Below are 115,343 nucleotides of genomic sequence, written 5' to 3'. Positions count from 1 at the left end.
AAGCTGATCGTGCAGATTATCCCGTTCGAAAACCGCCGCCAGATTCTGGTGACGCACGATGTGACGGAGGCCGAGCGCATCGAGGAAATGCGGCGCGACTTTATCGCCAACGCTTCGCACGAACTGCGCACGCCGCTGACGGTGATCGTGGGCTTCCTCGAAATCGCCGCTTCGGAAGGACTCGATGCGGCCACCCGCAGTGCCCACCTCAAGCTGATGACGGAGCAGGGTCACCGCATGCAGCACCTGATCGAAGACATGCTGACGCTGTCGCGCCTCGAATCAGTGGATTATCCGCTGCGCGCCGAGCGGGTGGATGTGAAGCGGCTGGTGGAGCAGGTGCAGCGCGATGCCGAAGCGCTGTCGGCCGGACGCCATGAGATTAGCATCGTGATCGATGGGCCAGACGTTATGGGCAGCTACGAAGAACTGCATAGCGCCTTCGGCAATCTGGCGTCGAATGCGGTGCGCTACACGCCAGCGGGCGGCAAGATCCATCTGGTCTGGAAGGCCTCGGATGCAGGCGCCAAGTTCATGGTGGAAGATACCGGCATCGGCATCAGCACCGAGCATATCTCGCGTCTGACCGAGCGGTTCTACCGCGTCGACAAGAGCCGCTCGCGCGAGACCCAGGGTACGGGTCTGGGGCTGGCCATCGTCAAGCACGTGCTGCTGCGCCATAGCAGCACGCTGCAGATCAAGTCCGAATCCGGCAAGGGCAGCACCTTCATCGTCTGCATGCCGAAAACGGCGCTGGTATTGCCGCAGATCGAACTGCAACTGCACTAAGCCGCCAGCGCGGGGTAGGTGAAACCGATGAAGTGCACGGTGTTCACCAACAGATGGGTGGCAATGGCCGCTTCGATGCGCCCCGTGGCATGGTAGGCATAGGCGTAGCCCAGACCGGCCAGTGCTGCCAGTGCGGCATAGGTCGCACCGCCGGCCAGATGGGCCGCGCCGAACAGCAGGGCCGAGATCAGCACCGCCAGCAGGCCGCACCAGCGCGCCTGCGGCCAGCACTGGTCCAGCCAGCGCGCCAGCTGGCCCTGTATCAGACCACGGAAGAAGGTCTCTTCCGCTATCACCGTAAAGAACAGATTGACCACCACGAACTGCAGCGTATAGGCCGGCAGTTTGGGCTCGACCCGCACCAAGCCGCTGGCCAGCGCAGCGGCCATGACTGCCACTACGGTCAGCGCAGCGATAGGCGCTGCAGTGCGCAAGGCAGCCCGCAGTTGCGCCATGCTGGTGATGCGCTGGCTGACCAGTGCCAGCAGCACCAGTCCCACGCAGGACTTATCCAGATTGGCGTACTGGGTGAACGGTATGGCGTCCGCTGATACCAGCACGCCCTTGAGCAGCACGGGATTCACGAAGCCCGGCACCTTGTGCATGGCCAGCGCCAGTGCCAGCAGCAGCGTGCACAGGCCGCCGAGCAGACGCGGGGTGCGCCGGGCAGCATGCTGGTAAGCCCATGCGGCCAGCAGCAGTGTTGCCAGTGCCAGCCAGCCGCCGACCTGCAGAGCGCCCAGCAGGGACGCCCAGCCCAGTGCCAGCACGGCCAGCATTAGCCAGCGCGGCAGCTGCAGGCGGGGCGAGAGGGAAATGGCAGGGCCCCAGACGGCGCCTGCGGCGCTCATCAGGATCAGGGCATACGGGGCGGCGGTAATCAGAGCGAGCATAAACGGGAGCAGGGTGTACGGCTCCCGATCATAACATTATGGCATGGGTTTTAGAACGAGTAGATCAGGCCTGTCATCAGCAGAGGGGCAGTGCGGCGTTTGCTCAGCGGACTGTCGGCGGCGTCGCCGGTCAGGGTCCTGAAGCCGGCCACGGTATGTACTGACCACTGTTTGTCGATCACGTGGTTCCAGTTGACGGCCGCGCCCACGCTGGTAAAGCCGGCCTTGGTCAGGAAAGTGTTATAGCCCGAGTACATACTTTGGCGCGGCGTGACGCCGAAATAGGTCTGTACATGTTTATGGTCGCCGTATTCGGCCGATATGCCCAGGCCCAGCTGATCGCTGGCGGTGTTCATCAGTTGCAGGCTGCTGCCCAGCGTGTAGGTGTTGCCGTGGCTGCGCTGGCCCAGGTTCTGGGTCGTGCCCAGGCTGACGCTGATGGCATCGAAGCGGTAGCTGGCATTGAACACGGCTTGTGCGGCACCATCGATGTCGCCCATGCCTTTGAGCGCGTCCGAGCCTTCGAAGATATTGCGTTTATGGTCGGCGCGGGCTCCACCGTAACTGAGGGCGGCACTCAGTTGCAGATTGTCTTTGGCCATCTGGTAGCCGAGGCCCCGTGTGCTGCTGATGAAAAAGCCGTTGCTGAAAGTGCGTTCGAAAATCGGCAGCGGCACCACGCGGCTTTTTTTGCCGCCGGCATATTCGGGCACATAGGCCAGACCCACTCCAAGATGCATACTGTCGGCGCTGCTGCTTGCCGGGTTCTGTTCCGGATCGCTGGCCGCAAGGGGATCGGCGTAGCAGGGGATATTCAGGGCGCTGAGAGCGCACAGGGCGGCAAAGGTGGTGGCGACTGGCTTCATAATTTCCTCGTTGGTGGGAGTGGCGTTGCCCCGCCGGCGCGTTGTGTAATGGCCCGGCGCTGGAGCGAACGCAGTATTGCCGTTTTTATCAGACGCCACCAGCGCTCAGTCTGAAGTATCATGTGCCGCATATTTCGGTATCACGCGGTGATGCCTCCCCACCGGAGCTTTCCATGTCCCTGACGCTGTATTACCACCCGCTGGCTTCGTTCTGTCACAAGGTGCTGATTGCCCTGTATGAAAATGAAACCGCTTTCGAGCGCCGCATCATCAATCTGGGTGAACCGGCCGACCGTGCGGAGCTGGAAGCCATCTGGCCATTGTGCCGCTTTCCCGTGCTGCGCGACCATGCGCGCGGCGTCGACGTGCCGGAAACCAGCATCATCATCGAATATCTGGACCGGCATTATCCGGGCGCGCAGCCCATGCTACCGCCCGATCCCGATGTCGCGCTCGACGTACGCCTGTGGGACCGCTTCTTCGATCACTATGTGCAGGAGCCCATGCAGTCCATCGTGCTGGCCCGCCTGAACGACACCCAGTGCGACCTGACCAGCGACCGCACCAAGCTCAAGACGGCTTACAAGATGATAGAGAAGCGCATGGACGCACGCGTATGGATGTGTGGTGCGAGCTTCTCGCTGGCCGACTGCGCGGCGGCGCCGGCACTGTTCTATGCGGCTACGGTACTGCCTTTCCCCGAGGAGTACGACGCACTCAATACCTATTTTGACCGTCTGATGGCGCGTCCGTCCGTACAGCGCGTGCTGGAGGAGGCTAAACCCTACTTCCGCATGTACCCGTTCTACGACGATATTCCGGAACGTTTTCTGTAAGCGCGCAGTTGCCGGCACTTGCTGGCAGGCGGGCAGCCGCCGCGTGTTGCGGCGGCTGCCTGTGCGGGCTGATGTCTGGCTTATTTGCCAGCGAAGTGGGCTTCGATTTCTTCCAGCGTCTTGCCGCGCGTTTCAGGCAGCAGCAGGGCGGCCGTGAGGAAGTACAGCAGCGCGCAGCCGGCGCCATAGAAGAACAGCGTGGCGTAGCCATATTGTCCTACCGTAGGCAGGAACACGGCGGCGATGGAAGTGGAGACAAACTGGTTGATCAGCAGGGCGATGCTCATGCCGTTCGAGCGTATGCGGTTGGGCATCAGCTCGGACAGCGCCAGCCACACGCACACGCCGGGGCCGACGGCAAAACTGGCCACGAACAGACACATCGCCAGTGCTACCTGCCAGCCATGGCTGGTCGATGGCAGCGGCGACAGGTGGGCCTGTTCGATGTGCAGCGGCGCGCTGGCGCCTGCGGCGGGATCGGCAAACGGATTCAGATGCAGGCGGCGGAAGAAAGCGCCTATCACGCTATCGGCCTGCACCGTGTCGGCGCGATTCAGACGCAGTACCGGCAGGGCAGGATCGTCGCTGCGCAGGCTTTGCACGTTGGTGAAGGGCCCGTAGGAATAGGCCAGCGTGAGCTGCTGCACCGTGCCGGCCGGCGTGAACCCGCCGTCCAGTGTCTGCAGCGTGGCGCTATCGAGCTGGATGGCGAGACTGTCGCCCTGCGCCCGTGCCTGTAGCACGCTGGTGACATCGCGCTGGTTGCCTTCGGCGCTGCGGAACAGCAGTCCGGCCGACAGCAGCGCCACGACGATGCCGCCGGTACCCAGCATCAGCAGGAATTTGCGGCCTTTGCGGTCCACCAGTGCCACGGCAACCACCGTCATGACGGCATTCAGCACTTTCAGTCCCACGTCGGCCATATTGGCGCTGGCACCGGGCAGGCCGGCCTGGTTGAGGATGGTGACCACGTAGGCGAGGATGGAATTGATGCCGGTAGCCTGCGTGAGTGCCAGTACCAGACAGGCGAGCAGGAAAGGCAGCACGTAACGGCGGCTCAGCAGCGCTTCGCTGGCATGCGTGGCGTCAGTGGTTTCCGGTGCCAGCGCCTGTTCGATCTCGCGCAGTTCGGCCTGCGCTTCGGCGGCCGGGCGGGTGCGCAGCAGCGCCTGATGCGCCTGCGCCAGATCGCCCCGGCGGGCCAGCCAGCGCGGCGATTCGGCCAGCAGCAGGCTGCCTAGCGTGAAGATCAGGCCCGGCGTCAGGCAGACCCAGAATATGCTGCGCCACGCATGGTCGCGCGCGGCAAACAGGGCTTCGGCCCGTGCCGCGGGCTGCAGCGCCTGTGCTGCGTTGCTGACCGCTTCCACGTTCTGCGCCTGATACAGACCGATCAGCGCCGCCGCGACCAGACCGATAGTCAGCAGCAGCTGGAACAGCGCCGCACCACGGCCACGCTGGCGCGCGTGCAGGCACTCGGCCAGATACAGCGGCACCACCACACCGATCAGGCCACCGCTGATGCCTTGCAGCAGACGGCCCAGCAGCAGCGCCAGATAGCCATCGGCCAGCGCGATCAGCGGTATGCTCAGGGTGAACAGCGCGCCAGCGAGCACCATAGCCCAGCGCCGTCCGATCAGATCGGCCAGTGCACCGGCGAACAGCGAGGACAGCACGGAACCGAGCAGCACGGCCGCAACGATAAAGCTTAGCTGCTGCGCGCTCAGGTGCCAGGCCACCGAGGCGGTGGCTTCCAGATACGGTAGCGCGCCGGCGATGATGCCGACATCGATGCCGTAGAGCAGACCGCCCATGCCGGCGATGAATAGCAGATAGCGCATGGCGCGGGCGCTGGATTTCAACTCGGTGGGCGTTGCTGCGCTAGGCTCGGTGAGGTGCATCGGTGCTCCGGTTCGGGTTGGAAAAATGGTTGCGGGTGTATCAGGCCGGGGTCAGTTCGATGGCTTCGCCTTCGACATACACGGCCACCGGCTGCAGGTCGGCATCGAGCACCACCAGATCGGCCCATGCGCCCGTCTGCAAGCGGCCCCTTTCGGTCTCGCCCAGATAGTCGGCAGGATAGAGCGACAGGCGGTTCGAGGCGTCGGCCAGATCCAGCCCCAGCGCGACGAAATTGCGCAGCGCCTGATCCATGGTCAGCACGGAACCGGCCAGCGAGCCCGTGGCCAGCCGCACGCAGCCCATGCACTTGTAGACGCGCTGGCTACCGAGGCCGTATTCGCCATCGGGCATGCCGGTGGCGGCGGTGGCATCGGTGACGCCGTACAGGCGCGGAATGGCGCGCAGGGCGGCACGGATGGCGCCTTCGTGCACGTGCTGCAGATCGGGAATGATCTCGGCATACTCGGCATGGGCCAGCGCCGCACCGACGATGCCGGGCTGGCGGTGCTGCAGCGCCGTCATGCCGTTGAACAGGTGGGTGAATCCGGCAGCACCGGCGGCCAGCGCAGCGACGCCGTCGTCGTAGCTGCCGTTGCTGTGGCCGAGCTGGACGCGGATGCCCAGCTCTGTCAGTTGCGGTATCAATTGCAGATGCCGGGCGACTTCGGTGGCTAGCGTCATGGCGCGTATCGGTGCAATGGCGTGATAGCTGCGCACCAGATCGAGGCTGCCTTCCACTACCGCGTCAGCAGGCTGGGCGCCGAGCCGCTGGATGCTGAGGAAAGGGCCTTCCAGATGCACGCCCAGCATGCGCGCTGCGCCGGCGGGACGCGCGGCGATGGCTGGCGCCAGACCATTCAGGGCGCGGCGTATCGAGTTGTCGGTGGCGGTCATGGTGGTGCCCAGCATGGCCGTGGTGCCGTGGCGGGCATGGGCGCGCGCCACGGTGATGCCGGCGTCGCCGCCCTGCATGATATCGACGCCGGCGGCGCCGTGCACGTGCAGGTCGATGAAGCCGGGCAGGATGGTCAGGCCGCCAGTGGAGCTGGCCGCGCTGGCGTCGGCTTCGATAGCGCTGATGCGCTGGCCGAAATGCAGGCTGCCCTGCAGCCAGCCTTGAGGGGTGAGAATTTTACCGCTGACTTTACTGTTGGCTTTACCGTGAATCACGTGCTTAATCCGCAATCAGAAGTTCGATACCGGCTGCCAGCAGACCTTCGCGATATTCGTCGCTGATGCTGGCGTCGGTGATAACAGTATCGACCCGGTCGAGCTGCACGATGCGGTGCAGGCTGACCCGGCCAAATTTGGAGGCATCCGTGAGGACGATGATTTTCTTGGCCCGTTCCACCATTTTGTGATTCAGGCTGGCTTCGGCCTCGTGGTGGGTGGTGACGCCGAACTGCAGATCGAAACCGTCCACGCCGAGGAACAGCTTGTCGAAGCTGTAGGCCTGCAGGCAGGCCTCGGCCTGGCTGCCCTGTACCGACAGCGACTGCTTGCGCAGCAGGCCGCCCGTCAGTATCAGGTCCACGCCGGGTGCCTGTGCCAGTTCCCAGGCGATGTTCAGTCCATTGGTCAGCACCGTTACGTTGTCGGCGTCGTGCAGATGGCGCGCCAGCGAAATGGTGGTGGTGCCCGAATCGATGATGATGTTATCGCCCGGCTGCACCATGCGTGCGGCGCAGGCGCCGATGCGCTCTTTCTGTTCGTGATTGAGGGCATCCTTCTGCGGTATGGTCTGCTCCGGCGGCGGCGTGCGGCTCAGGCGCGCGCCGCCATGGCTGCGCCGTGCCAGTCCCTGAGATTCGAGCGCGCTCAGATCGCTGCGTATGGTGACCGCGGAGACGCCCATCTGCTCCACCAGTTCATTGACCTGTACGTTGCCGTGTTCGGTCAGGGCTTGCAGGATGGCGGCGCGGCGTTGGCTGGTTTGTCGCATGGTGTAATGGCTAGTGCAGAAAAGACGTCGAGCTTAACAGATTGCGCGGTTGTGGTTGCAGGCGCGTGCATACGGCGCAAGCGACAGGCCTATGCTGTGTTCCAGCAGGGCGTCGAAGCTTGCGGCCAGCTGGCCGTCGCGTACCGCCTCGTACTGCTGCGGCAGGAACTGGGCAAGCAGCATCAGCGGGATCTGCAGACCATCCAGATTGTGCTGCAGCTGGTTGACGGCCGCCTGCACGCTGGCCTCGCCCCAGTAGTAGCGGCAGCGGTCGCTCAGGCCGTAGCGGCGCAGCAGACGCTGTTCGCTGGCCGTGCCCGGATAGTGCTTGAGCCATTGCTTGGGCTGGGCCAGCATGGCATCGTCGAGTATCTGCATCAGCTGCGAGCAGCGGGTGGCGGGCAGCAGTTCGGCTTCGATGGCGCACAGTGCCTGCAGCGCACTGCGCAGGGCAAAGGTGGCGGCTGGCCCCACTTTCAGAATCGCGAAATGGTCGTGCACCATGCGATGCAGGGCGCTCTCGCGCTGGTAGTCGGTGGAGTGGGCTTCGAATACCAGTCCGGGCTGGCCGGCGATGAATCCGGATAGCGAGCGGGCTGCATCGGCCTGATAGTGCTGGATCCGGCTATGGTCGAAATCGACCCCGGGCTGTACCACCATGGCGATCACGCGGCGCCATGCGCTGTGCAGTTCGCGCGCGAAGAAAGCCTGCCGGTGTACGTCCAGCGTGCGCGCGGCGGCTTGGGGCGCGGTAACGGCACCGGCCTGCGCCAGATTGGCTTCGCCGCCCGGAATCGGGACTTCCGTGCCGATCACGTACACGGGCGGCGCCAGGCCGGCCTGCGCGGCAGCAGCTTCGGCCACGGCGCACAGGCGCGCCGAGCGGGCTGCGATGATGTCGTCACCGAGAATTTCCGGATCGTCGGCACAGCGCATGCTGCAATCGAGGTGGATTTTATGGAAACCCGCTGCAGCATAGGCAGCGATCAGGGTTTCGGCATGGTTCATGGCCGTGTTGGCGTCCAGCGTCTGCCAGGCGTTCGGGCCCAGATGGTCGCCGCCCAGCACCAGCCGCTCCAGCGGGAACTGCTGCGCGACCGCCAGTTGCTGCACGTAGTCGCGGAACACGGCAGGCGTCATGCCGGTGTAGCCGCCAAACTGGTCCACCTGATTCGAGGTGGCCTCGATCAGCAGGATGGTGTCGTAATGCAGTGCTACCTGCATGGCGGCGCGCAGCACGGCAGGATGGCTGCAGCACACGCTGTAGATGCCGGCTGCTTCTCCACGACGGTGGGCGGCGATGATTTGCTGGACGGGCGAGAGTGGGGCGTTCATTTTCTTCACAGTGTCAATCAGGGATAAAGCTGGCGCGCCAGTAAGGCCGCACCGCGCGCGCCACCGGCATCGCCGAATGCGGGCGGCAGGATGGGCGGGACGATCACGCCGGCAAACAGGTGGCGCTTCACGGCGGCCGGCAATTGCTGGTACAGATGGTTCATCTGCGATAGCCCGCCGCCCAGTACGATGGCGTGCGGGTCCAGCGTAATCACCAGTGTGGCCAGTGCGTGCGCCAGCAGGTCGAGATGCAGTGCCATGGTCTGCTGCGCCAGCTGCGAACCGGCGGCAGCCTGCGCCGCAATGGCGAGCGGCGCGGCGCCGTCGCCGCCCAGATGGCGGTGCAGCAGGCTCATGCCGGGGCCCGATACATAGCGCTCCATGCAGCCGCTGCGGCCGCAGGCGCATGGCAGCAGGGGGAGCTGATATTGCTGCTGCAGCGCGGCCGGTATGGGCCAGTGCCCCCATTCGCCGGCGATGCCATTGGCACCGCGCAGCAGCCGGCCATTGACGCAATAGCCGCCACCGGCGCCGGTGCCGATAATCGCGCCGAACATGCTGGGCAGGGCGTGGGCTGCGCCGCCATCGGCTTCCGACAGGGCAAAGCACTGGCAGTCATTGCCGATCACCAGCGGGCGCTCAAGGGCTTCCTGCAGAGCGCTGGCAACCACCCGGCCGTTCAGCGCCGGAACGTTGGAACTGAGCTGACGACCGCTGACGGTATCGACGATGCCGGGCAGGCCGATGCCGACGGCAGCGCGCATATCCAGCGCCACATCGGCCCGCGCCACCAGCGCCTGCATGGACTGGACGAATTCGGCGAAGTCCGTGCCCGGCGTGGGAATGCGTTCGCGCTGCACTTCGCGCAGGCCGGACGCGTCATCCAGATAGGCCACCAGTTCGATCTTGGTGCCGCCGATATCGATGCCGTGGTAGCCGCGTACTTTAGAACGCGTCATGACGATAGATGGTGACGCCCTGGACCACGCGGTTGACGGTGCCACTGGCGAAGGGATTGTCGGGACGCAGCTGCAGCATGGCCGACTGGTGCAGCGCATACTGCTGCGCCATCAGCAGCCACAGGGGCGCCAGCCATGCATCGGCCCATGCTGGTGCCTCGCTGCCATAGTCGCCGCCGCTGCCGATGGTCAGGCAGGCGGCGGCAATCTGGTCGCGCTGCAGTTCGGCCAGCAGGTCGCCTTCGTAGCGGCGTGCCACCGGATCGGAGCTGCGGAACATCAGTACCAGCGTCTGCTGATTGACCATGGCTTTGGGACCGTGCCGGAAACCCAGCGCGCTATTGGCCACGGCCAGCACTTCGCCAGCCGTCAGTTCGAGGATCTTCAAGGCGGCTTCTTTGGCCAGCGATTCCAGCGGACCGCTGCCCAGATACACCACACGCGCCACTTTCTGTGCTGCCAGCTGTGCCACCGGAGCCGACCAGTCGGCCAGCGCCTGCTCGCCCAGCTGGGCCAGCGTTTCGATCTGCGCGCTCTGGAAGTCGGGATCGAGCACGGACAGTGCGGCCAGCAGCATGCAGGTGAAGCTGCTGGTCATGGCGAAGGCGCGGTCGCAGCTGGCGGCCGGCATCAGCAGGTTGTAGGTGGCCTGGTCGCCAGCGCCCTGTCTGGCCAGATCGCCATCGGCATTGCAGGTGATATTGAGGAAGCGTGCGTGCGGCACCATGTCGCGCACCAGCTGTACTGCGGCCGTGCTTTCCGGGCTGTTGCCGCTGCGGGCAAACGAGATCACCAGCGTAGGGCGCTCGCGGCGCAGGTACAGGGCCGGATGGGTCAGCAGGCTGGTGGTAGAAATAGCCCGCACCTGGCAGGGCCAGGCTGCATTGATTTCATCGGCAATGATTTCGCCCGCGTAGGCCGAGCTGCCGGCGCCGGTCAGAATGATGCGCGCTTCGGGCGTGCTCAGTACATCGCCAAGGAAGTCGCTCAGCGCCGCGCGCTGGCTATCGAGCAGGCGGGCGAGCTCGCGCCACAGGGCAGGTTGCTGGGCGATTTCTTCGGCAGTATCAAGGCCGCCAAGTTCGCGCCAGGCTTCGGGTGTGCGTTGGAATAGCGTAGTCATCGAAAGAATTCTCAGGTTAGGTGTAGGGAAGAATAAAGTTTAATTTTCGTTTTGTCAAAGACGAAAGTAAAACGAAAGACTAATAGTAAAGTTGTTTCCCATCAATGTGGCCGTTTTACTACATAAACGAAAGTTAAAATTCGTTGCTCGAACGTAAACGAAAGATTTTTGCATTTAATTGAAAATTTTTCTTTTCTTTTCATTGACCGGCCTAATTTTTATTTCTAGAGTGAACATATCGCAATGCTGTACTTTTGAATTTCACACGACATGAAACAGATTCCGCATCCTGCTGCTTTCTCTATTGCCCCTGCAACCCGGCCTGTTGTGCAGGCCATTACCGCCGCGCTGGCGACGCTGGCGTTCGGCGCTAGTGCCTGCGCTGCACCTATAGGCAATTTGCGTTCGATACAGCCCGCTGCCGGCGCACAATGGCAACTGCAGACCGATACCGGTGCGCAGATAGAACTGAGTCTACCCCGCGCCGATGTGCTGCACATCTGGGCTGGTCCGAAAAAGGCCGGCCTGACGGGCCCCGGCGATCAGGCAGCAGCCATCGTGGTGGCGCAGCCTGCGGCCAGTGTCGAGCATAGCGTCAGCGAGCAGCCTGACCATATTCTGATCCGCACTGCAGCGCTGACGCTGAAAGTGGAACGCAAGCCGCTGCGTTTCAGCCTGTACCGCACGGGCGAAGCGCAGCCGCTGTGGCGCGAAGTGCAGCCGCTGGAACTGGGCGACAAGCAGAGCGTGCAGATTCTTTCCAGCGACAAGGCCGAGCGTTTCTTTGGCGGCGGCCAGCAGAATGGTCGTTATGAATTCAAAGGCAGGCAATTACCCGTATCCTACTCCGGTGGCTGGGAAGAGGGCGATAGACCGAGTCCGGCACCATTCCTGATGAGTTCGCGCGGCTGGGGCATGCTGCGCAATACCTGGTCGGACGGGAATTACGATCTGCGCCAGAACGAGCAGATTGCGCTGGCCCATGACGAAGCCCGCTTCGATGCCTATTACTTTGTCGGCAAAGACGTCAAGGATGTACTGGCGCGCTATACCGAGTGGACCGGACGGGCGCACATGCTGCCGCGCTGGGCGCTGGAATTTGGCGATGCCGACTGCTACAACGATGGCGACAACGTGAAAAAGCCGGGCACCGTGCCGAAGGGCTGGAGCGATGGCCCGACCGGCAAGACGCCGGACGTGATCGACACGGTGGCGCGCAAGTACCGCGAGAACGATATGCCGGGTGGCTGGATACTGCCGAACGACGGCTATGGCTGCGGCTACACGGCCTTGCCGGAGACCGTGCAGGGGCTGGCCAAATATGGCTTCCGCACCGGCCTGTGGACGGAAAACGGCGTCGAGAAAATGGCCTGGGAAGTGGGTACGGCCGGCACCCGCGTACAGAAGCTCGATGTGGCATGGACCGGCAAGGGCTACCAGTTCTCGCTCGATGCCAATAAATCGGCCTACGACGGTATCCTGAATAATTCCGATGGCCGTCCTTTTATCTGGACCGTGATGGGCTGGGCCGGGACCCAGCGCTACGCGGTGACGTGGACCGGCGACCAGAGCGCCAGCTGGGACTATATCCGCTGGCATGTGCCGACCCTGATCGGCTCCGGCCTGTCCGGTCAGGCCTATGCGACTGGCGACGTGGATGCCATCTTCGGCGGCAGCCCCGAGACCTATACGCGCGACCTGCAATGGAAGAGCTTTACGCCGGTGCTGATGGGGATGTCCGGCTGGGCTGCGGCGGAGCGCAAGCATCCGTGGTGGTTCGCCGAACCGTATGTCAGCATCAACCGGCGCTACCTGAAGCTGAAGATGCGCCTGACGCCCTATATGTACACGCTGATGCACGAGGCCGAGCAGAGCGGCGCGCCGCTGGTGCGTGGCCTGATGTGGGACTATCCGGCAGATCCGGCAGCCAATACGGAAGCCTATAAATACCAGTTCATGCTGGGGCGCGACCTGCTGGTGGCGCCCGTGTACCGCAGCCAGGCTGTCAGCGGTGGCTGGCGCCGCGCCATCCACCTGCCGCAAGGCCGCTGGTTCGATTACTGGGATGGCCGCCAGGCCACGGCAGATCAGGGCGGGCGCGATATCGATCTGGCCGTTACGCTCGATAAGCTGCCCGTATTCGTGCGTGCCGGCGCCATTCTGCCCATGTATCCGGAAATGCTGTACGACGGCGAAAAGCCGAAAGATGTGCTGACGCTGGATCTGTATCCGCAACAGGGCAGCGGCGTGTCCGAGTACACGCTGTATGAGGACGATGGCAACTCGCGCCGCTACCAGCAGGGTGCGTTCAGCCAGCAGACCTTCCGCCTGCGCGGCGCGGCCGATGGCTACAGCCTCGAACTGGCACCCGTGGTAGGCAGCTACGATGGCCAGCTGGCGCAGCGCGCCTATGCGCTGCGTGTGCTGAGCCGCCAGCGTCCTGCAACGGTCAGCAGCGGCGACCGCCTGCTGGCAGCGCAGGCAGACCGCGCTGCATTCGATGCAGCCGGCGAAGGCTGGTATTTCGATGCCGCCGAGCGACTGGGCACGCTGCATGTCAAACTGGCCAGGCAGGATATCCGCCAGCCGCTGCAAGTACGGGTACAGCACGCCGCAGCGCAGGCGCTGGCTGACGATGCCTTCCCCGCCGCGCCAGCCATAGGCCGGGCCATTCCGGCTGACGCCATGATGGTGCTGAACCGGCCGTCGGAGGAAGCCGGCAATCCGCTGGAAAATGCGTTTGACGATAATCCGGCCAGCTGGTTCCGTACCACGCGCAGCCCGGCAGTGCAGGGCGGGCCGCACGAGTGGGTGATAGGTTTTACCGAGCGCCGCCTGATCGACGGTATCGAACTGGCGCCGCGTAACGACCAGCACTGGAAGCATGGCCAGATCCGCGATTACGAAGTCTACCTCGGCGATAACAATGGCGACTGGGGCGCGCCCGTCAAACGGGGCCAGCTGAAACTGGCGCAAGGCCTGCAGAGCATCAGCTTCCCTGCCACGGCAGGCCGTCTGTTGCGCTTCCGTGTACTGAGCACGCATAACCCCGAAGGCGACGGTGCTTCTGCAAGCGACCCTATGGTGACGGCAGCGGCCACGCCGGTAGCGCGTGCCTATAACGCGGTGGTAGCGAGCGAAGTGGCACCGGTTACGCTGTCGACCTTCCATGTGATGGCTTATCAGCCCAAAGAAGGCCCGGAGATCCAGCAGTATCTGTCCGATCTGGCCTTGCCGAAATCGGTGCACCGCGACCAGCTTGCGCAGGGCAAGGAGATGCGCATGAACGGCCTGTGGTTCCGCAAGGGACTGGGCGTAGGCTCAAGCAGCCGCGTCGATCTGCAACTGGCCGGCAACTGGAATCTGCTGCGCGCCGACCTTGGTGTGGACGATAGCTGCCGCAACGCCGGCGGCCTGCAGTTCCAGATCTGGACGGGCGAGCGTCTGCTGTACGACAGCGGTCTGATTAGCGCGCCAGCCGTGGTCAAGCCGGAGATCGATGTGCGCGGACTGACCCAGCTTAGCTTGCGCACGCTCGGTGCGCAGGGCAGCAAGCCTGCTCAGGTTTGTGGCAACTGGGCCAATGCGGTGCTGATCGGTACCGAAGGAAGCACCGTCCGCACCCGCTGATTTCATCCACTTTTTTCACACGTAGGAACCCCTCCACGGACCGGGGAGGGGTAGTTGCAACCTTTTGTTTTGAGTTACACACGACACCACGCAATTCAGGGAGATAAACATGCAGATAAAAAAACTGGTAGCTGCAATGATGGCAGTGGGCCTGGCTTCGGGCGCACTGGCGGCGGATGAGCAGGAAGAGCAGAAGCAGAAGAAGGATGAAAAGATCACGCGGGTCGAGATTACCGGCTCCAGCCTGAAGCGCATTAACGCCGAAACCGCATCGCCGGTGCAGGTGGTGGATGCCAAACAGATCGAAAACATGGGGGGTCGCACGCTGCTGCAGGTGCTCGATAACCTGCCGGCGGCACGCCCGGCGCAGCAGGACTTCCGCTCCATGTTCACCGGATCGGATGGTGCTTCGCAGGCCAATCTGCGCGGCATGGGCGCGCAGGGCACGCTGGTGTTGCTGAATGGCCGCCGCCTGTCGTTCTATGGTGCGCCAGCCGGCTTCCAGACCATGTTCGTCAACATCGATGCAATTCCGGCAGCGGCTATCGAACGCATGGAAATCCTGACTGACGGTGCTTCCGCCGTGTACGGTTCCGATGCGGTGGCAGGCGTCATCAACGTGATTACCAAGAAAAACTATCAGGGTCTGGAACTGCGCGCTAACGGCGACTTCTCGCCTACGGTGAAGTCTTATGGCGAACGTCAGGGCAGTCTGCTGTACGGTCTGGGCGACCTGAATAATGATGGCTATAACATCTATGGCTCGATCAACCTGTATCAGCGCGACCGCATTGCGCTGGAAGACACCTATCTGAAGCGTCCAGCGGGCTTCTATGACAACAACCCCACCTTCGTGCCGGGCTTCCGCGTGGGGGTAGGCAGCGAACCGGGCGTGGTCAACCCCGGCACTTTCTTCGTGTTCGACCCGGCGAACAAGAATGCCCGCACCCAGCGTGCCGTCAAAGGCTGCACCACCTCGATCACGGAAGCTTCCGGCACGCGCTGCGTGTGGAATTCGCTGCCGTATGCACTGGACACGGGCCCGAGTTCGGACCGTGCAACGGGCTATCTGAATGGCCGCATCAAACTGGGCGGCGATCTGGAAGCGTTTGCCGAAACGGCCTACACTCATATCAAACTGCGCGGCGAGAACGGCCCGCGCAGTTTCAATAGCGGCAGCACCAGCAACTGGTTCTCGCGCAATACCGGCACCAATCTGAATACTTTCGTGACGCCGTATCTGGGCCCGAACAACGTCTACCTGAAAGGCAAGCTCGATGCCGACATGGCGGCCAAGATGGGCGGAGCGGCTGGTCTGAACTATCTGCTGACCGATGCGGTGGGCCACTTCGGCCAGACCAATATCGATAACAGCTACCGTGCGCTGGCTGGCCTGCGCGGCAGCTTTGCCAACGGCTGGGACTTCGAGACTGCGCTGAGCGTGGCCGGCAGCCATTCGACCCTGTACCAGACCATCAACATCAACACCAAGGGCTTCCAGGCGGCGTTCGGTCCGTTCACTACCGATCCCGTCACCGGCCGCACTTATATTGCCGACAATCCGGCCTACAAGTTCGGCGAGATCAGCGATGCCAATGCAGCGCTGCTGCGCGCGGCCTATCCGACCTTCGATATCCAGTCGTGGACCAAGCTGATTACCTGGGACGGCAAGGTGGAAGGCACGGTCGCTAAAATCGGCGAACGCGAAGTGCGCGCCGCCTTCGGCGCCAGCCTGATGCGCGAGAGCTTCTACACCCCGGGCAATGCCGATGCGGCCAATGGCCTGATCACCCAGCAGGGCGGCTCGTGGTTCGACGGCCAGCGCAATGTCGCTGCCGTATTCAGCGAAGTGGTAGTGCCGCTGACGGACACGCTGGAAATCAATGCTGCGGCCCGTCTCGATAAATATCCTAATTTTGCGGCGAATGTGGCACCTAAGCTGGGCGTGCAGTGGCGCGCCATGCCGGAAGTGCTGGTAAGGGGCACCTACTCGGAAGGCTTCCGCGCACCGAATCTGGCGGAATCCGGTAGCGGTGGCGTGTTTGCCCAGGTGGGCGGCATCCGTGACACGGTACGCTGCGACCAGACCAATGCCATGGCCAATTTGCTCAAGAAATCCGTGCTGCCGGCTGAAGTGGAACTGGGCAAGACTCTGCTCAATTCCAACTGCTCCACCACGGTGGGTGGTCTGACCCCGCCCAATCCTGATCTGCGTCCGGAAAAAGCCAAGATTTCGACGGCTGGTCTGGTGCTGCAGCCAGCCAAGGATGTCAGCGTTTCGATCGACTACTGGTTTGCCTACCGCCGCAATGAAATCGTGCGTCAGGACTTCAACGAGCTGTTCACCCAGCTGGTCGACAAATACGGCCCGACGCTGGCAGGCACCAGCGCGGCGATCCGCAATCCGATCAGCGATGCTGACCGCGGCAATATGGCTGCCGTGGCCAGCATGTGCAAAAACCCCGCCAACGCGGCAGCTTGCGCCGGTACGCTGCCTACCTACACGGTGGGTAATATCGGTGGCCTGATTAACTCGTACTCGAATCGTGGCCGCACGCTGATCGATGGTATCGATGTGGATGCGCGCACCCGCTTCAGTCTGGGCGTCTACGGCAAGCTGAATACGGGCGTATCGACCACCTTCCGTCGCCGCGAGACCTATAACAGCGACGACGGCAACGGCTTTGGCGGCAATAACGTGGGCTACTACGATTCGCCGCGCATGCGCGCCACCTTCAATGCCGACTGGGCCTTCCGCGACTTCGTCACCAGCCTGTTCGTCAATTACACGGGCCGCACCAAGTGGGCCTATGGACCATGGGATACCGACAATGCGCCCGGTACCTGCAGCGCCGCCGGTGTGCAGATGCCGGCCAATCTGTGCGATGGTGCGCCGTCCTATACCACCGTCAATCTGGGCCTGAACTGGAAGCCGATGAAGAATCTCGATCTGGGGCTGAATATCAAGAACATCTTCAACAAGCAGCCGTACTACGATCCGAATGGCTGGGAAGGCTATAACCACAGCCAGAACCTGTTTGGCCGCCAGTATGCCTTCTCGCTGAATTACAAGTTCTTCTGATCCGTTACAATGGATCGGACCCGATCAAGCTCATTAAGGTTATCAACTGATGAACAAGCAATTGAATCGACGTGATTTCCTGATGGCCGGCGCTGCGCTGGCCGGAAGCCTGCTGCTTCCGTCCAGCTATGCGGCCACGCGCCAGAAGGTCAGGCTAGGCATGATAGGCACCGGCATGCGCGGCCAGGTGCTGCTGCAGGAACTGCTGCGCCGCGATGACGTGGAAATGGTGGCGCTGTGCGATATCGAACCTGTCATGCTGGGCAAGGCGCTCAAGCAGGTGGAAAAAGCCGGTAAGGCGCCACCGCAGACTTTCGGTGAAGATCGCGACCCGCAAGCCTACAAGCGCATGCTCGATGCCGGCAAGCTCGATGGCGTGATCATTGCCACGCCATGGGAGTGGCATGCACCGATGGCGATAGCGGCCATGCAGGCCAAGGTGCCAGTGGGCTGCGAAGTGGTGGCCGGCATTACCTTGCAGGATCACTGGGATGTGCTCAATACCCAGCTCAGGACCGGCACGCCGTATATGCTGCTGGAGAATGTGTGCTACCGGCGCGATGTGATGGCCGTGCTGCAGATGGTACGTGCCGGTGTGTTCGGCGAACTGGTGCACCTGCAGGGTGGCTACCAGCACGATCTGCGCGCGGTGAAGTTCAATAGCGGCGATCCGGCCAGGCCCTATGGCGGCGGCGTGGAGTTCGGCAGCAAGGGCTGGTCGGAGGCGCGCTGGCGTACCGAACATTCGGTGCAGCGCAATGGCGAGCTGTATCCTAGCCACGGTATCGGCCCATGTGCGATGTACACCAACATCAATCGCGGCAACCGCTTCACCCGCATCAATACTTTCGCCACCAAGGCGCGTGGCCTGCACGACTACATCGTCAAGCAGGGCGGGCCGCAGCATCCGAATGCGCGGGTGCAGTTCAAGCTCGGCGATGTGGTGACCACCACGCTGTCCTGCGAAAACGGCGAGACCATCCTCCTGCAGCATGATACGTCGCTGCCACGGCCGTATTCGCTGGGCTTCCGTGTGCAAGGCACAGATGGGCTGTGGATGGATGTGAATCATGCCATCCACATCGAAGGCCAGAGCAAGCCGCACCAGTGGGACGACTTCCAGCAATGGCAGGACCGCTACGAGCATCCGCTGTGGAAGAAGTATGCCAAGACGGCCGAAGGCGCTGGACACGGCGGCATGGATTTCTTCGTCATCCACGCATTCGTGGAAGCGCTCAAGGCCGAGGCGCCCATGCCTATCGACATCTACGATGCCGTGACGTGGAGCGCCATCACGCCGCTGTCGGAGCAGTCGATCGCGCAGAACTTCCAGACGCTGGACTTCCCCGACTTTACGGCGGGGCAGTGGAAGTCGCGCAAACCTATATTTGCCGACAATGACAAGTATTAGCTTGCTGCACTGAAGGAATAGGGCAGGCGGTGTACAATCTGGGCGCTTGAATTCAACCCAACGTTCAGTCCAACCCCGTCCATGTTTGCACGCCGCCTCGCTCTTGTCACTATCGCCACGCTTGCCGCAGCCACACTCGCTGGCTGCAAAACCACGCCTGTTGCAGAAACCCCGGTACTGCAGCCGCCGGTGGCCGAGCCGCTGCCGCCTAAAAAAGTCCGTATCGGTCTGGCGCTGGGTGGTGGCGCGGCGCGCGGTTTTGCCCATATCGGCGTGATCAAGGCGCTGGAAGCGCAGGGCATACACCCTGATGTCGTGGTGGGCACCAGCGCCGGCAGTGTGGTCGGGGCGATGTATGCAGCCGGTAATTCCGGTTTCCAGCTGCAGAAGATGGCGCTGGAAATGGATGAAGCGTCGATCTCCGACTGGGCGCTGCCGCTGTTCCGCAAGAGTACCGGTGTGCTCAAAGGGGAGGCGCTGCAAGCCTACGTCAACAAGGCGGTGAATAACCAGCCCATGGAAAAGCTGAAGATTCCGTTCGGCGCCGTGGCGGCCGATCTGAAGGATGGTCAGCCCATCCTGTTCCAGCGCGGGAATACCGGCATGGCCGTGCGGGCTTCGTCCGCCGTACCCGGCGTGTTCCAGCCGGTGACCATCAATGGCCATACCTATGTCGATGGCGGTCTGGTGGCGCCGGTGCCGGTGCGCTTTGCGCGCGACATGGGCGCCGACTTTGTCATCGCCGTCAATATCTCCACCCAGGCCGATGTACAGGCCACGGTCAGCTCGCTCGATGTGATCATGCAGACCTTCAGCATCATGGGCCAGCGTATCAATCAGTATGAACTCAAGGATGCCGATATCGTCATCGTGCCGGCACTGGGCAAAATGGCCAGCAATGATTTTGCTGGACGCAATCAGGCCATCCTCGCCGGCGAGCAGGCTGCCGCGCAGGTGATGGCGCAGATTAAACAGAAACTGGAAGCGAAGCGCCGCCCGCAATAGGGCAGTACTGCGTTATTACACACACCCGTAAAGAGGAAACAACATGCAAAGCAAACCATACCTGTCGCTCGCCGACGTGAAGAAAATCGCTGCTGCCGCCGAAGCGGAAGCCGTGGCCAATAACTGGCCGGTGGTAATCGCCATCGTCGATGATGGCGGTCACCTGCTGTGGCTGCAGCGTCAGGATGGCGCGGCACCGCTGTCGGCACACATTGCTCCGGCCAAGGCGCGCGTATCGGCACTGGGCCGCCGCGAATCGAAGATCTATGAAGATATGATCAACAACGGCCGCACTTCCTTCCTCAGCGCTCCGGCGCCGCAGACGGACGGCATGCTGGAAGGCGGCGTGCCTATCGTGGTGGACGGCCATGTGATCGGTGCAGTGGGTGTGTCGGGCGTGAAATCGGCCGAAGATGCGCAGATCGCCAAAGCAGGTATCGCTGCGCTGGGCTAATTTGTCCGGTAGCAGCCAGATCAAGCCGCCCGGCCCAGGCCCGGCGGCTTTGCTGTTTCTGGCCCCCGGCGGGGCTGGCCTGCCGGAGTATGTGTGTAGAAAGTGTTAATAATCAGTTGACAATAAAAGCTTCCTTGTTGATACTTTTGTGATCTTTTGATCATTAGGGAATCCGCATGAAGACTATACAGGCACTGGCTTGCGCGGCCATGCTGGCACTGGGCGGCAGCGCCAGTGCGGCCAACCATCTGTACTCTTTCAACGGCACCATGGCCGACGCGCTGGGCGGTGCCGACATGGTGGGGCTGGGCGGCACGCTGGGCGCCAGCAGCTACAGCTTTGGCAAGAACGAAGGTCTGGCGCTGGCCGAGGCGCTGGGCAGCGTGTACACCATCGATATGGTGATGAGCTTCGATAGCCATAGCGGCTGGCAGAAGATCATCGATTTCAAGGACCGTACGTCGGATATGGGTCTGTACACCAGCAATACGCAGTGGTACTTCTACAATATAGGCAGCATGGGGAATGTGCCGGCCGATGGCCAGTCGGCCCGGGTGACGCTGACGCGCGACAGCGGCAGTCTGGTTTCCCTGTATGTGAACGGGGCGCTGGCGGGGTCCTTCACCGATAGCGGCAATATCGCCACGTTCTCGGGCGCCAAGGCTAATTTCTTTGTCGATGACCTGACCAATGCCAAACCGGAGGCGGGTGCCGGCAACGTGGACTACATCGCCACCTTCGACCGTGCACTGACGGCGGCCGAAGTGGCGAACGGCGTGTCGCCGGTGCCGGAACCGGCGACCGGTGCCATGCTGGCGGCCGGACTGGGCATGCTGGCGCTGCTGCGCCGCCGTTCCGGCAAGGCCTGATTCTGCCGCAGCAAGCGCTGCAGATCGCCCGGCACGGGATACCGTGACCGGGCTTTAGTCGTAAAAAACTCCGGTTGCGCATTGCCAAGTAGGGGAGATTTGGTTATAATTCAAAGGTTTAGCCAATCTCACATCTACCGTAGCGACTACCACTCATCCATCTTCAATCTGACTATCCTTTCCAGCCTGAGATGGCTGAGATAGCACGACGGTCGTCTGACGTGGCGCAGCTACGGTAACTTTATCAGGAGTTGCCCTTGCCGCCATTTTTTTCTGGCCCCACCGTTCCAGCCATACTGGCCCTTGCTGACGGAACTATCTTCAAAGGTTTTTCGATCGGCGCTGCCGGCCACACTACCGGTGAAGTAGTCTTTAACACTTCCATGACGGGCTATCAGGAAATCCTGACCGATCCCTCGTATAGCCGCCAGATGGTCACCCTGACCTATCCCCATATCGGCAACTACGGCATCAATCCTGAAGACGTCGAATCCTCCAAAGTACATGCCGCCGGTCTGATCATCCGTGACCTGCCGCTGATTGCTTCGAATTTCCGCTCCACCCAGTCGCTGTCCGATTACCTCAAGGCCGAGAACATCGTCGCCATTGCCGGTATCGATACCCGCAAACTGACCCGTATCCTGCGCGAGAAGGGTGCCCAGTCCGGCGCCATCCTCGTCGGCACGCAAGGTAACGAGCCGTCGGAATCGCAGGCGCTGGATCTGGCCCGTTCCTTCCCCGGCCTGTCCGGCATGGATCTGGCCAAAGTGGTCACTGTGCAGTCCAGCTACGAATTCACCGAAACCGAATGGGCGCTGGGTGTAGGCTATGGCAAACTGGCTGATCCTAAGTTCCACGTGGTGGCCTACGACTTCGGCGTCAAGCGCAACATCCTGCGCATGCTGACCTCGCGCGGCTGCAAAGTCACCGTGGTGCCGGCCCAGACCAGCGCCGCCGACGTGCTGGCACTGAATCCGGACGGCGTGTTCCTGTCGAATGGTCCTGGCGACCCGCAGCCTTGCGATTACGCGATTGCTGCCGCCAAGGTGTTCATGGAGAAGAAGATCCCGCTGTTCGGTATCTGCCTCGGTCACCAGATCATGGGTCTGGCCTCCGGTGCCACCACCCTGAAAATGAAATTCGGCCACCACGGCGCTAATCATCCGGTACAGGATCTGGACAGCAAAAAAGTCATGATCACGTCGCAGAACCACGGTTTCGCTGTTGACCCGAATACCCTGCCAGCCAACTGCCGCGTCACCCACGTGTCGCTGTTCGACGGCTCGCTGCAAGGCTTTGCCCGCACTGATACGCCAGCGTTCTGCTTCCAGGGCCACCCTGAAGCATCGCCCGGCCCGACTGACGTCGCCTATCTGTTTGACCGCTTCATCGGCCTGATGCAAGCATCTGAAAAAAAATAAATGCGGGGAAAAAAGTAAATGCCTAAGCGTTCTGATATTAAAAGCATCCTGATTATTGGTGCTGGCCCGATCATTATCGGTCAGGCCTGCGAATTCGACTATTCCGGCGCACAGGCCTGCAAGGCACTGCGCGAGGAAGGTTACAAAGTCATTCTGGTCAACAGCAACCCTGCGACCATCATGACCGACCCGGAAATGGCCGACGTTACCTACATCGAGCCGATTACCTGGCAAGTGGTCGAGAAGATCATCGCCAAGGAAAAACCGGACGCGATTCTGCCGACCATGGGCGGCCAGACCGCGCTGAACTGCGCACTCGACCTGCACCGCAACGGCGTGCTGGACAAATACAAGGTGGAACTGATCGGTGCTACGCCGGAAGCCATCGACAAGGCCGAAGACCGCGCCAAGTTCAAGGACGCCATGACCAAGATCGGTCTGGGTTCGGCCCGTTCCGGCATCGCCCACTCGATGGACGAAGCCTGGGCTGTGCAGCGCGATGTCGGCTTCCCGACCATCATCCGTCCATCGTTCACCATGGGCGGCAGCGGCGGCGGTATCGCCTACAACGAAGAAGAATTCGAAGCCATCTGCAAACGCGGTCTGGAAGCTTCGCCCACCAACGAGCTGCTGATCGAAGAATCGCTGTTGGGCTGGAAAGAGTACGAGATGGAGGTGGTGCGCGACAAGGCGGACAACTGCATCATCATCTGCTCGATCGAAAATCTGGACCCGATGGGCGTGCATACGGGTGACTCGATCACCGTGGCACCAGCCCAGACGCTGACCGACAAGGAATACCAGATCATGCGTAACGCCTCGCTGGCGGTGCTGCGTGAAATCGGTGTGGATACGGGCGGCTCGAACGTGCAGTTCTCGATCAATCCGAAAGACGGCCGCATGATCGTCATCGAGATGAATCCGCGTGTCTCGCGTTCCTCGGCGCTGGCCTCGAAAGCTACCGGCTTCCCGATCGCCAAAGTGGCGGCCAAGCTGGCGGTAGGCTTCACGCTGGACGAACTGCGCAACGAAATCACCGGCGGTGCTACTCCGGCGTCGTTCGAGCCTTCGATCGACTACGTCGTGACCAAGATCCCGCGCTTCACCTTCGAGAAGTTCCCGACTGCCGATCACCACCTGACCACCCAGATGAAATCCGTGGGCGAAGTGATGGCCATCGGCCGCACCTTCCAGGAATCGTTCCAGAAAGCCCTGCGCGGTCTGGAAGTGGGCGTGGATGGCCTGAACGAAAAAACCAAAGACCGCGAGAAGATCGAAGAGGAACTGGGCGAGCCGGGTCCTGAGCGTATCTGGTACGTGGGCGACGCCTTCGCGCAAGGCTTCACGCTGGAAGAAGTGCACCAGCTGACCAAAATCGACCCGTGGTTCCTGATCCAGATTAAAGAGATCGTCGATCTGGAACTCTGGATGGACACCCAGAAGCTGGAGCAGCTGGACAAGAACACCCTGTACAAGCTGAAACAGAAGGGCTTCTCGGACCGCCGTCTGGCCTTCCTGCTGCAGACCACGCAGGCTGCTGTGCGCGCCCGCCGCCATGAACTCAACATCCGTCCCGTGTACAAGCGGGTCGATACCTGCGCGGCCGAATTCGCCACCAACACGGCGTATATGTACTCGACCTACGATGAAGAGTGCGAATCGAATCCGACCGACAAGAAGAAGATCATGGTGCTGGGCGGTGGCCCTAACCGTATCGGCCAGGGTATCGAATTCGACTACTGCTGCGTACACGCGGCGCTGGCGATGCGCGAAGACGGCTATGAAACCATCATGGTCAACTGCAACCCAGAAACCGTATCGACCGACTACGACACTTCCGACCGTCTGTACTTCGAATCGCTGACGCTGGAAGATGTGCTGGAAATCGTCGAACTGGAAAAACCGCTGGGCGTGATCGTCCAGTACGGCGGCCAGACTCCATTGAAACTGGCGCTGGATCTGGAAAAGAACGGCGTGCCGATTATCGGTACTTCGCCCGACATGATCGACGCTGCGGAAGACCGCGAGCGCTTCCAGCAGCTGCTGCACACGCTGGAGCTGCGCCAGCCGCCTAACCGTACCGCCCGTACCGAAGCGGACGCGCTGGCACTGGCACAGGAAATCGGCTACCCGCTGGTGGTGCGTCCTTCCTATGTGCTGGGCGGCCGCGCGATGGAAATCGTGCACGAGCAGCGCGATCTGGAACGCTACATGCGCGAAGCCGTCAAGGTGTCGCATGATTCGCCCGTGCTGCTGGATCGCTTCCTGAACGACGCCATCGAGTGCGATGTTGACTGCATCAGCGACGGCGAGACCACCTTCATCGGCGGCGTGATGGAACACATCGAACAGGCCGGCGTGCACTCGGGCGACTCGGCCTGCTCGCTGCCGCCTTACTCGCTGGCGCAAGCCACCATCGACGAACTGAAACGCCAGACCGCGCTGATGGCCAAGGGCCTGAACGTGGTCGGTCTGATGAATGTGCAGTTCGCCATCCAGAAGCAGGAAATCGACGGCGTGCTGCAGGACGTGGTGTATGTGCTGGAAGTCAATCCGCGTGCATCGCGTACCGTGCCGTATGTATCCAAAGCGACGGGCCTGCAACTGGCCAAGATCGCCGCGCGCTGCATGGTCGGCCAGACGCTGGCGCAGCAGGGCGTTACGCAGGAAGTGGTGCCTTCGTACTACAGCGTGAAGGAAGCCGTGTTCCCGTTCGTGAAATTCCCTGGCGTGGACACCATCCTCGGCCCTGAAATGAAATCGACCGGTGAAGTGATGGGCGTGGGTAAAACCTTCGGTGAAGCCTTCGTCAAATCGCAGATGGGCGCCGGCATCAAGCTGCCGAAGTCGGGCAAGGTGTTCCTGTCGGTGAAATCGTCGGACAAGCCGCGCGCCGTGAAAGTGGCGCGTGATCTGGTGGAAATCGGCTTCACGCTGGTGGCCACCAAGGGCACGGCTGCGGTGATCGCCGCTGCCGGGATTCCGGTCACCCCCGTCAACAAGGTGGTGGAAGGCCGTCCGCACGTGGTCGACATGATCAAAAACCACGAAATCGTACTGGTGATCAATACGGTGGAAGAAAAGCGCAGCGCCATCACGGACTCGCGCGCCATCCGGACCTCGTCGCTGGCTGCCCGTGTGACCACCTACACCACGATTGCTGGCGCCGAGGCGGCGGTGGAAGGTATCCGCCATCTGGACCAGTTGCAAGTGTACGATTTACAAGGGCTGCATAAAACCTTACACTAAGGTTCTTGAGTCGGCGTGGTGTAACACTGCGCCGACGGCAAGCAGGACTTCCTAACCACAGAGCTCGCGCAGCAGGCAGGCGCGGCCTCTGTGGTTTTCCATTGTTACAACAGAGTAAATACAAGATGACTTCAGTTCCACTTACCAAATTCGGCGCCGAGCTGCTGCGTGAAGAGTTGCACCAGTTGAAGCACGTCGAGCGCCGTGTCGTGATCGACGCCATCGCCGAAGCCCGTTCGCACGGCGATCTGTCGGAAAACGCCGAATACGATGCCGCCAAAGAGCGTCAGGCCTTTGTCGAAGGCCGTATCGCCGAACTGGAAGGCAAGCTGAGCGCGGCTCAGATCATCGACCCGACCACCCTCGACGCCGAAGGCCGCGTGGTGTTCGCTTCGACCGTGGATCTGGAAGATCTGGAATCGGGCGCCAAAGTGACCTACCAGATCGTCGGCATCGATGAAGCCGACCTGAAACTGAGCAAAGTTTCCGTGACTTCGCCTATCGCCCGTGCCCTGATCGGCAAATCGGCTGGCGACGTAGTGGAAGTGCAGGCCCCGTCGGGTCCGCGCGAATACGAAATTCTGGAAGTGCGTTACGTCTGATGTTACTCGCGCGTACACGGCTACTGGTTGCAACGCTGTGGGCGGGCAGTATCTGGACGGTAGGCTATCTGGCCGCGCCCACACTGTTTGCCACGCTGAGTGACCGTGTGCTGGCTGGCAATATTGCCGCCAATTTATTTGCCCATCAGGCCTGGCTGTCGATCGCCTGTGCGCTGGTGATGCTGGCTTTGCTGTGGGTAGGGCGGGGCAGCGAGACGGGCGGTATCTTTGCCGGTTCGGCCGCCAATTCCGCTGCCCGCACCCGCCGCGTGCTCTTGATCATCGTTGCCGTCATGCTGGCTTGCACGCTGATCATGCACTTCGGCCTGCAGCCCATGATGGCCAGCCTGCGCGCTGCGGCCGGTCCCGGTGGCGTAATGGACGGCGCTGCGCACAACGAGTTCGGCATTCTGCACGGCATATCCAGCAGCCTGTATCTGGTACAGAGCTTGCTGGCCGCGTGGCTGGTAGTCAAACAATAAGTTAGCGGGGCGGCGTAGTCGTCCTGCCAATAAAAGCGGGGCCAGAGCATGCTGTATGCTCCGGCCCCGAATTTCTCGCAAAAACGCAGTCTAGACGGGATTAGCCCAGACTCTTTTTGGTCGACTTCTGACGCACTTTGGCGCGTTTGATGTTGCCGCCCTGGGTGACGCGTTCATTGCCTTTCAGCAGAACTTTGGTCACCGATGGACGTTTGGTGCCGCTTGGGCTAGGCTTGACGATGGTGACTTCGCGCAGACCGCGGCCAGTCGTGGCGCTACGCTCGCCCGCTGCTTCCTTCTTAGGGCGGTAGAGTACCAGCAGTTTGCCGATGTGTTGCACTGGAGCAGCATCGAGTTGCTCGCAGATGCTTTCATACATGGCAATCCGGGCTTCGCGGTCGTCGCCGAACACGCGCACCTTGATCAGACCATGGGAGTCCAGGCCCAGCGAGATTTCCTTGAGGACGTTGGCGGTTAATCCCGCCTCGCCGATCAGGACGATAGGCTTGAGACCATGCGCTTCGGCGCGCAGTGCGCTGCGCTCAACGGGTGTAAGTTTTTGCATAATAATATTTTTTAGTAGTTCCCTTAAAGGCAGTATTCTACGCGAATGGCAAAGAACAAAATCAACAAAAACTGGATTCACGACCACATTAACGATCCTTACGTGAAATTAGCGCAAAAAGAGGGCTTCCGCGCCCGTGCTGCGTTCAAGCTCAAGGAGATCGATGAGGACGAGAAGCTGATCAAACCGGGCCAGGTCATCGTCGATCTGGGCTGTACGCCGGGCAGCTGGGGCCAGTACACGCGTCGCAAGCTGGCCGGCAAGGAAGGCGGCGGCATCAATGGCACCCTGATCGGGCTGGATATCCTGCCGATGGAGCCGATTGCCGATTTCCACTTCATCCAGGGCGATTTCCGCGAGCCGGAAGTGCTGCAGCAGCTGGAAAATGTGGTGCAAGGTCAAAAAGTCGATCTGGTACTGTCCGATATGGCGCCCAACCTGTCGGGTATTGCTGCCTCCGATGCGGCGCGGATGGAACACCTGATCGATCTGGCCATCGAATTCTCCCAGGCCCATCTGAAGCCGGGTGGGGCGCTGCTGGTGAAATGCTTTAAAGACATGGGTTTCAACGATATCGTATTGAAATTCCGTCAGGAATTCAAAACCGTGACCCAGAAAAAACCGAAAGCCAGCCGTGATAAGTCGTCGGAAATCTTCCTGCTGGGGCGGGGCCTGAAAAACCCCACCGATGGCATGCTTTCTTCGCAACCTTACGATGATGGTGATTTCCCTCCCGTTCGCCCTTGATATTTGCCTTACGGGCCGCACATAGCCACCGTGAAGATCAGTTTTGACTTGATCGCACCCGTGTTTTGGTCAAATAATGTGTTTTAGGCGAGAAATCTGCGTGCACCCCTGAATGGCCTTCTGGCAGTGGCTGTTTATTGCAGGTAAAATCGGATTTCTAGCACTAGGTTATAGATGCGCCCCGCATCCAAGGAGTTTTCGTGAATAACATGTTTTCCAAATCCGCCATCTGGGTAGTTGTGGTGTTGCTGCTGCTGATGTTGTACAAGCAGTTCGACAGCCATAGCGTGTCCGGTGGTCCTAAAACGATCGCTTATTCCGATTTGCTGGATGAGGTCAAAGCCAAGCGCATCAAGGATGTGGTGATTGAAGGCGCCAACATCACTGCCACCCGCAGCGACGACACCAAGGTGCGCTCGACCGCCACCATGCTGGACCGTGGTCTGGTGGGTGACCTGCGCGATGCCGGCATCCATTTCGATATCAAACCGCCTGAGGAACCCGGCTTCCTGCAGCAGGTGTTTGTGTCCTGGTTCCCGATGCTGCTGCTGATCGGCGTGTGGATCTTCTTCATGCGCCAGATGCAGGGCGGCGGCAAGGGTGGTGCGTTCTCCTTCGGTAAATCGAAGGCGCGCATGATGGACGAAACCAATAACACCGTAACCTTCGCCGATGTGGCCGGTTGCGATGAAGCCAAGGAAGAAGTCAACGAAATCGTCGACTTCCTGAAAGACCCCAGCAAATTCCAGAAACTGGGCGGCCGTATTCCGCGCGGCGTGCTGATGGTCGGTCCTCCGGGCACGGGTAAAACCCTGCTGGCGCGTGCCATTGCCGGCGAAGCCAAGGTACCGTTCTTTTCGATTTCCGGCTCGGACTTCGTGGAAATGTTTGTCGGCGTGGGCGCGAGCCGCGTACGCGACATGTTCGAAAACGCCAAAAAGCATTCGCCCTGCATTATCTTCATCGACGAGATCGATGCGGTCGGTCGTCATCGTGGCGCCGGCATGGGCGGTGGCAATGACGAACGCGAACAGACGCTGAACCAGTTGCTGGTGGAAATGGACGGCTTCGAAGCCTCGTCCGGCGTGATCGTCGTCGCGGCAACCAACCGTGCCGACGTGCTCGATAAAGCGCTGCTGCGTCCGGGCCGTTTCGACCGCCAGGTATCGGTAGGCTTGCCCGACATCCGTGGCCGCGAGCAGATCCTGAACGTGCACATGCGTAAAGTGCCGATCGGCACCGACGTCAAGGCCGACATTCTGGCCCGTGGTACGCCCGGCTTCTCTGGCGCCGATCTGGCCAATCTGGTCAACGAGGCAGCCCTGTTTGCGGCACGCCGCAGCAAGCGTCTGGTCGATATGATCGATTTCGAAGATGCCAAGGACAAGATCTTCATGGGCCCGGAACGCAAGTCCATGATCATCCGCGAGGAAGAGCGCCGTAACACGGCTTACCACGAGTCCGGTCACGCGGTGGTGGCCAAGCTGCTGCCCAAGGCTGATCCTGTGCACAAAGTCACCATCATGCCGCGCGGCTGGGCGCTGGGTCTGACCTGGCAGCTGCCTGAGCACGACAATATCTCGGGCTACAAGGACAAGATGCTGGAAGAAATTTCCATCCTGTTCGGCGGCCGGATTGCGGAAGAAATCTTCGTCGGCCAGATGTCGACCGGTGCTTCCAACGACTTCGCCCGTGCCACCAAGCTGGCCCGTTCCATGGTCACCCGCTTCGGTATGTCCGACAGCATGGGCGTGATGGTGTACGAAGACAGCCAGAACGACGGCTTCTTCGGTGGTGCTTCCAAAACTATCTCGGAAGCTACCCAGCAACTGGTCGACGCGGAAATCCGCCGCATACTGGACACCCAGTATCAGCTGGCGCGCAAGCTGCTGGAAGAAAACCGCGACAAGGTCGAAGTGATGACCAAGGCGCTGCTGGAGTGGGAAACCATCGATGCCGACCAGATCAACGACATCATGGCCGGTCTGGAACCACGTGCACCGAAAGCTGGCGTCACCATCCGCAAGCAGCCGCCTAGCGATGGCGGTTCGGGCGTGGCGCCTAGCGTCACGGCACCAGCCTAAGCCGGCTGTTCTAGCCGCAAGTAACTCGGGGGTGAGGAGCGATCCTCACCCCTTTTTCATTGTTCCGGTAAAAATCCATGCATAGCACTTTACAGTTTGGCCGCTTCAACTACCCCCTGAGCGGCGAACATGCCCGCGCCCGCGTGATGGGCATCCTGAATGTCACACCCGATTCATTTTCCGACGGCGGTCAACATCACTCGCTGGAGTTTGCCATCTCCCATGCCGAGGAAATGATACGGGACGGCGTCGATATCATCGACGTGGGGGGCGAATCGAGCCGCCCGGGCGCCGCTCCGCTGCCACTGGAACAGGAGTTGCAGCGGGTGATGCCGGTGCTGTATGCCCTGCGCGATCAGGGACCAGCCATTTCGGTAGATACCTACAAGCCGCAGGTGATGCGCGAAGCCATTATCGCCGGTGTCGATATGATCAATGATATCAATGGCTTCCGTGCGCCGGGCGCGATCGAGGCGGTGCGCGATAGCGATTGCGCGCTGTGCATCATGCATATGCAGAAAGACCCGCAGCAGATGCAACTGGCCCCGCAATATGGCGATGTGGCGGCCGAAGTAATTGCCTTCCTGCGCGAGCGGATCGAGGCCATGACGGCGGCCGGTATTGATCCGCGCCGCATCTGTGTCGATCCGGGCTTTGGATTTGGCAAGACCTTGGAGCATAATTACGTTTTGCTAAGATCGACGGCGCGTATCATCGCCGAGCTGCAGATGCCGCTGCTGGCGGGGCTGTCGCGCAAGTCCATGGTGGGCGGCCTGACGGGCAAGCCGGTCGAGCAGCGTATGGCTGGCAGCCTAGGCGGCGCGCTGGCGGCAGTGGCGCAGGGCGCTGTCATCGTGCGCGTGCATGATGTGGCGGAAACCGTGGATGCTTTGAAAGTCTGGCAGGCTGGAATTAACCGATAACGATAGAGAGAAACGCAATGTCCCGTAAATATTTTGGTACCGATGGCATCCGTGGTCTGGTAGGCGAAGCTCCGATCACGCCGGATTTCGTGATGCGTCTGGGTTATGCCGCCGGTAAAGTACTGGCCGGTGGCCGCAGCGGCACTTCGCGTCCGACCGTGCTGATCGGTAAAGACACCCGTATTTCCGGCTACATGCTGGAAGCGGCGCTGGAAGCCGGTTTCTCGGCTGCCGGTGTGGACGTGATGCTGGCCGGTCCTATGCCGACTCCGGCGATTGCCTATCTGACCCGCGCGCTGCGCCTGTCGGCGGGTGTGGTGATCTCGGCTTCGCACAATCCATTCCAGGATAACGGCATCAAATTCTTCTCCGAGCACGGCACCAAGCTGCCGGACGCAGTGGAACTGGAGATCGAAGCTGCGCTGGATCAACCGATGTCCTGCGTGTCGTCGGAAAAGCTGGGCCGCGCCAAGCGCCTCGATGACGCCAACGGCCGCTACGTCGAATTCTGCAAGAGCACCTTCCCCAACGAGCTCGATCTGCACGGCATGAAGCTGGTGGTCGATTGCGCCCATGGCGCCGCCTACAATATTGCGCCGCACGTATTCCACGAACTGGGCGCGGAAGTCATTGCGATCGGCAACAAGCCCGATGGTTTCAACATCAATCTGAAACACGGCGCCACGGCGCCAGCCGCCATGGCCGAAGCCGTGCGTGCCCATGGCGCCGATCTCGGTATCGCGCTCGACGGCGATGCCGACCGTCTGATCATGTGCGACGCGAATGGCCGCCTGTATAACGGCGACGAACTGCTGTACCTGATGGTGATGGACCGTCTGGCCACTGGTCCTGTGGCTGGCGCCGTCGGCACCCTGATGACGAATATGGCGGTGGAAGTGGCGCTGAAAGAGAAGGGCATAGGCTTTGCCCGCGCCAAGGTGGGCGACCGCTACGTGCTGGAAGTGATGAAGGAAAATGGTTGGCTGCTGGGCGGCGAAGGCTCGGGCCACCTGCTGTGCCTGGACAAGCACACCACCGGCGACGGCATCATCTCGGCATTGCAAGTGCTGTCGGCGCTCAAGCGTGCGGGCAAGTCGCTGGCCGACTGCACCAAGGATCTGGTGATCTTCCCGCAAGCGCTGGTGAATGTGCGCGTGACGCCGGGCTTTGACTGGACCAAGAATGCTGCCATGGTGGCCGAGAAGGAAGCCGTGGAGCGCGAGCTGGGCAATAGCGGCCGCGTGCTGATCCGCGCATCGGGCACGGAACCGCTGATCCGCGTGATGGTCGAAGCGCGTGAAGAGGACGCCGCGCAAAGCATGGCGCGCCGGATTGCCGACAAAATGGCAGCCTGAGGTAGGGCTGAATCTTTTGATAATGAAAGAAAATGCTTGCTCACATTGACGTTATAGAGAGCAAGCGTTAGAATGATGTCTTCGGAGTGTGGCGCAGCCCGGTAGCGCACCTGGTTTGGGACCAGGGGGTCCAAGGTTCGAATCCTTGTACTCCGACCAAAATACTAAAACGGGTTGTCGTTAAGACAGCCCGTTTTTCATTTCCGACGGCATTGTTCGTCGCGACACAAACTGCCCATAGCTCAGTTGGATAGAGCATCAGCCTTCTAAGCTGAGGGTCGCAGGTTCGATTCCTGCTGGGCAGGCCAAAGTACAAGCTCATAGCGGTAGCACTCACTAATCTTTCGCGATTTAAATTTCGCTGCGCCATTCACGTCCGAATGGTGCCTGTTCACATCATTTGCCCCTTTGGCAAACAGTTCAGCCGAACGGGAACTCTTTTGTTGTGCTGGCTACTCATGAGGCGCTCCAGCTACGAAGGGCGGAGCAGGCCAAGCCGTGGCTCGGTCTCGCTTAATTCCAGTGAGTAAAAAATGAAACCAAACGTCCAATATGAATTTCATCACATGGGCATACCCACCCAGGTGAAGAAGGGCGAAGAAAAATTCTCTGCAACTGCAGGAATCTACACCAGCGATAATCCGGGAAAATTTCGCATCCAGTGGCACAGGTTTACCGACGATACGCCGCTGCATCCGCTATTGAGAGAGCTGCCGCATGTGGCTTTTAAGGTGAGCGATCTCAGCGCGGCCATCGAGGGGGAGGAAGTGTTACTGGGTCCGTATGAGCCTATCGATGACTTTCATGTGGCGGTGATCAATGATGGCGGCGTCCCTGTCGAGCTCATTCAGACGATCCTATCGGACGATGAAATCTGGCAACGTGCCCGCGAGGGGCAGGGCTCGCTTTACCGCAAGCCGGCAGCTTAAGCTATCGCCCGCAACGTGTCCCGGTAGCTGGCGCGTGCATTGCGCTTAAATGGCGATTGGCTGTCTTGTGCCTATTCCTGAATCGTATAGTTTTACTTGCTAAATTGATTGGTGTGCTGCACGGCATTTACGTAACATCAACGCGACCTTTACTGACCATTCGCGAGTCGCGTTCTGATGATTACCGCTTTGTCTGCTGTTCTGCGCCGTTGCTGCGCTCCCTTTGCCATGCTGGTTGCGCTGGTACTTTCAACTGCGGCGCTGGCTGCCCCGAGCACAAGAGCAACCCCAACTGAATCCGGACGCGAACGGCTGTCGCTAGACCGCGGCTGGCTGTTTCATCTGGGCGATATCGTTGCGCCTGAAGTGAAAGGGCATGGCGCCAGCTATGGTTATGGCAAGGCCGGTTTTGCGTGGGGCCCGGCCGGCACCACCTATGATGATGGCGACTGGCGCGCACTTAGCCTGCCGCATGACTGGGCAGTAGAAGGTCCGTTCGATGCGCAGGAAAATCTGGCGCAAGGCTATCGTCCGCGCGGCGTGGGCTGGTACCGGCGCTATCTGCGCATCGAACCGCAGGAACGTGGCCGTCAGTTCGAACTGCAGTTCGATGCCATCGCCACCCATGCGACGGTGTGGGTCAACGGCATCCTCGTGCATCGCAACTGGTCGGGCTATAACGCCAGCAACATCAACATCACGCCTTATCTGCGCTACGGCGACGAGATGAATACCATCGCCGTGCGTGCCGATGCGGTGCCGATGGAGGGCTGGTGGTACGAGGGCGCCGGCATCTATCGCCATGCGTGGCTGGTCAAGCGCGCGCCCCTGCATATTGTGACGGATGGTCTGCACGCGACGCCGCGCCTGGGTCAGCAGGGGCAGTGGAGCATACCTGTTGCGGTCACGCTGAAAAATGGCGGCAAGGCTGCTGCAAGCGCGCTTGTCGAGGTGACGCTGCGCGATCCGTCCGGCGCGCTGGTCGCCAGCCGCCGCAGCAAGGTGCAAGTGCCCGTGCTGGCGCAGGCCGAAGCCCGGTTGCTGCTGGCGATAGGCAAACCTGAACTGTGGTCGCTGGAGCACCCGCAGCTTTATCAGGTCAGCGCAAGGGTGATACAGAATGGGGCGGCGGTGGATGAAGTCAGCCTGAAAACCGGCCTGCGCGAAATGCGCTTCGATGCTGCCCGCGGCGCTTTCCTCAACGGGCAGCACGTCAAGCTGCAGGGCGTCAGCATTCATCAGGATCATGCCGGTGTGGGCGTGGCGGTGCCCGATGCGATCTGGGAGTATCGCCTGCGCCGCCTGAAGGAGCTGGGCGCTAACGCTATTCGCTTTACCCACGGTGCGCCAGCGGCTGAAGTGCTCGATATGGCTGACCGTATGGGTTTCCTTGTCATGGACGAGAACCGCAATTTCAATATCTCGCCCGACTATCTGCAGCAGCTGGAGTGGCTGGTGCGGCGCGATCGTCATCACCCCAGCGTGGTGCTATGGTCGCTGTTTAACGAGGAGCCCATGCAATCCACCGAAGCTGGCTACGAGATGACGCGCACCATGGCTGCCGCCGTCAAGACCCTCGATGCTACGCGGCCTGTAACAGCGGCCATGAACGGCGGCTTCTTTGCGCCGTATAGCGTGGCACATGCGCTCGATGTGGTGGGGGCCAATTATCAGGTGGATGCCTATGACAAGTTCCATCAGCAGTTCCCCAAGGTGCCGTTCACCAGCTCGGAAGATACTTCGGCCTTCATGACGCGCGGCGTCTACACCACCGATCAGCGCACCAATGTGTTTGCCAGCTATGATGATGACTACGCCAGCTGGGGCAATAGCCATCGCGATGCATGGGAAGCGATTGCGCGCAGGCCATTTGTGGCTGGTGGCTTCGTCTGGACCGGTTTCGACTATCGTGGCGAACCGACGCCGAATCAGTGGCCTGCTGTGAACTCGGTGTTCGGCATCATGGACCTGAACGGCTTTGCCAAGAATGCCTACTACATCCATCAGGTGCAGTGGATAAAGGAGCAGCCGCTGGTGCATATCGCGCCGCACTGGAACTGGGCGGGCCGCGAGGGCAGCGATATCCGTGTGATGGTGATGTCGAACGGGGAGAGGGTGGCGCTGCTGCTGAATGGGCAGAAGCTGGGCGAGCAGCAGGTCGACCCGTATCGCATGAACTACTTCATGGTGCCTTATGCCGCGGGCAAACTGGAAGCTATCGCCTACCGAGGCGGCAGACCGGTGGCCCGCACTAGCGTGGAGACGACCGGCCCGGCGGTACGCATCGAGCTGGTACCGGATCGTGAAGCACTGCGCGGCGATGGCCGCGATGCTATGCCCGTCACCGTGCGTGCCGTGGATGCGCAGGGCCGCGCCGTGCCGCTGGCCGATGCCGAAGTGCACTTTGCTGTAACGGGCGCAGGCCTATCGATAGGACACGGCAATGGCGATCCTACCTCGCACGAAGATGAGAAGGGCCCGACCCGGCGCCTGTTCAACGGCCTGGCGCAACTGATCGTGCAGTCGTTCGATAGTAGTTCCGGCGAGCTGCTGGTGGAAGCCTGCGCCGACGGGCTGGCGCCGGCGCGGCTGGTACTTCCTGTGCGTGCCGTAGCGACGCCGCCTACCCAGCCTGCGTCCGAGGCGCCTTTCAATACGGTTAACTACTGGCGCATTTCACCGTCTAGTTCTCGCCGTCCCGATCCGAACCTGTTGCTGGCGGACTTCGACATGAATACCTGGGAATATGGCGATCCGCCTATGCTGCATGACTATCAGGACGCGGCTCATGCGGGCTACAGGATATTCCGCGCCAGCTTCACCCCGCGCAAAAAGCTGGCGGATGGTAGCGGCGTGCTGCATTTTCTGCGACTGGCGGGGCGCGCAGAAATCTGGCTCGATGGTCAGCTGATAGGCCGCAAGGATGACTTTGCGCCGGCACCTCTGCGGGTGGTACTGCCCGCCGGAGCCGGTACGCGCCAGTTGAATGTGCTGATCGAAGGCCGTCAGGGGCAGACCAGCGGCATCGAATCTGCGGTACGGATCGAGCCCGCGCAGCACTAGGTGCGGTGTGCCATGGCGTCGCCGGACATGCCGTGACAAAAGGCGCAATTTCCGATTTAATAAGATGCTATTCTTTTCAAAAATGAAAATAGCGTCTGGCTGCTGAACGCGTTCTTGCGCATGCTGCAGTTGCAGGCCGCATCGGGAGACTCAATGCATAAACCGGCCTTGGTATCGGCGCTGTTGCTGGCGCTAACTTCTGGCGTCGCGCTGGCGCAAACAGCCGTACCTGCAGCTTTAGAAGAGCGCATAGCGCGGGTTGAACAGGGCCTGCTGCTGCCGGTGGTGGTGCAGGGGCAGTCTGCAACGGGCATGTCGCTGCGGGACCGGATGGCATACTGGCGCGTGCCCGGTGTCAGCATCGCGCTGATCAACCATGGCGCAGTTGAATGGGCGCGTGGCTATGGTGTAACCGATGCGGGCGGCACGCAAGCCGTCACGCCGCAGACGCTGTTTCAGGCGGGTTCCGTTAGCAAGCCTGTCACGGCTGCGCTGGTGTTGCGGCTGGCCGCTGCTGCAAGGCTGGACCTCGATGAAGACGTCAATCGCCGCTTGCGCGGCTGGCAGGTGGCGCCGGGCGGACCTGCTGTAAGCGCTCGTGCGCTGCTCAGCCATACGGCGGGTATGCCCGAATACGGCCTGACCGGCTATGCAGCGGGAACGGTCATGCCGACATTGGCGCAGGTGCTGCATGGCCAGGCACCGGCTAGCAATCCTCCTGCAGTGCGCGTGGCGGGGCAAGAGTATGCCTATTCCAGCCTCGGTTATGTGGTGCTGCAACAGTATCTGGAAGATGCTTTGCAGCGTCCCTTTGCCGTGCTGGCGCAAGATGAAGTGCTGCGCCCGCTGGGGATGAAGGCTACGCTGTTTGCGCCATCGCTGGAAGGGCCGCAGGCAGCGCAGGCGGCAGCCGGACATGATCTCGATGGTGCCGTACTGGCCGGACGCTGGCGCCGCCATCCCGAGCTGGCGCCGACCGGTTTGTGGAGTACTGCGCCGGATCTGGCGCGCTTTGCGCTGGCGCTGCAGCGCTCCGCCGCCGGACAGTATCCGCAGTGGCTTTCGGCGCCGGCCAGCAAGGCCATGCTGACGCCGGTGAGCAACGAATATGGACTGGGCTTGGAGCTCGATCATGCCGGAAGCACCGCCGCGTTCCATCACAGCGGCTCCACCATAGGCTACAAGGCGCTGCTGTTTGCCTATACGCAGACAGGGCAGGGTGTGGTGATACTGACCAATGGCGATGGTGCCTGGCCGCTGATCGAGGAGCTGATGCGCAGTATCGCTGCCGAATATGGCTGGGAAGATTACCGGCCCATATCACGTGTGGCGATGTTGCCCCAGCCGGCACTGTTTGATCAGTTCACAGGGCAGTACAAGGTCGGCAACACCACGCTGCAGGTCACGCGTGCAGGCGACCAGCTGATGCTGGCAGGTCCGCCACTGGGACCGGCAGCGCTGGAACTGATAGCTTCCGGTCCTTATGATTTCTTTGTGCGCGAGAAGGACGCCACGCTGCATTTCGACCCCAATCAGGGGCGGCCGGTGCAGACAGTGACGTTTGTCGATGGCCGTCCGCGCCCCGGTCAGCGCCAGCAGTGATGATGACGCATCGCTCCGGCTTTACCCCGGCGGCTGCGGGATGGCCGGGGTGCCTGGTCTGCTTGCTAGGTCGGGCGATGCTGGGCAGCGATCTCTTTCAAGGTGTCTACATAGTCATCTGCGCGTTTCTGATCGGCCATCTGCTTGCTCTTTAGCGCCAGTTCCGCGCGTACTTGCTCGTGTGCGTTTTCGCCACGGCGCTGGGCGCGCTCATTCTGGACTTGCGCAGCGTTGTCCTGCGTGCTGGAACTCTCAGCGTGGACGCGCTTGGCTAGCGGGTTGCCGACCTTGTCTGCCTCCAGTTTCACCATGGCCTGTACGATTTCTGCAAACAGTGCGGTGTTCATCGGAGCGATGACTACCTCGCGCAGGCTCTGCTCCACGGCCTGCCACTTGCTAGCGTCGACGCGTTCGCGTTGCAGGTCCCAGCAACGACGCAACATCTGCAGATTCTCCTGGTTAGGGGCTGCCTCGACCTGATTCAGCAGGTCGGCAAGTGCGAGTCCACCCTGCGCGCAGGGCACGGCTGGAGCATTTTGCTCGAACGTTTCTTGCTGGCTGGCTGGTGCTACATCCGGCGCGAGCACTACTCGCTCTGCTACGGCCGTTGCGGCATCGTCATGCCGGGCCATCGAGTGATCGCTGACATTGACCAGTTGCTTGATGTGTTCCACTGCGGCGCGGACGCGATTTTCAGCGGCTGCGTTTTCTGCGATGAACTGAGCGACCTTCTGCTGCAGCACATTATCCAGAAACGGTAACAGGGGCTTGGCATGATCGGCCGTAGGGACATTGAGGAATTGCTCGAGCAGAGCCAGACGCGGCGACTGGATGTTCATGGCAGCGCCATATTGTCCGGACAGCAGGCTAAAAGGGGCGCGCGGATAGGTCGCAGCGTGTGCCGCCAGGCGGATGGCGAGGTTCTGATCAGGGGATGCGTTATGCGCAAGCCGTGCGAGCACGTTGAATTCAATCTTCATAATTGGTCTAATTCGGTCATTAGGATCACACAAGGAGCCGACCGTTCGGGATGGGGATCCGATTCTGGCATTGGATATGACAAAATTGAGATAGTTCCTCTTACCCTTGCGGGCGGCAGGCAGGTCGCAGGGGCCCATGGAAAGCAGGCCTGCTGCTTTCTTAGTAACCAGAACGAGGAAGTTGTTTGGTGAAATGGCCGACTTGCGCAAGTCTATGGCCGTGCGCGGATCTGCGCGGACGGGAAGTATGGCGGTGTGTATGCGGCAGCTGATCCGGTCAGCGTGGATGACCGGACCCTTGCAATGCAGGTATTAGCGCAGGTTGCCCGTGTGGCCTACGGAGTAGCGGCCCGGTTGCGGCCAGACTACCAGACCGTGCGGCTCCTGTCCCACCTTGATCTGTTTGACGCTGCCGTCGGTGGTGTCGAAGCGGTACACCACATCGTCGAAGCGGCCCGACAGCCACAGCGCTTTGCCGTCGGCGCTGACGTTGCCCATGTCCGGGCTGCCGCCACCGGGAATCTGCCACTGTGCCACCACTTTTTCGCTGGCGAAGTCCACCACCGTTACGCTGCCGCGCACTTTGCGGCGGCCGTGGATGCTGTGGGTGCCACGGTTGGCGACGTAGAACTGCTTGCCGTCGCGGCTAGGGTAGATGCCGTGCGCACCCAGACCGGTCGAAATAAAGCCCACTTCCTTGAAAGCGTCGCCATCGACGATGTGCACGCCATCGGCTTCCATATCGGCGATGTAGAAGCGTTTGCCGTCCGGCGAAATGCGTATGTCCTGCGGCATGCCTTTTTTCGAGCTGCAGATTTCGCTGGCGAGCGGGCCGTCCGAAGGCGGCACATCCTTGAAGCGGGTGCTAGGCATGTTCAGCTTCAGATAGCCCAGTACTTTGCGTTCCACCAGATCGATCTTTGCCACGCTGCCTTCGAATTCGCAGGTGAACAGGGCATAGCGGCCATCGATGGAAAAGTCGGCGTGGTTGATGCCGCCGCATTTAGGTGCTTCGATCGAGTACTGCATGGCCATGGTCTGCGGATCGCGGAAGTCCAGACGGTGCTTGGCCTCGGCCACCACGATGGCCGATTTGCCGTCCGGCGTGAAGTACAGATTGTAAGGGTCGTCAACGGAAATCTCCTTGCCCGGCTTGCCCGTGCGCGGGTCGATAGGCGTCAGGCTGCCGATGTTGGTGCGTTCGGCGTTGTTGGCCACCCACAGGGTGCGCAGGTCCCACGATGGAATCACGTGCTGGGGCGCTTTGCCGACCTTGAATTTATCCACTACCTTGAGCGTCACCGGATCGATGACCGAGACATCGTTGGAGCGCAGATTCGGCACGTAGACCCGTTCCAGATCGCCTTTGACGGCGGCTGCGATATACGACGGGCCATTGGTTTCGCTGTACAGATTGTTGCGGTTCACCACAGGCGGCATGCCCGGCACGGTGGCGATAGGGGCAGCAGCCGGTGCGGCTGGTTTGTCGCCAGCCTTGTCGGCGGCGACGACAGCGCCGGCGGCAGCCAGGGCAACGATGATTGCGGCACGCAGGGTAGTAGGAGTATTCACATTAGTTCCTATGACTGGAGGTGGAGGTGGCGCGCGCTGCGCGCTCGGTTAAATAGGTGTGCAGGCGGCTGACCGAGGCATCGATGATGCGCTGCAGGCCCAGCTGGCCCAGTTCGGCGCTGGCGCGGCGCGGATCGCCCTGCACGCCATCGGCCGGCCCCGGCTTGGGCTGGTGTGCCATGGCGTCGCTACGGACCATGGTTTTGTCGACGGCCAGCATCAGTGCCGTATCGGCCAGGCCGGCATGCAGGCCGATTTCGGCCTCGCTGTAGCCGCGGCTTTTGAGATCGGCCACGTAGCCGGTCTGGCTGGCCTGATAGTAGTCGAGCAGCGCGTAGGCGCGGCAGCTGTCGTCCGCAGCCCAGCTACGGTTGAATTGCTGCGCTACCTTGCTCAGGTTTTTCTGATAGCCGCCGTGGTCGCCGATAAAGATCACGTCGCGGAAGCCGTGCTGGCGCAGGCTGCGTGCGGTGGCATCGAGCAGTGCTTCGAAGGTGGCTTCGGGTATCGAGATGGTGCCGCTAAAGCGCATATGGCCGCTGGGCGGCTTGATTTCGCCTTCGGGCACATAAGCGATGACGGGGGCGACGATGGTGTGGCCCAGCTTGAGGGCGATCTGCTGGGCCAGATACTGGGCGCGCACATTGTGTTTTCCCAGCGCCAGATAGGGGCCGCTCTGCTCGGTGCCGCCGACGGGAACGATCACCGTGGTACTGCCCGCAGCGATGCGCTCGCGCAGTTCGCTGCTGCTCAGCTGTTCGAGCAGCACGCTGTTCTGGCTGGCAGAGCTGCCGGCCGTGGTGCTGGCCCCAGCGTGCGCGCCGCAGTGGACTGCCATGCCGGACAGCGTCAGGCTGAGGCCGAGTATGAGTCGTAAAGTAAGCTTGCCAATGGCGGTTGCCTGCCGGCCGGACAGGGCGGGCAGTCGGGATGGGACGGTGTGACGGGCTTGCTGGATCAAGCGTTGTTTCATGGTGCGGTGGTGGTGGGGGAACGGCCCCGGTTATCGCTACTGTACTCTCACTGCGCCGTGTGCGTCAGACGGTGCCCAGTGTCGCTGTTTTGGGGTGTTTTGTTCATTGATATGGATCAAAAATTCCTGCATTGTTCCAGCAGCATACCTGCATTAGCGCAAAGCGGGGGATAGTGATGCGTGTAGCGTGCGCGCGGCTGGCCCAGCCAGCGCCGCGCTGGCGCTGGCTGGAGGCGGAAGGCAGGACAATAGCGGGGCGGGGCTGCAGGCTGGCAGCCGCCTATTTCCCCAGTACCTGCACTTCGATGCCGGAGAACATGGATGGTGCGTGGTAGATGCGCTGGGTAGCTTTGCGGAAGTCTTCCCGCTTAGCATGAGGAATATCGGTAAAGGTCTGCGGATTGAGGTCTACCAGCGGGAACCACGAACTCTGGATCTGCACCATGATGCGGTGGCCACGACGGAAGGTGTGGTTGACATCGCTCATGCTGAAATTGACCGCCTCTACTTTGCCCGGGGTGAACGGCTGCGGCGTTTCGTAACCGTTGCGGAACTTGCCGCGCAGCGGGTCGCCGCGCACCAGTTGCTGGTAGCCGGCCATGTTCAGCGAGGGTTTCGGCACGTCATTGACGCGGGCACCCGCCTCATCGCCTCGCGGATATTCGGCCGGATAGACGTCGATCAGCTTGACGATCCAGTCGGCATCGGTGCCGGTAGTGGAAACAAACAGGCGCGGCTTGACGGGGCCGGCCAGCGTGACATCTTCTTCCAGTATGTCGCTACGGTAGGTCAGCACATCGGGGCGGGAACTGGCAAAGCGCTGGTCGCTCACCATGTATTCCTTGGGCACGCCTAGCGCCGGATAGGCCGTGTAGGGCACCGGCTTGAGCGGATCGGCCACGTATTCGTCATAGCCGGCACCGGCGGCCGGCTGGGTCCAGCCCAGTTTGCCATCAGCGGCCAGATACAGGGTACGGCTTCTGGCCTGCTGTGGCGGCCATGCAGGATAGGTGCGCCACACATTGCTGCCCGTTTCAAACGCATAGACTTCGGCGGTGCTCTTGTTGGCCTTGCCCTTCAGATGCTGCTCGAAGAAGGGATACAGTATGTTGCTGCGGAAGTAGGCGCCGGTTTTCGCGTCGAACTTCACATAGCCGAGGCTCTGGCCGTCATTGCGGTTCCATGCGCCATGCGACCAAGGCCCCATCACCAGCCCGCTGTAGATGGCAGGATTGTTGCGCTTGATGGCGCTGTAGGTGCTCAGCGGCCCCTGCAGGTCCTCGGCGTCGTACCAGCCGCCCACGGTCAGCACGGCTGCCTTGATGTTCTTCAGGTGCGGCACGATGTCGCGCTGTTTCCAGAAGTCGTCATAGGTGCTGTGTTCTATGGTAGGCAGCAGCAGGGCGCGCTGGTTGGCGCTCAGGGTGGCCGTGATGTTGGCCAGCGTCAGGTGCTTGAGGAAGAAATCGTAGCCATCGGCTTCGCCATAATCGAAATGCTCCCAGGTTTTCGGCAGTGGCGTTGGGTTGGGCGCTTCCACAAAGGCCGAATAGAAATCGAAGTTGGCCGCCAGCATGAAGGCGCCGCCGTGGTAGGAGTCGTCGTTCATGAACAGATTGGTCACCGGCGCCTGCGGCGAAGCGGCTTTGATGGCCGGATGCGAATCGATGATGCTGGCCGAGGTGTAGAAACCGGGGTAGGAGGTGCCCAGTATGCCGACCTTGCCGTTGTTGTTGGCCACGTTCTTGAGCAGCCATTCCACCGTATCGTGCATGTCTTCGCTCTCGTTGCCCTGGCCGGCTGCGCGCTGGCTGGCAGCGTGCGGCGTCATCTCCACCCATTTGCCTTCCGACATGTAGCGGCCGCGCACGTCCTGCTTGACGAAGATATAGCCGCTATCTTCGAACTCCTGCGCCGGACCGATGTGCTCGGGGTAGTAGTCCACGCCATAATGCAACTGGCCATCGGCCTGCACACCGGCGCTGTAGGGCGTGCGCTGGATCAGGAAAGGATAGGGCTTGCTGGCATCCTTGGGCACATATAGGGCGGTGAACAGGCGCACACCGTCACGCATGGGAATGCGGAACTCGTATTTGGTGTAGTGCTCGCGCAGGCTGTAGCGCGGTGCAGGATCGGCGGCAGCGGCCACGCTGCTGCCCGGCAGAGCGAGCTGGGCGCTCAGAGCGAGCACTAGCGCGAGAGGGAGCAGACGGCGGGAAAACAGGGGGCGGGTGCGCAGTATCATGAGGTCCTTGCATAAAGTAAGGCGAACCCGACTAGTGTAATCGCAGTGGATAACTTTAGCTGCGAAATTTTTATGCAGCGAATTTTTTCTCTTTTAAAACAGCGAGTTAATCCAGTCGGGTTGGCTTTGTTAACAGCTTTATCCACAGATTTTGTTAACAACCGGGGACACTACAGCTTGGGCAGGCGCAGCGTATCGACCACCAGCCGGATCAGGCGCAGGCGTGCCGCCGTGTAGGGCGGGAAGAACAGCTTGATCAGCATGAGCGGGGTGGCGCGCAGCACGGCCCGCTCGTGCGACAGGGCGCGGAAGCCATACTCGCCATGGGCATTGCCGATGCCGGAATTATTGACGCCGCCGAAAGGCAGGTTGCCGTGGGCAAAATGGGCCACGCAATGATTGATGCACACGCCGCCCGAGCTGGTCTGGCTGACGATCTGCTCGATCTGTTCGCGGCGCGTGCTCCACACATACAGCGCCAGTGGCTTGGGCGCGGCATTGATGCTGGCGATGACCTGATCGATCTGCTCGTAGCTGATGATGGGGAGCAGCGGGCCGAAAATTTCTTCCGACATGATGGCGGCATCGGCCGGGATGTCTTCCAGCAGAGTCGGGGCCACATAGCATTGCTCCAGATCCGTCAGACCGCCGGTAGCGAGCACGGCGCCGCGCTGCAGGGCATCGTTGAGCAGGCCGGCCACCCGTTCCGTGTGGCGCCGGTTGACGATGCGGGTCAGGTCCGGATTGTTCTGGCGCGCGCTGCCGTCGCTGCCGTAGCGCTGCTCCAGCACGCGCCGGCATTCGGCCACGAAGGCTTTCCTGACGCTGGCGTGAACGTAGACATGGTCGGGGGCGACGCAGGTCTGGCCGTTGTTGAGAAATTTTCCCCACATCAGGGTTTCGGCTGCCAGCGTCAGGTTGGCGCTGGCATCGACGATGGTCGGCGATTTGCCGCCCAGCTCCAGCGTCACGCTGCTCAGATGGCGCGCCGCTGCGGCCATCACCAGTTTGCCCACGGCAGGCGAGCCGGTGAAGAAGATGTGATCGAACGGCAGATCCAGCAATGCCTGCGCCGTCGGCTGGCTGCCTTCGAACAGCGCCACTTCTTCGGGCGGGAAGATGTCGGCGATGATGCCTGCCATCAGGGCCGAGACGGCGGGTGTCATTTCCGACGGTTTGATCATCGCTGTGTTGCCTGCTGCCAGCGCTGAGACTAGCGGGCCGAAGCACAGGCTGAGCGGGTAGTTCCATGGCGCGATGATCAGCACCCGGCCACGCGGCTGGTACTGCACCGAGGCGCGCGTGCCCAGCATGGTGCTGGTGGGCCAGTGGCCGCGCGGTTTCATCCAGCGCTTGAGCGAGCCCAGCGCGTGGCGGATTTCGTCCATCACCGGCAGGAATTCGGAAGCTTCCATTTCCGCCGGCGATTTGCGGTAGTCGGCGGCAAATGCCGTATAGAAGTCCACGCGCCGGGCCAGCATGGCGTCGCGCAGGCGTATCAGGCGGGCTTTGCGCTCGGCCGCCGTGGACTGGCGCCAGCGCAAGGCAGTGGCTTGTTGTGCTGCAAAGGTGAGCTGGATCAAACTTGCGTCGGCTTCCTTCATGCTGGCTGTCTCCCTAGTATTTATGGCAGCCATTATTGCTGTATTTCTATTACCGAGCAAGCGCTTGATTTTTAGTGGGGCAGGGTAGGTAGAAATAATTTCCGCTGCAGGGGCGAGATATTTTTGCATAGCATGGCCGGCACGCGCTGGTCGGGCTGGAAGCCCAGCGCGGCATAGAAGGGGGCAGTGCCCGGCGACGCTTCCAGCAGCAGGCGCTGTATGCCCAGACTGGCGCAATAGCGTTCGATCTGTTCGATCAACCAGTGTCCTACCCCCCGGCCGCGCCAGTCGCGGCTGATGATAAGGTCGGCCACGTAGCAGAACGCTGGCGCGGCCAGTTCTAGCCGTGCAATGCCGATCTGCTTCTGCGCGATGGCGGCGCTGACCCATTGCACCCGCCCCATCGAGTCGGCAGCAGGACGGGGTGGCGTGGTGGGCCAGCCCGCGTCGCGACGGAAGGCGCGCAGACGTTTGGCAGGCAGGTCATCCTGCAAGGCGATGAAATGCAGCTGGGTGGGCGGGCAGGCAGACATACGTGAATTTCGCTAAGTGGAACACTTAGTCTGCGTGGCCTGCCTGTACAATGCAAGGCTACAAATGTATCAGGGTGTTTCGGCCGGTGCGCTGCGGGAGGGCCGGAAACTGTCGAGTATGCTCTGCAGTTTGCCGCGCCGTTTCAGCGACAGGATGGCGCGGTCCAGCGTGGCCAGCGACAGTTTGCTGCGTGGTGGCAGGGCGCAGTAGGTTTCAAAAGTCCAGACCGTGTAGGTGGCAGGATTGAGGGCCGCACGCTCCGGATGGACTTTGCGCTGGTAGTCGTAATACAGGCGATTGGTGATGATGTAGGTGAAGCGTTTGCGCAACAGTTTGGCGACATTCTGGTCATTATTGGCGGCATCGTCGCGGGTGAACTCGCCTTCTAGCGGCTGTTCGATATGGGGGTAGTGGTAGCCCAGTATGGTACCGATGCGCTGGCGGCGGATTTCGTAAATGCTGCGGATGGCGGGCGTATCGCGCCGTGTGGCGACAATTTCATGGTTGGCGAAAATGGCTTCCGACCACTGCCAGTCCTTGCCATCCAGCCATTCTGGACGCATATCGCACACCACATCGGCCGCGCCATTTCGCAGCGGTGCTTCGAGCCGTTTGCGCGGCACCAGCAGATAGCGCGCGCTCATACCCAGTTCCTGTGCCAGCGCATCGCCGAAAGCCTTGATCAGGCCACCGGTCAGCTGGCCTTGCTGGAATTGCGTATGGGGCATGGCGGTGCCGGTGGAAACGGCAAAAACCAGCTCGCCGCTGCTTGCCGGAGTCAGGTAACAGAAGAAGGCGACAAGTAAGAAAAACCGTTTCATGTCAGTATCATACCCGTAGTCGGTGTCCTGCCGGGCACCCGGCATGCATAGGCATTATTTGCTTGAGAGGATGAGTATATGTACGACAGCTATTTTTACGAGCCGGCGCGCGGCCACGGCCTGCCCCATGATCCCTTCAATGCCATCATCGGTCCCCGGCCGATAGGCTGGATTTCCAGTCTGGGCGCGGACGGGGTGCGCAATCTGGCGCCGTATAGCTTTTTCAATGCCTTCAATTACACGCCGCCGCTGATCGGGTTTTCCAGCCTGGGGCGCAAGGATACGCTGCGCAACATCGAACACAGCGGGGAATTCGTCTGGAATCTGGCCACCCGTCCGCTGGCCGAGGCGATGAATCTGAGTTGCGCTGCCGCGCCGCCCGAGGTGGACGAGTTTGCGCTGGCCGGCCTGACGCCAGTGGCATCACGGCTAGTGCAGCCGCCACGGGTGGGGGAAAGTCCGGTGGCGTTCGAATGCCGCTGCAGCCAGATCTTGCGCCTGAAAACGGCGGCAGGACAGGATACTGATGCGTGGCTGGTGCTGGGCGAGGTGGTAGGCGTGCATATTGCAAACGCCATGCTCAAGGACGGGGTGTACGACACGGCGGGATCGCAGACCATACTGCGTGGCGGCGGTCCGGCCGATTACTTCGAAATCCAGCCCGATAGTCTGTTCCGCATGGCGCGGCCAGACTATCCGCTGGTACGCTGACGGCTTAGTAGCGGTAGAACATGCGCTGGATTTCCTTGCTGTCGCTGCTGCGCGTCAGGGCCAGCATCAGCAGGATGCGGGCTTTCTGCGGATTGAGCGTATCGGCCGCGACGAAGTCCAGTTCATCGTCGTTGGCTTCGCCATTGCGCGCCACGATGCCCTGGCCGACGCGGCTGGCGCGCACGATCAGTACGCCTTGCTGGCGGGCTGCTTTCAGGGCCGGTACCACTTTGCCGGCCAGACTGCCATCGCCCACACCGGCGTGGATGACGCCTTTGGCGCCGGCGGCCACCACGGCATTCAGCGCGGCCGGGCCCATGTTGGCGTAGCCGTAGACGATGTCCACTTGCGGCAGGGCGTCCAGTTTGCTGATGTCGAATTCCGTGTCGACCGTGTGCTTGCGTGCCGACACATGGTAGAAGTAAGGCTTGTTGCCCTGGATGTAGCCGAGCATGCCCAGTTCCGGGGTTTTAAAGCTGTCCAGCGTCGAGGTGTTGGTTTTGGTGACATCGCGGGCAGCATGGATCTGGTCGTTCAGCGCCACCAGTACGCCTTTGCCGATGGCGTCCTGGCTGGCCGCGAGCAGTACGGCGTTGTACAGATTGATAGGGCCGTCAGCCGACAGGGCCGTACCGGGACGCATGGCGCCTACCAGTACTACCGGCTTGGTGCTTTTCACCACCAGATCGAGGAAGTAGGCAGTTTCTTCCAGCGTGTCGGTGCCGTGGGTGATGACGATGCCGTCCACATCGGGCTGGGCCAGCAGAGTGTTGACCCGTTTGGCCAGCGTCAGCCAGTGTTCGTTGCTCATGTTTTCGCTGGCGATCTGGAATACCTGCTCGCCTTTGACGTGGGCCACCTTGGCCAGCTCGGGCACGGCCTGGATCAGACGGTCCACGCCCACGGTTGCCGCCGTGTAGCCTACCGTGGTGGTGCTGGTGGCGCCGCTGCCGGCAATGGTGCCGCCGGTAGCGAGGATGGTGACGTTGGCCAGTTTTTCTGCTGCCTCGGCAGCATTAGCCAGCAGCATAGTGCAAGCAAACAGCGCCTGCAGCAGGCGGGCGGATAGCGGTTGGGACATGGGTTCTCCTGAACTGGCTGTAAAGCTGGTGATAGTAACAAATACCCGCCCTGTCAACAATGCAAGCTGCTGGTGCGTTATGTCTGGCGGGATACAGTGTTTTCGGCGATAATTTTCCTGAAACTGTTATAAAAGAGAAAATATTATGATGTTTTTGAACGTCATGCGGGGTCTGGGCCTGTGCGCCCTGCTGCTGGCGCTGGCGGCCTGCGGCAAGAGCGCAGCCCAGCAGCGGCAGGAAGATGTGGCCACGCTCACCAGTCAGGGTGAAAAATACGTGAAGGAAAAGGTACTGGAGCCCGGTGCGGCCCAGTTCCGCAACCAGTTTATCGGCAAGGGCGGCGCTCCTTGCGGCGAGGTCAATGCCAAAGATGCCTTTGGTGGCTACATCGGTTATCAGCGCTATATCGCCGTGGCGCGCGATCTGACCCTGCTGGCACAGGATGTGGCGCCCGAAGAGTTCGAGCAGAACTGGCGCCAGCTGTGCCGCTGATGCAGGGGCTGGCCAGCCGGTTAATCTGACAGCGTCAGCCGGCCTGCAGAGGCTGGGCGCGGCGCCAGCTTGCCTGCACGGGCGTTAGCTGCGCACACTGCGTAAAGGCTTGCTGTGGCGAGTGGCGCGGCGGATGACGGGCGGGTGCTGGCCGCGCGGGTGGCGCAAGGCCTCCGTGGCGCGGTCATAGCCGAACTGCCACTGGTCATCCATAAAGCGCACAAACTCCTCATACGTGGGCGGCATGGCCAGCTCGATACGGTTGCGCCGCCAGTGCAGTTTCTGCTGCAGCTGCTGGCGGGCCAGCGTGTGCGATACATCGGAACTGTCGATGCGGATATCGGCCAGATGGGTGTTGGCATAGCGCAGACGGGCATTGCCGTTGACGCCCAGCACGGCGCGCCAGGCCGGAATGGAAAACACCTGATCGAAAGCTTCCTTGAATTCCATGATCACTTCGCGCCCCAGCCGGCGCGCAATCTCGAGCGGGAACAGGTCCAGCACGCCGCCTATGTATTCGGCGCCGTTATAGGGCTGGCAGCGGAAGTAGTACATGTCGGCGATGGAGATGCGTGCTGCCTGATCCAGCGTGGCGCCCGCTTCCAGCAGCAACTGGTCGGCAATGGCATGCTGGCCCCAGCGCGGCGCGCTGAGCGGCGCTTTCATGTGCGCCAGCAGGGCAGCGCTGCGGGCGTCGCAGAACACGGTTTCGGCAAACAGCTTGCGTGCGCGGCGCGGCTGTCCCACTTCGCTGGCATCGAACAGCAGTTTGCCGCCTATGATGGCCACGGCCACTTCGGCATGGCCGCTGTCGGGCGGGAAGGGCAGCTGGTCAGGAATCTCGAACAGATAGTCGCCGAACAGATCGGGAATCAGCGGTGCGCTGGCGCTCGACAATTTGCGCCGCGCGGCGGCCAGCAGCGTGCCTGCCAGATTGGCCTGCGGCGTGGAACGCAGGCTGCACCAGAACTCGTACATGGCGCGCGACGACAGCCAGGCGCGCTGTTCGGCCGGATCGGGCAGGTGGTGGATGATGGTAGCGGCGATGGCGCCACCGCAGCTGGCCAGCAGTATATCGGGGGCCTGCCCGGCGGCGCGCAGCGCCGCGTACATGCCGATATAGATGCCGAAACGGAAGCCGCCGCCACCCAGCACCATGCAGCGCTGATAGGGTTGAACGGCTGGAAAGGGCTGCGGGTCGGGCTGGGCTGGTGCATTCATGGCTGGCACCTTACCACATCCGCGGCCGCGCTCCCATGGCCGCCGCCTGGGCGGCGGTGATCAGGGCGGTGGATTATATAAATTTCTGTAACATTGTTTAATTTCAATTTTTATTATGATATGCTTAGTTTTTTACTAAGTACCAGCGCTTGCTGCGGTTTAGAAGGGGCGCTCGACGTGCGTCCGGTGTAGTGCAATACAATGGCTTAGCGATGGCAATAGTGCCGTTGCCAGCATGCACTGGACTAACTATGTACTACGGCGAACGATTTAACAGCATTACCCATACAGTAGGAGCGCTGCTGGCGGCCATAGGCGGCACTGTGCTGGTCGTGCTGGCAGCGCGCAGCGGCGATGCGTGGAAGGTGGTCAGCTTCAGCGTTTATGCCGTTACGCTGCTGGCGCTGTATCTGGTTTCGGCGCTGTATCACAGCCTGCGCGGGCGGGCCAAGCAGGTGCTGCGCAAGCTCGATCACTGCGCTATCTATCTGCTGATCGCCGGCAGCTACACGCCGTTCACGCTGGTTAGCCTGCGCGGGCCGTGGGGCTGGTCGCTGTTCGGCGTGGTGTGGACGCTGGCCGTGCTGGGTATCGTGCAGGAAGTGCTGTTTGCGCGCGGTGCGAGGGTGCTGTCGCTGGTGATTTATGTCGCCATGGGCTGGGTGGCCGTGATTGGCGCCAGCCCGCTGGTGCAGACGCTGGGCTGGGCAGGGTTTGCCTGGCTGGCGGCAGGTGGTCTGGTGTACACGGCGGGCATCGTTTTCTTCGTGACGGACCACAAATGGTCTTACGGCCATGGAGTCTGGCATTTGTTTGTGCTTGGCGGCAGTGCATGCCACTTTGGTGCGGTGCTACTGTATGTCGCCTGAGCGAGTCCGGTAACAGTAGCATTTCAAGGGTAGAGTGCACGTGGAAATCAATTCCGATGACCTGAAAACGTTTATCACCGTAATCGACAGCGGCACCCTGAGCGCCGCTTCCGTTCATCTGGGCCAGACCACTTCGGGCGTTAGCCGTGCTCTGTCGCGGCTGGAAGACAAGCTGGCCACCTCGCTACTGACCCGTACCACCCGCCGCATGGAACTGACGGAAGAGGGACATCTCTTTCTCGAGCAGGCGCGCGCCATACTGGGCGCCATGGAAGAGGCGGAACAATCGATCCGTATCCGCCAGCAGAAGCCGGCCGGACGGCTGTGCGTGGCGGCCGATTCGGCCTTCATGCTGCATTGCGTGGTGCCCTATCTGGCCGAATTCCGCCAGCGCTATCCCGACATCCGGCTGGAATTCAATGGCAACGAGCAACTGAGCGAGCTGGTAGAGCAGCGCACCGATATTGTCATCCGCGTCGGTCTGCCGGACGATCCGTCCCAGCACGCGCAGGTACTGGCCAGTTCGCCCCTGCAGGTGCTGGCCAGCCCCGACTATCTGCTCGAACACGGCACGCCGCAAGTGCCGCAAGACCTGGCCGGCCACACCCTGATCGGCGAAGGCCAGCTTGGCAGCGAGCAGCAATGGCCGCTGCGTCACGACGGCGCCAGCAGCCTGCCCATCGTGGCGGCGCTGACCGCTTCCAGCGACGAAATGCGGCGCCAGCTGGCGCTGCGCGGGCAGGGCATCGTCTGTCTGGCAGAATATCTGACGGCAGCCGATGTAGCGGCCGGGCGGCTGGTGCCGCTGCTGGCGGACGCCAATAATGGCCAGACCCGGCAGATCTGCGCGGTGTACTTCCGCAATACCCAGCTGGCCCAGCGCATCCAGTGCTTCCTCGGCTTCCTGCGCGAGAAACTGTAAGCTGCGTCATTCACCGGTTAAATTCCGTCACTGGCCGAATAGCTGTTTCGCCGCCAGTGGCGGCACGGTATCGTTCTAACCATACCGAACCGGGAGACTGCAATGACTATACAAACTGCTTACCGCTGGCGCAAACAGATGGTCTGGGGCATCGTGATGATCGCTGCTGGCGGCGCGCTGCTGCTGGACCAGATCGACCTGATCCAGCTCGACTTCAATCTGGCCCACCTGTGGCGCTACTGGCCATGGCTGCTGGTGATCAGCGGTGTCATCAAGATGATCCCGCCCACGACGGCCAAGCACTTTAGCAACGGCCTGTGGGAGATCTTTTTCGCCGGCTGGTGGTATGTTTCGTTCAACCGCATCTGGGGTGTGGGCTTTGGCGAGACCTGGCCAGCGCTGCTGATTGCATGGGGCCTGTGCCTGCTGCTGCGCCCACTGCTGGACAATATTCAAGCCTCGATCAAGGAGCAAGCATGAAAACCCCGCGCACCCGTAATCCCGCCTCGCAAATGGCGGTGGGACTGTTCGTCATCGTGATCGGGCTGATTTTCCTGCTCGATAATATCGGCCTGCTCGATCTGGATTTCACCCTGCATCTGTGGCCGACAGCGCTGATCTTCTTCGGCATACTGAAAATGCTGCAAACCCGTAGCGCCGGCGGCGCCATCGTCGGCGGTGGGCTGATACTGTTCGGCGGCATCATCTACCTGCACGATCTGGGCATCATACAACTGAGCTGGCGCGCTTTCTGGCCGCTGATGCTGATACTGGCCGGGCTGTCGGTGGTGTTCAAATCGGGCACAGGAAGGTCGCTGTTCGAAGATGGCCGCATCAGCCTTGATAAGGGCAGTGACGATGCGTTGCTGAATATCACCGCCATCATGGGTGGCTTCCAGCGCCGTGTTACCACGCCGGATTTCCGTGGTGGCGAAGTGACGGCCGTATTTGGCGGCTGCGAACTGGATCTGCGCCAGAGTTCTATCACCAGCGTGGCCGTGCTGAATGTGTTTGCCATGTTCGGCGGCATTACCATCAAGGTGCCGGCCGACTGGACGGTGGAGCTGGAAGGCACGCCCATCATGGGCGGCTTCGAAGAAAAGACCATCGCCCCTGCTACGCCGGAGAAGCGGCTGATCGTGCGCGGCTACGCCATCATGGGCGGTCTGGAAGTGCGTAACTGAGCATGCAGGGCTTGAACCTCAGCCGCCGCGGCAGCCAGATCTATCTGCTGGTCTGGCTGTTCCTCGGCATCGCCTTCGGCGCTGTGCTGGTGGCGGCCAAGGTGGCGCCGCTGGCCAATGCGCTGCTGTTCGCCATCCCCATGCATCTGCTGTATGCCTTTGTGGCCGGTTATTCGGCGCACTATCTGTGCCGCGCCTATCCGCTCAATGGCCAGCGCGCTGCCGCCATCGTGACGGTGTTGCTGATGGCGGCCATGGTGTCCGGTCTGCTCTGGCTGGGCGCGGGGCAGTTGTGGAATAGCGCCTGTCTGGCGCTGGGGCTGAGCTGGGCCGGAATCGTGCTGGGGCCGCAGCTGGCGGCGACGGTGGTGGGGCTGGGCGTGCTGCTGTATGGCTTTGCCGCCGCGCTGCATTATCTGGTGATCGAGTTTGTCCGTGCCAAACAGGCCGAGCAGCGCGAGCTGGAATCGCTGCTGATGGCGCAGGAAGCCGAACTGCGCATGCTGCGCACCCAGATCGATCCGCACTTCCTGTTCAATAGTCTGAATTCGATCAGCGCGCTGACCTCGCAGGACGCCAAAGCAGCGCGCCGCATGACGCTGGAGCTGGCCAGCTTCTTCCGCCAGAGTCTGGGCATGGAAGCACACAAGAAGGTCACGCTGGGCGAGGAACTCAAACTGATCCGCCATTTTCTGGCCATCGAGCAGGTGCGCTTTGGCGCACGGCTGCAGATACGCGAGCAGGTGGAGGATGCTGCCAGCGACTGTCTGGTGCCGCCCATGATCATCCAGCCGCTGGTGGAAAACGCCGTCAAGCACGGCATCTGCAATCTGCCCGAAGGCGGCGTGATCGTGCTGACGGCGCGGCGTTCCGGCTCGATGCTGCAGATACGGGTAGAAAATCCACTGGACCCCGATGCGGGCGCGATCCGGCGCGATGGGCATGGCATAGGCCTGAGCAATGTGCGCCAGCGCCTGGCAGGGGCCTACAAACACGAAGCAAGCATCCACTGGGGCCAGCAGGCGCTGTGCTTTGCGGTGGATATTACGATGCCTGCGCAGACAGGCGAGGGAGGGTAAGCAGCCATGCGTATCATTATTGTTGATGACGAAATGCTGGCGCGCGGGGTGGTGCGCGAATATCTGGCCGAGCATGCGGATGTGGAAGTGGTGGCCGAGTGCGCCAACGGTTTCGAAGCCCTCAAGGCGATCACCGAACTGGCGCCGGATCTGGTGTTCCTCGATATCCAGATGCCCAAACTCGATGGCTTCGAAGTGGCCGAACTGTCCGGCAACCGGACACGCTATATCTTTGCCACGGCGTTCGACCAGTATGCCATCAAGGCTTTCGAATTCCATGCGCTCGATTATCTGCTCAAGCCGTTCAGCCAGCAGCGCTTCGATCAGGCGCTGGCGCATGCGCGCGCCAGTCTGGCCGTTAGCGGCGGGGCCGGCGATGTGGCGGTGGCGAATATGGTCAAGGAGGCGGTGGCGCGCCAGCGCCCGCTGGGCCGCGTGCTGATCCGCGATGGCGCTAAAGTGCATGTGATCACCTGCGACAAGATCGAGGTGATCGAGGCGCAGGATGATTATGTGCAGATCCGCTCCGAAGGCCGCAACTATCTGAAGAACCAGCGCATGGCGGAGCTGGAAGAGCAGCTCGATAGCGAGCAGTTCATGCGCATCCATCGTTCGTGGATCGTGAATATCGCCTGCGTTGACCGGATCGAGCAGGCCACGCGCGACAGCTATGTGGCCGTGCTGCGCGACGGCAGCAAGGTGCCGGTGAGCCGTAGTGGTTACCAGAAGATACGCACAGTGCTGCAGTAATCCGTGCGTCTGAAGATGTGGTGGGAGATTTTATCGAGGGCCGCTGTGGGGCTCTGTCAGGAGAAGAAATGAATCAGTGGATCAGGCGTGGTCTGGGAATACTAGCGCTAGGTGGCGGTGCGATAGGCCTGAGCGGCGGGATGATGACGACCATGCAGGCCCCAGCTACGCTGGCCAGCGTGCTGATTATCTTTCCTGCCATGGCTTTCTTTTTATGGGGCATCTGGTGCGGCGTGCAGATGCTGGAAGCTGGTGCACAGGCGGTGCACTGCAACGCCATATTCTGGCTGGTGCAGGTGCCGATTATTCAAGGCTCGTCGTTCGGATATCTGGCGTTTTGCGGTGCGCAGATTCAGGTTTTTTTAAAGACTAATCCGGCCGAACTGGGTTTTTTCGCGTCGATGTTCGGCGCCCAGTTTGGCGTCTATCTGGGGCGGGCACTGGAGCGTTCCGCGTTCGGTATCAATTTGTTTGCCGTGGCTATGGTGTTTCTGCTGCTACGGAGCCTGCCGGTACAGGCTTCGTGCGTTAAATCAGACTGACGGTGCGTCTGTCGGTTGCTGACCATACCGCATCTGGCCAGTGCACAGCCAGTCTTGCAGCAGACGGTTTTATTTTTTTATGCAATTTATCTTAATCTGGGTTTTTCTATGTACTCCAAGCTTGAACGGAAATGGTGGTTTGCTGGTCCTGTGACGGCAGTGGCCGCGCTGCTGGCGAATCTGCTGACCGGTGCTGCCGGCCTTATGCAGCCATTTAACTCGGCCCAGTGGCTGCTGTATCTGCTGGCGTTTGTCGCTATCCAGCGCAGCCTGTCGTTTGCCGCGTGGCTGCTGGTACTCGGCGTTGCGCCCACGGTTGCGGCGCCTGAACGGAGCCGGTAAAACAGTCGGTAGCCGCTTACTCGACGTGCCACCAGGCGGGCAGCAGGGCGCGTAGTTCGGCGCGGCCGAAGCGGTCGTCGATCAGATATACGGTGCCGCGATCGGTCTGGGTGCGGATCACGCGGCCTGCCGCCTGCACGACTTTCTGCATGCCGGGATAGGTGTAGGTGTAGTCGTAGCCAGCGCCGAAGATGCTGTCCATGCGCTGGCGTATCTGCTCGTTGACGGGATTGACTTGCGGCAGACCCAGTGTGGCGACGAAGGCGCCGATCAGGCGCGCGCCGGGCAGGTCTACGCCTTCGCCGAAAGCACCACCCAGTACGGCGAAACCGATACCGCAGCTGTCGGGCGTGAAGCGGGCAAGGAAGTCGCTGCGCGCCGTTTCGTCCATGCGCCGTGTCTGCGACCACTGCGGGATGCCGGGGTAGCTTGCCGCCAGCGTCTGCGCAGCTTTCTCCATGTAGTCGAAGCTGCTGAAGAAGGCCAGATAGTTGCCGCGCTGCGCGGCGTATTGTTGCCCCATCAGTTCAGCGATAGGCTGGAGCGACTGCTGCCGGTGCTGGTAGCGTGTGGAGATGTGGCCTGCCACTTTGACGCTGAGCTGCTCGGCCACGAAGGGGGATTCCACATCCGCCCATGCGGTGCTGTCGGGCATGCCGAGCAGGTCGTGGAAGTAGTTCCATGGGCTGAGCGTGGCCGAAAACAGCGCGCTGCTGTGGCTAAGCGCGAAGCGCGGTGCCAGATACGGCGCCGGTACGATGTTGCGGATGCAGAGGATGCTGTCGCTCTGGCTGCTGTGGCGGCCGGGGCGCTTTTCGATGTCGAACAGTGCGTGTGCGCCAAAACTCTCGGCCAGACGGGTAAATTGCAGGGCGTTGAAATAGAACTCCTGCAGCAGCGGCTCGCTGTCGGCCGGGTGCTCGTTCTGGTAATCGCTGATCGCGCTGGCCGCAGTCTGCAAGGCGCCCAGCCATTTTTCCGGCAGGTCGGCATAGGACTGGTAGTGCTCATCCTGTTCCTTGACCAGCTGGTTCCACTGCCGGTGCACGCGGTCCAGCGGTTTCTTCAGCGCCTCGGGTGCAATCTTGCGCAGCAGGCGCAGACTGCTGTGGCTCATGTCGGCACTGTACATCTTGCGTGCGCGCGAGACCATGTTGTGTGCTTCGTCCACCAGCACGCTGACCTTCCAGTCGTTCATCACTGTCAGGCCATACAGTATGGCGCTCTGGTCGAAATAGTAGTTGTAGTCGCCCACGATGACGTCGCACCAGCGCGCCAGTTCGCTGCCCAGATAGTAGGGGCAGATTTCATGGGCAAGCGCGATCGTCTGCAAGCTCTGGCGGTCGAGCACGACATGCCGCTGTGCCGGCTGGCAGGCCTCAAGTGCGGCTAGCCGCGCCGCGGGCAGCCGGTCATAGAAGCCGCGTGCCAGCGGGCAAGACTCGCCGTGGCAGGCCAGTTCCGGATGCACGCAGGCGCTGTCGCGTGCGACCAGCTCCAGCGTGCGTAGTGGTAGCAGGGGAGCGCTATCGCGTATCACCTGCACGGCGTCGAGCGCCATCTGGCGCCCCGGCGTTTTGGCGGCAAGGAAGAACACCTTGTCGACCTGCTGTTGGGCGGCGGCCTTCAGCATGGGGAACAGGCTGCCGACCGATTTACCTATGCCGGTGGGGGCCTGTGCCAGCAGGCAGACGCCGCGTTTGCTAGCCGTGTACATGGCCGCTGCCAGTTCGCGCTGGCCGGGGCGGAAACCGGCGTAGGGGAAGGCCAGTTGCTGCAACTGCGCATCGCGCGCATTGCGGTGGGCGATTTCCTGTTCGGCCCATTGCAGAAACAGCTCGCACTGCTGCGCGAAGTAGGCTTGCAGCGTGGCCGCGCTGTGCACCTGCTGCAGCATGGTTTCCTTCTGGCTGCCCACATCGAAATACACCAGTGCCAGCGTGATCTCGGCCAGACCGAGCGCAGCGCATTGCAGGTGGCCGTACACCTTGGCCTGTGCCCAGTGCAGCTGGCGCTGGTTATCGGGCATGCGTTCCAGCTCGCCCCGATAGGTTTTGATTTCTTCCAGTCGCCGCGCTGCGGTATCGTAGCCATCGGCGCGGCCGCGCACATGCAGCGGGCCATAATCGCCTGCCAGCGCCAGTTCGCGCTGGTAGCTGGCACCGCGCCTGGCCGTCACGGTGGCGTGTCCCGCTATGCCTTCCTGTGCCGTGGGCGAGGGTGTGAAGCGCAGATCGAGATCGCCCGTCTTGGCGGTGAACTCGCACAGCGCACGAACGGCGATGGTGTACTGGTTCATTGCGCCCATTGCAGGTAGCACACGGCGATGGGCATGGCATGTTCGGCGCAGTATTCGATCCAGCGCAGCTGGTTATCCTGCAGCCGGTCGCCGGGGCCTTTCACCTCTATCATGGTGTAGCGCTGCTGCTCCGGCCAGAACTGGATCAGATCGGGGAAGCCGCTGCGGTTGGCCTTAATGTCGTCGAGGATGCGCTCGAAGGAGCGGCGCAGGTGCAGCGGCGGGATGCAATCGAGTGCCAGTTGCAGCAGGTCTGGCGCTAGCGTTTCCCAGTAGACGAAAGGCGACTGGATGCCTGCCTTGGCGGTGTAATTGGCAAGGATGGTAGCGCGGTAGCTGCCATCTTCCAGCTGGCCCAGCGCGGCGGCGAACTGGCTGCTGCGGCGGCGCTGGAAATCGGCGCTGTGCAGGTCGGCCGGGCCGCGGTGGTAGGGATGAAAAAATGCGCCCGGTATGGGGCTGAAGATGGCGTCCCAGCAGAGCAGGCCGAACAGCGAGTTGATCAGTGCATTCTCGACGTAGAACACCGGCGCCTGTTCTTCCTGCAGATGGTCGCGCACCACCAGTTCGACATAGCTTGCTTCGGCGGGTGGCGGCAGCTGCAGGTCGATGCGCCGGGGCTGGGCCTGCACCACAGGCGCCGGCTTGGGCTGCCCCATGGCGCGCGCCAGCCGTGGCGCCATGCGCAGCAGCTGCTGCCGTTCGGCGGCGCTTTCCGGCGCCTGCAGGGCCTGTTGCAGTAGGGCATAGGCCGGCTCGCTGCGGCCATCTTTTTCCAGCACGCGGATGGCCCGCGCCCGCGCCCCCGGATACTGGCTGCCTGCGTACAGCTGGTAGGCGGCAGACCAGTCCTGCTGCTTTTCCAGGTGCTGGGCAATCTGGAATAGGAATTTGTGGTGGCGGCTGCGCAGCCATTCATTGTCTTCGGCGCAGGGCGGCAGATCGGCGATGACGCTGGTGTAGTCCTCGCCATCGTTAAAGCGTTCGTAGCAGCAGTGCAGGGCAAGAAAATCGTCGATATCGCGGCGGTTGCGGAAGCCCCGGGCGGCCGGTGAGAAATCCACTTTTTCATACTGGTAGATGCCCAGATCGGATAGTACGAACTCGGTCCAGTCCTGATAGAAATTGCCGAAGAAGATAAGGCGCAAACGGTCGCACAGCGGCCGGATCAGGTTGCGGTAGCAATGGTCGCTGCTGCCGGCGCACCAGCTGGAATAAGGGTGAGCGCTGTCGTATTGCTGCTGCAGTGCGGCTAGCTGGTCGGCCTTGCGCAGCTGGCGCAGTGCTGGCGAGAGCTGGAAGACCTGGCTGATTTCAGGCTTCTGCAATAGCTCGAACAGTTCTTCCAGCGTGAGTTGCGGATCGGCAGCGATGAAGCCCAGCCGAGCCAGCGGCAGGGCCGCTTCGTGGGTGTTGCCGATTTCTGCATAAACCAGTTTGCTTGCGCGGAACAGCGTGCCTTTGCGCATTACCATGCGTACCAGCAGGGCGCGCGCGGGCTGGGGCAGGCGCTGATAGTCAGCCAGAAAGGCGCGCTCGTCGGGCGCCAGCAGATCGTCGTAGCGCTCGCCTATCCAGCGCAGCACCAGTTCGAAGTTGTCGAGGTAATACAGGGGATTGTCGAGCACGCGGTTCATGACAGATGGCAAAAGCGATAACTGTTTTTATATACAGTGTAGCGCGTTCGGCCGCAGGCGGCAAACCGGCAGGCAGGTACCGACCGGGCAAGCGTGCAAAATGCTATAAAAGAAACGGGGCACGACCAGGTGCCCCGTAGTTCGGCCCGGGTGGGGACTTATTTGGCGGTTTTGCGGCTGCGCGCAGGCTTGGCAGTTTTCGGGGTGTTCTGCTCGACCATTGCGCTGGCTTTGGCGATCTGCTCTTCAACCGAGGCGACGGCCTGCTTGGTGGCTTTGGTGACCTGTTCGTAGCCGGTAAAGGCGTTGTCGATGGCAGTTTTGACGATCTGCACAGCATTTTCCGAACCGGGGCGGACGTTTTTGGTGACATCGTAGATCAGCGCGCTCAGGGTGCTCTTGGCTTCCGTCATGTGGGCGTCGGCAGCGCGGCTGAATTCTTCGCGGATTTCGGCAATGATGGCGCCCAGCTGTTCGTTGTAGGCAGCTGCACCGGCCACGCCGGGCTGGACTTTGGCAGCGGCCAGCGACATGGCGGCTTGGGGATCGCTGCTCTGGCTGAGTTCTTTGCCGGTGGCCAGCTGTTCCTCCAGTTGCGCTCTGGCGGTGGCCAGATTGAGCGCGACAACCTGCTCTACGCCCTGTACGGCTTTGCTGGTGAGGGTGTTGAAGGTTTCCAGCTGGAATTCAAACAAGGCTTTGGTGGCGTTGGCAAATTGCTCTGGGTTGGTGAACATACAGTCTCCTCGGGTAGTTGGGATGCAGTGTGACGAGTTCTTTGCGGCTTGTTTCTTTGCTACGGATTGTTTGCTACCGAATACGGGCAAATCATTATTTAGCAAGCAGTGGCTTTTCGCAATGGCTATCTTTGAAGGGGCCGGAATCCTGTACCCAGCCGGGGCCCAGCGGCGTCTGCGAGCAGGCTAGCTGGCCGTCGATTTTGCTGCGCCACAGATACCACGGGGCAGGGCCGGCCTGCAGGCTGGCAGCCGTTAGCAGCATGGCCAGCGCGAGCGCTGGCAAAGGTTTGATATGGCGCATGTCTTATCCTAGCTGGCGGCAGCAAACACGGTCGCGGCCGCTGTTTTTGGCAGCGTACAGCATATCGTCGGCCGCGGTAATCATATTCATGTGGGCACTGGTGCTACGGCGCGAAAAATCGATGCTGGCAACGCCAAAACTGGCGGTGGCGCTGATCTGCTGGTCGCCGTAGGCTATGGGCTGGGCACTCAGGGCCAGCCTGAGCCGCTCCGCCAGCAGTTCGCCGCCGGCCAGATCCGTCTCCGGCAGGATCAGCAGAAATTCCTCGCCGCCGTAGCGCACGACGCTATCGACGCCGTCGCGCGTGAGGGCGTGCATCAGGCAGGCGAAGTGTTGCAATACTGCATCACCGCCATGGTGGCCGTAGCGGTCATTGACCAGTTTGAAGTGGTCCAGATCGCACATGATCACCGTCAGGCTCAGCTGATAGCGCTGGGCGCGGGTAATTTCTGTTTCCAGCAGTTGCTGGTGCAGGTAGCGGCGGTTATAACAGCCCGTCAGCGGGTCGCGGATGGACAGGTTCTTGAGGACAGTCTGGGCCGTATATTCGTGCCGCAGCAGTAGCTGGTAGCGCTGCGCGGCGACATAGCCGAACAGGTTGGTCAGCGTCAGCATGGTGGCGATGGTGCCTAGCTCGACGGGGCGCAGCTTGCCCATGCCGGCGGCCAGCAGGATGAAACCTAGCGTGCTGAGCGCAGCCAGCGATGCCGAGTACAGTAGCCGGTTAGGAACATAGATGTAGAACACGATAATGATGATGGCCATCGAGATCGCATGCAGGGCGTACTCCTGTGAACGCAGCGCGGTAATCAGCAGGAAGCCGCAGCCGGCAGCCAGTTCGGCCATGCTGGCGACGAGGCGGGCGGTGGCGATGGAATCGGGCCTGCGCCGCAGCATCAGGATGCCGCCCATGGCGATGAGTGCCACCGCCAGCCGGACACCAGCCAGCAGGGCAGTCTGGCTGGAATAGCCGAGCCAGATAAAATCGGTGATATTGAAGCCCAGATAGACCAGCGAGCAGATCACCAGTGTGACACGCAACTGGCCTTTGGTGGTGGCCAGATGGTGGCGCAGAAAAGCCAGTTCGTCGACGCTGGACTGGAATTCGCAGCGCCATGCCGCCATGGCGGGACGGGGTTTCGAGTCGGGTAAGGACACAGCTTCTGGTTCTCCGGGTGAGTTGCACGAAGGACTAACTCCCTGGACCAATTATACGACTGCAACTTCCTTGCTGATAGGAATAAGTCGGCACCCTCTAATTCGGCGCGACCTGCGGCAGGTAGATGGTGAAGCGCGTGCCTTGCGGGCTGCTCTGCACGTCGATGCGGCCACCCAGCAGGCCGGTAATGATGTTGTGGGTGCGATACAGACCCAGCCCCGAGCTACCCGCGCCTAGCTGGGTGGTGAAGAAGGGATCGTAGATGCGCGACAGGCTGGCCTCCGGAATGCCGACGCCATTGTCTTCGATGGTGAGGACGACTTCGTCGTTGCTGCCGCGTGCAGCGCCAAAGCGGATCAGGCCATGGCTGCGTCCTTTGAAGGCGTGCACGACGCAATTGTCGATCAGGTTTTCCAGCGCCTGCCCCAGCGGACCCGGATATCCATCGAGCACCAGTCCGGACTCGACATTTTCCTGCAGCTCGATGCCATGCTGTTTGAGATTGCATTCGATCACAGGGCGCATGTGGTTGAGTACATCCACCAGCAGGTAGCGTTCGCGCTGGGCATTGTCGCTATCGACGGCAATCCGCTTGAAACTGGCCACCAGCTGGGCGGCGCGGTTGAGGTTGCGCAGCACCACGGCATCGGCATCGCTGGCCTGCTGCAGATAGGTGTCGAGCGTAGAACGGCGTAGGCCATTGACCAGTTCGGCACGCAGCAGCGCCGTGCGCTCGCTCATGCTGCTGGCCATGATCAGGCAGTTGCCGATGGGCGTGTTCAGTTCATGGGCTACGCCGGCCACCAGCGCGCCCAGCGCAGCCAGCTTGTCGCGCCGCACCAGTTCTTCCTGTGTCATGCTGAGGTTTTCCAGCGCCACGGTCAGTTCTTCATTGGCGTGTTCGGCTTCCTCCTTGGCCTGCTGTAACTGCGCTGTGCGTTCCTGCACCAGCACTTCCAGATGTTCGCGGTGGCGCTGCAGTTCCGCCTCGCGCCGCGTGCTGTTGACGGCGATGCGGGCGATCTGGGTGGCAGCAGCAATCAGGCGCTGATCGGCTTCGGTAGGGCTGCGCGGTTCGCGGTAATACATGGCGAAACTGCCTAGCACGGTGGTGGGGCTGGCCATGATGGGCGTGGCCCAGCAGGCGCGCAGGCCGAAGCGGGCCGGAATTTCCTTGTAGGGCGCCCACAGGGGATCGGTCATGATGTCGCTGACGATCACGTTCTGCTTGCGGAAGATGGCCGTGCCGCAGGAACCTACAGCGGGACCGGCGGCCAGTCCGTCAATGCTGGCCATGTAGTCGGCGGGCATGCTGGGTGCCGACATGGCATGCATGGTGACGCCGTCGTCGCCCACCAGCATGATGGTGCACAGCACTGGCGGGGCTTGCGATTCGATCAGCAGCATCAGCCGGTCCAGCGTGGTGTTCAGGGGCACGCCGCTGGCGATCATTTCCAGCAGTTGACTCTTGCCTTCGCGTAGTTCATCTGCCAGGCGGACCGAACTCATATCGGCGATGCGCACATGCAGCAGCGCATGGCCAGCCACCGTCACTGGCACCATGGCGACATCGCAGACCAGCAGCTGGTTCTGGAAGCCCAGCATGGTCAGCCTGCAGTGCTGCTGGCCGCTGCGCAGATGCTGTTCCGTGCTCATCCCATCGGGCTGGCTGGCCGGACAGAGGGCAGAGAAACGGGTTTGCAGCAGTTCCGCTTCCGTCATGCCGAACAGGCGGCGCGCGTGCTGGTTACTGTCGATGATGGCCAGATCGGCAGCATGCAGCAGCAGCACGGGATCCGGCGAGTGCGCCAGCATGTGGTGGTAATTAATTTGCAGCGTATTTTTGTCGGGCAGACCGGGGCGGGCAACTGGCCCCTGGAGTATGCGCAGATGCAGCAGAATTTTTTCGGCCAGCTGGTCCGGCGCCAGCTGCAGATCCCAGTGCACCACCTGCAGTATGCCGGACTGCTGCCACGGCTGGATCAGGGCTGGCTCTAGTGCGCTGTCGATCAGCAGCAGGGCGGTATGTTCGGCTGCGCCCTGTATGGCTGCGATATCGCTAGCGGCACGGCTGTCCGCCCACAGGCCATGCCGTACCAGCATGGTGTTGAGGGGCGCCACCGCATACACGGGATCGCTGACGATCAGTATGCGGCGATGCTCGCTAGTGGGAAGAAGCGCGGCCATGATAGTAAGTAAAGTTTAACTACCGGAAGTTTACGACTTATCCAGTGTCACAGGATGGGACATGCCGGTCAAGCTGCCTGTTGTTCTGCCGCCTCTTGCGCGGCACGAATCAGAGGGAAATTATCCTCTATCCAGTCTACCAGCACTTCCAGCCGGATGGCAGCTTCGCGTCCCAGTGGCGTCAGACTGTACTCTACATGGGGCGGTACCACTTGCTGGGCAATACGCAGCACCAGACCGTCGTAGGCCAGCGCATCGAGTGTCTGGGCCAGCATTTTCTCGCTCACACCGCCTATGGCCCGGCGCAGCTGGCTGAAGCGGTGAGTGCCGTCGAGCAGCACCACCAGCACCAGTACGCCCCAGCGGCTGGTGATATGGCCGAGTACAGCGCGGGAAGGGCACTCGGCCGCCAGCAACTGGGCAGGTTGCTGGTCGTTGAGGCGGGCGATGGCTTTGCGCAGGGAGCGGCTGCTGCCGGAGTTGTTCATGGTGTTCTCGATAAAGTTGATAGGAGCGAGAGCCGGGCTTAGCCCATTCACTCCACTGGCACTAACCAAAATGTACGTACTTACAATTCGTAAGTATAGCATTTATGATGGATGCATTCGCGCGGAATGTTCCCCGTGAACTCATACAAAGGAAAAACATCATGATTATCGTTACAGCCGCAAGTGGCCAGCTGGGCCGTCTGGTGATACAGCAATTGCTCAAGCGTGTGCCGGCGGCACAGATCGTCGCCGCGGTGCGCGATGTAAGCAAGGTGGCCGATCTGGCGGCGCAGGGCGTGCAGGTGCGTCAGGCCGACTACACCGATCCTGCCTCGCTGGATCGCGCGCTGGCCGGTGCCAGCAAGGTATTGCTGATTTCATCGAATGATCTGGGCCAGCGCGTGGCGCAGCACCGCAATGTGATCGATGCGGCAGCCCGGGGCAGAGTCGGGCTGCTGGCCTATACCAGCGTGCTGCATGCCGACACCTCTTCGCTGGGACTGGCGGCCGAACACCGCGCAACCGAAGCGGCCATCCTGGCATCGGGCCTGCCATACACGCTGCTGCGCAATGGCTGGTACGTGGAGAACTACACGGGCAGTCTGGGTGCAGCGCTTGCGCACGGTGCGCTGGCCGGTGCTGCAGGCGGGGGCCGGATTGCCGCCGCTGCCCGCGCCGATTACGCCGAAGCTGCTGCCATCGTGCTCGCTAGCGAAAGCACACCGCAGGCCATCTACGAGCTGGCGGGCGACCAGTCGTTCTCGCTGGCCGAGCTGGCTGCCGAAGTTTCCCGCCAGAGCGGCAAGCAGATTCCGTATGCAAATATGCCGCAACAGGCATATCTGGATCTGTTGCTGAATGTGGGCCTGCCGCCGGCGCTGGCCGAACTGGTGGCCGATTCGGATGCGCAGGCTGCGCATGGCGCGCTGGATGACAAGGGTGGGGTGCTGGGCCGCCTGCTGGGCCGTCCGACCATAACTCTGACGCAGGCCGTGCAGGCTGCGCTGGGCTAACACCGGAGCAGGGCTGGCGCTGTTCGACAGGGTGGCGCCGGAATGCAAAAAGCCTTCTTCAGTCATAACGCGCTCAAGATCGCGCTATGCACTGAAGAAGGCTTTTCTGCGGAATTCTGTGGTGCCCACGGAGGGACTCGAACCCCCACACCTCGCGGCACATGGACCTGAACCATGCGCGTCTACCAATTCCGCCACGTGGGCACTGTACTGCTACTTGCTACTTTCTGCTGCGTGTTCTGCATCAGAGGCCTGCATATTAAAGAAGACTTCCGACCCCGTCAAGGGTAATTCCATGCTTTTGTGAAATTATTTCAGATTTCGCTATGCGGCTTCGTACCCAACCCCATGTGCATGGTAGGGCATAGGCTTGAAATGAAAAAAGCCTTCATTCGCTTGCGCTCATGAAGGCTTTTCTGCGGAATTCTGTGGTGCCCACGGAGGGACTCGAACCCCCACACCTCGCGGCACATGGACCTGAACCATGCGCGTCTACCAATTCCGCCACGTGGGCACTGTACTGCTACTTTCTACTTTCTGCTGCGTGTTCTGCAACAGAGGCCTGCATATTAAAGAAGGGAAGAGGCGTCGTCAAGGGTAGATCGCTGCTTTTGTGAAATTATTTCATTTCCGTTGAATTGATCGTCGCAGGGGAATGTTCAGCTAGGTGCGGCGCGTGGAATGTTGGTGCCTGGCGTAGCGAGGATGCGTCTGGGTGTTTAGGTGCGGGCTTAATATGGCAAGGTTGAAGAGCGTGGGGCCTAGGCAGTTCGTATCAGGCCAGCGGCTGTTTTCGCTCCAAAACAGACATTCGGGCATATCAGTTTCAGTCGAAGATACTGGCAATCCGCTCCCCCTCGATTGATGTCCGGGTATGCTCTTGAGATATGGAAAACGTGTTCGAGTTTCTGTTAAACAGTTCTATAGGGCATAACATTTTGCGTGTCGGCGCACCCCATGCGGTCAATACCATTCTTCGGACGCGCTCTACCATTGCGACGCCCACCAAGATGTGAAAGTGTATGAGTTTTCCCTTGTGGCAAACTGCTATCTTGCGCTTTCGAAAGTATTCCACCAATGGGCGGGGTGGCCGATCGAAAGCGCGTTATGCCAACGCTATAACGGAAGCGATCAAAGCCCTTAGGGACAGAAACTCACGAATAACATCGAAGTCCAGCTATATATTTGGATCTCCTACGGCAACTTTACATTCAGCTACGGAATGATTGCCTCACCTCCTTCATTGCAATATCATATAATTAAAATTCCATATTTTATAATCAATGCTAATTATGAAAAAAATCATTACTTTAATGCTCGCCGCGTTTTCCTTTGCTCCATGGTGTAGTGCCACGGAGCAGGAACGGACGGGCGCTTCAGATGCGCCAGTTGCGGTAGAGGTTTTCTTTATCCCAAACGGCCTTTCTTTTGGTGTTCATATCAATGAAGCGATATTGCAGCAGATAGGCTGCACTTACATCATTGAAGACCTAGCGACTTCGTCGACATTATTAAAGTTAATATCGGATGCACGCGATTATCCACAAAGTTCAGTGGATATGAAAGAGAAATTCGAAACGCGAAATAAATTGGTATTTCATTTTCAAAACAGAAAAGATGTCTCAGTAACATTTAGCCAGAAATACTCAAACCAAACATATATTGACGCAAATTGGAATTCAGAACCAATCCACTTGAACGGCAACGTTATTGAGAAAATTCGGTCTCTTTTAAAAGAGAAACGAATAGAGCAAATTAACAAAAATGCATCAAAAAATTGTTCAGCAATTTAAATAAATTTAAAGAATCTTGAGAAAAAATGCCAATAACAGGAATATTTAATAACATATCAAATGCTAGCGGTGCTGATCTGAAAAAATTGGAGAGCGCGTTAAACTATGCGAGTCAAAATGCACAGGGGCTAGAGTTAATTCACAGTCGTGGTGTACAGCATGCTGATCTGGTAATTAACCATAACGGGATCAACCAAGCCGAACAAGAAGACAATGGGCACGTCACGATTAGCTGGGATCCAGATACTGCTATTGAAGTTCTCGATGCAAACGGCAATATTGTTAATTATGAATCTCTGGCGTCGAATTTACTCCATGAAATGGCGCATGCCGCGGACCCATATCATGCTCTCAACGTAAATATCAAGGATGCTGAATTCGATAACCTAGCGGAAAAAATTGCTATTGCGAGAACTAATTCTATCGTGGTTCCCTTGGGCGAGGATGCTCGTATTATGTTCGTTTGCTTGCCGAATTGACCCGCTCAGTTTGACCCGCCCGCCACACCCTCGCAAACGCTGCGACCCTGTCGTAAGACCCTTCAAAACCCAGCTGCTTTAGGTCCTCGTGGATCTGCTTTAACGTACGTCGTTGCTTGCGAGACTTTGCTGCTTCGTCCTTTAGCATCCCCGATAGTTGGAACGCATACTTGTCGATCGCACTCGGCGTTCGCCGATCTGCATAGGAAGGCTCAGTCATCTCCGCGCGCAGGTAGCGTCGGACGGTGTTGCGGGAGATGCCCAATCGCCTGGCGATTTCTCTCAAGGGGATCTGGTCACGAATGTGCCAGCGTCTAATAATTCCAAGTAGTGCCACGTCGATCACTCCAATCCCCTACTCATCATCATAAGTAGGATTGTGGTCTAAACGTGGGTCAGATTCTGATGCAAATTACGGGGTAAGGTGGGGATGCGGACCTTTTCTTGGACTGGTTTACGTCGTTAACCCCAAGCTTTCACGATACTCGATCGGGCTCAGATAGCCAAGAGAGCTCTTGATGCGCTTTTCGTTGTACCAGCGAATGTATTTATCGAGTACCGCCACGAACTGTTCGATCGTCGTCGACCGCCAGTCCACTGGATAGAACATCTCCGTCTTCAGCCTACCAAAGAAACCTTCGCAAGCTGCATTGTCGGGCGAGCATGCCTTGCGCGACATTGATCGCGTCAGCTTCGCATCAGCTAGCCGTAGATGTAAAGCTTTAGCAGCACTGCTGGATGGTACGCCGGCCGCCCCGTCTTTGCCGGCTGAACACGTGCGAACCCGAGGCTGCTCAGGTCGAGCTCATCGACAAAAACATCGACTACACGGACCGGATTATCGGCGCCCACATAATCGTCCAGATGCTCAGGGAGAAGCGTGCCTTGTTCACGATTCTCGCCTTCGATAAAGCGCTTCATTTGACACCCGTGGTCATGAGATACTGGTTCAACGTTTACAGGGCAGGTTTCGTTTACACGGTTTTACATTTTTACACGGTCTGGGCCGGCAGCAGACTGACACTCGGATTGGTAGCCGTCGTTCTTCAAGCAAGAGCGCTGCAAGATCAGTGTCGGCTCCTTGCGCAGAAGTAGCCAGCAAGTAGCTTATCTACTGCCCCCGTCACGCTGCGCGCGCAACCAGGCCAATACATGCTCCGCATCGCGGTCCGGCGGGAACACCGGGTAGAACACTTTGACGACGACGCCATCGCAGGCAATCATGGTCAGGCGTTTCAACAGCCGCAAGCCACTGGCCTCGAACTTCGGCAATTGCAGCGAATCCGCCAACAAGAATTGCGCATCAGATAGCAAAACAAAAGGCAGGTGTAGCCGTTCTGCCGCCTCCCGCTGGTAATCTGTATCCTGGCTGGACAGCCCAAACAGATGCTGCGCTCCCGCTTGCTGCAATTCGCTGAAATGATCGCGAAAAGCGCAGGACTGCGGCGTACATCCACGCGCGCCGGGTATCATGTCCCAGCCATCGAGAAGCGGCTGGTCCGGTCGTCCCGTGCGCGGATAGACATACAGGACCGTCACGCCGGTCAGCGATGACAGGTCGATCAAACTTCCATCGCTGGCGCGCAGGCCGATAGCTGGCAGCGCCATGCCGGTCAAGTGTCCGGCTGCACCGTCGTCGCTGGGGGTAGGAATCTTGGTCCAATCCACGTCTAGCTGATTTCTCATGTGCCCTTTCATACCGTTAAAAACGCGCTCACCTCAGTCTGCAAGTGGCCGACTTCTGTCAGGGAATCCTGTGCCTCGCATTATTGAAGCGCGGGTGTCCATTTGTAACTCAGCATTACCCAAGAAATTCGCGTGTGACCATCCTGTGACGCGGGGTGGAATACACAGTTTGCCCATGCATCAAGCGTAGCTTTATCCAGAAGTTTATCCCCGCTAGATTTCGTAAGTTTCGCTTGCTGAACCTTGCCTTCCTCATCCACCAGGAAGGCAAACTTTACCGTCCGAGGTTTTGTGTTCTGCGCTGCGTTTTCAGGGCGAATTGGTGCGCATGCTTCAGTTTCTGCATAGCCCTGAATAAAGACCGTCGCAGCTTTTTGTTCCTTCGCCTGAGCTAAAACGAATGGCGAAAGGAGGGCAAAGAAGGGGAGAAAAACTACGCGTATCTGTCTCATCATCGTATCCTTTTATTAAGTAAAACTGCATAAAGTTTTCCCTTGAATATGAGGCACAACAATAAAAAACTTTGCGATGCAAAAGCAATCACAGCATTGCCGTGGACCACGGCGCCAGCACACGCCAGCCCAGATGCTCATAAAGTGGCCGGCCGGCTTGCGTTGCTACCAGAAGCCGCTCCGTCACGCCAGCTTTTTCGGCAATAGCTTCCAGGGTCAGCATCACGGCACGGCCCAAGCCGAGACGACGATGGGTCTGCTCAGTCACAACTTGATCAAACACAGCGCAGCGCCCATGTAGCGCAATGCGTCCTGAGGCCGCCAGGCCCTCGCTGACGTGAATAACGCGTGCAATATAGCCACCATATTCGGCATCGAGCGAGATACGATAGTCCGGAGGCAATGCCAACTTAGCAGTTACGCTCTCCGGGCCATACATGAGAAAGGCCCCGTTGTCGATATTCCAATGTCCCGGCAGCGCAGCGCGCATTTGCTCCGGCGAGACCGCCGCCTTCAGCAGGACCAGAGGAACATGGGTTTGCGCTGCGCACGCTTGCAGTGCCGCTCCCGCGTTGAGGAAGATATGGCGACGCAACTCAGTGGCATCGCCAACCTCGACGCACAGTCCGCCGGCGTGACGAAGGGGCAGCGACAAGCCCCGGGCAAGGCTACGACCGGTGAGCCAGCGATCAATCAGAGCAAGATTCAGTGACATAACATCTTCGATAGAAGTGCCGTTGGACAAACCTGCGCAGGTTCAATTTATTCCAGCACATCATTTCCTAGTGTCGCCTTTTAGCCGAACTCGGCCAGTCTAGACAGAATAGCATTCTTGCCTGCTTGAAAATGCGCGAATCTTCACGCTGGCGGATGCTGGGCGAGGTCAGGTGGGTTTGACTAGTTGGTAATATAGAAGGCTAACGGGATTCCAGTGCAGAAGTGCGCCTGGGGACAGGTGATGGAAATAGGGCGGCGCCTCGGCACTGCATGGGCGCGGGCGATGCGGAAATGAAAAAAGCCTTCAATCGCTTGCGCTCATGAAGGCTTTTCTGCGGAATTCTGTGGTGCCCACGGAGGGACTCGAACCCCCACACCTCGCGGCACATGGACCTGAACCATGCGCGTCTACCAATTCCGCCACGTGGGCACTGATACTGCTTAACAACTCTGCTATTATAACGACGGGGAGAGTATCGCGCCAGATGAACTTTCGTTCCTTACTGCACATCAACCCTGTCTAGCAGTTCCTGCTTGAACGCTGTTTTTCAACGTTGTCGCTGCAAGAGACCAAGATTATAGAGGAAATTTTTCGCTTGTCAAAGGCTCGCGCAAAAAATCTTTTGGTACCTCCGGCCGGAGCCGGGGGCAAATTAGTCTTTCAGGGCGTTTCCAAGTACACTACGGCTGTCGTCGCAGCATATATATGCAGCAGATGATTTTGCCAGGCCGGATTCCCTCTGAATACTGTCAATATAACCATAGAAATACTTTTGAATCAAACTACCCACACCATTCCTAGCCGGGAGGATATCCTCGGCATTTTCCGCAGCGCACAAGGCCCGCTCGATCTGCGCGCCGTTGCCAAGGCGCTCAAAGTCGCCACCGACGCGCAGTCCGTGCTGTCACGCCGCCTGAATGCCATGCAGCGCGATGGCCAGCTCGATCTCGATGAGAAGGGCCGCTTTGCGCTGGTCACGGAAACGGGTTTTATCGCCGGCCGTGTCAGCAGCCACAAGGATGGCTTCGGCTTTGTCATTCCCGACGAGCCCGGCGAGGACCTGTTCCTGCCCGATAAGGAAATGCAGAAAGTGCTGCACGGCGACCGTGTGCTGGCCCGCGTGGTCGGCACGGATCGCCGTGGCCGCAAGGAAGGCACCATCGTCGAGGTGGTGCAGCGCGCCAATACCCACATCATCGGTCGCCTGCTCAACGAGAACGGCATATGGAAAGTCGCGCCGGAAGACCAGCGCATCGCCCATGACGTGCTAGTGGAAGGTGCTGTCGGCAAGGCCAAGGCCGGGCAGGTGGTCAGCGTGGAGCTGACCGAACAGCCGATGCGCTTCAAGCAGCCAGTGGGCAGGATCGTTGAAGTACTGGGTTCGCTCGATGATCCCGGCATGGAAATCGAAATCGCCGTGCGCAAGTTCGGCGTGCCGCACATTTTCTCCGACGCCGCGCTCAAGCAAGCCAACAAGCTGCCCGACGTGGTGAAGGAATCCGACTGGGGCGAGCGCGTCGATCTGCGCGATGTGCCGCTGGTGACCATCGATGGCGAAGATGCGCGCGACTTCGACGATGCCGTGTACTGCGAACCGATCAAAGTCGGCCGCAGCAAGGCCTACCGTCTGATCGTGGCGATTGCCGACGTGAGCCACTACGTCAAACCGAACGATGCGCTCGATGCCGACGCACTGCAGCGCAGTACCTCGGTGTATTTCCCGCGCCGCGTGATCCCTATGCTGCCGGAAAAACTGTCCAACGGTCTGTGCTCGCTGAACCCTGCAGTCGACCGGCTGACGCTGGTGTGCGATGCCGTGGTAACGGCCAAAGGCGAGATCAAGGCTTACCAGTTCTATCCGGCCGTGATCCACTCGGCGGCCCGTCTGACCTACACGGAAGTGGCGGAAATCCTCGGCAACACCAAAGGACCGGAAGCAGCGCGCCGTCCGCAGATCGTGCCGCACCTGCTCAACCTGTACGAGGTGTACCACGCGCTGCTGAAAGCCCGCACGGAGCGCGGCGCGATCGATTTCGAGACCACCGAGACCTACATCGTCTGCAACCCGTCCGGCAAGATCGAGAAGATCATTCCCCGTACCCGCAACGATGCGCACAAGCTGATCGAAGAGTGCATGCTGACGGCGAACGTCTGCGCGGCCGATCTGCTGATCCGCCACAAGCATCCGGGTACTTACCGTATCCACGCCAGCCCGACGGTGGAGAAGCTCAAGCAGGTCCGCACCTTCCTCAAGCAGGTAGGCCTGAACCTGAACGGCGGCGACAAGCCGACAGCAGGCGATTACGCGGAGCTGATGCGTCAGGTGAAAGAGCGTCCCGATGCGTCGCTGCTGCAGACCATGCTGCTGCGCTCCATGCAGCAGGCGGTGTACAGCCCCGATAACATCGGCCACTTCGGTCTGGCGTATGAAGCCTATGCGCACTTCACCAGCCCGATCCGCCGTTATCCGGACTTGCTGACCCACCGCGCCATCAAGGCTATTTTGCAGGGCAAGAAGTACGAGCCGAAAGTGGCCGATACCAGTGTGCTCAACACCAGCGTGTCGAATGCCACCCGCAAGCAGCAGGCCAAGGACAAGGCCGAAGGCAAGGAAAAGAAAGCCGGCGACCTGACGGTGTGGGATGCGCTGGGCGTGCACTGCTCGGCCAACGAACGCCGCGCCGACGAAGCCTCGCGCGATGTGGAAGCATGGCTCAAGTGCTACTTCATGCAGGACAAGCTGGGTGAGGAATACACGGGCCTGATTACCGGCGTGACCAGCTTCGGCATCTTCGTCCAGCTCGATCAGCTGTTCGTCGAAGGCATGGTGCACGTGACCGACCTGGGCGCCGATTTCTTCCAGTACGACGATGCGCGCCACGAATTGCGCGGCGAGCGTACCGGCAAGACCTTCCAGCTGACCGACCGCGTGCAGGTGCAGGTGGTGCGGGTGGATCTGGAGAGCCGCAAGATCGATCTGCGCCTAGCCGGTCTCGATGCGCCAGCGGAAAAGCCGGTAGCGCCGTCCAAGGCCGACAAGACCAATATCCGTCCCGGCCCTGGTGTGCCTGCTGCACGTCCCGGTCCGAAGATCGTGCTCAAGGCGGCCAGCAAGGCTGCGGCGAAACCGGCCGCCAAGAGCAAGGCCAAGAGTGGCCATAAAACACATGCCGGAGCGAGTGCTGCGGCAGCACCCCGGGCAGCCAAAGCTGCCTCAAAAAGTAAGAAGAAGCGATAAACAATGAAGAATAAAATGATTTTTGGTTTCCACGCTGTGACCTCGCGTTTGCGTCACGAGGCATCGTCCGTGGAAGAGATTTTTATCGATGCGGGCCGTACCGACCGCCGCATGCAGGATCTGGTGGCCAATGCCAAGGCTGCCGGCGTGCGTGTGATGCCGGTGGACTCCTCGCGCCTCGATAAGATCGTCGGCACCCGCCGCCACCAGGGCGTGATCGCGTTTGCCTCGCAGCTGTCGCTGGCGCGTAACCTCGACGAGCTGCTCGATGCCATCGATGGCCCGCCGCTGCTGCTGGTGCTGGACGGGATCACCGATCCGCACAATCTGGGCGCCTGCCTGCGCGTGGCCGACGGTGTGGGTGCACACGCAGTGATCGTGCCTAAGGACCGCGCGGTGGGCCTGAACGCCACCGCTGCCAAAGTGGCCAGCGGCGCTGCCGAAACCGTGCCTTACATTACCGTGACCAATCTGGCCCGTACCCTGCGCGAACTGAAAGAGCGGGGCATCTGGCTGATCGGTACGTCCGACGATGGCGACAAAGGCCTGTACGAAGCCGACTTCACCGGCCCGTGCGCGCTGGTAATGGGTTCGGAAGGCGAGGGCATGCGCCGCCTGACCCGCGAAACCTGCGATGTGCTGGTGAATATCCCGATGTTCGGTTCGGTCGAAAGTCTCAACGTGTCCGTTGCCTCCGGCGTCTGTCTGTACGAAGCGCGCCGTCAGCGTATGGCACAGGAAGCTTAAACTTCCCGTTCTGTCTGCGGCGGCGCTCCCGTGGGGCGGCCGCCGTGCCTCCCCGCTGCGTCCTCCCCGCTTTTCAGCCTGTCCAGCAACCTTGCACTGAATACGCTACCATCGTCGCTTCAGTGGTTTTTCCGGTTTTTCCTATGTTCCATCGTTTGCGCCAAGACATTAACAGCATCATCGAACGCGATCCCGCTGCCCGTAACGGCTGGGAGGTGCTGACCTGTTATCCGGGCCTGCATGCCATCGTCATGCACCGCTGGGCCTACTGGTGCTGGCACCACGGCATGAAGTGGCTGGGCCGTTTCATTTCGTATATCGCCCGCATTATCACCGGCATTGAAATCCACCCCGGTGCGCAGATCGGTCAGCGCGTGTTCATCGACCACGGTTTCGGCGTGGTGATCGGTGAGACTGCCATCGTCGGCGACGACTGCACCATCTATCAGGGCGTAACGCTGGGCGGCACCTCGCTGCATACGGGCGCCAAACGCCATCCGACGCTGGAGCGCGGCGTGATCGTGGGCGCCGGTGCGCAGGTGCTGGGCGCTTTTACGGTGGGCGAATATGCCAAAGTGGGCTCGAACGCGGTGCTGCTCAAGCCGGTGCCTGCCGGTGCCACTGCGGTAGGCAATCCGGCCCATATCGTGCAGAAGGAAGGCTATCTGAGTTCCACGGCCCAGCTGTTCAGCGCATACGGCGTTACGCCGAACGGCGACGATCCGCTCAGCAAGGCGCTGCATGGCCTGATCAATCACGCGGTGACGCAGGAGCAGCAGATCGAGCGCATACTGGCGACGCTGAAGGCCGGGGGCTTGCACTGTCAGGGGCTGGCCGAATGTGATAAATTGAATTCTGATCAACTCAACAAGCTGGTGGAATAAGGGAGTAGGGATGGAACTGTCGCCTGACGGGGTAGAACTGCTGGACCCCTACGAAATCCGTGTGCTGGCCGTGCTGGCCGAAAAAGAAGCGCTCACGCCGGATAACTATCCGCTGTCGCTCAATGCGCTGGTGAATGGCTGTAACCAGCTGTCCAGCCGTGATCCGGTAATGTCGCTGTCGGAAGACATGGTGGCGGAAGTGCTGCAGCGGCTGATGCAGGCCAAGTACGTCAACGGCATTACCCAGGCCGGTGCACGCGTGACCAAATACGAGCACCGCATGCGCATCAAATGGTCGCTGGAGCAGGACAAGCTGGCTGTGCTGGCCATGCTGATGCTGCGCGGTTTGCAGACAGCGGGCGAGATCCGCAACCGCAGCGGGCGTCTGCATGAATTCAAGAGCGTGGCCGATGTTGAGCAGGCGCTGCAATTCCTGATCGATAAATACCCGCCGCTGGTAGCGCGCTTGCCGCTGGCGCCCGGGACCAAGGAACCGCGCTATGGGCATCTGCTGAGCGGCGAAGCAGCGCTGGCGCGGGAAGAAACGGCGGCCAGCCTCGGTGGCTCGGTCAGCACGGGCGGGCAGGGCAGCCGCGTGGCGGCGCTGGAGCAGGAAGTGGCGCAGCTACGCCAGCAGTTCGAGGAACTGAGTGCGCAGTTTGCCGAGTTCCGCCGCCAGTTCGAATAATCTCTTCAATGGATGGACAGCACGGCGCGTACGCTGCTGTCCAGCGCATCGCGGTCGATATAGCCTATCAGGCTGGCATCGCTGGCCACCAGCTTCTTGACCGCTTCACTATCCCCCACTGCCACCGGCGGCTGTGCCCTGCCGGTAAATAGCATGCGCGCCCAGTGGGCGTTCATCTGGGCCGGTCCTTTGCCGGTGGTCTTGCGGTAGAAACTGTCGCGTATGCCGGCCCCTTCGGCCTGATCCAGCGGCACGGCCTTGCTGCCATTGGGGAAGTCATTGCTCTTGCCGAGGAATAGGTCAACTGCCTGTTCGTTACTGAGCGTGCGGACCGGATTTCTGGCCGAGACGATGACGATGATTTCGGCCTGCACAGGCAAGGCCATTAGCAGTGGCAGGGTCAGGCAGGCGAGCAAGGTAGGCAGGGCTTTCATCGCGGCCCCCTAGAACACAAAGTCGGTCAGCAGGCTGACCACGTTGACCTTGCCGCCCGGTCTGGTACCCGGCGCGATGTTCTGCAGGGTGCCGAAGGAATGGTCGTTGAGGCGGATGTGGTCCCACTGGAATTTGACGTCGACATTGCGGCGCACATCCCAGCGCACCCCGGCCGCGTAGGTATGCTGGCCTACCGGCGCCTGTCCCGTTTCGGATATCGGCTTCAATTCCGACAGCGTGACATAGGGCGAAAAATCGCCGAGCCGCACGCCGCCGTTCAGATACCACGCGGCGCGGATAATCTTGAGGTTGGCGGCATTGAAATTGATGGCCTTGACCCACTCGGCCGAAGCAAACCATGGCCCCGGATCCCATGCTGCGCCTAGCGACATGAATTTACCCAGTGGCGGATTCTGGTTATCCACGCGGCGCTGCTGGTAGGCGGCGTGCAGCGTGAGCGGCCCCTGTTCGAAGCGCTCGAACACGCCCGCCACATCGGTCGAATGGACGTTGACGGAGCGGGTGTTGGTAACCGTGCGTTGACCATACAGCACGCTGACGGTGTTGACGAAGTCGCGGTCGCTGTAGCGGTAGGTGGCGTCGATGGCATCGGCATCGCGCAGCACCAGCAAGCGGTAAACTTCGGTGGGCGGGCGTGCCGTGATATTGCTGTAGCCGATCTTGCGCGAATCGGAAGCCATGAAGCTATCGAGCGCAATGCGGCCCACCCGTACGCTGAGCGCAGGGGTGATGGCATAGCGCAGGTTGGCCCAGTTGACCATGGGCGTGTAGGTGCCGTCCCAGCGGTATTCGCTGACGATCTGCAGCACGGCGGACAGACTGGTGTTGAGGTTGGCAGTGAGCTGCAGGCCCAGGCGGCTATCCACATCATTGGCCCACTCATGGCTGCGCCCCGCGCCTTTGGGCTGCAGATTATCGAAGACGAAATCGGCGCCGTTCTCGTTCGAACGGGCAAAGCCCAGTGTGCCGAAGCCGTTCAGCGCCAGAGCGGCGGGGGCGGCGGCGCTGGTGCTGGCCGAGGGCTGGTCGCTGTCGGCCAGACTATCGGCGGCCAGCGGTAGCAGCAAAGCCAGCGTGGTCAGACGGGCAGAGTAGGCAGTCATTGTAGATAGCGCTCCAGCATGGTCTCGAAAGTGCGATTTTTTTCCAGCCGTTCCAGTCCCGTATTGAGCTTATGCAGCAGATCGGCTGCCTGCGGGCTGTCGGCGGCCACGCCGAAATACAGTTCCTGATTGGGCACGCCGGGCAAGGCCTGTTGCACCAGTGTGCCATCAACCAACATGCCGCGCAATTTCGGATTGATCAGATACTGCCCAGCCATGGTTTCGCGGTTGGAGATGAACAGATCGCAGCGGCCCAGATGCAGCTTGTTGATCAGCTGTTCATAGCCTATGGTGGTGCCGCGGTCGACGCTGGCGGTGCTGATGCCGTAAGCCTCGAAGCGATAACCGCCCATGCCGCACACGTGGTAATTCTGCAGATCGGACAACTTCGCCAGCCTGATGCCGGCCGGGCGGGCGCGGCGCGAAGTGTAGTACACATTGTGCAGCGTGAAGTAGGCGTCGCTGGTTTGCAGCGCATTCGAGACGCCATCGCTGGCGCTGATATTGAGCGCGATCTGGATCTGCTGGTTGGCCACCTGCGCGACGCAGCGCGCCCATGGCAGCAGCTGGACTTCGATCTGCCAGCCATTGCGCTCGCCGATACGGCGCAGCAGATCCACGCTGGCGCCGGTGATGCGATTACTTTTTTGGCCGGCGACGCGTTCAGCGTAGACAAACGGTGGCATCTCGGCCTGATCGGCACAGGCGCGCACCAGCTCGGCACGTGCCGGTAGCTGGAGCAGAACCAGACAGGCAGCAATCAGGACGGGAAGCCGCATACGGTTTTCTTGCTATAAGAACGATGTTGCGATCATTCTAACAAGAATGGCTTGCTTAGAAGAACTTTCCTGCAAATTCTGTTGCGTGATTGGAGCTTGCGCCAGCTGCCGTGGCGGGAGGGATGCCGGCATGGGCCGGCATCCGTGCCGGTTTAGACTTCCTCGCGGCGCTGGCGCATGCGCACGGCGATGGCCAGCATGGCCAGACCGGCGGCAGCGCCTATCCATGCCGATGGGCTGGTCAGCGTATGCCAGGAGGCGTAGTAGATGGATTCGAACGGCGCCAGATGTTCGGTGCGTACATGCTGCATGACGTTGTCCATTTCGAAGCCCATCCAGCTGCCGGGTACGACGCCGAGCAGGATGCGGTTGGTGATGTGGGAAGTGAACCAGCCACCGTCCAGACCTAGCTGGAGGATACGGTCGGCCCACATCAGTAGCAAGGAGGCGATGACAGGCGTACCGACCGCCCACAGGAACACCTTGGAGCGTGCCATGCTCGATACCATCAGCAGCCAGCCTACGGTAGGCAGTGCCCAGATAATGTAGACGGGGAGCAGTGAGAGCAGGCGCAGCGGCGACAGATACAGGTTGGGGTTAAGTAGCAGTCCGCCGAACAGGTTGGTGCCGTGGATGAGCAGCAGCACACTGCCTGCCATCAGTATTACCAGTGCCAGCACTAGCGCTACCGCCATGGTAATCAGCGGTGCTATCGCCAGCGCCAGGATGGCTTTGGAGGCTACCGTGGCTGCATCCGATACCGGCAGCGATTTCCAGAACAGCAGGCTGCGGTCGCGCCGTTCGTCGTGCAGGGCGCCCAGGCAGTAAAAGAACACCAGCAGGCTTAGCAGGGCCAGCACCGGCGCAGCGGCCATGATGTAGCTGTGTGCGATGGCGTCTACCATCGCCATGCGGGCCTTGCCCTCGATGGTGATGGTGCCGATGCTGAAGGCCTGCTGTGCTTCGGCGAAGCTGGCGTTCTTGCCGAGGAAGATGGAGGTGATGGCCAGTATCGCGACCAGACTGGCCACGACGACGGGCGTCCACAGCAGCATGCCTTTGTGTTCCCACATTTCGCGCTTGATGAGCCATTTCATGGTGTTCATGCGTAGCTTCCTTTCATGGTGGCGACGAACAGATCGGCCAGTGCCGGTGTACGCAGTTCGCCCAGATTGGCTAGCTGCTCGCGCGGCACGCTATCGAACAGCATGATGGTCTTGCCGAATACGGCGCGCTGGTGCAGCGGTTGCAGGGCCTGCGCCGCAGCCAGACTGGCCGCCTCCACCATGACTTCGGTGTAGCGTTCGGCCACTTCGTCCATCGAGGCCGATAGCACGATCTGGCCGTCGCGGATGAACATCAGATCGCTGAGGATGTGTTCCACTTCCTCGATCTGGTGGGTGGTGATCAGGATGGTCTTGTTTTCGTCGAAGTAGTCTTCCAGCAGGTGCTGGTAGAACTGCTTGCGGTACAGGATATCGAGGCCCAGCGTGGGTTCGTCCAGCACCAGCAGGCGGGCATCGATGGCCATTACCAGCGCCAGATGCAGCTGCACCACCATGCCCTTGGACATGGCTTTGACCTTCATCTCCGGATCGAGCTTGGTCTGGGCCAGATATTTTTCGGCCTTGCTGCGGTCGAAACGCGGGTGCACGCCGGCAACAAAATCGAGCGCCTGCTTTACTTTCAGCCATTTGGGCAGGATGGCCACGTCGGCGATGAAGCAGACCTCGTTCATCAGCGCGTCGCGCTGCTGGCGCGGGTCCATGCCCAGCACCGACAGTTCGCCGTCGAAGCGGGTCAGGCCGAGGATGGCTTTGAGGGTGGTGGTCTTGCCCGAGCCGTTGGGGCCGATCAGGCCGACGATGCGGCCCGCTTCGATGCTGAACGTGAGGTTGTCGATGGCAGTGCGCTTGCCATACTGCTTGCGCAGGCCGCGTGCGCTGATGACGGCGCTCATGATGCCGCTCCCGTTGCGGGCTGCTGCAGCAGGGTGGCGGCATCGAGGCCCAGCCGGCGTATGCGTTCGAGCATGGCAGGCCAGTCTTCGCGCAGGAAGCGTTCACGTTCCGAGGCCAGCAATTTGTCGCGGGCGCCTTCAGTCACATACATACCTAGTCCCCTTCTTTTTTCGACCAGCGTTTCGTCCACCAGCTCCTGGTAGGCGCGTGAAACCGTAATCGGATTGAGTTGATATTCGGCGGCGATCTGCCGCACGGAGGGCAGGGCGTCGCCCGGCCTGAGCACGCCGTCGAGCATCATGCCCACAACCCGCTCCTTGAGTTGCCGGTAAATCGGCGCATTGTCATTCCAGCCTATCGCAGACATACATGTAGTCCCCTTGCTGTGTGTTGATGGAGTGGTGTTGTAGTTAACTATAACACTAGTTTTTGAATTTGCAAGTAAAGTTTTCCATCGATGGGAATTTCGGGCGGCGCTGGCATAATGGTGGCATCATTGATCAAGCGGAATCTAGTATGAGCACCATTTCCCGTTTTTCCCGCTGGACAGCTGTGCTGGTCTGCGGTGCTGCGCTGGCCGCCTGCGCCACGCTGGTCGGACCACGTCAGGTCGAGCTGCCGCAGGTGAAACTGCAGCAGAATCTGGAGCGTAAATTCCCGCTGCACGAGCGCGTGCTGGGTATATTCGAACTGGAATTGAGCCATCCGCAGTTGGCCATCATGGCCGAGAACGACCGCGTTTCGCTGTCGCTCGATGTGCAAGTGCGGCCCTTGCTGGCGCGGCAGAACTGGCAGGGCAGCATGCAGCTGTCGGGCCGGCTGAAAGTCGATACGATGCGCAACACCATCTATCTGAGCGATGCCCATGTGGACCGTATGGCCATGCGCGGCATGGATGAGGGCAAGCAGAATCAGGTGGCCAGCGTGGCCAATCTGCTGGCCGAATCGTCGCTGCGCGACGTGCCGGTGTACACGCTCAAGCCGGACGAATTGCGTTACGGCGGCGTGCAGTTTGCGCTGACGGGCATCAGCACCCGTCCGGGCGCGCTAGTGGTGCACGTACAGCCGCAGTAAGGCCCGCGGAAAGTGCCGCAGTAAGTTCTTGCGGTAAGTTCCCGCGGTAAGTTCGTTTGCCGCAAACGTAGCGCCGCAGGCTGGCTGCGGCGCCCGTTTGTAGGCATCAGAGGAAGCCCAGATTGCGGCTGCCGGCGTTGAAGTTGGCCAGCGACGGCAGCATGGCCAGCAGATCGCTGTTGGAGACCCCCATCCAGCTGCCCAGCGTGGCGGCGTACTGGGCGATGGAAGTGGTGGGCAGCAGCCGGCCCTGACCGACATCGTCGGGCCCGTCTGCCGCTACTACCGGCGCAGTGCCGTAATAGCGGCCGCCTTTGACGGCGCCGCCCAGCATGAAGTGCATGCTGCCCCAGCCGTGATCGGAGCCGTCGTTGTTGCCGCTCAGCGTACGGCCGAAGTCGGACGCAGTGAACGTGGTGACCTGATTGGCCACGCCCAGTTCCACCGTGCTCTGGTAGAAAGCGGCGACGGCATCGGCCACCGTTTTCATCAGTAGCGGATGCTGGGTGACTAGCCCGTCGTGGGTATCGAAACCGCCCAGCGAAACAAAGAACACCTGACGTTTGGCGCCCAGTGCCGGCGCTGCGGCGATCATGCGCGCCACCATTTTCAGCTGGTCGCCCAGGCTGTTGCTGGCGGGGTAGGGCGTATTGATGGCATTGCTGCCGGCCAGCGCCGAGGTCAGCACGTCGTTGGCGGCAATCGCGCGCTGGGTGATGCGGGCGTAGTCGGACTGCATCAGGTGCGGCTGGGATTGCGTCATCAGCGTCTGCAGGGCGCTGCTGCACGAAGCCGAGCCGAACAGGGGCTTCTGCAGGGCGGCGAACGGCACCGAGCCGCTGGTCGAGACCTGATACTGCACGGCCTGCTTACCGGCAAGGAAAACGGCATTGCCCGATACATTGACGCAGGTGAAGGTGGCATTGCCATTACCGGAAGCGAACAGGTCGCCCAGCATGCCGCCCCAGCCGGTGGAAGCGCCTTCCGGCATGGACGACTGCCATTCCGATTGCTGGTCGTTATGCGAGAACAGCTTGGATGGCAGCGGCACCGACTTGTTGGCGAACTGCTGCTTGGTGGTCGGCTGGACCAGCGTACCGACATTAAGCAGTACGCCCATTTTGCCGCCATTGTAGATGGGCATGAGCGGCGCCAGTTCGGGCGCCAGCGCATACTGGTGCGCCACACCGTTGACGTCGACCGGCGCGCTGGCCGTGCTCAGCACCGTGCTGCCCAGCGCGCTGCGCTGGTAGGCCAGATTCGAGCGCAGATTGTAGTAGCTGTTAAAGCTGCTGGCATCGTAAGGCACCAGCGTGTTGGCGTAGTCATTGCCGCCGTACATGAACACGCAGACGATGGCCTTGTAGTCGCTGGCGTTGGCGGCCGAGGCTTCGGCCATGGCGGCCAGGTTGATGGCCAGCGGCGAGGCGACGCCGCTGATGGCCAGCGCGGAAGCCCGTTGCAGGAAGGCGCGGCGGGAGATATCGGTCGTCATGGCAGCCCCTTATTGTTGGATCAGATATTCCGGCGCGGCCATGACCATGGTCAGTGCGGCGTAGATGCGGTTGTTCAAGGCGTTCTGGCTATTGGCCGGCATGGTGTCGAGGGCGCCGCGGATCAGGCCCAGCGTGGAACTGCCCAGCTGGCCGGCGGCCAGTACCTGATTGATCTCGGCCAGCAGATTCTGTGCATTGGCCGCCAGCGGCAGCAGGCTGCTGTAATCGGGTAGCACGTCGCCTATGCCTTTGCTGATCAGGCGCTGCATGAAGTTGACGTAGCCGACCACGGATGATTCATTGGTCAGCTGGAACTCCGGTGCCACCAGCCCCAGCTTGGCGATGGCGCTATTCGGCGGCACATAGCCGGGGCGGTAGAAGTTGAAGACGGATGGCGAACGCAGCGGGCTCTGGCCCAGCCGCGTGGCGGCGTCGCTGGTATTGCCTATGGCCCAAGCGTCGCTGGCCGAGTTGACGTTGTAGGCGCGGGCCCAGCCTATCATGCGCAGCATCGGTTCGCGCAGCTTGCCGTAGCTGGCGTTGATAGAGCTTTCGTTGCGCGCTTCGGGATCGAGCAGCAGGGCCTTGACCACGGCCGCCAGATTGCCTTTGACGCCGCGGCCATCGTTGTTGAACACGCTGGCCACCCGTGCCACATAGGCTGGCGACGGATTGCTGGTGACCAGTTTCTGGATCAGCTGGCGGCTGATGAAGGGCGCCACGTTGGGGTGGGCATAGATGATGTCGATCGCGGCCTTGAGGGCATCGGCGCCGGACAGGCCTGCCGCTACGGTGCTGCCAAGGAAAGTGGAAGCGCCCGTTTCATGACGCTTGGCGACCTGCAGCATGGGGCGGCGCAAAAAGTCCGGCGTATCTTTGGTGGTGCCGGTGAGGTCGAAGTCCCAGCCCGTGAAGACGCGGGCAAGGCCGGTGATGTCGCTCAGGCTGTATGTCTCCTGCGGATTGCCGTTGACCAGCTTGGGCGTGCCATCGAGATTGAGCTGGATCAGGCCGATGCTGAACAGCTGCATGATTTCGCGCGCGTAGTTCTCGTCGGGCAGGGCGCCGGTGGTGGTGTTCTGTTTGACGTTGCCGCGGAACGTCAGATACTGGCCCATGGGCGCGCTGGTGGAAATGGCGGCCAGCAGATTGCGGTAGTTGCCGAAGGCGTGCTCCTCCAGCAGATCGAGATAGGCTGCCGCCGAGAAGCCGCGCCATGGCGCGCCCACCAGTCCGCTGATAGCGACCACGCAGATTTCCGACAGGGCCAGCGTGACGCGCTGGCGTAGGGTGTCGGGCGCGCTGATCAGCTTGCGCCATGCGCAGGCATCGAAACCCTGTTCGGAGTTGCGGAAGGTGGCATTGTTATAGCCTTTTTCCACTAGCCAGTCCCAGCGGGTGCCGGAGCGGGGAGTGGCCAGCTGGCTATCTATCCACGCGGAATAGCCCTGATTCTGAACACGGGAGATTTCGGCGCGTGTGGCGCCCATGGACGCCTGCGCAAGAAAACGCGAGGCAGCATTCGCTGTGGGTGTGGGCATGACGGCGTCCTTCACGCTGGTTGGGTGAGCAACGATATTGCTTTACAGTAATTTATTCCTCTTTGCTTCAGCACGCCACTGATTTTTTGTAACGTGGCGTTACCTGCGGCGGATGAAATTAAATAATTGGCAAGCTTTCTTGTGGGGCGGGCCAAGGCCATCTACAATGCGGCAGATTCGCCTAGACGGGAGCAAGTGTAATGACGATATTTGGGATTGGACTGCATGTACTGATTGCACTGTTTTTTGCCGTGCATGTGATCCGTAGCGGCCAGCAGATGTACTGGCTGATGATTTTGTTTATGTTCCCCTTGCTGGGAAGTGTGGTGTATTTCATCGCCATCTATCTGCCGGACTCGAAGTTGCACCATGGTGCGCGGCAAGCGGTGGCGGTGGCGGCGCGCGTGATGGACCCGGGGCGCGAACTGCGCGAAGCGCGCGAGGCCTATGACTACACGCCCACGGCGCAGAATCAGATGCGGCTGGCTGCCGCCCAGCTGGCAGCCGGTGCCGCGGCGGACGCTGCGGCCAGCTACGAAGCCTGTTTGCAAGGGCCGTTTGCCGGCGATCTGGAAATCCGCTTCGGTGCGGCACGGGCCTGTCTGGCTGCGGGCAAGGCCGGCGCTGCTGTGGCCCATCTGCAGACCATACGAACCAGCGATGCGAATTTCCGCGGCGAGCAGCTAGCCCTGCTGCTGGCGCAGGCACTGGCGGCAGATGGCCGTGCCAGCGAGGCGGGTGCCGAGTTCGAGTTCGCGCTGGGGCGCTACAACAGTTTTGCCGCGCAAGCCGAATATGCCATCTGGGCCGCCGGGCAGGGGGATGGGGACAAGGCGCGCCAGCTGTATGCGGAATTGCAGCGCACCATGGAGCGCTGGAACCGTCACACGCGCGAGATGAATCAGGAGCTGATCCGGCGTGTGCAGGCAGCCATGGCGAGTCTGCCCCGCTAAAAATAGTACTGTTTAGCGCGCTCTAGACCGGATTAGACTGGTTTAGACTGCGAGAGTAAAAACTAGTCCGCCCACTGGCTGCCATCGAGCCGGTGGCGGGTGATGCTGCCGTCGAGGTGGATGGCGATCCAGCCGCCGCGTGGCGGCGTGGCATCCGGTTCCCAGTCGGGCAGCACATAGCGGCGCCTGCCATCCTGTTGGTGCAGGGCGGGGCGGTGGGTATGGCCGTGGATCATCACATCGCAGGCCGTATCGGCAAACACGGCGGCAATCGCAGCCGGCGTCACATCCATGATTTCGTAGCTTTTATGGCCCTGATCCTTGCGGCTGCTTTCGCGCATGCCCGCAATGATGGCTTTGCGCTGGGCCAGTGGCGTGGCGAGGAATTGCTGCTGCCAGGCGCTCTGGCGCACCATGGCGCGGAACGCCATGTACTGAGTGTCCTCGGTACACTGGGCGTCGCCATGCAGCAGTACCACGCGCTGGCCGGCGATGTTGGCGACATGGGGTTCGGCCAGCAGGGTTACACCGGCGGCCTGGGCAAATTCGGCGCCGACGAGAAAATCGCGGTTGCCGGCTAGCCAGTAGATGGCTACACCGGCAGCGCTCACGGCGCGCAGGGCGGCAATAATCTGCTGGTGATATTCGTCGTGCAGGTCGTCGTCACCGGCCCAGTATTCGAACAGATCGCCGAGCAGGTAAAGTTGTTGCGTATGCCGGGCCTGCTGATCCAGAAAACGGAGAAACGCCGCCGTGGTGGCGGGGTGACCGGCCTGCAGATGCAGATCGGAGATAAACAGCGCGCCGGTCTGGCCGGCGCGCGTGTTGTGAGTCGTCATGCGGAATCCGACTAACGAGGCTGGGCCTGATCAGGCCGCCAGTTCGATCTTCTCGATGATGATGTCTTCCACTGGTACGTCAGCGAACATGCCGGCGCGGGTGGTTTTGACTTTCTTAATCTGGTCGACCACTTCGGTGCCGGCGGTCACTTTGCCGAACACGGCGTAGCCCCAGCCGTCCTGACCCGGGTAGTCGAGGAAGCTGTTGTTCTTCACGTTGATGAAGAACTGTGCCGAAGCCGAGTGCGGTGCCGAAGTACGGGCCATGGCCAGCGTGTAAGGTTCGTTTTTCAGGCCGTTCTTGGCTTCGTTCTCTACCGTGGTTTCGGCAGGCTTCTGCTTCATGCCCGGCTCGAAACCGCCGCCCTGGATCATGAAGCCGTCGATCACGCGGTGGAAGATGGTGTTGCTGTAGTGGCCGGCTTCCATGTAGGCGAGGAAGTTGGCAACGGTTTTAGGGGCTTTTTCTGCGTCCAGTGCGACGGTGATGTTGCCCAGATTGGTGGTGATGATTACGTTGGTCATGTGTTTATCCTGAGTGAACAATGATGCTGAGGGCGCTATTTTACTGTTTCGGCGCGATAGGCGTCTTTAAAATTGTGGCCGACTTGATGACGACTGGCACCACCGGAATATTCTGGAAGCTGCCCTTGTCGTCCACCAGCACGGCTTTGATGCGATCTACCACTTCCTGCCCCTTCACCACTTTGCCGAAGACGGTGTAGCCGAAGCCGTCGCGGCCCGGATAGTTGAGAGCGTCGTTGTCGGCCACGTTGATGAAGAACTGCGAGGTGGCCGAGTTCGGATCGCCGGTACGGGCCATGGCGATGGTGTAGGTGTTATTGGTCAAGCCGTTCTGCGACTCGATAGGCACCGGTTTGTTGGTTTTTTTCTGCACCAGCTTTTCGTCGAAGCCGCCACCCTGAATCATGAAGCCGTCGATGACGCGGTGGAAAATCGTGCCTTTATAGAAACCTGCCTTCACATAGGTGATGAAGTTATCCACGGTCTTAGGCGCTTTGTCGCCATTCAGTTCCACCACGATATCGCCCATGGTGGTCTTGATTTCTACCTGTGGCGTGGCCGGCGCGGCTGCCAGAGCGGCGCCGGACAGGGCCATGCCTGCGAACAGGGACATCAGTTTGCCGAACAGGGTAGGCTGGGATGCTTGCATTGTTACTTCCTTGTCTAGTTATAGGCTGTGTTGTGTAGAACGAATTGCCAAAAAATCATAAGGCATATCGGGACTATGCGGTTTTTATCAATGCTATACTTGCCCATTCTACTCCTTCAGGGTGGAAAGATTAAACGGGTGTACCTGCCGGTCGCGCCGATAAAGAGAACATAGCAAGAGCCGATGAGCAATTTAAAGATTTACAACACGCTAGCGCGTGACAAGCAGACCTTCGTACCGATAGAAGCTGGCAAAGTCCGCATGTATGTATGCGGTATGACCATCTATGATTACTGCCACATCGGCCATGCGCGCATGATGATGGCGTTCGACGTGATGTACCGCTGGCTGATGGCCTCCGGCTACGAGGTGACTTATGCCCGTAACATCACCGATATCGATGACAAGATCATCAAACGCGCCGTGGAAAACGGCGAAACTATCTCGCAGCTGACCACCCGTTTCACCCAGTACATGGATGAAGATACCCAGGCGCTGGGCATATTGCCGCCTACGCTGGTGCCGCGCGCCACCCAGTATGTGCCGCAGATGCTGGCGCTGATCGAAAAACTGGAAGCCAAGGATCTGGCCTATCAGGGCGAAGATGGCGATGTGAATTACGCCGTGCGCAACTTCCACAACTATGGCCGCCTGTCCGGCAAATCGCTCGATGATCTGCGCGCGGGCGAACGGGTGGATGTGAATACAGGCAAGCGTGATCCGCTCGACTTCGTGCTGTGGAAAGCCGCGAAAGAATCCGAGCCGGAAGAAGTGAAATGGGAGTCCAAGTGGGGCAAGGGCCGTCCGGGCTGGCACATCGAGTGCTCGGCCATGTGCTCGGCGCTGCTGGGCGAACATTTCGATATCCATGGCGGCGGCGCCGACCTGCAGTTCCCCCACCATGAAAACGAGATCGCCCAGTCGGAAGGCGCGTTTGGCCGCGCCCCCGTCAACTACTGGGTGCACAACGGCTTTGTGCGCGTCGATAACGAGAAGATGTCCAAATCGCTGGGCAATTTCTTCACCATCCGCGACGTCCTGAAAAAATACGATGCCGAAGTGGTGCGCTTCTTCATTCTGCGCGCCCACTACCGCAGCCCGCTCAACTACTCGGACGCCCATCTGGATGACGCCCGTGGTGCGCTGACCCGCTTGTACACGGCGCTGGACGGCGTGGCCGATGACGGTTCGGCGCTGGACTGGCAGGGCGAGCAGGCCCGCCGCTTCGCCGAAGCCATGGATGATGATTTCAATACGCCGCTGGCGGTGGCGGCCTTGTTCGAGCTCGCAACCGAACTGAACAAGACGAAATCGCCGTATGTCGCTGCCCAGCTGAAAGCGCTGGCCGGCGTGCTGGGTCTGCTGCAACGCAGCCCGCAGGCCTTCTTGCAGGCTGCCGTGGGCGAAACCGGTGGTGCAGGCGACACTGCGATTGCCGACGCCATTGCCCAGCGTGCCGCTGCCAAGAAGGCCCGCAATTTCGCCGAATCCGACCGGATCCGTGCCGAACTGCTGGCCGCTGGCATCATCCTCGAAGACAAGCCTGACGGCACGACCAACTGGCGCCGCGCATAATGGTGACGGCCAAGGAAAACGGGGGCACAGGCCCGGTCACGGCGGTGCCGCCGTACTGGGAGCAGGCCAAGATCGAGCTCATGAAGCGGGACCGCATCATGAAAAAGCTGATTCCGCAATTTGGCGACCTGTGTCTGGTCGGCCATAGCGACCCGTTTACCACGCTGGCCCGTTCCGTTGTGGGACAGCAGGTGACGGCCAAGGTGGCCGATGCTGCCTGGGGCAAGCTTTTGCTGCTGAGCCCAAAATGCACGCCAGCGCAGATTATCAAGGCCGGCGCCGAGCAGGTGGCTGCTTGCGGTTTGTCCAAGCGCAAGACCGAGTACATCCTTGATCTGGCCGACCACTTCAAAAACAAGCGTGTCCATACTGCCCAGTGGGACCAGATGGATGACGAAGCGGTGATCGCGGAGCTGACCCAGATCCGCGGCATCGGCCGCTGGACGGCCGAGATGTTTTTGATTTTTAACCTGTTGCGGCCGAATGTTCTGCCGCTGGACGATCCCGGTCTGATTCAGGGCATCAGCCAGAATTATTTCTCCGGAGAGCCAGTTTCGCGCAGCGATGCACGCGAAGTTTCTGCCAACTGGGAGCCATGGCGCACGGTGGCGACATGGTATTTATGGCGTAGTCTCGATCCGCTTGCTGTAGAATAGACACTCTAATCGCTGAGCGAGGCCTTGCCCGACCATTTCATTCTTGTCGGCAAGACCCCATAGCGGAGCATAAACACGGAGGTACAATGACCAAAACGACTTTCCTCAACTTTGAGCAACCGATCGCCGAACTCGATGGCAAAATCGAAGAGCTGCGTTTCGTTCAGGACGATTCGGCTGTCGACATCTCTGAGGAGATCGACCGTCTGGCCAAAAAGAGCCAGCAACTGACCAAGGATATCTACGCCAAGCTTACCCCTTGGCAGGTCGCGCAGATTGCGCGCCATCCGCAGCGTCCGTACACCATGGACTATGTGAACGAAATCTTTACCGACTTCCACGAACTGCACGGCGACCGCACTTATGCGGACGACCTGTCCGTGGTGGGCGGTCTGGCCCGTTTCAATGGTCAGGCCTGTATGGTCATCGGCCACCAGAAGGGCCGCGATACCAAAGAACGCGCGATGCGCAACTTCGGCATGCCCAAGCCTGAAGGCTATCGCAAGGCCATGCGCCTGATGAAGCTGGCAGAAAAATTCGGCATTCCCATTTTCACCTTTGTCGATACCCCGGGCGCATTCCCCGGCATCGACGCGGAAGAGCGCGGCCAGTCGGAAGCCATCGGCCACAATCTGTACGTGATGGCCGAACTGAAAGTGCCGCTGATCGCCACCATCATCGGTGAAGGCGGTTCCGGCGGCGCGCTGGCGATCGCCGTGGGCGATGCCGTGCTGATGCTGCAATACGCTACCTACTCGGTGATTTCGCCGGAAGGCTGCGCCTCTATCCTGTGGAAGACCTCGGAACGTGCCGCCGATGCCGCCGAAGCGCTGGGCCTGACGGCACACCGTCTGAAAGCCATGGGCCTGATCGACAAGATCGTCAACGAACCGCTGGGCGGCGCGCACCGCGATCCGAAACAGATGGCCACGCTGCTCAAGCGTGCACTGGCCGATTCGCTGCGCCAGTTCCACGGCATGAAGACCAAGGACCTGCTGGAAGCCCGTCACGAGAAGCTGATGAGCTACGGTAAGTTCAAAGAGACCACGCCGCAGGAATAAGCGGGCGCGGCATCAACAAGAGTCGGGGGCGCTGCCCCCGATTTGCATTTTTGGAGCAGGCATTGAAGAAGCAACAGATTCCTACCCTGAGCAGCATCTTCGCTCAGGCCACCAGCGCCGCGCTGGCGCGTGTACAGGCCGATGGCAGTGCCGCGGCGGCGCCGGCGCGCATAGCGGTAGCGCTCAGTGGCGGGCTCGATTCCTCGGCCCTGCTGCATCTGGCGCATGGCTATGCGCGCGCGCATGGCGTGACGCTGTATGCCTTCCACATCCACCATGGTCTGAGCCCGAATGCCGATAGCTGGCTGGCCCATTGCGAGCAGGCTTGTGCCGCGCTGGGGGTGGCGTTCGAGGCGCAGCGCGTGCAACTGACGGATCAGGGCAAGACGGGTACCGAGGCGGCGGCGCGCAAGGTGCGTTACGCGGCTTTAGGGGGGCTGTGCGCGCGCCATGGCGTGCGTCTGCTGCTCACTGCCCACCACCTCGACGATCAGGCGGAAACCGTGCTGCTGCAGCTGCTGCGCGGTTCCGGTACGGCCGGCCTGTCGGGCATGGATGCGGCCAATGCGGCGCCGGAATTGCTGGCTAATCCTGAACTGGTGATGGCGCGGCCGCTGCTGCCGGTGTCGCGCAAGCAGCTCGATGCGTATGTGGCAACGCAGCAGATCAGCCATATCCACGACGAATCGAACGACGACGCGCGCTTTGCCCGCAATGCCTTGCGCCACAAGGTGATGCCGGCGCTGGCGGCGGCTTTCCCCGGCTTTCAGGAGCGCTTTGCGCGCAGCGCCCAGCATGCCCAGTCGGCCCAGCGCCTGCTGACCGAACTGGCCGAGCAGGATCTGGCTCTGTGTCTGGATGGTGATAGCCTCGATGTGGCCCGCCTGCGCGGCCTGAGTGCGGACCGTTGCGCCAATCTGCTGCGCCACTGGTTCAAGCTGCGCCAGCTGCGCATGCCCAGTTCGGCATGGCTGGGCGAGATGCTGACCCAGCTGCTGGAGGCACGCTATGACGCGCAGTTACTGGTCACCCATCCGGACTGCCACGTGCGCCGTCATCGCGACCGCTTATATCTGACGCCCAAGCTGGAAGCGCTGGAAGGAACGCGGGAAGATCAATTCGACCAGTCGCCCGGTACGGAATTTGTCTGGAAAGGCGAGAGCGAGCTGGCTTTTCCGGCGTATGGCGGGGTGCTGCATTTCGAGCGGGCAGAGCAGGGGCTGGACCCGCAGTGGCTGCAGGAGCAGCCGCTGGTGATCGAATTCCGCCGGGGGGGCGAGCGGCTCAAACTGGCCGCAAACCGGCCTACGCGCGGCATCAAATACCACTATCAGGCACTGAGCATTCCCGCCTGGGAGCGTGGCCGCCTGCCCGTTGTGAGTGCGCCGCAACAGCTGCTGTTCGCGGCAGGCATAGGCATGGACTGCAATAAGTTGACTACAGGCACAGACCGCATCCGTCTGCGCTGGCAAGCAGTATAGACAATTGTCTGTTTCTGCCGAATTTTGTATGTAGATATGCTTATTCGGTATGACTTTATCTGTTTTTTGACTTGTTATTTTGCAGTGCGGCATGTAGAGTTTAGGGTTCCATTTACCTTTATTTGAGCGGAAAAACTCACTGTTATGGCTTTAATCGTGCACAAATACGGCGGTACGTCGATGGGTTCGACGGACCGTATCAAGAACGTGGCGCGGCGTGTCGCCAAGTGGCATGACGCAGGTCACCGCATTGTTGTGGTGCCTTCGGCTATGTCCGGCGAAACCAATCGCCTGATCGCGCTGGCGAAAGAAATTCAAGAGCAGCCTGACCCACGTGAACTCGACATGATCGCCTCGACCGGCGAACAGGTGTCGGTGGGCCTGCTGTCGATGGCCCTGCTGGCTATCGGCAAGAAGGCGGTGTCCTACGCCGGCTGGCAAGTGGCGATTAAAACCGATTCCGCTTTCACTAAAGCCCGTATTCAATCGATCGACAACGAGAAGGTGAACCGGGATCTGGATGACGGCAAGATCGTCATCATCACCGGCTTCCAGGGCGTGGACGAGGGTGGCAATATCTCGACGCTGGGTCGTGGTGGTTCGGATACTTCGGCCGTGGCGATCGCCGCTGCCATGAAGGCCGACGAGTGCCTGATCTTCACCGACGTCGATGGCGTCTACACCACCGACCCGCGCGTGGTCTCGGAAGCGCGCCGCCTGAAGGCGATTACCTTCGAAGAGATGCTGGAACTGGCGTCGCTGGGCTCGAAAGTCCTGCAGACCCGTTCGGTGGAATTCGCCGGTAACTATCGCGTGCCGACCCGCGTGCTGTCGTCACTGACCGACCCTATGCTGGACATCGATGTCGAAGCCAACTCGGGTACCCTGATTTCGTTTGAGGAAGATACAAACATGGAACAAGCAGTCATCTCCGGTATCGCGTTTAACCGCGATGAGGCCAAAATCACCGTGCTGGGCGTGCCGGATCGTCCGGGCGTGGCTTACCACATTCTGGGCCCGGTGGCCGATGCCAATATCGAAGTCGACATGATCATACAGAATCAGTCGGTCGACGGTAAAACCGATTTCACCTTCACCGTTTCGCGCAACGACTACCAGCGCGCTGTGGACGTGCTCAACAGCACCAAGGCCGAGCTGGGCGCTGCCAGCATCACCGGCGACGCCAAAGTGTCGAAGATCTCGGTGGTGGGCGTGGGCATGCGTAGCCACGTCGGTGTGGCTTCGCAGATGTTCCGTACCCTGTCGGAAGAGGGCATCAACATCATGATGATCTCTACGTCGGAGATCAAGATCTCGGTGCTGATCGACGAGAAGTACATGGAATTGGCGGTGCGCGCACTGCACAAAGCGTTCGAACTGGAAAAAGCATAATTTTTTCAAAAAAATCGCCGAGTAGCCTTGACCAAACCCAGTGCGGTCTATACTATGGCGGTCGTCTGCTGTAGCGCAGTTAGCAAAGCAGACATAGTTGAGTAATCGACTAGGAGACGTGGCCGAGTGGCCGAAGGCACTTCCCTGCTAAGGAAGCATACGGGCAAAACCTGTATCGTGGGTTCGAATCCCACCGTCTCCGCCAAGACACTGTCCAGCGCACTCGACGGACATCAAACAAACCGCTGTTCCTACTAGGGGCCAGCGGTTTTTTTGTTTTAATCTGTCCGATACTGTTCAGCTGCAGCCGGTGCAACTGGGTGATCTGCTTTGGAAAAACTAGACAGAAAGAGATGTGATTTTTTCGGCGCGATTTATCCTAACGACTGGACGTGCGCCATGCAACGAAAACATTCCCACTTTGCCGCATAATTTGCACACGAAACTGCCCCACGTTTAAGACACAGTCCTGCTCAGAACATTGAATGGGAAATTGGATTGATCGACGTGGCACTATCAGGCATTATTTGACGCTGGCACATTCCCGACCAGGTGCCATTAAGAGAAATCGCCAGACGTCTTGGCATCTCAAGAAACACCGTCCGGCGCTATCTTCGCTCGGAAACCATTGAGCCGTGCTACGCGGACAGGCGCTCACCCAGTGTAATCGACAAGTACGCTTTCCAGCGATCGGGAATGCTAAAGACCGAGACGGCCAAGTCATGCAAGCAGCGGCGGACTTTGAAGCAGCTTCATGAACAACCATGAGAGTTAGGCTTTGAAGGGGCTTACGACCGGGGCGCGGCGTTCGCGAGGGTGTGGCGGGCGGGTCAAACTGACTGGGTTAACTCTGCTAGCAAACGCACAACCCAGATATTCATTGTGGAAATGCCAATTGAATGATGCGATATAGGATCGGCTTGCGGCCGCTTCCAGTCTGAATATATAATTCATATACGTTTCGTATATTGAGGTGATTATGGGTATTGTGAACATCGACGAGGATCTACATGACCAGATCCGCAAGGCCAGTGCGGTATCGTGCCGTTCGATCAACGCGCAGGCAGCGTTCTGGATCAAGATCGGCATGCTGGCAGAGACCAACCCGCTATTGTCTTTTAATGAAATCATCGCCCGCGAGCTGCACGCGGCCGGCGTCGATGCGCGTCAACTGAAAGCAGTGGTGCCATGACCAAACGACCGGATGAAATCGCGCTGATGGCCGAATCTGGCCGTCTGCTAGCCAGTGTCTTCAGTCGGCTGGATCAATTGAAGCTGACTGGCATGTCGACCATGCAGGTCAATGACCTGGTCGATAACTTCATCGTCAACGAATTACACGCGCGGCCGGCCGGCAAAGGCCAGTACGACTATGCCTATGCGCTGAATGCCTCGCGCAACAACGTGGTCTGCCACGGCGTGCCTTCCGCCGCCGAGATTCTGAACGACGGCGATATCGTTAACTTTGACATCACGCTAGAAAAGAATGGCTACATCGCCGATTCCAGCAAGACCTATCTGGTCGGAGTCGTGTCGCAGGAAGCGCGGCGCCTGGTCCACACCACCTATGAAGCAATGTGGAAGGGCATACATGCGGTACGCCCCGGCGCGCAGCTGGGCGATGTCGGCTATGCCATTCAGCGCCATGCGCAACGCCATGGCTATACCGTGGTGCGCGAATACTGCGGCCATGGCATAGGCCGCGAAATGCATGAGCCGCCGCAGGTGGTGCATTGGGGCCGTCCCAAGACCGGCCTGATCCTGCGCGAAGGCATGGTGTTCACCATTGAACCGATGCTCAACCAAGGCCGCCACATGGTGCGAACCGAGGACGATGGCTGGACGGTCGTCACCACCGATGGTCAACTGTCGGCCCAGTTCGAACACACGGTGGCAGTCACCCGTAATGGCGTGCGCGTGCTCACGCTGCGTCCGGACGAAAGACCCGCTGTCGCATGAGCTTTACAACCAGCTTACGGCAAGGCTGGCGCCCGCTCTGGAAATCCGGGCTGCGCCATGAGGCGCCGACCATCAAGCGACTGTAGGCGATCTCGCTGATCGCTCTCCCCATGCGCTTGAATTGCCACGTCGCCATTTTCAGTAACGTGGACTGGTCGGGCTGGTGGCGTCTGGCATTCTGGCGATTCAGGGATTGCAGCAGGCCATCCGGCAGAGTGGTGAAGCCGGGAGCGAAGCCAAATCGTAATGTCCCGGCATGGCATATCGCAAGTATGGCGCAGCGGTGTGTTGAGAGCTTAGGTCAATTGCATTTTGCGCAGTTGCTTGGGGGACTGGCCGAACCAGCGCTGACAAGCCCTGCAGAAGGCACTTTGATCGGCAAAGCCCAGCAAAAATGCAATCTGTGCCAGCGCCATAACATTTTTTTGCAAATACTCTTTCGCCAAATCGCGCCGCGTCTCGTCGAGTAGATCATTATACGAAGTGCCTTCCTGTTCGAGCCGGCGCTGTAGCGTGCGCTCGCTGACATGCAATGCCTCTGCTGCTTTGCTGCGGGCTGGTGATCCATCCGGCAATGATCGAATGATGACGTCACGTACTCGCGGTACAAAGCGCCACTGATCCATCTTCTCGAGAAAATCGACAGCAAATCTTTCGTGTAACTCGGAGAGTACGGGATTCGATGCGGGGAGTGGCATCTGCATATCGCTGTGGGAAAACAGCATGCCATTGCGCTGTGTACCAAATCGCACAACGCCGCCAAACGCGCGCACATGCATCTGGGTACTGCCGGGTTCGGGAAAAGCCAGTTCCGTCACCAGTGGTTTGATCGGCTGGCTGGCGATCCAGCGGCAGATATTCAGTATCGTCACCAGGATGAATTCGCAGCGCTGGCGCGGAATGGCAATGACGCCGCCCTCAATTTCCAGCCGAAGCCATTGTGCACCATCGGTATCTGCTTCCAGCTGGAAGATGGTTGCATCGCTGATGATCCGGATATAGCGTATGAAACGCTGCAGCGCGCCTTCCAGTGTCGGCGCGGTAATCATCGTGTAGGTCAGCAGATCGAGCGTCGCAGGGCGCGGATGTTCCGCTGCCGCCAGCGATACCAGCTCGTCGCCTGAAGCCTCGATGATGACATTCCATAGCTGGCTCATGGTATCGCTTGAATAGCGCTGGTGTGGCTCCCTGAAGCCTTTCTCGCTGATGCCCGCGCGGGAAAAAATAGCCTGCGGATCTAGCCCTATGGTTACCAGCAATTCCCAGATCCCGGTCAGCCAAGCTCCTGCCGTCGAGGGTTGTGTCATCCCCTTGCGCTCCCTTTTTTATGTCCAACGCTGATGTGACGTTGTCTTTATGAGTCAAAAACTTGGCTTGTCCGGGCAAGAACATTTTCTGGTCAGGCTCTAAAGTTCTTCATACCGGACCAGCTAGTTGTTGGTACCTAAATAAATACTAAACGAAAAGCGCGCTTGGATGGAAGAGATTGCTTTCCTACTTGCGTATGCCAGCGGAGACCTGCATGACTGAACTTTGCACCAGCCCCTTGCCCGGCCAGATGATGCGCCGACCTCTTCTTATCACCTCGCTGCTGCGCCATGCACAGCGCTACTTCGGTCAGCGTGAAATCGTATCGTATGGCGAGCACGGCAAGGTTCATCGCTACACCTACGCTGACTGTCATCTGCGTGCGCGGCGTCTGGCCCAGACACTGGAAAGTTATCCCGTCCGCATGGGCGAGCGCGTAGCCACGTTGGCCTGGAATAGTTTTCGTCATCTGGAACTTTATTATGGTGTAGCAGGAATAGGCGCTGTGCTGCACACGCTCAATCCGCGTCTACATCTGGAGCAACTGATTTACATCATTAACGATGCGGGCAGCACCATGCTCTATTTCGAGCCTGCATTCATCGAGCAGGTAAGCGAAATCGCTCAGCACTGCCCGGGCATAGTTCGCTACATTGCCTTGTGTGACGATGAGGACCTTCCTGTCGCTGCGCAATTGCCACAATTGCAGAGTTACGAAGCGCATCTTTGCAGTGATGATGCGAGGTGGAATTGGCCAATTTTTGATGAGGATGCGGCTTCAGGCCTGTGCTATACCTCCGGCACCACAGGTAATCCCAAGGGCGTGCTGTATTCGCACCGCTCGACGGTATTGCACGCCTATGCGCAAGTCGCACCGGATGCTTTCAACCTGTCGGCCAGTGATTGCATCCTGCCGGTAGTTCCTATGTTTCACGTGAATGCGTGGGGCTTGCCTTATTCAGCCGCGCTGGTGGGGGCCAAGCTAGTATTGCCCGGTGCTTTGCTGAGCGGCAGCGCACTGCATGCGATGTGCCATCACGAGCAGGTCACCTTCTCGGCGGGCGTGCCCACTATCTGGCTCAGTGTGCTGAATTTTGTGCGGCAGCACGGTAGTCAGTTCCAAAGTCTGCGCCGGATCGTCATAGGTGGTACCGCCTGCCCGCCGGCGCTGATGGATAGTCTGCGCGACGAATACGGTCTGCAGGTGATCCACGCCTTTGGCATGACCGAGCTGTCGCCGCTGGCTACCGTCTGCACCCCGCAGGCACAGCATCAGCTGCTGGATCGCACCGAGTTGCGCAGTCTGCTGCAGAAGCAAGGGCATGTACTGTATGGCATCGACGTGCGCATCATCGATGACGCCGGCCATGAACTGGCGTGGGACGGTACGACGCCGGGGCATCTGCAGGTACGGGGCCAGTGGGTGATTGATTCCTACTTCGGTCATAGCGCGGGCAGTGCGGTCGATCAGGGCTGGTTCACTACCGGCGATGTCGCCAACATCAGTGCCGATGGCTATGTACAGATCACGGATCGCAGCAAAGATCTGATTAAGTCAGGCGGCGAATGGATCAGTTCCATCGACCTGGAGAATATCGCAATGTCGCACCCGGCAGTGCACTTAGCCGCTTGCGTCGGCGTATTCCATGATAAGTGGGAAGAGCGCCCGCTGCTGCTGATCGCCTGCAAGCCGGATGTTGCGCTGCAAGCCGAGGAGGTGCTGGCGCTCTACCAGGGCCAGGTCGCCAAGTGGTGGATACCTGATGCCGTGGTATTCGTCGACAAGCTGCCGCTGGGACCCACCGGAAAGATACTCAAGCATCGCATCCGCGCCGAATACCGACATCACCTCTGTCCGTCCCCCCATTAACGCTTTTCCCTTCATTACAAACACAACAAGGAGACTACTATGATTAGCAGCAAAGAAATGCTAGGTTCCGTTGCCGCTTTCGGCCTCGCCATTAGCGCCCATGCTCAGCAAACTCCCGAGCCAGTGCCGGAGCCAGCCGTGCCACCAGCGCAGGCCAGCCATTTCAACGAAGACAATACCGTCGTGGTGACGGCACAGAAGCGCGAGCAGCGTCTGCAGGATGTGCCCGTGTCGGTCAGTGTCATGAACGCACAGTCACTGGCCAGTGCCAAGATCGATACCGGCACTGAAATTGCCCGGCTGGTACCGAATCTGCGTGTCTCGAATCTCGGCGACGAGTCGCAACCGAAGTTTTCGCTGCGCGGGATATCTACCTCCGAGTTCAATCTGAATGCGATTTCCCCGACCGGCGCATTTTTTGATGAAGTGTATATCGGCGCCCAGTATCTGGGTGGCGCACAGATCTTCGATACCGAGCGGGTGGAAGTGCTGCGCGGGCCGCAGGGCACGCTGTTCGGCAAGAATACGACAGCCGGCGCGGTGAACTTCATTTCCAAGCGTCCCCGCTTCAAGCCGGAGGCCGAACTGACTGTGGGCGCCGGCAATTATGGCTACAAAGAAGCCAAGGGCGTGCTGGAAGTTCCCCTGATTGATGACCGCTTAACTGCACGCTTTGCCTTTACCGGCGCCCATTCCGACGACTATATCCACAACGTTAATCCGGGCGGGCATGATCTGTCGAATATCGATCGCAAGGCGGCGCGCCTGACGCTGGGCTTTAAAGATGGCGAAGGTCTGTCAGGCAGCTTGCGCCTATTCGATGTCAATAACAATCCAGATGCCATAGGCGCAGTCAATACCGGACTTGCTTCGAATGGCTTGAATGCGCTAGGGAAGAACCCGCGCCTGAATCCTTACACGGGTAAGCGCCTGGGCGACTACGAGGTTGCGGATGACCGTTCCGGAGAGATTTCCGTGCGCGGTAGCGGCGCATACCTGACACTCAACAAGAGTACTGAGCTCGGCACGATCACGTCGATCACCTCGTTCCTGAATGGCCGCTTCCAGAATCTGGTCGATGCGGATGGCACCATGGATCCCTTGCTGCATATCGACTTCCGTAGCGGCACCCATGAATTCAGTCAGGACCTGCGTTTCACCACTGCCTTTGATGGGCCTTTCCAGTTCATTACGGGCGTCTATCATCAACGCGACAACGTCGATATCGGCACGGCCTACACCATCTTTGGTGGCCCGCCCGCCATGCCTATCCTGAATCAGCAGTATCAGCAGGAACGCCGCTCCAATGCTGTGTACCTCGATGGCACATATCAGATCGATGATATCTGGACTGCCTACGGTGGTGTGCGCTATACGCGTGATCAGGGCCGGCTCAATCGCTTCCGCGTGACGCCCCTGATTCCTGAGCAGGGGCAGCTCAGCTACGATGACCGCAAGCCGACTGGCCGATTGGGCGCCGATGCCAAGCTGGCACCGGACCTGATGCTGTATGCGCATTATGCGCGCGGCTATCGCAGCAGCGCCTTCAACGGCGGCGCACTGACGAATGCGGCCGACCTGAATGTGGCTCAGCCGGAGTACCTGAATTCCTATGAAGGCGGGCTCAAATCGCAAATGTGGAATCGGCGACTGACCGTGAACCTCTCCGCGTTCCGTTATGACTTCCGCAATCAGCAATTTATCAATGTGGTCGGGATAGGCAATCAGCAGCTGGTCAATGCAGGACAATCGCGCATTACAGGGACAGAGATCGAAAGCTTCCTGCAGGTCGATAAGCAACTGCGGCTCAGTGCCAGTCTGGGATTATTGAACGGTAAGTATCGTTCGCTGTTGCTGAACGGGGTTGACCTGGCCGGTAAGCGCATGATCGAAGCGCCGCGCTACACCGGCAACGTCGGTGCCGACTACAGTGTGCCCGTACAGAATTACCTGCTGACCATGCATGCAGATGCCAGTTTTATCGGCGATCAATATTTCCTTGCGACAAACGAAGCCAATTCCCGTGTTGGCGCCACACGTGATGTCTCGGCACGTATTGCCTTACAAGCAGCGTCGCGTAAGTGGGAAGTTGCACTGTACGGAAAGAACCTGAGCGACAACCGTAATCCGACCGGTATCGTCCTTGATGGCACTTCGCAGACGCGCTTCACCACTTTGCCGTATCCGCGCCGCTACGGTGTAGATGTCACTGTTCGTTATTAAATCGTCGGTTCGATGGAGTACAGAATGAACATCAAGATGGAGCGCTACACCTTAGGCGCCAATGATGGTGGCCTTATCCACCTGATCTGCTGGACCGGTCCCGTGATCAAAGGCGTGGTGCAGATTGTGCATGGCATGGCCGAACATGCGAGCCGCTATGCCCATGTGGCGGCAGCACTGGTCGCGGCGGGCTATAAGGTGATCGCCAGTGAGCATCGCGGCCACGGTCAGGCGGCATTTGACGATGGCAGTCTGGGCGACTTCGGCCCGCGCGGATTTCAGGGACTGGTTGACGACATGGCCGTTGTGACACGCCACGCACGTGCCAGTCACTTCGGGATACCGCTACTGATGCTGGCGCACAGTATGGGCTCGATGGCTGCGCAGGTCTATCTGCTGGAGCACGGGCAGTTACTGGATGGCTGTGCACTTTCCGGTACCACGGCACTGGAACTGCTAGACCCGCGCCGTTCCGGCTGGAGCGTAGAGTCAGCCAATGCCACGGTTGGGGCCGCCGTGACACCGGTGGACTGGCTCAGCCGCGACCCGCAAGTACCGCGCGACTATATCGCCGATCCCTTGTGCGGTTTTGCGCTGACGCCCGCATCGCTGTGCTCCATTTTTGATGTTGGCAACTGCACGGCAGAGCCGGAGCAGCTGGCGCGCCTGCGCAAGGATATGCCGCTGTATCTGTTCACAGGGGACCATGATCCGGTCAACGGTATGCTGGCCTGGTTTGATCCTTTGGTGCAGCGTCTGCGTGGGGCTGGTCTGACCGATTTGTCGACCCATGTCTATGGCGGGGCTCGTCATGAAGTGCTCAACGAAACCAATCGTGACGAAGTCATCGGCCAGCTGACCGGGTGGCTAGACCGCGTCTGCCGTCTGCTCTAGTTCCCACTTTACCGGACGTCGCCGCGCAGTGCTGCCTTGTGGCAGCGCTGGCGGTAGCGTGCGCTCTTTCCAGTACAAGGATATGCAATGAACCAGATATTTGTCGACGGCCTGCTGGCCGGAAAAGTCGCACTGATCACGGGTGGTGGTAGCGGCATTAATCAGCGTATTGCTGAACACTATGCGCAGGCGGGTGCGGCGGTGGCCATCGTGGGACGCAACCTGGACAAGGCCGAACAGGCCGCTGCGCAGATCCGCGCCACGGGTGGCCGCGCCATCGGCCTGTCGGCGGATGTGCGGGATCATGACCAGATCTATGCGGCACTGTTCAAGACCCAGCAGCAGTTCGGTCCGATCGATATTGTGCTGGCGGGGGCTGCCGGAAATTTCGTCGCTAACGCGGTCGATATGTCTGCCAAGGGTTTCCGGACCGTGATAGATATCGATCTGATCGGTACCTTCAATACCGCGCATGCGGCCTACGAGTTTCTGCGCAAGCCAGGTGGCATGCTGCTGGCTATCTCGGCGATACAGTCACGGCTGCCCACCGCCACACAGAGCCATGTATGTGCCGCTAAAGCCGGCATCGATATGCTGATCCGTACGCTGGCCATTGAGTGGGGCAGTGTAGGCATACGCTGCCTCGGCATAGCGCCGGGGCCGGTGGGCGATACCGAAGGCATGCGCCGGCTGGCGCCCGATGGTCAGTCTAGCTGGCAGCGTCTGCTGAGGGGGATTCCATCGGGACGGGCCGCCAGCAAGGATGAAGTCGCTGCACTAGCAGTGTTTCTTGCCAGCGGTGCAGCCGACTATATCAATGGCGCGGTACTGCCCATCGATGGCGGCCAGACCGCTGTCGGCAGCCTGGAGTTCGGTGCCATGCTACATGACTCAATCAAGCAGGCGGTGGCAGCATAATGGCCGAGAGCTCTCCACTGCAGTGCGATTTGCTGGTTATCGGTGGCGGCATCAATGGCAGCGGCATCGCCCGCGATGCGGCCGGACGCGGCCTGTCGGTGATCCTGTGCGAGCAGGATGATCTGGCAGCTCATACTTCCTCCGCCTCGTCCAAGCTCATACACGGCGGCCTGCGTTATCTGCAATATGGCGAACTGGGGCTGGTTCGTAAGGCACTGGCGGAACGGGAGGTCCTGATGCGCAGTGCCCCTCATCTGATCAAGCCGCTGCGGTTTAACTTACCGCATCTTCCCAATCTGCGTCCGGCCTGGCTGTTGCGCTGTGGCCTGTTTCTATATGATCATCTGGCACCACGCCATCTGCTACCGGGCTCGGCTGCCATCAATCTGCAGCGCCATGTGGCCGGCAGTGTACTGGCCCAGGATCTGCAGCATGGCTTCGTGTATTCCGATGCGGCGGTCGATGATGCCCGTCTGGTGATTCTGAATGCGCTGGATGCACGTGAGCGCGGTGCGCGCATATTGCCGCGCACCCGTTGCAGCGCGCTTTACACTCGGGAGAGCAGCTGGCATGCCAGCTTGCAGACGGATCAGGGCGAGTTGATCAAGGTCAGGGCGGCCTGCGTGGTGAATGCGACGGGGGCCTGGACACTCGATGTATTGCGGCAGGCCCAGCTGCCGAGTGCGCGCCAGTTGCGCATGGTGAAGGGCAGTCATATCGTGGTGGCGAAACTGTTCGACCATGAGGAAGCCTATATTTTCCAGCATCACGACGGCCGCATCGTATTCGCCTTGCCGTTCGAGCAGGAGTACACCCTCATCGGTACCACTGATGTCGAATATTCTGACGATCCGCGCCGAGTGAGCATCAGCCCCGAGGAAGTTTCCTATCTTTGCAGTATCAGCAATCGTTATTTCCGCCAACAGATTGCTCCGGCAGACGTACTTTGGAGCTATGCCGGTATCCGGCCGTTGCTGGACGACGGTAGTGGCAATGCTCAGGCGGTTACCCGTGATTATGAGCTTCAGCTCGATCGTCATGAAGCACCGATGTTGTCTGTATTCGGCGGCAAGATCACTACCTATCGCAAGCTGGCGGAAGATGCAATGAACCGGCTAGCCCAGGTGATCGCCATTCCCGGCAAGGCCTGGACTGAACATGCCTGTCTGCCGGGCGGTGACCTGCTGGGAGGCAGCCCGAGTAATGCATCAGCGTTGCACTTTGACGCCTTCGTCGCTACCGTGCAGCAGCAATATCCATGGCTACCCGAAAAGCTGGCTTGCCGCTATGCGCGCGCGTATGGGACACGACTTTACCGTATGCTGGCCGATTGCCGCGATCTGCGTGATCTCGGTAGCGCCTTGATGCCTGGCCTGCATGAGCAGGAATTGCGTTATCTGATAGACCATGAGTGGGCCCGCAGCGCCCATGACGTGCTGTGGCGGCGTAGTAAGCTGGGCATGCAGGCACCAACGGGAGCATACCGTCTGATCGATGCATGGATACAGCGCCATTTGCGCTCTGTCCATGGCTGCGTGACAGGAGGCTTGCATGGCCAGTTATATCCTTGCGCTGGATCAGGGAACGACCAGCTCGCGCGCCGTTCTGTTCGATCAGCATGGCGCCATGGTGGGCAGCGCCCAGCACCCGATCCGGCAGATATTCCCCCAGAGCGGCTGGGTGGAACACGATCCGCGTGAACTCTGGCAAACCCAGTTGTCTGCCGCACGCGAGGTACTGGCACAGTGCCGCGTCAGCGCTAGCCAAGTGCGTGCGATTGGCGTCACCAATCAGCGCGAGACGACCGTGTTATGGGATCGTGCTACGGGGCTGCCGCTGATGAATGCGATTGTGTGGCAAGATCGTAGAACTGCCGATTACTGCGGACAGCTGCGCGAACTCGGCTATGCGAATCTGATTGCGGAAAAGACCGGGCTGGTCATCGATGCCTATTTTTCTGCTTCCAAGCTGCGCTGGATGCTCGATCATGTACCTGGCGCGCGGCAACGTGCCAGCCGCGGTGAGTTGGCTTTCGGCACCGTTGATAGCTGGCTGCTCTACAAGCTGACAGGGGCCCATGTTACCGATGCCAGCAATGCCTCGCGCACCATGCTGTATAACCTGCACACGCAGCAGTGGGATCCCGATCTGCTGGCACTGTTCGATATTCCCCCATCACTGCTCCCTGCACTGGTCGATAGCAGCGGTGTAATCGGCCATAGCCATGCCGAACTGTTTGATGCGGCCATCCCCATCGCCGCGATCGCCGGTGATCAGCAGGCTGCCACCTTCGGCCAGGCCTGTCTGCAGCCGGGGAGCTCCAAGAACACCATCGGCACGGGCAGTTTCCTATTGATGAATACCGGCAGCAGGCCGCCAGCTTCGCCGCATGCTCTACTGTCCACGGTAGGCTGGTGCATCGAGGGCCATAGCACCCATCTGATCGAGGGCAGTGTGTTTATGGCCGGTGCCACCCTGCAGTGGATGCAGCAGGGGCTGGGGCTGGTGCAGGAGATCGGCCAGATCGAACAACTTGCCATGTCGGTGGATGATGCTGATGGTGTCGTGCTAGTGCCTGCGTTTTCGGGGCTGGGAGCGCCGCACTGGGATCCGTATGCGCGGGGGACGATACTGGGCCTGCATCGCGGTACGACACGCCAGCACATTGCCCGTGCCGCACTCGACGGCATAGCGTACCAGACGGTTGACGTGCTGCGTGCGATAGAAGCTGCCTCGGGTATACCGTTGCGTGAATTGCGGGTCGACGGTGGTGGGGCACGCAGCAATCTGCTAATGCAATTGCTTGCCGACGCGCTTGGCATTCCCGTTCTGCGTCCTGCCAATATCGAAACGACCGCGTTGGGAATTGCCCAACTGGCTGGTCTCGGTGCCGGATTCTGGAGTGGGTTGAAAGAAATCGAGAGCCACTGGCAGGCAGACGCCTGCTTTACTCCGGCGATCAGCATGGATCAGCGCAAACGCGCGCTCGCCCAGTGGCAGGAGGCGGTACGTCGCTGCGCAAACTGGGCCAATCACTAGGAACAAGTCATGTCGCAAAAGCTCATAGTTGGCAACTGGAAGATGCATGGTAGTCGTGCCTCGGTCCAGTCTATTCTGGCTCAACTTAAGGCGGCGCAGACGTCGCGCCATACTCTGGTGGTCTGTCCACCATATCCATATCTCGCCATGTGTGCTGCGGCACTCGAGGACAGCCCGATTGCCGTGGGGGCGCAGGACGTTGCCGCATCGACGCATGGCGCCCAGACGGGAGCTGTCTCGGCTGAAATGCTCGCTGATAATGGCTGCCGCTATGTCATAGTGGGGCACTCCGAGCGCCGTCTCGCGCATAGCGAAAGCGATGCAATGATTGCCGAAAAAATTGTGCGCTCACTGTCCGTGGACTTGAGGCCGATAGTCTGTATCGGTGAGAGTTATCCGCAGCGACAGGCGGGTCTGACCGAGACGATTCTTTTTCGTCAGCTAGGCACATTGACGCAAAAGCTATCGCCTGAGCAACTAAGTAGGGTCGCTATCGCTTATGAGCCAGTCTGGGCTATTGGCAGCGGCAAAGCTGCGCCGAAAAACGATATTCTGCATGCGCACCGCTGTATTCGCCAATACCTAAACGCCTATGGCAGTCACTCCAACACACTGTTATATGGCGGTAGCGTTAATCCGCAGAACGCAGAAGAGCTATTATCGATAGCCCATGTAAATGGGTTACTGGTAGGGGGAGCATCGCTCAATGGAGAACATTTGCTTTGTATTGCCAACACCTGTGTTTAGCCGTTGAACTACGCTTGCGATCACCGAGGCGCAACTGGACATGAGCGCATATTCGGTATGCTGGCGCGCTTTGAGGGGCATATTCAGGGGCACAGGCTCAAGGAGGTTGCGTTGGAGCCTGAAGACTCGCAGAGATTACCGCATTCGCTGTATCTTCAGGCTAGCTTAGCATCTGCTAGATCAGACCGATCAGACGTCCTGAAATAATGGTTGCAAGCCAGATTACGAGCGTGAGCGCTGCGATGGAACGCGCAGGTATGGCGCCTGCCTTTACCTTGAACAGCAGCCACACCTGTATCACGCTGAGTAGCAGTAGCAAAGCCAGTTTGGTCCTGAATACAGGATTCGCCCAGAATTTGAGTACGTCGGCAATGAACAGCCACAAACCGCTGAGCAGCGCGATGCTGAGCCCTGCCAGAAGATAGGGGCGCAGCGTACCCGCAATCTGGGCAGGACTGCTGGCGCGCAGTCCCCAGCCGAGCAGGCGCAGATTGAGGATCAGAGAAGTGCCGAAAGCGAGCGCGAGGCCGAGCAGGTGGATGGTCATAACGGTCGCGAAAGTCCATGGATCCGCGGCGTTGAAGCTGTGCGCAAGTGAGGTCTGGGATAACCAGACGATGGAAGCAGGGTGGGTCAGGAGCGACATGGTATTCCTCAGATGTAAAACGCGATCAGCCGTCCCGCGATCAGGATGCCGGCCCATAAAGCGAGCGACGATGCTCCGGCGAAGCGGGCCTGCCACGGCAGCGCGGTGGTGGTACTCCATTCGGCATGGCGCGAAAAATTGTAGTGCCAGTAGCCGATATTCGCTGCGGCCAGTAGCAGCAAGGCTAGCTTGGCTTGCAATAGCGGGTTCAGCCAGATCTTGCCGGCCTGCGGCAAAAACAGACCTATCCCGCTAGGAAACACCAGCAATGCGCCGGCTAGGGTAAGTGGCAAGACTTGACGCTGTAACACGTCCAGTCCGACGTCGGCAAAGACCACGCCCAGCAGGCGCAAGTCTACAATTGCAATGCTGCCTGCGAGGAGTAGCACCCCCACAATGTGAATGACGTCCAGTGCGGAGAACAGATTCAGTGATTCGCCCAGAACCAGGCTGATGGGTAGAGCTGCTACTTGATCGAAAAATTCGCCTAAAGGCATATGGAACTCCTGATATGTGTATGCGTCTGACTGGCGGGCACGGCCCATGCCGGCCAGCCAGACCTTGCAAGATGCGCTAGGCTTAGAACTTGTAGTTGAGCGTAGCGTAGTACTGGCTGCCCAGATCGGCACCAAGCGGGCCGCTGGTATCGTAGGCGTACTGGTACTGGGCTTTGGCGGCGTTGGTGCGCGAAATATCAGGCACGCGGCGGGCGCGCTGGTTGAACGCGTTGACGACGGCAAATTTGGCGTCGAAACCGTGACCCAGATTCCAGCCCAGTGTCAGGTCGGTGGTCCACAGTTTGCCGGCATTCCATTCGCCAGTGGTCGGCAGGCCCAGTGCAGCATTGTCGGCATTGGTCCAGAACCGGCGCACCTTGCCGATGCGGGTCTCGCGCAGATCGAGCGAATAAGCACCCTGCTTGTAGTTCAGGCTCAGCACCTGCTTGTCGCTAGGCGCAAGGTATAAGGTGCTCTGCTGATTGGTCAGCGACAGTGTGGAGATGTTCGGCAAGCCCTTGAGCTTGGCAGGAATGTCCGACAGGCGGGTGAAGGCGCTGGTGTTGAAGTTCGCGGCCAGATTCCATTTGAAGACGCCCGTGTCCAGTTTGTGCTTGCCATCGATGGTCAGATCCACACCGCGGCTGCGCACATCGCCCACATCGGTGAAGTAATGCGCCGTCAGGCCCGTGCCTTGCTGGGGAATGGCCAGACCGGCAGCAGTGAAATAGCCTTGCAGGATAGCCAGCTGGGACGGCGACAGTACGGCGCCGGTGGCATCGCGGAACTGGCCATCGCTGTTGGTGCGATCGAGGCCGACGTTGGCCGAGGTGCCCAGTGTGTGCTTGACTTCGGTCTGATAGAAGTCCACCGCATAGTTGAACTGGGTGCCTAGATCGCCCGTCAGCCCGAGCGTAAAGCCCTGGGCTTTTTCCGGTGCCAGCGCAACAGCACCGAGTGCCTGACCGGCAGCCGAGTCCGGACGGACCAGTGACGAGATCAGGCCGTTAGGGCGGCCCGACGTATTGCTGAACGAAACCGTCTGCAGCGACGGAGCATGGAAGCCATTGCTGGCCGTGCCGCGCAGGGCCAGCGCAGGGCTGAAATCGTAGCGGCTCGACAGTTTGCCGATCAGGCCGCTACTACCGAAGTCGGAATAGTGTTCGCCCCGCACGCCGCCGTCGATAAACCACGCTTCCGTCAGATTGGTGCCGGCGCCAGCATAGGCGGCATAGCCATGCCGCTTGGTATCGGCGGCATCGCGCGGCAGATAGCCGGGCAGCGACTGGGCACCGCCGCTGCCATTGCCGCCGTCGCCGGGGATCACGCCCAGATAGGCATTCGGTTCGCCCGCCTTGAGCTGGCTATGTTCGCTGGTGTATTCCAGACCCGCCGACAGATTCAGCGGCTTGGCGCTCCAGCCGGTGGCAATGCTACGCGTCAGATCCAGCGTGTTGGTCCACAGCGAGTAGATGTGCTGGCCGATGTTGAAATCAGTCTGGCCGGCGGCGGCAGGCAGCGCATAGTTGGCCGAATGCACGGTGAAGACTTCGACTTTGTCCCGTCCGTAGTTGCTGCTCAGATCCCAGTTCCAGCCGCCCCAGACGCCGCGCAGGCCCGCCACCAGCTGGGCTTCGCGGTCGGCCGTCGATTCCTGCGGCGTAAAGCCGTCCGGATAGAAATTGAACCAGCCATTGTTGCGTGCATTGGTGTTGCTGTAGATGGCGAACGGACTACGGAAGTTCTGTGCCGAATACGCGCGCCGGTCGGAGTAGGTGGCGAAGCTATACGCGCTCAGATCGTTGCCGAGATCATATTCGGCGTTATAGCCCACGCTGCTGGTGCGCACATCGAGTTTCTGTCCGCTGTTTTTCCATGGCGCGTAGTCGCGTCCCGCTTCCTTGGGATTGGGCGTGGCGCCAGCCGGCAGCGCATTGTTCGGTCCCAGAGTGGTCGACAGCGAGCCGTCGGCCTTGATGGCAGGGTAGTACAGATAGCCGGCGTTCAGGGGCGAGCTGCGCACGGCCGGCTTCTGCTTGCTGAGCTGGGCGAACAGGCTGACGAAGCCGCGCTCGTCCAGTGCAAAGCCCTGATTAAGGGCGACGCTGCCGTTTTCACCATCGCCCTTGGTGGTAGCGCCACCGCTCAGACCGATCTGACCACCCTGAGCATTGCGTTTCAAAATGACGTTGACGGTGCCGGCAATCGCGGCCGAGCCATACAAGGCGGAGGCGCCATCGCGCAGCACTTCTACGTGGTCGATAGCGCTGATCGGGATCAGGCCCAGATCGACGGCGGCCGAGCCGGAGAAGCCGTTTTCATTGACCACTGCGGTGGTGTTGCGGCGCTTGCCGTTGATCAGCACCAGCGTGTAGGAAGGCGACAGATTGCGCTGTTGCACGCCCAGCACGATGCTGCCCAGATCAGGCTGGGGCGACTGGCCCGGCAGGTTGAACGATGGAATCAGCGTGACCAGTGCGCCGAGCAGATTGCTGGCGCCACTGTTGGCCAGATCTTCCTGCGTCAGCACATCGATGGGCGAGGCACTGTTCTCGATGGTGCGCCCGCCTACGCGTGAACCGGTGACTACTACCACGCTCGCTTCAGTGACACTGGCAGCACTGGCAGCAGCGGCGCTACTGCCAGCAGATTCTTCGGCATAGGCCGGTGCGCAGCAGGCCAGCGAGACGGCGACGGTGAGCGCTTTTAAACGAAGCGGGTGGGGCGTATGCAGGTTTGAACTCATCTTGGTACTTTCCATTGCGTAGTTGACGAAAGCCCAATTTTGTCTGCGTGGATAGTTGCTGTCGAAGAATAAAAACGCAGACCGATATGCAGTGTGCCGGTCTAAGCTAATTACAATTCTGATGTCCGGAAAAATTGACCGCTCGCCCAGCCTTTCCTTGCTGGATCAGGCGCAGGCGAAAAAAAGCCGGCATGTACGCATGCCGGCTTGGTGCAGCAACGCTTGCGCATCATCCGGTGCTGGCGTCCTTCTGTACTTCCACCGGTTTGGTGTCGCCAGGGCCACCATCGCCTTCGGTACCGCCATTGATCACGCGGCCATCGGGCAGGGTAACGATGCGGCCATCGATCAGGCGCACGCCGGGCTTCTTGACCAGATAGCCGTCCACCACCAGCGTGTCGCCGATCTTCACGTCGCCTTTCTTGAAGCCGCGCCGCGACAGCGCACCGGGACCGGCACCCTCTACGGCCCAGTTATAGGTCACGCCTTTGCTATCGACTACATCGAGGTAGAAGTAGCTGTGCGGATTGGTCCAGTCGACCTTGGTCAGCGTGCCTTTCAAACGGATCGGCTTGCTGGCATCGAACAGCGCCGCAAACGAATGGTGGGCTGAAGCGATCGGACCGATGGACAGCGCGGAAAATAGAACAGCAGCGCGCAGAATATTTTTTTTCATAAGTTACTCCAGTAGTGTCAAAGCCAGCACAGCTTACATGCAAATATGGCCCAACCCAAACGCGCACTTTAGATATGAATATGCAATAAACTTATTGGACGATAGACAAGCTAGTCTGGCACATTGGCCGCTTTACCAACTAGCTCAGCAAGAGAAGCCTATGTCTCTGAGAATCAAACCGCTGCATATGGCGCTTGGCCTCGCGTTGTCGGTAGCGGCCGTCACGGCCACTGCGCAGTACCGCGACGAAGCCAGGCCCGACACTATCACCAGCAAGTCTGCCGCCATCTGGCTGGGCAGCGAATACACCGGCAAGCCAGTGGCCACGCCACGTGATGCGCGCGGCAAGCCGCTGCTTAACGGTTACTGGAAACTGCTGCACGAAGCCGATAAGCCGGACGGCAATCTGGCCAAGGACCTGCCTGGCTTTAGCCTGCCTTACACGGCCGCAGGCAAAGCGGCACTGGCTGCCAATTTCAAGGTGGTCGATCCGGAAGCGCGCTGCATCATTACCGGCATCCCGCGTGCGCTGACGGCGGTGCTGCCATTTGAAATCCAGCACAACGGTGTGCGCTTTGCCACCTTTCACCAGCTGGGCTGGCACCGGCTGGCCTGGCTCGATGGCCGCAAACCGGCCAGTGATCCGGATCCGCGCTACAGCGGTAACGGGCTGGGTCACTGGGAAGGCGATACGCTGGTGATCCGCTCCACCGGCTTCAAGGATAGCGCCGATGGCCGCGTCTGGGCTGACGACAATGCCAACCCTATCAGTAGCCAAGCCGTGCTGGTGGAACGCTGGAGCCGTCCCGACTATCATCATCTGCAGCTGGAACTGACGCTGAGCGATGCCAGGTATTACCGCCAGCCTATCCAGTACAGCCGCAAGTTCGTGCTGGCACCACAGGGCGAACAGCTGAAGGAATTCTCCTGTGAATGGAATACTTTCTGGGTCACTACCCATCTGGCGCCCGGACCGGGCCCGATAGGTGCTGATGGTAACCGCTATTACGGACCGGACAAACAGATCGTGCCGGACTGGCCGCTGGGCAGCGTGGAAGACGATGGTCGTGGCACTGGTTACTGGCTGTACCGCAAGAACAAACCTAAACCATCGGACCTGCCACCTAAACCGGAGGCCAAGTGAGGCGTATGAGTACTATGAACCAACCCACCACTTTCGTGCGCAGCGTGTTGCTGCTTGCCTTGCTGGCTGCCTGCAGTGCGCAGGTACTGGCACAGACCAAACCATCAGCGACCCGTCCCGCTACAGTGGAAAGCGACGATGCCGAAACCGAGATGTTCCGTCCCTTTATCTACAACGGTCCGCCCATTGCGACGCCTCGTCTGCTCGACGGCAAGCCTGATCTGAGCGGCTTCTGGCAGGGCGTGCGCGAGAAGGGAGCGCCGGGCGGTAATCAAGGCAAGGATCAGCCCGGCTTTATCCTGCCGCTGAGCGAACTGGGCAAGCGGGCTATGATCTATGCGCAGAACCATACGCCCGATCCGGAAGCCGTGTGCATCAATGGCGGCATTCCGCGTCATAACAGCAGCGGCCTGCCGTTCGAAATTCTGCATACCACCGAGCGCTTTGCCACGCTGTACCATTACACCACACACCGCTCGGCCACGGTGGGCGCACAGCGCAGCCTGCCGCCACGCGATAGCATCAGTAAAAGCTATTTCGGCACCAATGTGGCGTACTGGGAGGGCGATACGCTGGTGATCGAGACGACGGGCCTGCGCGATTCCTCGTTCGAGAAAATCTGGCTCGATGAAAACGGCAATCCCACCAGTGACCAGACCAGAGTAATTGAGCGCTGGTCGCGCCCCGACTATCACCATCTGCAACTGGAAGAAACCGTGATCGATCCGAAGTACTATCGCGAACCGTTCAAGTTCACCCGCAAGTGGAACTATGGTGGCGATGGGCGCGGGGTGGGCGAGTACTCGTGCAACGAGAACAATGTGGAACGCGAGCACATTGGTCCCGGCGCCGGCGTGATCGGTCCGAACGGCAACCGCGGCTTCGGCTACGACACGCCGATGCCGAAAACGCCGCCGAGTCCCGACGCCTACGGTTTCTAGGCAATAGACCCCGCTAGCAAGCGGGGCGTCTCTGCCAATGTGACGGGATGACTAGTGCATGGTGGCACAGTTCAGTCGATGACGGCGGCTTTCTTGAGCTGGGTGCGCAGCACATTGCGGCTGATGCCTAGCCGCTTGGCAGTGCGCACCTGATTGCGCTGGCATAGCTCCCACGCCGCCAGTACCAGCTGCTGTTGCAGCAGTTCGAAGTCGATAGGCGTGTCCGATTCCAGCAGGGCGTGCCAGGCCTGTTCCATGGTCGCAGTGCGATGCACTGGCACGACGCTGGCAGGCACCGGCGCAGGCGCGCTGCTGATCGGTGCTGGTGTGCTGGCGGCAGGCGCCGGGGCAAGCGGCACAGCATTCTGCCAGCCCGGCAGATCGAGTTCCTGCGGGGTGATCAGGCCGGCACGGCTGAGCAGCACGGCACGGTGGATGATGTTTTCCAGCTCGCGGATATTGCCCGGCCACGGATAGGCCAGCAGCGCCTGCTCGGCGGCAGCGCTCAGCTGGACTTGCTCGACGTGCAGGCGGCGCGCATAGATATTCAGGAAATGCTGGGCCAGCGGCAGTATATCGCCACGCCGTTCGCGCAGCGGCAGCACAGGCAGACTGATCACTTGCAGACGGTAGTACAGATCCTCGCGGAAGCGCCCGGCCCGCACGGCGGCCGCCAGATCGATATTGGTGGCCGCGATCAGGCGTACATCAATCGGCACGGCCTTACGCGCGCCCAGCCGCACCACCTCGCGCTCCTGCAATACGCGCAGCAGCTTGACCTGCATGGCCAGCGGCAGGTCGCCGATCTCATCGAGGAATAGGGTGCCGCCGTTGGCCGTTTCGAACCAGCCCGCCTTGCCTTGCTGGGCGCCAGTATAGGCGCCGCGCTCATAGCCGAACAGTTCACTTTCGATCAGCGTGTCGCTAAAGGCACCGCAGTTGACTGCTATGAACTGCTGATGGTGCCGCCGGCTCAGCGCATGGACATGGCGCGCAACCAGCTCTTTGCCGGTACCCGTTTCGCCCGTGATGAGGACAGTGGCGTTGCTGGGCGCGATGCGTTCGATCACGCCGTGCAGCGCGCGTGAGCGGGCATCGGCGAACACGAAGGCGGTGGCGCGGATGATCAGGCTGAGCTGGCTGGCATCGCGGAAGGCGATCAGTGGCTGCTCTGCCGAGTCGAGACCCTTGGCGAGATTGGCGCCGCGGACAAACTCACTGTTGAAATTGTGTGCAAGAAGTTCCATGCCAACGACTATAGAGTAGCGGCTCTGTGGCGGGAACGAATCATGCATAGCATGCTTATCTGGAAACAGTATATGGACCGCTAGTGCAGGCTTTGCAGCATGTCTGCTGCATACGCAGCAGTAGCGGATGTCTTCCTTGCCCACATCGCTTATGCGGTTTTCATTTTTGCGAAGTTGATTTTATTCGTTTTATCCAAAATAAAGCGAACGTATGCTGACGTCTATCGCCACCATGTCTTAAAGGTTGAATATGTCGGAAGCTGTTGTTGAATTACCGGTCCAGCTAGCGCATGCGCAGGCTGGTGTAGCGCCTGCAGTCGCCTGGGAGTTGTTCTCCACTGGGCAGGCGCTGCTGGTCGATGTCCGTACTGCGGAAGAACGCAAATTTGTCGGCCAT

The 115,343-nt window shown here is 60.4% G+C and carries 101 protein-coding genes, 6 tRNA genes and 3 pseudogenes (2 of these 110 only partly in view); 59 read left to right on the top strand and 51 right to left on the bottom strand.

The genetic code is table 11. From position 1 onward, the window contains the following. Positions 1-789, top strand: the 3' portion of a protein-coding gene (gene phoR, locus GTP27_RS01830) for a phosphate regulon sensor histidine kinase PhoR (RefSeq protein WP_161037465.1). 525 nt of this gene lie to the left of the window's left edge; only the last 789 of its 1,314 coding nucleotides appear in the window; its start codon lies off the left edge, out of view; its stop codon occupies positions 787-789. Here phoR and GTP27_RS01825 read toward each other — a convergent pair. Further along, positions 786-1,682: a CPBP family intramembrane glutamic endopeptidase gene (locus GTP27_RS01825; protein WP_229633302.1), complete on the bottom strand. Its 897-nt coding sequence runs from the start codon at positions 1,680-1,682 to the stop codon at positions 786-788. The two genes, phoR and GTP27_RS01825, sit on opposite strands and share 4 nt — an antisense overlap. A 50-nt stretch (positions 1,683-1,732) precedes the next feature. Next, the gene (locus GTP27_RS01820) at positions 1,733-2,548 is read right to left on the bottom strand and encodes a MipA/OmpV family protein (protein WP_161037464.1); all 816 of its coding nucleotides are present in this window, start codon (positions 2,546-2,548) and stop codon (positions 1,733-1,735) included. Positions 2,549-2,721: 173 nt separating this feature from the next. Between GTP27_RS01820 and GTP27_RS01815 the strand changes: the two genes are divergently transcribed. After that, on the top strand, positions 2,722-3,384 hold the full coding sequence (locus tag GTP27_RS01815) for a glutathione S-transferase family protein (RefSeq protein WP_161037463.1): 663 nt from the start codon (positions 2,722-2,724) through the stop codon (positions 3,382-3,384). A gap of 80 nt (positions 3,385-3,464) precedes the next feature. On the opposite strand, the gene GTP27_RS01810 is transcribed toward GTP27_RS01815, so the two are convergent. The 6 genes from GTP27_RS01810 to GTP27_RS01785 are packed head-to-tail and all read right to left on the bottom strand — an operon-like array spanning position 3,465 to position 10,645. After that, positions 3,465-5,285, bottom strand: a complete 1,821-nt coding sequence (locus GTP27_RS01810; protein ID WP_229633301.1) for an MFS transporter — start codon at positions 5,283-5,285, stop codon at positions 3,465-3,467. A 40-nt stretch (positions 5,286-5,325) separates the two neighbouring features. Next, positions 5,326-6,456 (bottom strand): N-acetylglucosamine-6-phosphate deacetylase, encoded by a 1,131-nt coding sequence (gene nagA / locus GTP27_RS01805; RefSeq protein ID WP_371865876.1) that lies wholly within the window; start codon positions 6,454-6,456, stop codon positions 5,326-5,328. 4 nt (positions 6,457-6,460) lie between these two features. Beyond that, the gene (locus GTP27_RS01800; RefSeq protein ID WP_161037462.1) at positions 6,461-7,228 is read right to left on the bottom strand and encodes a DeoR family transcriptional regulator; all 768 of its coding nucleotides are present in this window, start codon (positions 7,226-7,228) and stop codon (positions 6,461-6,463) included. Between the two features lie 33 nt (positions 7,229-7,261). Then, positions 7,262-8,563: a D-tagatose-bisphosphate aldolase, class II, non-catalytic subunit gene (locus GTP27_RS01795; protein WP_161037461.1), complete on the bottom strand. Its 1,302-nt coding sequence runs from the start codon at positions 8,561-8,563 to the stop codon at positions 7,262-7,264. A 17-nt stretch (positions 8,564-8,580) separates the two neighbouring features. Continuing rightward, on the bottom strand, positions 8,581-9,522 hold the full coding sequence (locus GTP27_RS01790; RefSeq protein ID WP_161037460.1) for an ROK family protein: 942 nt from the start codon (positions 9,520-9,522) through the stop codon (positions 8,581-8,583). Then, positions 9,509-10,645 carry an SIS domain-containing protein gene (locus GTP27_RS01785; protein ID WP_161037459.1) on the bottom strand — a complete coding sequence of 379 codons (1,137 nt, stop codon included), beginning with the start codon at positions 10,643-10,645 and terminating at the stop codon, positions 9,509-9,511. Before GTP27_RS01785 ends, GTP27_RS01790 begins: the two co-directional genes overlap by 14 nt. A 270-nt stretch (positions 10,646-10,915) precedes the next feature. Between GTP27_RS01785 and GTP27_RS01780 the strand changes: the two genes are divergently transcribed. The 10 genes from GTP27_RS01780 (at position 10,916) to GTP27_RS01735 (ending at position 26,850) form a co-directional block, all read left to right on the top strand. After that, positions 10,916-14,275 carry a TIM-barrel domain-containing protein gene (locus tag GTP27_RS01780; RefSeq protein ID WP_161037458.1) on the top strand — a complete coding sequence of 1,120 codons (3,360 nt, stop codon included), beginning with the start codon at positions 10,916-10,918 and terminating at the stop codon, positions 14,273-14,275. Positions 14,276-14,384: 109 nt separating this feature from the next. Then, a complete protein-coding gene (locus GTP27_RS01775; protein ID WP_202416474.1) occupies positions 14,385-17,357 on the top strand; it encodes a TonB-dependent receptor plug domain-containing protein in 2,973 nt (990 codons plus the stop codon). Between the two features lie 49 nt (positions 17,358-17,406). Beyond that, positions 17,407-18,768 carry a Gfo/Idh/MocA family protein gene (locus tag GTP27_RS01770; protein WP_202416473.1) on the top strand — a complete coding sequence of 454 codons (1,362 nt, stop codon included), beginning with the start codon at positions 17,407-17,409 and terminating at the stop codon, positions 18,766-18,768. Between the two features lie 81 nt (positions 18,769-18,849). Continuing rightward, positions 18,850-19,773, top strand: coding sequence for a patatin-like phospholipase family protein (locus GTP27_RS01765; RefSeq protein WP_161037457.1), 924 nt, complete (start codon positions 18,850-18,852; stop codon positions 19,771-19,773). A gap of 43 nt (positions 19,774-19,816) precedes the next feature. Continuing rightward, positions 19,817-20,227 (top strand): GlcG/HbpS family heme-binding protein, encoded by a 411-nt coding sequence (locus GTP27_RS01760; RefSeq protein WP_161037456.1) that lies wholly within the window; start codon positions 19,817-19,819, stop codon positions 20,225-20,227. A 176-nt stretch (positions 20,228-20,403) separates the two neighbouring features. Beyond that, positions 20,404-21,096, top strand: coding sequence for a LamG-like jellyroll fold domain-containing protein (locus tag GTP27_RS01755; RefSeq protein WP_202416472.1), 693 nt, complete (start codon positions 20,404-20,406; stop codon positions 21,094-21,096). A gap of 257 nt (positions 21,097-21,353) precedes the next feature. After that, complete coding sequence (gene carA, locus GTP27_RS01750) at positions 21,354-22,517, top strand: glutamine-hydrolyzing carbamoyl-phosphate synthase small subunit (RefSeq protein ID WP_161037455.1); 1,164 nt, start codon at positions 21,354-21,356, stop codon at positions 22,515-22,517. Between the two features lie 18 nt (positions 22,518-22,535). Then, on the top strand, positions 22,536-25,766 hold the full coding sequence (carB, locus tag GTP27_RS01745; protein ID WP_161037454.1) for a carbamoyl-phosphate synthase large subunit: 3,231 nt from the start codon (positions 22,536-22,538) through the stop codon (positions 25,764-25,766). 125 nt (positions 25,767-25,891) lie between these two features. Continuing rightward, the gene (gene greA, locus GTP27_RS01740; RefSeq protein WP_161037453.1) at positions 25,892-26,368 is read left to right on the top strand and encodes a transcription elongation factor GreA; all 477 of its coding nucleotides are present in this window, start codon (positions 25,892-25,894) and stop codon (positions 26,366-26,368) included. Then, positions 26,368-26,850, top strand: a complete 483-nt coding sequence (locus GTP27_RS01735) for a DUF4149 domain-containing protein (RefSeq protein ID WP_161037452.1) — start codon at positions 26,368-26,370, stop codon at positions 26,848-26,850. Before greA ends, GTP27_RS01735 begins: the two co-directional genes overlap by 1 nt. Before the next feature lie 100 nt (positions 26,851-26,950). Here GTP27_RS01735 and yhbY read toward each other — a convergent pair whose 3' ends face one another. Further along, positions 26,951-27,415, bottom strand: a complete 465-nt coding sequence (gene yhbY / locus GTP27_RS01730) for a ribosome assembly RNA-binding protein YhbY (protein WP_161037451.1) — start codon at positions 27,413-27,415, stop codon at positions 26,951-26,953. 45 nt (positions 27,416-27,460) lie between these two features. Here yhbY and GTP27_RS01725 point away from each other — a divergent pair, with 45 nt between their 5' ends. The 9 genes from GTP27_RS01725 (at position 27,461) to GTP27_RS01685 (ending at position 38,118) form a co-directional block, all read left to right on the top strand. Next, on the top strand, positions 27,461-28,162 hold the full coding sequence (locus GTP27_RS01725; protein WP_161037450.1) for an RlmE family RNA methyltransferase: 702 nt from the start codon (positions 27,461-27,463) through the stop codon (positions 28,160-28,162). Positions 28,163-28,362: 200 nt separating this feature from the next. After that, positions 28,363-30,246 carry an ATP-dependent zinc metalloprotease FtsH gene (gene ftsH, locus GTP27_RS01720; protein ID WP_348694101.1) on the top strand — a complete coding sequence of 628 codons (1,884 nt, stop codon included), beginning with the start codon at positions 28,363-28,365 and terminating at the stop codon, positions 30,244-30,246. A gap of 77 nt (positions 30,247-30,323) precedes the next feature. After that, positions 30,324-31,169, top strand: a complete 846-nt coding sequence (gene folP / locus GTP27_RS01715) for a dihydropteroate synthase (RefSeq protein WP_161037449.1) — start codon at positions 30,324-30,326, stop codon at positions 31,167-31,169. A gap of 17 nt (positions 31,170-31,186) precedes the next feature. Then, positions 31,187-32,524 carry a phosphoglucosamine mutase gene (gene glmM, locus GTP27_RS01710; protein WP_161037448.1) on the top strand — a complete coding sequence of 446 codons (1,338 nt, stop codon included), beginning with the start codon at positions 31,187-31,189 and terminating at the stop codon, positions 32,522-32,524. 82 nt (positions 32,525-32,606) lie between these two features. Continuing rightward, positions 32,607-32,683, top strand: a tRNA-Pro gene (locus tag GTP27_RS01705). Positions 32,684-32,755: 72 nt separating this feature from the next. Then, positions 32,756-32,832 (top strand) — tRNA-Arg (locus GTP27_RS01700). A gap of 225 nt (positions 32,833-33,057) precedes the next feature. Next, a complete protein-coding gene (locus tag GTP27_RS01695) occupies positions 33,058-33,453 on the top strand; it encodes a VOC family protein (protein WP_161037447.1) in 396 nt (131 codons plus the stop codon). A gap of 189 nt (positions 33,454-33,642) precedes the next feature. Further along, positions 33,643-36,516 (top strand): beta-galactosidase GalA, encoded by a 2,874-nt coding sequence (galA, locus tag GTP27_RS01690; protein ID WP_229633300.1) that lies wholly within the window; start codon positions 33,643-33,645, stop codon positions 36,514-36,516. 153 nt (positions 36,517-36,669) lie between these two features. Beyond that, positions 36,670-38,118, top strand: a complete 1,449-nt coding sequence (locus GTP27_RS01685; RefSeq protein ID WP_161037446.1) for a serine hydrolase domain-containing protein — start codon at positions 36,670-36,672, stop codon at positions 38,116-38,118. Between the two features lie 65 nt (positions 38,119-38,183). Here the strand turns inward: GTP27_RS01685 and GTP27_RS01680 are convergent, their stop codons facing one another. From GTP27_RS01680 to GTP27_RS01650, 7 genes are all read right to left on the bottom strand, one after another. After that, a complete protein-coding gene (locus GTP27_RS01680) occupies positions 38,184-39,098 on the bottom strand; it encodes a hypothetical protein (RefSeq protein WP_161037445.1) in 915 nt (304 codons plus the stop codon). Positions 39,099-39,410: 312 nt separating this feature from the next. Beyond that, a complete protein-coding gene (locus tag GTP27_RS01675) occupies positions 39,411-40,670 on the bottom strand; it encodes a YncE family protein (RefSeq protein ID WP_371865875.1) in 1,260 nt (419 codons plus the stop codon). A gap of 1 nt (position 40,671) precedes the next feature. Then, positions 40,672-41,643 carry a creatininase family protein gene (locus tag GTP27_RS01670; protein ID WP_229633299.1) on the bottom strand — a complete coding sequence of 324 codons (972 nt, stop codon included), beginning with the start codon at positions 41,641-41,643 and terminating at the stop codon, positions 40,672-40,674. Between the two features lie 280 nt (positions 41,644-41,923). After that, positions 41,924-43,888 carry a CocE/NonD family hydrolase gene (locus tag GTP27_RS01665; RefSeq protein ID WP_161037444.1) on the bottom strand — a complete coding sequence of 655 codons (1,965 nt, stop codon included), beginning with the start codon at positions 43,886-43,888 and terminating at the stop codon, positions 41,924-41,926. Positions 43,889-44,058: 170 nt separating this feature from the next. After that, a complete protein-coding gene (locus GTP27_RS01660; protein WP_161037443.1) occupies positions 44,059-45,525 on the bottom strand; it encodes an aldehyde dehydrogenase family protein in 1,467 nt (488 codons plus the stop codon). Positions 45,526-45,563: 38 nt separating this feature from the next. Further along, positions 45,564-46,025 (bottom strand): GNAT family N-acetyltransferase, encoded by a 462-nt coding sequence (locus GTP27_RS01655; RefSeq protein WP_161037442.1) that lies wholly within the window; start codon positions 46,023-46,025, stop codon positions 45,564-45,566. A gap of 69 nt (positions 46,026-46,094) precedes the next feature. Further along, positions 46,095-46,847, bottom strand: coding sequence for a substrate-binding periplasmic protein (locus tag GTP27_RS01650; protein WP_161037441.1), 753 nt, complete (start codon positions 46,845-46,847; stop codon positions 46,095-46,097). A gap of 78 nt (positions 46,848-46,925) precedes the next feature. Between GTP27_RS01650 and GTP27_RS01645 the strand changes: the two genes are divergently transcribed. After that, positions 46,926-47,558: a flavin reductase family protein gene (locus GTP27_RS01645; protein ID WP_161037440.1), complete on the top strand. Its 633-nt coding sequence runs from the start codon at positions 46,926-46,928 to the stop codon at positions 47,556-47,558. 4 nt (positions 47,559-47,562) lie between these two features. Here GTP27_RS01645 and GTP27_RS01640 read toward each other — a convergent pair whose 3' ends face one another. Beyond that, positions 47,563-48,639 carry a type II asparaginase gene (locus tag GTP27_RS01640; RefSeq protein ID WP_161037439.1) on the bottom strand — a complete coding sequence of 359 codons (1,077 nt, stop codon included), beginning with the start codon at positions 48,637-48,639 and terminating at the stop codon, positions 47,563-47,565. A 145-nt stretch (positions 48,640-48,784) separates the two neighbouring features. Here GTP27_RS01640 and GTP27_RS01635 point away from each other — a divergent pair, with 145 nt between their 5' ends. Beyond that, positions 48,785-49,132 carry a hypothetical protein gene (locus GTP27_RS01635; protein ID WP_161037438.1) on the top strand — a complete coding sequence of 116 codons (348 nt, stop codon included), beginning with the start codon at positions 48,785-48,787 and terminating at the stop codon, positions 49,130-49,132. Between the two features lie 84 nt (positions 49,133-49,216). Here the strand turns inward: GTP27_RS01635 and GTP27_RS01630 are convergent, their stop codons facing one another. Further along, entirely contained in the window at positions 49,217-50,353 is a 1,137-nt protein-coding gene (locus tag GTP27_RS01630; protein WP_229633291.1) for a patatin-like phospholipase family protein, read from the bottom strand. A gap of 251 nt (positions 50,354-50,604) precedes the next feature. Here GTP27_RS01630 and trhA point away from each other — a divergent pair, with 251 nt between their 5' ends. The 8 genes from trhA to GTP27_RS01590 all read left to right on the top strand — a co-directional run bounded on the left by trhA (position 50,605) and on the right by GTP27_RS01590 (position 56,041). Next, a complete protein-coding gene (gene trhA, locus GTP27_RS01625) occupies positions 50,605-51,222 on the top strand; it encodes a PAQR family membrane homeostasis protein TrhA (RefSeq protein WP_161037437.1) in 618 nt (205 codons plus the stop codon). 40 nt (positions 51,223-51,262) lie between these two features. Further along, on the top strand, positions 51,263-52,144 hold the full coding sequence (locus GTP27_RS01620; protein WP_161037436.1) for a LysR family transcriptional regulator: 882 nt from the start codon (positions 51,263-51,265) through the stop codon (positions 52,142-52,144). 102 nt (positions 52,145-52,246) lie between these two features. Next, positions 52,247-52,624: a LiaF transmembrane domain-containing protein gene (locus tag GTP27_RS01615; RefSeq protein ID WP_161037435.1), complete on the top strand. Its 378-nt coding sequence runs from the start codon at positions 52,247-52,249 to the stop codon at positions 52,622-52,624. Continuing rightward, complete coding sequence (locus GTP27_RS01610; protein WP_202416471.1) at positions 52,621-53,328, top strand: LiaF transmembrane domain-containing protein; 708 nt, start codon at positions 52,621-52,623, stop codon at positions 53,326-53,328. Before GTP27_RS01615 ends, GTP27_RS01610 begins: the two co-directional genes overlap by 4 nt. Before the next feature lie 2 nt (positions 53,329-53,330). After that, positions 53,331-54,407: a sensor histidine kinase gene (locus GTP27_RS01605; RefSeq protein ID WP_161037434.1), complete on the top strand. Its 1,077-nt coding sequence runs from the start codon at positions 53,331-53,333 to the stop codon at positions 54,405-54,407. A 6-nt stretch (positions 54,408-54,413) separates the two neighbouring features. Further along, positions 54,414-55,157 carry a LytR/AlgR family response regulator transcription factor gene (locus tag GTP27_RS01600; protein WP_161037433.1) on the top strand — a complete coding sequence of 248 codons (744 nt, stop codon included), beginning with the start codon at positions 54,414-54,416 and terminating at the stop codon, positions 55,155-55,157. Positions 55,158-55,225: 68 nt separating this feature from the next. Then, entirely contained in the window at positions 55,226-55,699 is a 474-nt protein-coding gene (locus tag GTP27_RS01595) for a hypothetical protein (protein WP_161037432.1), read from the top strand. 108 nt (positions 55,700-55,807) lie between these two features. After that, positions 55,808-56,041, top strand: coding sequence for a hypothetical protein (locus GTP27_RS01590; RefSeq protein ID WP_161037431.1), 234 nt, complete (start codon positions 55,808-55,810; stop codon positions 56,039-56,041). A 16-nt stretch (positions 56,042-56,057) separates the two neighbouring features. On the opposite strand, the gene GTP27_RS01585 is transcribed toward GTP27_RS01590, so the two are convergent. The 7 genes from GTP27_RS01585 to GTP27_RS01555 all read right to left on the bottom strand — a co-directional run bounded on the left by GTP27_RS01585 (position 56,058) and on the right by GTP27_RS01555 (position 64,852). After that, the gene (locus tag GTP27_RS01585) at positions 56,058-58,349 is read right to left on the bottom strand and encodes a helicase C-terminal domain-containing protein (RefSeq protein ID WP_161037430.1); all 2,292 of its coding nucleotides are present in this window, start codon (positions 58,347-58,349) and stop codon (positions 56,058-56,060) included. Continuing rightward, positions 58,337-59,977: a VRR-NUC domain-containing protein gene (locus GTP27_RS01580; RefSeq protein ID WP_161037429.1), complete on the bottom strand. Its 1,641-nt coding sequence runs from the start codon at positions 59,975-59,977 to the stop codon at positions 58,337-58,339. Before GTP27_RS01580 ends, GTP27_RS01585 begins: the two co-directional genes overlap by 13 nt. Before the next feature lie 158 nt (positions 59,978-60,135). Then, on the bottom strand, positions 60,136-60,714 hold the full coding sequence (locus GTP27_RS01575; RefSeq protein WP_161037428.1) for a phasin family protein: 579 nt from the start codon (positions 60,712-60,714) through the stop codon (positions 60,136-60,138). A gap of 94 nt (positions 60,715-60,808) precedes the next feature. Then, positions 60,809-61,018 (bottom strand): hypothetical protein, encoded by a 210-nt coding sequence (locus tag GTP27_RS01570; protein ID WP_161037427.1) that lies wholly within the window; start codon positions 61,016-61,018, stop codon positions 60,809-60,811. Between the two features lie 3 nt (positions 61,019-61,021). Then, positions 61,022-62,176, bottom strand: a complete 1,155-nt coding sequence (locus GTP27_RS01565; protein ID WP_371865874.1) for a GGDEF domain-containing protein — start codon at positions 62,174-62,176, stop codon at positions 61,022-61,024. Between the two features lie 97 nt (positions 62,177-62,273). After that, complete coding sequence (locus GTP27_RS01560) at positions 62,274-64,364, bottom strand: ATP-binding protein (protein WP_161037426.1); 2,091 nt, start codon at positions 64,362-64,364, stop codon at positions 62,274-62,276. A gap of 68 nt (positions 64,365-64,432) precedes the next feature. After that, the gene (locus GTP27_RS01555) at positions 64,433-64,852 is read right to left on the bottom strand and encodes a winged helix-turn-helix transcriptional regulator (RefSeq protein ID WP_161037425.1); all 420 of its coding nucleotides are present in this window, start codon (positions 64,850-64,852) and stop codon (positions 64,433-64,435) included. A gap of 161 nt (positions 64,853-65,013) precedes the next feature. On the opposite strand from GTP27_RS01555, the gene GTP27_RS01550 reads away from it, so the two are divergent. Beyond that, complete coding sequence (locus GTP27_RS01550; protein WP_161037424.1) at positions 65,014-65,865, top strand: NAD(P)H-binding protein; 852 nt, start codon at positions 65,014-65,016, stop codon at positions 65,863-65,865. A gap of 119 nt (positions 65,866-65,984) precedes the next feature. Here GTP27_RS01550 and GTP27_RS01545 read toward each other — a convergent pair. Together GTP27_RS01545 and GTP27_RS01540 are read right to left on the bottom strand one after the other, a co-directional pair. After that, positions 65,985-66,069, bottom strand: a tRNA-Leu gene (locus tag GTP27_RS01545). Positions 66,070-66,294: 225 nt separating this feature from the next. Beyond that, positions 66,295-66,379: transfer RNA gene (locus tag GTP27_RS01540), tRNA-Leu, on the bottom strand. 778 nt (positions 66,380-67,157) lie between these two features. Here GTP27_RS01540 and GTP27_RS01535 point away from each other — a divergent pair. Next, positions 67,158-67,658 carry a hypothetical protein gene (locus tag GTP27_RS01535; RefSeq protein ID WP_161037423.1) on the top strand — a complete coding sequence of 167 codons (501 nt, stop codon included), beginning with the start codon at positions 67,158-67,160 and terminating at the stop codon, positions 67,656-67,658. Positions 67,659-67,684: 26 nt separating this feature from the next. Further along, complete coding sequence (locus GTP27_RS01530) at positions 67,685-68,137, top strand: type III secretion system effector protein (RefSeq protein ID WP_161037422.1); 453 nt, start codon at positions 67,685-67,687, stop codon at positions 68,135-68,137. A 19-nt stretch (positions 68,138-68,156) separates the two neighbouring features. Here GTP27_RS01530 and GTP27_RS01525 read toward each other — a convergent pair. The 7 genes and pseudogenes from GTP27_RS01525 to GTP27_RS01495 form a co-directional block, all read right to left on the bottom strand. Then, positions 68,157-68,483, bottom strand: a pseudogene (locus GTP27_RS01525) (helix-turn-helix domain-containing protein); the annotation flags it as partial. 108 nt (positions 68,484-68,591) lie between these two features. Then, positions 68,592-68,846 (bottom strand): annotated as a pseudogene (locus GTP27_RS01520) (transposase); the annotation flags it as partial. Beyond that, positions 68,843-69,058, bottom strand: a pseudogene (locus tag GTP27_RS01515) (transposase); the annotation flags it as partial. The pseudogenes GTP27_RS01515 and GTP27_RS01520, both read right to left, overlap by 4 nt. Positions 69,059-69,244: 186 nt before the next feature. Next, positions 69,245-69,823, bottom strand: a complete 579-nt coding sequence (locus GTP27_RS01510; protein WP_161037421.1) for a peroxiredoxin — start codon at positions 69,821-69,823, stop codon at positions 69,245-69,247. Between the two features lie 80 nt (positions 69,824-69,903). Continuing rightward, positions 69,904-70,278 carry an energy transducer TonB gene (locus GTP27_RS01505; protein ID WP_161037420.1) on the bottom strand — a complete coding sequence of 125 codons (375 nt, stop codon included), beginning with the start codon at positions 70,276-70,278 and terminating at the stop codon, positions 69,904-69,906. Positions 70,279-70,363: 85 nt separating this feature from the next. Beyond that, a complete protein-coding gene (locus GTP27_RS01500) occupies positions 70,364-70,990 on the bottom strand; it encodes a GNAT family N-acetyltransferase (RefSeq protein ID WP_161037419.1) in 627 nt (208 codons plus the stop codon). A 347-nt stretch (positions 70,991-71,337) separates the two neighbouring features. Continuing rightward, positions 71,338-71,422: transfer RNA gene (locus GTP27_RS01495), tRNA-Leu, on the bottom strand. 343 nt (positions 71,423-71,765) lie between these two features. On the opposite strand from GTP27_RS01495, the gene rnr reads away from it, so the two are divergent. From rnr to GTP27_RS01475, 4 genes are all read left to right on the top strand, one after another. Then, positions 71,766-74,231, top strand: coding sequence for a ribonuclease R (gene rnr, locus GTP27_RS01490; RefSeq protein WP_161037418.1), 2,466 nt, complete (start codon positions 71,766-71,768; stop codon positions 74,229-74,231). Between the two features lie 3 nt (positions 74,232-74,234). Then, entirely contained in the window at positions 74,235-74,978 is a 744-nt protein-coding gene (rlmB, locus tag GTP27_RS01485; RefSeq protein WP_161037417.1) for a 23S rRNA (guanosine(2251)-2'-O)-methyltransferase RlmB, read from the top strand. A gap of 143 nt (positions 74,979-75,121) precedes the next feature. After that, positions 75,122-75,862 (top strand): serine O-acetyltransferase, encoded by a 741-nt coding sequence (cysE, locus tag GTP27_RS01480; protein WP_161037416.1) that lies wholly within the window; start codon positions 75,122-75,124, stop codon positions 75,860-75,862. A 10-nt stretch (positions 75,863-75,872) separates the two neighbouring features. After that, positions 75,873-76,550, top strand: a complete 678-nt coding sequence (locus GTP27_RS01475; protein WP_161037415.1) for a YceH family protein — start codon at positions 75,873-75,875, stop codon at positions 76,548-76,550. 5 nt (positions 76,551-76,555) lie between these two features. Here the strand turns inward: GTP27_RS01475 and GTP27_RS01470 are convergent, their stop codons facing one another. The 6 genes from GTP27_RS01470 to GTP27_RS01445 form a co-directional block, all read right to left on the bottom strand. After that, positions 76,556-76,984, bottom strand: a complete 429-nt coding sequence (locus GTP27_RS01470; RefSeq protein WP_161037414.1) for a type 2 periplasmic-binding domain-containing protein — start codon at positions 76,982-76,984, stop codon at positions 76,556-76,558. Positions 76,985-76,993: 9 nt separating this feature from the next. Further along, a complete protein-coding gene (locus GTP27_RS01465) occupies positions 76,994-78,109 on the bottom strand; it encodes a hypothetical protein (RefSeq protein WP_161037413.1) in 1,116 nt (371 codons plus the stop codon). Further along, positions 78,106-78,888 (bottom strand): substrate-binding periplasmic protein, encoded by a 783-nt coding sequence (locus GTP27_RS01460; RefSeq protein WP_161037412.1) that lies wholly within the window; start codon positions 78,886-78,888, stop codon positions 78,106-78,108. The genes GTP27_RS01465 and GTP27_RS01460 overlap by 4 nt, the downstream gene beginning before the upstream one ends. Positions 78,889-79,040: 152 nt before the next feature. Beyond that, complete coding sequence (locus GTP27_RS01455; protein WP_161037411.1) at positions 79,041-79,994, bottom strand: hypothetical protein; 954 nt, start codon at positions 79,992-79,994, stop codon at positions 79,041-79,043. Further along, a complete protein-coding gene (locus GTP27_RS01450) occupies positions 79,991-80,848 on the bottom strand; it encodes an ABC transporter ATP-binding protein (RefSeq protein WP_161037410.1) in 858 nt (285 codons plus the stop codon). The genes GTP27_RS01455 and GTP27_RS01450 overlap by 4 nt, the downstream gene beginning before the upstream one ends. After that, positions 80,845-81,216: a GntR family transcriptional regulator gene (locus GTP27_RS01445; protein ID WP_161037409.1), complete on the bottom strand. Its 372-nt coding sequence runs from the start codon at positions 81,214-81,216 to the stop codon at positions 80,845-80,847. Before GTP27_RS01445 ends, GTP27_RS01450 begins: the two co-directional genes overlap by 4 nt. Positions 81,217-81,365: 149 nt before the next feature. Between GTP27_RS01445 and GTP27_RS01440 the strand changes: the two genes are divergently transcribed. Then, positions 81,366-81,923 carry a DUF1439 domain-containing protein gene (locus GTP27_RS01440; RefSeq protein WP_161037408.1) on the top strand — a complete coding sequence of 186 codons (558 nt, stop codon included), beginning with the start codon at positions 81,366-81,368 and terminating at the stop codon, positions 81,921-81,923. Between the two features lie 106 nt (positions 81,924-82,029). Here the strand turns inward: GTP27_RS01440 and GTP27_RS01435 are convergent, their stop codons facing one another. Together GTP27_RS01435 and GTP27_RS01430 are read right to left on the bottom strand one after the other, a co-directional pair. Further along, positions 82,030-83,418, bottom strand: a complete 1,389-nt coding sequence (locus GTP27_RS01435; protein ID WP_161037407.1) for a DUF1501 domain-containing protein — start codon at positions 83,416-83,418, stop codon at positions 82,030-82,032. Positions 83,419-83,427: 9 nt separating this feature from the next. Further along, a complete protein-coding gene (locus GTP27_RS01430) occupies positions 83,428-84,960 on the bottom strand; it encodes a DUF1800 domain-containing protein (RefSeq protein WP_161037406.1) in 1,533 nt (510 codons plus the stop codon). A 200-nt stretch (positions 84,961-85,160) separates the two neighbouring features. On the opposite strand from GTP27_RS01430, the gene GTP27_RS01425 reads away from it, so the two are divergent. After that, complete coding sequence (locus GTP27_RS01425) at positions 85,161-85,913, top strand: hypothetical protein (RefSeq protein WP_161037405.1); 753 nt, start codon at positions 85,161-85,163, stop codon at positions 85,911-85,913. A gap of 62 nt (positions 85,914-85,975) precedes the next feature. Here GTP27_RS01425 and GTP27_RS01420 read toward each other — a convergent pair whose 3' ends face one another. The 3 genes from GTP27_RS01420 to GTP27_RS01410 are packed head-to-tail and all read right to left on the bottom strand — an operon-like array spanning position 85,976 to position 87,926. Further along, on the bottom strand, positions 85,976-86,752 hold the full coding sequence (locus GTP27_RS01420; RefSeq protein WP_161037404.1) for a UDP-2,3-diacylglucosamine diphosphatase: 777 nt from the start codon (positions 86,750-86,752) through the stop codon (positions 85,976-85,978). Positions 86,753-86,782: 30 nt separating this feature from the next. Continuing rightward, positions 86,783-87,277: a peptidylprolyl isomerase gene (locus GTP27_RS01415; RefSeq protein WP_161037403.1), complete on the bottom strand. Its 495-nt coding sequence runs from the start codon at positions 87,275-87,277 to the stop codon at positions 86,783-86,785. 40 nt (positions 87,278-87,317) lie between these two features. Further along, entirely contained in the window at positions 87,318-87,926 is a 609-nt protein-coding gene (locus GTP27_RS01410; RefSeq protein ID WP_161037402.1) for a peptidylprolyl isomerase, read from the bottom strand. A 183-nt stretch (positions 87,927-88,109) separates the two neighbouring features. Between GTP27_RS01410 and cysS the strand changes: the two genes are divergently transcribed. The 9 genes from cysS (at position 88,110) to map (ending at position 96,050) form a co-directional block, all read left to right on the top strand. Beyond that, positions 88,110-89,501: a cysteine--tRNA ligase gene (gene cysS / locus GTP27_RS01405; protein ID WP_161037401.1), complete on the top strand. Its 1,392-nt coding sequence runs from the start codon at positions 88,110-88,112 to the stop codon at positions 89,499-89,501. Continuing rightward, complete coding sequence (locus GTP27_RS01400; RefSeq protein ID WP_161037400.1) at positions 89,501-90,157, top strand: DNA-3-methyladenine glycosylase family protein; 657 nt, start codon at positions 89,501-89,503, stop codon at positions 90,155-90,157. The genes cysS and GTP27_RS01400 overlap by 1 nt, the downstream gene beginning before the upstream one ends. A gap of 86 nt (positions 90,158-90,243) precedes the next feature. Then, positions 90,244-91,218, top strand: coding sequence for an acetyl-CoA carboxylase carboxyltransferase subunit alpha (locus tag GTP27_RS01395; RefSeq protein ID WP_155433718.1), 975 nt, complete (start codon positions 90,244-90,246; stop codon positions 91,216-91,218). Between the two features lie 62 nt (positions 91,219-91,280). Next, positions 91,281-92,699 carry a tRNA lysidine(34) synthetase TilS gene (gene tilS, locus GTP27_RS01390; protein ID WP_161037399.1) on the top strand — a complete coding sequence of 473 codons (1,419 nt, stop codon included), beginning with the start codon at positions 91,281-91,283 and terminating at the stop codon, positions 92,697-92,699. A 144-nt stretch (positions 92,700-92,843) separates the two neighbouring features. Then, positions 92,844-94,091, top strand: a complete 1,248-nt coding sequence (locus GTP27_RS01385) for an aspartate kinase (protein WP_161037398.1) — start codon at positions 92,844-92,846, stop codon at positions 94,089-94,091. A gap of 112 nt (positions 94,092-94,203) precedes the next feature. Beyond that, positions 94,204-94,296 (top strand) — tRNA-Ser (locus GTP27_RS01380). A gap of 347 nt (positions 94,297-94,643) precedes the next feature. Further along, on the top strand, positions 94,644-94,859 hold the full coding sequence (locus GTP27_RS01375) for a helix-turn-helix domain-containing protein (RefSeq protein ID WP_161037397.1): 216 nt from the start codon (positions 94,644-94,646) through the stop codon (positions 94,857-94,859). Positions 94,860-95,070: 211 nt separating this feature from the next. Then, a complete protein-coding gene (locus tag GTP27_RS01370) occupies positions 95,071-95,283 on the top strand; it encodes a ParD-like family protein (protein ID WP_161037396.1) in 213 nt (70 codons plus the stop codon). After that, on the top strand, positions 95,280-96,050 hold the full coding sequence (map, locus tag GTP27_RS01365) for a type I methionyl aminopeptidase (protein ID WP_161037395.1): 771 nt from the start codon (positions 95,280-95,282) through the stop codon (positions 96,048-96,050). Before GTP27_RS01370 ends, map begins: the two co-directional genes overlap by 4 nt. A 296-nt stretch (positions 96,051-96,346) precedes the next feature. On the opposite strand, the gene GTP27_RS01360 is transcribed toward map, so the two are convergent. Beyond that, entirely contained in the window at positions 96,347-97,357 is a 1,011-nt protein-coding gene (locus GTP27_RS01360; protein WP_161037394.1) for an AraC family transcriptional regulator, read from the bottom strand. Between the two features lie 215 nt (positions 97,358-97,572). Between GTP27_RS01360 and GTP27_RS01355 the strand changes: the two genes are divergently transcribed. The 7 genes from GTP27_RS01355 to tpiA all read left to right on the top strand — a co-directional run bounded on the left by GTP27_RS01355 (position 97,573) and on the right by tpiA (position 107,049). Beyond that, complete coding sequence (locus tag GTP27_RS01355) at positions 97,573-99,228, top strand: long-chain-fatty-acid--CoA ligase (RefSeq protein WP_161037393.1); 1,656 nt, start codon at positions 97,573-97,575, stop codon at positions 99,226-99,228. 39 nt (positions 99,229-99,267) lie between these two features. Then, positions 99,268-101,451 (top strand): TonB-dependent receptor, encoded by a 2,184-nt coding sequence (locus GTP27_RS01350; RefSeq protein ID WP_161037392.1) that lies wholly within the window; start codon positions 99,268-99,270, stop codon positions 101,449-101,451. A 24-nt stretch (positions 101,452-101,475) separates the two neighbouring features. Further along, positions 101,476-102,345, top strand: a complete 870-nt coding sequence (locus GTP27_RS01345) for an alpha/beta fold hydrolase (RefSeq protein ID WP_161037391.1) — start codon at positions 101,476-101,478, stop codon at positions 102,343-102,345. Between the two features lie 87 nt (positions 102,346-102,432). Beyond that, complete coding sequence (locus tag GTP27_RS01340) at positions 102,433-103,263, top strand: SDR family oxidoreductase (protein ID WP_161037390.1); 831 nt, start codon at positions 102,433-102,435, stop codon at positions 103,261-103,263. Next, complete coding sequence (gene glpD / locus GTP27_RS01335; protein ID WP_229633282.1) at positions 103,263-104,963, top strand: glycerol-3-phosphate dehydrogenase; 1,701 nt, start codon at positions 103,263-103,265, stop codon at positions 104,961-104,963. The genes GTP27_RS01340 and glpD overlap by 1 nt, the downstream gene beginning before the upstream one ends. Next, positions 104,869-106,302 (top strand): glycerol kinase GlpK, encoded by a 1,434-nt coding sequence (glpK, locus tag GTP27_RS01330; protein WP_229633342.1) that lies wholly within the window; start codon positions 104,869-104,871, stop codon positions 106,300-106,302. The genes glpD and glpK overlap by 95 nt, the downstream gene beginning before the upstream one ends. 9 nt (positions 106,303-106,311) lie before the next feature. Continuing rightward, the gene (gene tpiA / locus GTP27_RS01325; protein WP_161037388.1) at positions 106,312-107,049 is read left to right on the top strand and encodes a triose-phosphate isomerase; all 738 of its coding nucleotides are present in this window, start codon (positions 106,312-106,314) and stop codon (positions 107,047-107,049) included. Positions 107,050-107,224: 175 nt separating this feature from the next. Here the strand turns inward: tpiA and GTP27_RS01320 are convergent, their stop codons facing one another. From GTP27_RS01320 to GTP27_RS01305, 4 genes are all read right to left on the bottom strand, one after another. After that, entirely contained in the window at positions 107,225-107,695 is a 471-nt protein-coding gene (locus GTP27_RS01320) for a hypothetical protein (protein ID WP_161037387.1), read from the bottom strand. A gap of 8 nt (positions 107,696-107,703) precedes the next feature. Then, positions 107,704-108,192: a DUF6644 family protein gene (locus GTP27_RS01315; protein WP_161037386.1), complete on the bottom strand. Its 489-nt coding sequence runs from the start codon at positions 108,190-108,192 to the stop codon at positions 107,704-107,706. A gap of 82 nt (positions 108,193-108,274) precedes the next feature. Next, positions 108,275-110,938, bottom strand: a complete 2,664-nt coding sequence (locus tag GTP27_RS01310) for a TonB-dependent receptor plug domain-containing protein (protein WP_161037385.1) — start codon at positions 110,936-110,938, stop codon at positions 108,275-108,277. A 229-nt stretch (positions 110,939-111,167) separates the two neighbouring features. Then, complete coding sequence (locus GTP27_RS01305) at positions 111,168-111,614, bottom strand: DUF6152 family protein (protein WP_161037384.1); 447 nt, start codon at positions 111,612-111,614, stop codon at positions 111,168-111,170. 160 nt (positions 111,615-111,774) lie between these two features. Here GTP27_RS01305 and GTP27_RS01300 point away from each other — a divergent pair, with 160 nt between their 5' ends. Together GTP27_RS01300 and GTP27_RS01295 are read left to right on the top strand one after the other, a co-directional pair. Continuing rightward, on the top strand, positions 111,775-112,758 hold the full coding sequence (locus GTP27_RS01300; RefSeq protein WP_161037383.1) for a hypothetical protein: 984 nt from the start codon (positions 111,775-111,777) through the stop codon (positions 112,756-112,758). 14 nt (positions 112,759-112,772) lie between these two features. Continuing rightward, positions 112,773-113,699, top strand: a complete 927-nt coding sequence (locus GTP27_RS01295; RefSeq protein WP_161037382.1) for a hypothetical protein — start codon at positions 112,773-112,775, stop codon at positions 113,697-113,699. 71 nt (positions 113,700-113,770) lie between these two features. Here the strand turns inward: GTP27_RS01295 and GTP27_RS01290 are convergent, their stop codons facing one another. Continuing rightward, positions 113,771-114,946, bottom strand: coding sequence for a sigma-54 interaction domain-containing protein (locus GTP27_RS01290; RefSeq protein ID WP_161037381.1), 1,176 nt, complete (start codon positions 114,944-114,946; stop codon positions 113,771-113,773). Between the two features lie 250 nt (positions 114,947-115,196). Between GTP27_RS01290 and GTP27_RS01285 the strand changes: the two genes are divergently transcribed. After that, a protein-coding gene (locus GTP27_RS01285; RefSeq protein ID WP_161037380.1) for a rhodanese-like domain-containing protein crosses the window boundary here: on the top strand, positions 115,197-115,343 show its 5' end (the start). It continues 285 nt past the right edge of the window; the window shows 147 of its 432 coding nt (coding positions 1-147); its start codon is at positions 115,197-115,199; its stop codon lies off the right edge, out of view.

It is taken from the genome of Duganella qianjiadongensis (genome assembly GCF_009857915.1).
Lineage (GTDB): Bacteria > Pseudomonadota > Gammaproteobacteria > Burkholderiales > Burkholderiaceae_D > Rugamonas > Rugamonas qianjiadongensis.
This window is presented reverse-complemented; position numbering and strand designations above follow the sequence as displayed.

Coding starts and splice junctions, on each gene's coding strand:
- GTP27_RS01825 (WP_229633302.1), bottom strand. CDS start 1,682: ATGCTCGCTCTGATTACCGCCGCCCCGTATGCCCTGATCCTGATGAGC.
- GTP27_RS01820 (WP_161037464.1), bottom strand. CDS start 2,548: ATGAAGCCAGTCGCCACCACCTTTGCCGCCCTGTGCGCTCTCAGCGCC.
- GTP27_RS01815 (WP_161037463.1), top strand. CDS start 2,722: ATGTCCCTGACGCTGTATTACCACCCGCTGGCTTCGTTCTGTCACAAG.
- GTP27_RS01810 (WP_229633301.1), bottom strand. CDS start 5,285: ATGCACCTCACCGAGCCTAGCGCAGCAACGCCCACCGAGTTGAAATCC.
- GTP27_RS01800 (WP_161037462.1), bottom strand. CDS start 7,228: ATGCGACAAACCAGCCAACGCCGCGCCGCCATCCTGCAAGCCCTGACC.
- GTP27_RS01795 (WP_161037461.1), bottom strand. CDS start 8,563: ATGAACGCCCCACTCTCGCCCGTCCAGCAAATCATCGCCGCCCACCGT.
- GTP27_RS01790 (WP_161037460.1), bottom strand. CDS start 9,522: ATGACGCGTTCTAAAGTACGCGGCTACCACGGCATCGATATCGGCGGC.
- GTP27_RS01785 (WP_161037459.1), bottom strand. CDS start 10,645: ATGACTACGCTATTCCAACGCACACCCGAAGCCTGGCGCGAACTTGGC.
- GTP27_RS01780 (WP_161037458.1), top strand. CDS start 10,916: ATGAAACAGATTCCGCATCCTGCTGCTTTCTCTATTGCCCCTGCAACC.
- GTP27_RS01775 (WP_202416474.1), top strand. CDS start 14,385: ATGCAGATAAAAAAACTGGTAGCTGCAATGATGGCAGTGGGCCTGGCT.
- GTP27_RS01770 (WP_202416473.1), top strand. CDS start 17,407: ATGAACAAGCAATTGAATCGACGTGATTTCCTGATGGCCGGCGCTGCG.
- GTP27_RS01765 (WP_161037457.1), top strand. CDS start 18,850: ATGTTTGCACGCCGCCTCGCTCTTGTCACTATCGCCACGCTTGCCGCA.
- GTP27_RS01760 (WP_161037456.1), top strand. CDS start 19,817: ATGCAAAGCAAACCATACCTGTCGCTCGCCGACGTGAAGAAAATCGCT.
- GTP27_RS01755 (WP_202416472.1), top strand. CDS start 20,404: ATGAAGACTATACAGGCACTGGCTTGCGCGGCCATGCTGGCACTGGGC.
- carB (WP_161037454.1), top strand. CDS start 22,536: ATGCCTAAGCGTTCTGATATTAAAAGCATCCTGATTATTGGTGCTGGC.
- greA (WP_161037453.1), top strand. CDS start 25,892: ATGACTTCAGTTCCACTTACCAAATTCGGCGCCGAGCTGCTGCGTGAA.
- GTP27_RS01735 (WP_161037452.1), top strand. CDS start 26,368: ATGTTACTCGCGCGTACACGGCTACTGGTTGCAACGCTGTGGGCGGGC.
- yhbY (WP_161037451.1), bottom strand. CDS start 27,415: ATGCAAAAACTTACACCCGTTGAGCGCAGCGCACTGCGCGCCGAAGCG.
- GTP27_RS01725 (WP_161037450.1), top strand. CDS start 27,461: ATGGCAAAGAACAAAATCAACAAAAACTGGATTCACGACCACATTAAC.
- folP (WP_161037449.1), top strand. CDS start 30,324: ATGCATAGCACTTTACAGTTTGGCCGCTTCAACTACCCCCTGAGCGGC.
- glmM (WP_161037448.1), top strand. CDS start 31,187: ATGTCCCGTAAATATTTTGGTACCGATGGCATCCGTGGTCTGGTAGGC.
- GTP27_RS01695 (WP_161037447.1), top strand. CDS start 33,058: ATGAAACCAAACGTCCAATATGAATTTCATCACATGGGCATACCCACC.
- GTP27_RS01685 (WP_161037446.1), top strand. CDS start 36,670: ATGCATAAACCGGCCTTGGTATCGGCGCTGTTGCTGGCGCTAACTTCT.
- GTP27_RS01680 (WP_161037445.1), bottom strand. CDS start 39,098: ATGAAGATTGAATTCAACGTGCTCGCACGGCTTGCGCATAACGCATCC.
- GTP27_RS01670 (WP_229633299.1), bottom strand. CDS start 41,643: ATGAAACAACGCTTGATCCAGCAAGCCCGTCACACCGTCCCATCCCGA.
- GTP27_RS01665 (WP_161037444.1), bottom strand. CDS start 43,888: ATGATACTGCGCACCCGCCCCCTGTTTTCCCGCCGTCTGCTCCCTCTC.
- GTP27_RS01660 (WP_161037443.1), bottom strand. CDS start 45,525: ATGGCTGCCATAAATACTAGGGAGACAGCCAGCATGAAGGAAGCCGAC.
- GTP27_RS01655 (WP_161037442.1), bottom strand. CDS start 46,025: ATGTCTGCCTGCCCGCCCACCCAGCTGCATTTCATCGCCTTGCAGGAT.
- GTP27_RS01650 (WP_161037441.1), bottom strand. CDS start 46,847: ATGAAACGGTTTTTCTTACTTGTCGCCTTCTTCTGTTACCTGACTCCG.
- GTP27_RS01645 (WP_161037440.1), top strand. CDS start 46,926: ATGTACGACAGCTATTTTTACGAGCCGGCGCGCGGCCACGGCCTGCCC.
- GTP27_RS01640 (WP_161037439.1), bottom strand. CDS start 48,639: ATGTCCCAACCGCTATCCGCCCGCCTGCTGCAGGCGCTGTTTGCTTGC.
- GTP27_RS01635 (WP_161037438.1), top strand. CDS start 48,785: ATGATGTTTTTGAACGTCATGCGGGGTCTGGGCCTGTGCGCCCTGCTG.
- GTP27_RS01630 (WP_229633291.1), bottom strand. CDS start 50,353: ATGAATGCACCAGCCCAGCCCGACCCGCAGCCCTTTCCAGCCGTTCAA.
- trhA (WP_161037437.1), top strand. CDS start 50,605: ATGTACTACGGCGAACGATTTAACAGCATTACCCATACAGTAGGAGCG.
- GTP27_RS01615 (WP_161037435.1), top strand. CDS start 52,247: ATGACTATACAAACTGCTTACCGCTGGCGCAAACAGATGGTCTGGGGC.
- GTP27_RS01610 (WP_202416471.1), top strand. CDS start 52,621: ATGAAAACCCCGCGCACCCGTAATCCCGCCTCGCAAATGGCGGTGGGA.
- GTP27_RS01605 (WP_161037434.1), top strand. CDS start 53,331: ATGCAGGGCTTGAACCTCAGCCGCCGCGGCAGCCAGATCTATCTGCTG.
- GTP27_RS01600 (WP_161037433.1), top strand. CDS start 54,414: ATGCGTATCATTATTGTTGATGACGAAATGCTGGCGCGCGGGGTGGTG.
- GTP27_RS01595 (WP_161037432.1), top strand. CDS start 55,226: ATGAATCAGTGGATCAGGCGTGGTCTGGGAATACTAGCGCTAGGTGGC.
- GTP27_RS01590 (WP_161037431.1), top strand. CDS start 55,808: ATGTACTCCAAGCTTGAACGGAAATGGTGGTTTGCTGGTCCTGTGACG.
- GTP27_RS01585 (WP_161037430.1), bottom strand. CDS start 58,349: ATGGGCGCAATGAACCAGTACACCATCGCCGTTCGTGCGCTGTGCGAG.
- GTP27_RS01580 (WP_161037429.1), bottom strand. CDS start 59,977: ATGAACCGCGTGCTCGACAATCCCCTGTATTACCTCGACAACTTCGAA.
- GTP27_RS01575 (WP_161037428.1), bottom strand. CDS start 60,714: ATGTTCACCAACCCAGAGCAATTTGCCAACGCCACCAAAGCCTTGTTT.
- GTP27_RS01570 (WP_161037427.1), bottom strand. CDS start 61,018: ATGCGCCATATCAAACCTTTGCCAGCGCTCGCGCTGGCCATGCTGCTA.
- GTP27_RS01560 (WP_161037426.1), bottom strand. CDS start 64,364: ATGGCCGCGCTTCTTCCCACTAGCGAGCATCGCCGCATACTGATCGTC.
- GTP27_RS01555 (WP_161037425.1), bottom strand. CDS start 64,852: ATGAACAACTCCGGCAGCAGCCGCTCCCTGCGCAAAGCCATCGCCCGC.
- GTP27_RS01550 (WP_161037424.1), top strand. CDS start 65,014: ATGATTATCGTTACAGCCGCAAGTGGCCAGCTGGGCCGTCTGGTGATA.
- GTP27_RS01535 (WP_161037423.1), top strand. CDS start 67,158: ATGAAAAAAATCATTACTTTAATGCTCGCCGCGTTTTCCTTTGCTCCA.
- GTP27_RS01530 (WP_161037422.1), top strand. CDS start 67,685: ATGCCAATAACAGGAATATTTAATAACATATCAAATGCTAGCGGTGCT.
- GTP27_RS01510 (WP_161037421.1), bottom strand. CDS start 69,823: ATGAGAAATCAGCTAGACGTGGATTGGACCAAGATTCCTACCCCCAGC.
- GTP27_RS01505 (WP_161037420.1), bottom strand. CDS start 70,278: ATGATGAGACAGATACGCGTAGTTTTTCTCCCCTTCTTTGCCCTCCTT.
- GTP27_RS01500 (WP_161037419.1), bottom strand. CDS start 70,990: ATGTCACTGAATCTTGCTCTGATTGATCGCTGGCTCACCGGTCGTAGC.
- rlmB (WP_161037417.1), top strand. CDS start 74,235: ATGAAGAATAAAATGATTTTTGGTTTCCACGCTGTGACCTCGCGTTTG.
- cysE (WP_161037416.1), top strand. CDS start 75,122: ATGTTCCATCGTTTGCGCCAAGACATTAACAGCATCATCGAACGCGAT.
- GTP27_RS01475 (WP_161037415.1), top strand. CDS start 75,873: ATGGAACTGTCGCCTGACGGGGTAGAACTGCTGGACCCCTACGAAATC.
- GTP27_RS01470 (WP_161037414.1), bottom strand. CDS start 76,984: ATGAAAGCCCTGCCTACCTTGCTCGCCTGCCTGACCCTGCCACTGCTA.
- GTP27_RS01465 (WP_161037413.1), bottom strand. CDS start 78,109: ATGACTGCCTACTCTGCCCGTCTGACCACGCTGGCTTTGCTGCTACCG.
- GTP27_RS01460 (WP_161037412.1), bottom strand. CDS start 78,888: ATGCGGCTTCCCGTCCTGATTGCTGCCTGTCTGGTTCTGCTCCAGCTA.
- GTP27_RS01455 (WP_161037411.1), bottom strand. CDS start 79,994: ATGAACACCATGAAATGGCTCATCAAGCGCGAAATGTGGGAACACAAA.
- GTP27_RS01450 (WP_161037410.1), bottom strand. CDS start 80,848: ATGAGCGCCGTCATCAGCGCACGCGGCCTGCGCAAGCAGTATGGCAAG.
- GTP27_RS01445 (WP_161037409.1), bottom strand. CDS start 81,216: ATGTCTGCGATAGGCTGGAATGACAATGCGCCGATTTACCGGCAACTC.
- GTP27_RS01440 (WP_161037408.1), top strand. CDS start 81,366: ATGAGCACCATTTCCCGTTTTTCCCGCTGGACAGCTGTGCTGGTCTGC.
- GTP27_RS01435 (WP_161037407.1), bottom strand. CDS start 83,418: ATGACGACCGATATCTCCCGCCGCGCCTTCCTGCAACGGGCTTCCGCG.
- GTP27_RS01430 (WP_161037406.1), bottom strand. CDS start 84,960: ATGCCCACACCCACAGCGAATGCTGCCTCGCGTTTTCTTGCGCAGGCG.
- GTP27_RS01425 (WP_161037405.1), top strand. CDS start 85,161: ATGACGATATTTGGGATTGGACTGCATGTACTGATTGCACTGTTTTTT.
- GTP27_RS01420 (WP_161037404.1), bottom strand. CDS start 86,752: ATGACGACTCACAACACGCGCGCCGGCCAGACCGGCGCGCTGTTTATC.
- GTP27_RS01415 (WP_161037403.1), bottom strand. CDS start 87,277: ATGACCAACGTAATCATCACCACCAATCTGGGCAACATCACCGTCGCA.
- GTP27_RS01410 (WP_161037402.1), bottom strand. CDS start 87,926: ATGCAAGCATCCCAGCCTACCCTGTTCGGCAAACTGATGTCCCTGTTC.
- cysS (WP_161037401.1), top strand. CDS start 88,110: ATGAGCAATTTAAAGATTTACAACACGCTAGCGCGTGACAAGCAGACC.
- GTP27_RS01400 (WP_161037400.1), top strand. CDS start 89,501: ATGGTGACGGCCAAGGAAAACGGGGGCACAGGCCCGGTCACGGCGGTG.
- GTP27_RS01395 (WP_155433718.1), top strand. CDS start 90,244: ATGACCAAAACGACTTTCCTCAACTTTGAGCAACCGATCGCCGAACTC.
- GTP27_RS01385 (WP_161037398.1), top strand. CDS start 92,844: ATGGCTTTAATCGTGCACAAATACGGCGGTACGTCGATGGGTTCGACG.
- GTP27_RS01370 (WP_161037396.1), top strand. CDS start 95,071: ATGGGTATTGTGAACATCGACGAGGATCTACATGACCAGATCCGCAAG.
- map (WP_161037395.1), top strand. CDS start 95,280: ATGACCAAACGACCGGATGAAATCGCGCTGATGGCCGAATCTGGCCGT.
- GTP27_RS01360 (WP_161037394.1), bottom strand. CDS start 97,357: ATGACACAACCCTCGACGGCAGGAGCTTGGCTGACCGGGATCTGGGAA.
- GTP27_RS01355 (WP_161037393.1), top strand. CDS start 97,573: ATGACTGAACTTTGCACCAGCCCCTTGCCCGGCCAGATGATGCGCCGA.
- GTP27_RS01350 (WP_161037392.1), top strand. CDS start 99,268: ATGATTAGCAGCAAAGAAATGCTAGGTTCCGTTGCCGCTTTCGGCCTC.
- GTP27_RS01345 (WP_161037391.1), top strand. CDS start 101,476: ATGAACATCAAGATGGAGCGCTACACCTTAGGCGCCAATGATGGTGGC.
- GTP27_RS01340 (WP_161037390.1), top strand. CDS start 102,433: ATGAACCAGATATTTGTCGACGGCCTGCTGGCCGGAAAAGTCGCACTG.
- glpD (WP_229633282.1), top strand. CDS start 103,263: ATGGCCGAGAGCTCTCCACTGCAGTGCGATTTGCTGGTTATCGGTGGC.
- tpiA (WP_161037388.1), top strand. CDS start 106,312: ATGTCGCAAAAGCTCATAGTTGGCAACTGGAAGATGCATGGTAGTCGT.
- GTP27_RS01320 (WP_161037387.1), bottom strand. CDS start 107,695: ATGTCGCTCCTGACCCACCCTGCTTCCATCGTCTGGTTATCCCAGACC.
- GTP27_RS01315 (WP_161037386.1), bottom strand. CDS start 108,192: ATGCCTTTAGGCGAATTTTTCGATCAAGTAGCAGCTCTACCCATCAGC.
- GTP27_RS01310 (WP_161037385.1), bottom strand. CDS start 110,938: ATGAGTTCAAACCTGCATACGCCCCACCCGCTTCGTTTAAAAGCGCTC.
- GTP27_RS01305 (WP_161037384.1), bottom strand. CDS start 111,614: ATGAAAAAAAATATTCTGCGCGCTGCTGTTCTATTTTCCGCGCTGTCC.
- GTP27_RS01300 (WP_161037383.1), top strand. CDS start 111,775: ATGTCTCTGAGAATCAAACCGCTGCATATGGCGCTTGGCCTCGCGTTG.
- GTP27_RS01295 (WP_161037382.1), top strand. CDS start 112,773: ATGAACCAACCCACCACTTTCGTGCGCAGCGTGTTGCTGCTTGCCTTG.
- GTP27_RS01290 (WP_161037381.1), bottom strand. CDS start 114,946: ATGGAACTTCTTGCACACAATTTCAACAGTGAGTTTGTCCGCGGCGCC.